A 111214-nucleotide genomic window follows, 5' to 3' on the forward strand; every position below is an offset into this window, starting at 1 on the left:
GCCTAAGCCTCCTGGTTCAGGCCCAGGTGTCCGGTCGAAAATGGGGCCAGTTCAGAAAAACGTGAAGCGGCCCAGCCGTGGTTGGTTCTGTCCAAAGGAAAATCTTCTATCTTTGATTGAGAACAACGGAGTTCACTTTGGCCCTGACGAGACAACCGTCCCTTGCCTAAAGACCTATCTGAAAAACACCGAGTTTAAGAGCCTAACTAGCCTCAGATTCAGAGACGGACGCGCCGCCTCAAAAAGACTGCGTTCACTTTTCGGAGAGGCCGTCTTCACGAACCCGAAAGATGAAGAGCTGCTAAAAGAACTATTCTTGGCGTTTGGGATAAGCGGAGATGATATTGTGTTAGATTTCTTTTCTGGATCATCTAGTACAATGCACGCTGTCGCATTTCTGAATATGGAGCAAGATAGTGCCTGCCGATCGATACTTGTTCAATTACCTGAGGATCTTCACTCTATGGAGAAATCAGCTTCAGGAACCGCCAAGAAAGCTTGCAAGAATGCGATAGCATACCTCACTCGAAAAGGCGTGCCAACGAACATCTGTGAGATCGGAAAGGAGCGGCTGAGATTGACCAAGAATGCGATCAATCTGAGCAAACCTGATTTCGATGGAGACCTCGGATTCAAAGTATTTAAACTCGACAGCAGCAATATTAGGGCCTGGAACCCGGATGCGAGCGATCTCGAAAAGACCTTGCTCGACCATGCTGAGCATTTGGTCCAGGGACGGAGCGAACAAGACGTTCTGTACGAGCTTTTGCTCAAGCGCGGTGTCGATCTGTCCGTTCCTATCGAAGAGAAGGCCATCGCTGGCAAAACGGTATTCAGCATCGGCTTCGGTGTTCTCTTCGCCTGTCTTGACGAGACCATTGCCAAGGATGACATCGAAACGCTCGGTCAGGGCATCACCGACTGGCACAAGGCGCTTGCGCCTGAAGCTGACACACAGGTTGTGTTCCGGGACAGCGCCTTTGCCGATGATATTGCCAAGACGAATATGACCGCCATTCTGGAACAGAACGGCATCGCTCATGTGCGCAGCCTGTAAGATCGGGGGCGCATATGAAACTGCATTTTGAAAACGATCTGGACTACCAACAGGCCGCGATCGAATCGGTTGTCGACCTATTCAAGGGGCAAGAGGTAAACCGGACCGAGTTCACCGTCACGTCAGATCGACAAATGACGCTCGGACTGACCGAGAGCGGACTTGGCATTGGCAACAAGCTTGAGCTGCTGGACGATGAAGTTCTGGAAAACATGCGGGATGTCCAGCTCCGCAACGGCCTTCGCCCTTCCGACGATCTGACCAGCGGCGACTTTACGGTCGAGATGGAGACCGGCACGGGCAAGACTTATGTCTACCTGCGTACGATCTTCGAGCTGAACAAACGCTACGGCTTCACCAAATTCGTGATTGTCGTGCCCTCCGTGGCGATTAAAGAGGGTACATACAAGACCCTTCAGATCACCCGTGAGCACTTCGAAAATCTTTACCCGATGGCAAAGGGTTATGAGTATTTTCAGTATGACTCGTCCAAGCCCGGCACCGTCCGCAACTTCGCGACTAGTCCTAACATCCAGATCATGGTGGTCACGGTCGGGGCGATCAACAAGAAGGACGTGAACAATCTCTACAAGGAGAGCGAGAAGACGGGGGGTGAGAAGCCCATCGACCTCGTACGCGCCACCCACCCCATAATCATTGTCGATGAGCCGCAAAGCGTCGACGGTGGCCTTAGCGGCAAGGGCAAGGAAGCCCTTGATGCGATGAACCCGCTTTGCACCCTGCGTTACTCCGCCACCCATGTGGACAAGCACCACATGGTCTATCGCCTGGACGCAGTCGATGCCTACGAACGTGAGCTGGTCAAGCAGATCGAGGTTGCCTCGCTGGAAGTCGAAGGCGGCAACAATAAGGCGTATGTGAAGCTGATTTCAACGCAGAACGTGCGCGGATCGATCAGCGCCAAGATCGAGGCCGATGTCCTGCGCGGCGGCAAGGTCAAGCGAGAAGTATTCACCGTCGAGGACGGTGACGATCTGGAGCAGGAAACCGGTCGCGCGCTCTATGAGAATTTCCGGATCGGAACGATCACCTGCGGCAAGGACAACGAGTCCGTCGAATTGAGCATGCCCGGTGGAGAAGCTCTGCTGCGCCCTAGTGACGAGGTCGGCGGGGTCAATCCTGATGATCTGAAACGCCTGATGATCCGCCGCACGATCAAGGAACATCTGGACAAGGAGATGCGCTTTGCGTCGCAAAACCGCGACGTGAAGGTGTTGAGCCTGTTCTTCATCGACAGCGTGGAATTCTACCGCCAGTACGATGAAAACGGGAATCCGGTGAAGGGCAAATATGCCCTGATGTTCGAAGAGGAATACCGCAAGCTGGCCCGCCTTCCGGCCTACCAGACGCTGTTCGAAAAGATCGACCTGGATGTGGAAGCCGATGAAGTCCACAACGGCTACTTTTCTATCGATAAAAACAAGAAGTTTTACGAACCGACGAGACGTGCCAGCGGCGAGGTGGCTGACAATGCGGCAAACCGCGACAATGCCGAGCGCGCGTACAACCTGATCATGAAAGAGAAGGAGAAGCTTCTTAGCTTCGAGTCGAAGCTGAAGTTCATATTCTCCCACTCGGCCCTGAAGGAAGGCTGGGACAACCCCAACGTCTTCCAGATTTGCGCGCTGCGTGACATCGGTACGGAACGCGAGCGTCGCCAGACCATCGGGCGCGGGCTGCGCCTTTGTGTGAAACAAGACGGGCAGCGGCTGCGCGGCTTCGACATCAATACACTGACGGTCATCGCCACCGAGAGCTACGAGCAGTTTGCCGAGAACCTGCAGAAGGAAATCGAGAAAGATACCGGCATTCGTTTCGGCATCGTTGAGAAGCACCAGTTCGCCAACCTTACGGTGACCGCGAAAGACGGTACGACCACCCCGCTCGGCGTGGACAAGTCCGAAGAGGTCTGGAAATTCCTCAAGGATAAGGAGTTTCTCGACGGCAAAGGCAAGGTCATGGATACCCTGCGTACGGCGCTGAAAGAGAACACTCTGGTGCTGCCGGACGAGTTCAAGGACCAGGCCGAGGGCATCAAGATGATCCTACGCAAGCTGGCGGGCAAACTTGATGTGAAGAACGCGGATGATCGCGTGCTTATCCGTACCCGCGAGGCAGTCCTGGAAAGCGCCGAATTCAAGGCCCTGTGGGACCGGATCAAGCACAAGACGACCTATCGGGTCGAATTCGACAATGCCAAGCTGATCGAAAATTGCGCGCGCGCAATCACCGACGGGCCTGCCATCACCAAGACCCGCGCACAATTTCGCGTCGCCGACATCGCCATCGGCAAAGGCGGCATTGCAGCAACGGAAACCTCCAAGTCCGGCTTCACGGCGATCAACGAGAGCGACATCCAACTGCCTGACCTGCTGACCGATCTGCAGGACAAGACGCAGCTCACCCGCCAGAGCATCGTGAAAATCCTGACGGAAAGCCGTCGTCTCAACGATTTCAAAAAAAACCCGCAGGAATTCATCGACCTGGCAGCAGAGGCAATCACCCGCACCAAGCGGCTCGCACTGGTGGACGGCATCAAGTACCAGCGCGTCGGCGAGGATCACTACTATGCGCAGGAGCTGTTCAAGCAGGAGGAGCTGACCGGCTACCTCAAGAACACGCTCGAAACGCAGAAGTCAGTGTACGAGCACGTCGTCTACGACTCCGCCGGTATCGAGAAGCGTTTTGCCGAAGAACTGGAAACCAACGAGGCCATCAAGGTCTACGCGAAGCTTCCCGGCTGGTTCAAAGTCCCCACCCCCCTCGGCACGTATAATCCCGACTGGGCAGTGCTGGTCGAGGATGAAGGGCAAGAGAAGCTGTATTTCGTGGTTGAGACCAAGGGCAGCGGCTGGTGGGACGATCTGCGCCATAAAGAAGGCGCGAAGATCGCCTGTGGAAAACGCCATTTCGCCGTTCTCGCTGATGTCGATAATCCGGCAAAATACATCCACGCGACCTCGGTCGATGAAATGCTGAAACACACTTAATAGGCACGCAGGCGGTAGAGACAAAATGACGGTTCATTTGACGGCACGAATTGCGTGGCATGACGGGGGATGGGATGGACGGATATGTGATCAACCGGAGCTAAACAGCTACTGCGTGGGTTGCCAGTCCTATCCTGGTGACGTGATCGCGCGCGAACGTCAGCTAGAGACTGAATTGGCCAATGCCGGTAAGCATCTCTCGACGCTCAAAAGCTCGGAGCTACCGCCCTGCGTATATAGCATCAACGCCTTCGGTTCGGAGGCGGTTCGAGGGTATTCGAACCCACCCGACTTCTTCTATGACGGTGCAAGTCGAACTGAGTGGGACATTCCAGCCTCGACGACGTGCGTCTGGCCATATGAGGCGATGTATAGTGAGGACGTTTACGAGAACGGGACGCTTGATAATGACCGGCGGTCCGCCAATGCTGAAGAATTCTTCAAGAGTATCGACGGTGGCAGTAGCCTGATCTTTTACTATGCTAACTATTCCAACCCGTTCACTGAAGAGGAAAGTCCGAGATACGTCCTAGTCGGTGTGTCCCGCGTCAAAACAGTTTCTGATCGACTTACCTATGACAACGTTTCGGAAACCATTGCCGAACGGTTTGCCGGTGGGATGATCTGGGCGCGCAATGTTTCATCTTTATATCCTGATGAAGGTCTGCGCCTTCCCTATCATAGATACAGGGATGACCCTGAAACACTAAATAGGTTCGTAGTTTACCCGGAGAACCCGCGCACCTGCAAATATGGTGCACGCCTGCTCTCCGATGATGACGCAATTGGTCTTCTGGAGCAGTTTCTCGGCGCGATCCGCGAGCTGCGGGAAATCGGAGATGAAAGTGAAAACTGGGTCGAGCGAGAGAAGTGGGTACTGGGCTGCATAGCGGAGCTCTGGACCAAGCGCGGCCTATACCCCGGCCTGCTTAACGTCATGCGTTTTCTTTCAGCCGATCAAGCCACAGACTACGCCCGAACCCTAATGGCTTCCGGGAAATCGAAGGAGGCTCACAGCCTGTTCTTCGGCGCAATTGATGATGACGCAGAAGTCGCACAATACGGTCTGATTGGTAAGCCGCTTCAGAAGCTGGGACGGCAGTGGAAGCTCAAGCCCGACGACGCAAGAATATTGCTCCGAGACGTATTGCCGCGCCTGGACTTGAGCATCGAACAGATCGAGCGGATTGTCAGCGAGGATGAAAGGCTTAGGGAGACGCATGATCTGCCGGAAGAATGCCGCGCGCCGTTCGACAACCCTTACCTGTTGAGTGAACGCTATGTCGGCGAAAGCCCAGATGACACGATCTCTTGGGGCACAATTGATCGCGGAGTTTTGCCATCACCGGAACTCGGTGGCGAACCGCTTGCCGATATGGAGTTTGACGACGCACGTCGTCTGCGTTCACTTTGCATAGAGCAACTGAAGCGCGAACCGAACCAGACGTTCCGCGCAGCAGAAACCATTCTTTCAGAAGTAAACGCGTGTCTACAAAAGCTTCCCGATTGGAAATCGGCCCATTTCACGCTTCGGTACTTCGAAGTAGACAAGACGACAATGGAAGAGGCGTTAATTCTTCGGAGCGAAGACAACCGCCTCTGGCTCTATCTGAACGATGTCTATGATGATGAGCGTGAAATCGAAGACGCTCTCACAAGACTGGCAGGCCGAGCCGACATTCAACTACAGCGCCCATTCTCGGAGCAGGACTGGAAAGACGAGATTCTTGACAAGAAGAGCCCCTTGCTGGCGAAAGCGCGAGAGCAATACCAGTATGCGGTCACAGCGCAGGCTGCAGCATGTGATGCAATCTTCCGTCGACCGCTGGCCGTTGTAACTGGTGCTGCTGGCACAGGAAAAACGACGGTGATCTGCGCCCTTATCCGTGCCGTTCGCCAAACAGAGGGTGACGGCGCTCCAATCACGGTAATGGCCCCGACAGGGAAAGCTTCTGATCGTGTTCGCGCCCAGTTGCACCAACGCGGAATTGAGCGCATCGAAACATCCACCGTTCACTCATTCCTGGCAAAGGGCGGATGGCTGAACGACAACCTGACCTTCAGACGATACGGCGGAAAGAAGGCCGGAGCGGGTACGCTCATTATCGATGAAGCGTCTATGCTCGACCTTAGCTTGATGGCAAGTCTGGTGAGATCGATCGACTGGCGGCAGGTCAAACGCCTAATCCTGGTCGGCGACCCCAATCAGCTTCCGCCGATTGGTCGCGGTCGGGTATTTGCCGACACAATAATCTGGATGGATGCGAAGGCTAACGGAAGTGTTGCACGTCTGGATCAAAACCTGCGACGGATGGGAAATACGGTCGAAGGGAACGGCACTGCAATCCTTGGGCTTGCAAACCTTTTTGTCGGCGGATCAGCCCGGGATGACGGCGAGGCAACCTCCGCGGAGGCGGAGAGTTTGCTTTCAGCCGTTCATAAGGGTGGCACGGTCGACGCTGATCTGCGGGTAATCTACTGGGACGAGCCGGAAAACCTGCCATCGCAGCTGATCAATGCGATTGAGGCCGAGATGTCCGAACATACAGCACAGACCCTCGATCAGGAAAAGCCCTATGAACTCTGGCGCAAGGCGTTCGACTGGCAACCGGAGAAGTACCAGGTACTGACACCGCATCGCGGTGAAGCTCATGGCGTAACTGCCCTGAACGACGCGATGCAAAATCGCATTGCGCGAGGCATCATGGCGCGCTTTGGAGCTATTGATGGCATTACGCTGTTTGACAAAGTTATTCAGTACAGAAATCGCCCAAAATCGAACCCTATATGGTCTTATAACTTCAACACCAGAAAGTCGGAGCGCGCCGAAATCTTCAACGGTGAAATCGGATTCGTGCAAAAGCATGGATACGACACGAAAAAGAACCGATATCGCATGAAACGCTTTCAGGTGAAGTTTGCCCGAAAGGACCATTTGGGGGTCGGCTATGGACGTGAACTCGGGAACGGCGGATCGGAAAGTGTCGAAAGCAATCTTGAGCTCGCCTATGCAATCTCCGTTCACAAGGCGCAAGGTAGTGAGTTTAGCCATACCTACGTACTGATCCCCAGGGCGAAAGGCCATTCTCTTTCATCGGAGCTTATTTACACGGCCCTAACCCGCGCAACGAAGCATTGCACCCTTCTCGTTCAAGGCGACGTATCAACACTGTTGTCCGCTAGAAGGCCTGAAAACACTCAGACCGGCCTTATTAATTCCTCGCTGTTTGACGGCTATTTCCATGCTATTCCGGACGCGCTTGTGCAGAGGAGAGACTGGTACGAAGAGGGGAAAATTCACCATTCCCTGAGCGGTGACATGGTTCGCTCAAAATCAGAGCTCGTTATTTCTAATCTTCTCCATGAGCGGGATGTTCCGTTTGACTACGAGATGCCGTTGGTTGCGCCCGATGGCACAATGTATCTCCCTGATTTCACGATCACATGGAACGGTGAGAAGTGGTTTTGGGAGCACTGGGGCATGATGTCTTCGCCGAAATATGCCAAGCATCGCGAAGATAAAGTCGCTTGGTACAACAAGCATTTCGCTGGTCGTCTACTTGAAACGTTCGAAGGGCCAACGTTGAGCGCCGCCGCTGCGTCCATTCTTCAAAGAAACTTTACTTAGGTGTGGTATCCTTGACTATCTCTAAGCCACTTTACTAGCTGAGTTCGTTTCCGTGCTCTACGTCCTTCCAATGCTTGTTAATGGGCAATCTTGACGCCCGTTTCGTGATATCCGCAGCGCTCACCGGACGAAACTCCCACTGATCTACGCCCACGTTCACGCTGTTCCTAGAGCCTGCCCACTGATCGTGGACGTGCCCGAACAGCTGTAGGGCGCCTCTGCGTGCGCCGTTCCAAGTGATCATCGGATAGTGGCAGAGAACGAATCTATGTTCGCCGTCCTGGATCTCGGCCATGTACTCTGTGCTGGCCCAGGGCAGCGAGATGACGGCTTCATTGTCGTGGTTGCCAATGATCAGATGCTTGCGGCCGGGGAGGCTGTGAAACCAGCTCTCGAACTGTGCAGTATGATCAGCGCGACCGAAGGCGAAATCACCCAAAATCCAGAGGTCATCATCATACGCGACGCAGGCCTGGAAGTTGGCGATCAGGGCCGCGTTCATCTCCGCGATTGAGGCGAAGGGGCGCTTGCAGAAGTCGATGATGCGGTGGTGGCCGAAGTGCAGGTCGGCCGAATACCAGTTGGCCATATCTGTGCCCTCCGTGTTCGTCAGACCTCAGTCTAGGGACGAGATCACACCGGGGCAAATGCCTGTTAGTTCGGAGGGATTCTGGACGGTGAGACGTTCGGAATGTCAGCAGATGCCAATCTTGCCCGGGCAAGATCCCAAGTAGAACCGGATAGGTTCCAATCTTCGGCGAACGTCACAAGAAGCTATGGCTGGGGTGGTAGGATTCGAACCTACGGTACACGGTACCAAAAACCGCTGCCTTACCACTTGGCTACACCCCAACGGTGACGCGCGTATTACTCCGGTCGGTGCGGCTGTTCAAGCCCGGATTGGCAGAAATTGTCGCCTTTTGCCGCGTGCGTGTGATCGGGGCGTGTCACTCGAGGATTTCGTCCGCCGCGACGCCCCAGATCGTGCCCTTCGGGGTCCAGCCCTCGTAGCCCGCCACCTCGAGGCGGCACCATGTGGCGGAGCAGGTTTCGATGCGCGCGATCACGCCGATTTCGAGCCGGGCAATGACGAGCGACGCCGGATCGGGCTGGGCGCGGAGTTCGAGCATGTCCGTCTCGGCAATTGCCGTGCGCACGCCGGAGAGGAGCGAGTAGTGCACCCAGCCGCCGGCGCCGTCGCGGTCGCGGACGCGGCGCCAGTGGCCGTGTTCCGCGGTGATCTCGAGCGGGATGTCCTCGTGCTTGAAGACCCAGTCGATGCGGTGCGTGAGGCTGGGGCCGCGGCGCACGTTCGCCTCGGCTGCCTTCATCGAGACATAGCGGGGAAGGGGAAGGTTGGTGACGGGGCCGCGTTCCTGCGCCCGGGCAGGCGCGGCGGTGGCCAATGCGGAGATGACACAGGCAAAAATGGCCGGGGCCACCCCCGGAAACGCCGATTTCAGCGACATGTTCGAATTCCTGCTCTTCAATGCCAATGGGGTTCTTGTGCCCCGCTGTTTCCTGCGCCAGTCTGGCATCATCGCGCGGTCATTGGAAGTCAAAGGAGGAGCTTCATGCCATCTGCCCGTCTGAGTGTTGTCGTTACGCGACGCCTGCCCGAGCCGGTCGAGCGCCGGATGCAGGAGCTCTTCGACGTGCGCCTGCGCGAAAGCGACACGCGGATGACGCGCGAGGAACTGGCCGAGGCGGTCGCGACGGCCGACGTGCTGGTGCCGACGATCACCGACCGGATCGATGCGGGGCTGATCGCGCAAGCCGGCGAGAAGCTGAAGCTGATCGCCAATTACGGCGCCGGTGTCGACCATATCGACGTGCACACGGCCCGCCAGCGCGGGATCCTGGTATCGAACACGCCCGGCGTGCTGACCGATGACACCGCCGACATGACCATGGCGCTGATCCTGGCCGTGCTCCGCCGTATTCCGGAGGGGCTGGCCACCATGCAGTCGGGCGAATGGCATGGCTGGTCGCCCACGGCGCTTCTGGGCGGGCGCGTGGCCGGTCGGCGGCTGGGGATCCTCGGGATGGGCAGGATCGGGCAGGCAGTGGCCCGCCGGGCCGCGGCCTTCGGGATGCAGATCCATTACCACAACCGTCACCGCCTTCGGGAGGAGACGGAGGAGGAGCTGGGCGCGCGCTACTGGGAAAGCCTCGACCAGATGGTGGCGCGGATGGACGTGATGTCGATCAACTGCCCGCACACGCCCTCGACCTTTCACCTGATGAACGCACGGCGCCTGAAGCTGATGAAGCCCGACGCGGTGATCGTGAACACCTCGCGGGGCGAGGTGATCGACGAGAACGCGCTGACAAGGATGCTGCGGGCGGGGGAGATTGCCGGCGCCGGGCTGGACGTGTTCGAGCATGGCACCGAGATCAACCCGCGCCTGCGGGAGCTGAAGAACGTGGTGCTGCTGCCGCATATGGGATCGGCCACGAACGAGGGGCGGATGGAGATGGGCGAGAAGGTGCTGTTGAACATCAAGACCTTCGATGACGGCCACCGCCCGCCCGACCAGGTGGTTCCATCGATGCTTTGACGGGGGAACGGCGCCGCAAGGGCGCCGTTCTTCCTTTGCTCAGAGGGTGATGACGGTGGAGCCGGTGGTTTCGCGGGCTTCGAGCGCGCGGTGGGCCTCGGCGATGTCCTCGAGCTTGTAGCGCTGGCCGATATTCGTCTTCACGTCGCCGCTTTCGACCTTCTCGAACAGGTGTTTCGCCATCGCTTGGCAGCGATCGTGATCGGCGAGGAAGGTGAAGAGCGTGGTGCGTGTCATCTTGAGCGAGCCCTTGGAGGCGAGGGTCAGCAGGCTGACCGGCTCGACCGGGCCGGAGGCGTTGCCGAAGGAGATCATCATGCCCAGCGGCTTGAGGCAGTCGAGCGAGGCGTCGAACGTGTCCTTGCCGACGCCGTCCATCACGATGTCGACGCCCTTGTCGCCGGTGATCTTCTTCACCTCGGGGGCGAAATCCGTCTCGCGGTAGTTGATGCAGTGGCTGGCGCCCATGTCCAGCGCGAGCTTGCATTTCGCATCCGTTCCGGCGGTGCCGATCAGCTCGATCCCTTCCGAGCGGGCCCATTGGCAGGCGAGCAGGCCGACGCCGCCGGCAGCGGCGTGGAAGAGCACGGTCTGACCTTTCTCCAGCGGCCATGTGCGGTGGAAGAGGTATTCCACGGTCATGCCCTGCAGCATGATCGAGGCGGCCTCCTCGAAGGAAATGCCGTCGGGCAGGGGACAGACCTGGGCGGCGGGCATAACGCGGGCGTCGGCATAGGCGCCGGGGGGCACGGCGGCATAGGCGGCGCGGTCGCCTTCCTTGAGGTGGGTGACGCCTTCGCCCACCGCCTCGACGATGCCGGCGGCTTCCATCCCCAGCGCGTGGGGCAGGGGCAGGGGGTAGAGCCCGGTGCGCTGGTAGATGTCGATGTAATTGAGGCCACAGGCCTTGTGGCGGATGCGGATTTCGCCCGGGCCGGGGTCGCCCACCTGCGCTTCGGTCAGTTTCAGTTGCTCGGGGCCGCCGGCCTGTTCGATGATGACGCTGCGTGACATGAGGCGCTTCCTTGGATGTTGCGTGGCTTTGCGCGGCATTAGTGCATGGATTGCGGGGCAGGCTCAACCGGTTGCCTATGGCCCCGTGTTGCGACAGAGTTCGGGCAACTCCCCTTGCCCCAGGAGGCCGTCATGCGCCGTTTCATCCTCTGCCTGTCCCTTTGTCTTTTGCCGGTGGCCCTTGCGGCCCAGCAGGCCGCCGATGCCGTCGAGCCGGAAGCCGCCGGGGCGGGCGAGGTCGCCGTATCGGAGCAGACCCGGCACGCGCTCGAGGCGAAGGCGGCCGGGCGGCCGGTCGAGGCGACAAACTGGATGGTCGCCGCCGCCAACCCGCTGGCGGTCGAGGCCGGGGCCAGGGTGCTGGAGCAGGGCGGCACGGCGGCCGACGCGATGGTGGCCGTGCAGGCGGTGCTGGGGCTGGTGGAGCCGCAAAGCTCGGGGCTTGGGGGCGGGGCGTTCCTTGTCTGGTACGATGGCGAGAGCGGCGAGGTGACCACGCTCGATGGCCGCGAGACCGCGCCGCTGGCGGCGACGCCGCGGCTGTTCCAAAACGAGGCGGGCGAACCGGTCGATTTCTACGATGCCGTGGTGGGCGGCCGGTCGGTGGGTGTGCCGGGAACGCCCGCGCTTTTGAAGGCTGCGCACGAGGCGTGGGGCCGGTCCGAGTGGCCGGAGCTCTTCGACGAGGCGATCCGGCTGGCGGACGAGGGATTCGCGGTGTCGCCGCGACTGTCGACCATGGTGGCGGGGGACGCGATCCGCCTGACGCGGTTCGCGCCGACGCGGGCGTATTTCTTTCCCGAGGGCAAGCTGCCGGAAGTGGGGCAGGTGCTGAAAAACCCGGACTATGCCGAAACGCTGCGCACGCTGGCCAGCGAGGGGCCGGCGCCGTTCTACACGGGGGATATTGCGAAGGACATCGTGAAGACGGTCCAGGGGGCGCCCGGGAACCCGGGCGTGATGGAGGAGATCGACCTTGCCATCTACAGCGTGAAAGAGCGCGCGCCGGTCTGTGCGCCCTATCGCGGTTACGAGGTCTGCGGGATGGGGCCGCCCTCGTCAGGGGCGCTGACGGTGGGGCAGATCCTGGGGCTGCTGGCGCCGTTCGACGTGGCCGGGATGGGGGCGGAGAGCGCGGAGGCGTGGCGGCTGATCGGCGATGCCAGCCGGCTCGCCTTTGCCGACCGGGGGCGGTACATGGCCGATACCGATTACGTGCCGGTGCCCGTCGAGGGGCTGGTCGAGCCGGGATATCTGGAGACGCGGGCGGAGTTGTTGAAGGGTGAGACGGCGCTGGAGGAGGTTGCGCCGGGCGCGCCGGAGTATGACCATGCGCTGAACTGGGCCGACGATGCGTCGATCGAGTTTCCTTCGACCTCGCATATCTCCATCGTCGACGGCTACGGCAACGCGCTTTCGATGACGACGACGATCGAGAACGGCTTTGGCTCTCGCCTGATGGTGCGGGGCTTTTTGCTGAACAACGAGCTGACGGATTTCTCGTTCACCAGCCACGAGGACGGGCGGCCCGTCGCCAACCGGGTGGAGCCCGGCAAGCGGCCGCGCTCGTCGATGGCGCCGACCATCGTGCTGAAGGATGGCAAGCCGGTGCTGATCGTGGGCTCGCCCGGGGGCAGTCGGATCATCGGCTATGTCGCCAAGACGATCATCGCCCATCTCGACTGGGGCATGGACGTACAGCAGGCAGTGGCGCTGCCGCACCTTGTGAACCGGTTCGGCACCTATGACGTGGAAGGCGGGCTGGTGAACGACGAACTGGTCGCGGCGCTGGCGGGGATGGGGTTCGAGGTGAACCGGCAATTGCTGACCTCTGGGCTGCACGCGATCTCGCTTCAGGAGGGCGGATTGCTGGGCGGGGCCGACCCGCGGCGGGAGGGGGTGGCCGTGGGGCGCTAGGCCCGCGCCACCCAATCGCCGCCCCCGATCCCGATTTCCGCCTGATTCCGGTGCGATCACATCGCTGACCGGACTTTTAGCGGAGCTTTTCAATGTTCAATCCCTACGCCATCGGGTTCGTCTGCGTGGCCGCCAGTTTCGCCGTGGGCGCGGATTACTTCGTGCAGGCCAAGGCCAATGGTTCGTATCCCGGCGAATACGCCTTTGCGACCTATGTCGGCTCCTACAACGCGCGTTTCGGCGAGACCGTCAGCGCCATCGACACCGCGCGCCGGCAGTCGAAGGAGGCGCATATCCATTTGCCGGAGGCCCCCGACGGATGGGAGCGGCGGGCGTGGAAGGACCCGAACCCCGACGCCGACGAGAAGCTGGCAAGCCTGCCGCTGACAACGCAGATGGCCATCCGGAAGGAGCTCAAGAAGGCGGCGCAGGTGGCGTTATTCGATACGTGGGATTACGTGCGCGGCGACGAGATGGTGCGCCTTTCGGCCCGCTACATCGGCAATGATTCCGAAGAACGGGGGATCGTCGCGCTGGGGCACCTCGTGTCGGAGTCGTTCTACGGCTCGACCGGCCCGGCCTACGTTCCCTATGCCGTCGTGCAGGGGGTGCCGTTCTTCGAAGTGACCGGAGAAGACGTGCGGGGCGGCGCGGCGCTGGCGCTCGAAGCCTTCATCGGCGAGGACATCCTGATCGGGGTGGCCGCCAATGCCGAGGCCGACACGGTGCGCGCTTTCCTGGAATTGATCGAATACGACAGCCTCAACCTGATGCTCGACGAGCCGGCTGCCGGTGTCGGCAGCGCGGCCCCGGTGCTGAGCAAGGCGCAGGAGATGGAGATTGCCTCGCAGGCGGCGGAGCGGCGCTATGGCGCTGAAAAGCTTGCCATGGATGCCGCCCCGGCCGAGGCGAATGTCGCGTCCGAGCCCCAACCCGAGCCCGAGGCGCCGGCGGCAACGGTGGTGAGGCTGAACGGCGGCGATGCGCTCGGTCAGGATGCGTCAGAGAGCGGTATCAGCCGCCTGCAACTGTCCGGCGGCCGGTCCTGCATTGGGGCGTCGAGCGGCACCTTCTGCGACTGATCCACGCCTTTTCGTGACATGCACAGGCCGCCCGGGGTTCGACCGCCCCGGGCGGCGTCGGTTTTAAGCCTGTTTATGTCGGCTGAAACCGCCGTGGACATGCAGGAATGGTACATATGCGCCAACGCATGCACGAAGGAGTCGCAGCCCATGAAAACGCAAGTGAAAGCCCTGGTCGTCGGCGGCGGCGCCGTCGGCACCTCGATCGCCTATCACCTGGCCAAGGCGGGCTGGGACGACGTGATGCTGGTCGAGCGCGACGAGCTGACCTCGGGTTCGACATGGCACGCGGCCGGGCTGCTGCCGCTCTTCAACATGTCTTATGCCACGACGCATATCCACAAGTACTCGGTCGATTTCTACAAGACGCTGGAAGAGGAAACCGGGCTGAATGCCGGGTTCGCCGTGGTGGGCAACTTGCGCATGGCGCAGACTCAGGAGCGGATGGACGAGTACATGCTATATGCCTCGACCGCCGAGACCTGTGGCGTGTCCTACGAGTTCCTGAGCCCCGACGAGATCAAGGCGCGCTGGCCGCTGATCAACACCGAGGACCTGGCGGGCGCGATCTATCACCAGACCGACGGCTACATTAACCCCGCCGACGTGACCATGGCCATGGCCAAGGGCGCTCGTCAGCGCGGCGTGATGATCGAGCGCAAGTGGCAGGCCGACAAGTTCGAGTGGATGGGCGACCACTGGGACGTGACGCTGACCAAGAAGGTCGAGAAGGGCGGCAACCTCGTGCCCGGCGAAGAGCAGACGGTGATCAGCGCCGAGCATGTAGTCACCGCGTCGGGCAACCACGCGCAGCGCACCGCGATGCTGCTGGGGATCAAGATGCCGGCCATCCCGGTCGAGCACCAGTTCATCGTGACCGATGCCGACCCGGCGCTGCAGAAATACCGGGCCGAGGGCAATGGCGAACATCCGGTGATCCGCGACGCCGACGCGCAATCTTACGTGCGGGAAGAGCGGGGCGGCTGGATCCTGGGCGTCTACGAGAAGAACGCGCCGGCCTGCTTCGAGTACGGCGTGCCTGACAGCTTCCGTGCGGACCTCTTCCCGCTCGACCTCGAGCGGATCGAAGAGCAGTACATGGCGATGATCCACCGCATGCCCTCGAGCGAGGAATGCGGGCTGAAGGACGATTTCAACGGGCCGATCTGCTATACGCCGGACGGCAACCCGCTGGTGGGCCCGGCTCCGGGGCTGCGCAACATGTGGCTGGCCGAGGGGTTCAGCTTCGGGATTACCGCTGCTGGCGGCACCGGGTATTACCTTGCGCAGATGATGGTCGATGGCGAGGCCGAGATCGACATGGCCTCGCTCGACCCCAAGCGGTATTCGTCGAATTGGATGACGACGGAGTTCGCGGCGCGCAAGAACGAGGAATGCTACGACCACGTCTACATCCTGCACCACCCCGACGAGGAACGCCCGGCCTGCCGCCCGCTGCGGACGGTGCCGGCCTATGACCGGCAGAAGGCGCGGGGCGCGCAGTTCGGCTTCGTCAACGGCTGGGAGCGGCCGAACTATTTCGGGCCGCTGGATGCGCCTGACAGTTTCGACCACGATGCCCGCAGCTTCCGCCGCGGCGAGTGGTGGCAATACGCGGTCGAGGAGGCCAAGGCGATCCGCGAGGGCGTGGGCCTGATCGACGCGTCTGCCTTCAGCAAGCATATCGTCAAGGGTGCGGGGGCGACCGCCTTCCTCGACTGGTTCACCTGCAACAAGCTGCCCAAGGTGGGGCGGATCAACCTGACCTATGCGCTGACCGCCAACGGGACCACGCGCACCGAATACACCATCGTGCGGCTGGAGGAGGACAAGTATTACCTCGTCTCCGCCGGGGCGTGGACGGAGTATGACGCCGATTACCTGAAGAAGGCGATCGAGGACAAGGAGGCCGAGTTCGGCCGGATCGATCTGCAGGACGTGACCAGCCAGTGGGGTGTGTTCGCCATTGCCGGGCCCAAGTCGCGCGACGTGCTGAACGAGGTGATCAAGGATGCCGACCCGGCAACGGCGCTGTCGAACAAGCGCTTCCCGTGGCTTTCGGCGCGGCCGATCGAGCTTGGCATGTGCCCGGTCAACGCGATCCGCGTGGCCTATACCGGCGAGCTGGGCTGGGAGCTGCACCACCCGATCGAGATGCAGAATTACCTGTTCGACCTGCTCGAGAAGGCGGGCGAGAAGCACGGCATGAAGCTGGTGGGCGCGCGGGCGCAGAACTGGCTGCGGCAGGAGAAGAGCTATCGTGCCTTCGGCAACGAGCTTGGCCGGGATGCGACGCCGCTGGAGGCCGATCTGCCGCGGTTCGTCGATCTCGACAAGGAGTTCCACGGCAAGGACAGGCTGGTGGAAACCGGCGTGCGGGTGAAGTGCTGCACCGTCCTGATCGACGGGCCGGACGATGCAGACCCGTGGGGCCGCGAGGTGCTTTACACCGAGGATGGCACCCGCGTGGGCCGCTTGACCTCGGGCGGGTATTCGGTTCATTTCGGGAAGTCGATCGGCATGGGCTACGTCAAGCCCGAGCAGGCGGTGGAAGGCACGAAGCTGAAGGTCAAGATGCAGGACAAGCTGTGGGATGCCGTTGTGACCTGCGACAGCCCCTACGATCCGAAGAACGAGGTGATCCGCAAGGATGGATAAACCCGGCGGCCATCGGTACTTTCTTGCCCCGGTGGCGGCGGTTTTCTGCTTTGCGCTGGCGTTCTTCTATCCGCTCAACCCGTTGTCCAACGGGGCGGAGAGCTATGCCAGCCGGGTCGCGGCGGCGAGCGCCGTGACCTATGTTTCGCTGCGCACGCTCAACGCTTTCCTGTCGACCGCGCAGGAGGCCGAGGTGGGCCTGTCGGTGGGGGCGTCGGCCTCGGTGCAGCCGCTCAAGACGCTGGAGCCGATCGACGACACGATCGAGAGAATCGCCTCTGTCGTCTTCGCGATGATGATGGTGTCGGGCGTGCTGTCGGTCGCCATGGGGCCGATCGGGGCCATCGGGTTCGCGATGAGCGGGTTTGGCCTGCTGGCCATGGTGCTGGTGACGCGCATGCGGGTCGGTCGGAAGCTATTACTTTACGGGGCGTTCTTCGCGGTCGCCTTGCCCTTGTCGTACTGGCTGTCCGGATCGCTGGCCGACCTGATGACGGAGCGGACATGGACCGAGAACCAGCGCATCGTCAGCGAGATCATCGATGGCGTCGACACCGCGCAACCGGAGACGGAGGACGAGGGCTGGCTCTCGGGCTGGTTCGAGCAGGGCGATGCGATTTCGCGCTACAGCTCGATGGCCTCGCGGATCGTGTCGGAAGCGGATGTGCTGATCCAGAGCTATATCAAGCTTCTGGCCGTGCTGCTGTTCAACCTGATCCTGCTGCCGATGATCCTGATCGGCGGGGTGTTCGTGTTGTTCCGCTGGGTGGCCAACGACGCGCTGGCGTGAGCGCGGGCTAGAACGCTTCCGGCTTCGCCTCGCGCGCCATGTGGTCGAGCACGGCGTTGACGAACTTGGGCTCGCGCCCTTCCGGGTAGAAGCTTTTGGCGATGTCGACGAATTCCATGATCACCACCTTGGGCGGGGTGTCGGAATTGACCATCTCGGCCCCGGCCGCGCGGAAGAGGGCGCGAAGCGTCGGGTCGATGCGGTCGATCTTCCACTTGGCGACAATGGCGCGGTCGGTCATCTGGTCGATCTTCGCCTGCCAGGTCACTGCGTCGTCGAGCAGCTTGCGGAAGAGGTCGATATCGCCGTCGGCCATGTCGACGCCTTCGTCGAGTTCCGCGCCGAACCGGTGCGAGAGGAATTCCTGCACCACGGAATTGACGCTCTGCTGGGAGTGTTCCATCTGGAACAGGGCCTGCACGGCATAAAGCCGCGCGGCCGAGCGCATGCGCCGCTTCTGGTTGCCGGAAACTGCTTTGACGTCGTCGGTCATGACTTGGGGGCGTCCTTGTCGTGATCGGAGGATGTGGTGTCTGGCTCGGGCAGGAATCCCACGCCCTTGCGCCGACCGCCCCACTTACGGCCCAACGCGACCAGATGCAAGGCTGCCGCCGCGGCGCCGGCGCCCTTGTTCATCTGGGTCGGGTCCGCGCGGGCGACGGCCTGGTCGCGGTTCTCGACCGTGAGGATGCCGTTGCCGACCAGCGTGCCCTGAAGGCCCAGCAGGGTGATCCCGCGCGAGCTGTCGTTGCAGACGGTGTCGTAATGTGTGGTCTCGCCCCGGATGACGCAGCCGAGCGCGACGTAGCCGTCGAATTTCGCCATCCGGTCGGCCATGCCGATCGCGGTGGGGATTTCCAGCGCGCCGGGCACCTCGACGATCTCGTGCGTGCCGCCGCTGGCCTCGATCTCGGCCACGGCGCCGGCGATCATCATGTCGGCGATGTCGCGGTAGAAGGGCGCCACCACGATCAGGAGTTTCACCGGGTCGGTGAAGGTGGCGCGGGGCAGGGTGTATTCGGTTCCGGCCATCAGGTTTTTCCTTGGCTGAGGGGCTGGGTGCCGACGATGGTGATGCCGTAGGCGTCGAGCCCGAGATAGCGGGTGTCGCGGTTGTCGGACAGCAGGATCAGCTCGTGCAGGCCCATGGTCGACATGATCTGGGCGCCGAGGCCGGTCTGCTTGATGGTGCGGGGGCCGTCGTCTTCCTCGATCTCGCCGGCGAGCTTCGGGCGGGGCTGGCGGAACAGGAAAACTGCGCCGCGACCTTCCTCGGCGATGATGTCCATCGCGCGGGGCAGCTTGCCGGTGGGCCGGCCCTCGGCGGCCGAGAGACCGATGCCGAGCACGTCTTCCAGCGCGTTGAGCGCATGTGCGCGGGCCAGCACCGGTTTGCCGTCGTCGATGTTGCCCTTGACGAGCACCACGTGCTCGGTCCCGGTGATCTGGTCGGCGAAGATGCGCATTTCCCATTCGCCGCCATGGGACGAGGTCACGGTGTCGCGGCGCACCTCGCGGATCAGGTTGTCATGCTTGTGGCGGTAGGCGATGAGGTCGGAGATGGTGCCGATCTTGAGGTTATGTGCTTCGGCGAATTCCACGAGGTCGGGGAGGCGCGCCATTGTCCCGTCTTCCTTCATGATCTCGCAGATCACGCCGGAAGGGTGCAGCCCGGCGAGCCGCGAGATATCGACCGCCGCCTCGGTATGCCCGGCGCGGACCAGCACGCCGCCGTTGCGGGCGCGGAGCGGGAAGACGTGGCCGGGCGTGGCGATATGGGTCGAGGTGTTCTGGTCGTTGATCGCAGTGGCGATGGTGTGGGCGCGATCGGCGGCGGAAATGCCGGTGGTGACGCCCTCGCGCGCCTCGATCGAGACGGTGAAGGCGGTTTCGTGCCGCGAGGAGTTGTTGACCGCCATCATCGGCAGGCCCAGTCTGTCAATCCGCTCGGCCGTCATCGGCAGGCAGATCAGCCCGCGGCCATGGGTGGCCATGAAGTTGATCACCTCGGGCGTGGCGAATTCCGCCGCGACGACGAGGTCACCCTCGTTCTCGCGGTCCTCGTGGTCGACGAGAATGAATATCTCTCCCTTGCGCGCGGCGGCGATGATCTCCTCGGTCGAGGAAATCGCGCGTTTCAGCCCGGCTTCGACGGGCCCGGGTTTTTCAAAGGCATGGGTTTCGGACATTTCGGCTCCCCGGGGGCGGTGCAGGACTGCCAGATAGCGCAGGGGCGATGCAATGGCCAGAGCGGAATGTGGTGGCAGAAATACGCATGCGACGTGAAATCGCGGGGGTGCGGCCGGGGAATTCCTTGAGTACGGGGCATGGTGTGCTACACTTAATGGCGCACCTCGAAAAGGAGTCGCACACCATGCCCAAGCTCATCCGCCTCTATATCAAGAATGTCGCCATCGGCTTCGGTCTTGCAGGGGTTTTCGTGGGTATGCTGCTCTGGTTCAACATCGCAAATCTCTGGCACCTGATCAGCACGTCCGACAAGGGCTGGATCGCGCTATTCGTGTTGTGGATTTCGAACGGGGTGATCTTTGCTGGCGTGCAGTTCGGGATTGCCGTGATGCGGATGAAGGATGATGACGACGATGACGGCCCCGGCGGCGGGCTGCGTCAACGGGTCGACATGCGCCGCGAATACGCAACAATCCCCGTTCGGGTCGACCAGGGGAACCGGGCGTTCTGGGAAAAGCGCTAGCGTTTTCGACATTGGTGACAGGTAATGCCGCGCGGGTCTGCCGACGCGGCATTTTCTTTGGCGGTATCGTCGATGTGCGGAATGTGTGACGGGCCCGCACGCAACCGTTTGGTTATCTCATTCCCGAGGACCTGCATGTACAGGTGGGCGCCGGGTAACCGGACCAGGGCCCGGACAGAGCCAGCTCCCTCGGAATTATTTAAGGCCACCGGAATGCAACCGTTCACGAGAAGGGCAGCACCCGCCACCAGTCATAGGTAAGCCGCGACCGGGCCCGGAGCAAGGGGTCTGTCAGTCTTCTTGCGTCACGAATCCGTATTCGCGAAGTTGCTCGGGCAGAAGCACGTAGATTTCGTCGGGCGGGGTGGCCAGCGCGTGGGTCATGACCATCGGGTCGATGCCCATGTCGTTCAGGTAGACCATGACCTCGCCCTGTCCGGCCTGGATGTCCTCGACCGCGAAGGAGGCGGGGAGGATCGTGCTTTGGCCGAAGTAATGCTGGTGCACGCCGACCTGGGCGCCATCGTCGATGTCGCGCTCGGCGCCGCCCACGAGGATGTAGGGGCAGGCGGAGAGGCAGAATTCGCCTGCCAGCATCCGTGTCGCGATGCCCCGGTCGCGCAGGTGGCGGCCAAGCTCGAGCGCGTCCTGCACCGAGCCGCCGGGGGATTGCAGGATAAGGGTTTCGGGCGTGGGCGTGGCCTCGGAGATGAGCTTCTTGACGCGGGCACCGTCGCCGTCGGCCACGGCGCCTTCGAGCCGGTAGGTGGCCCCGTCGACCTGGGTCAGCATCAGCCGCTCGGGCAATTGCCCGGGATCGCGGGCGGGCTGGGTCGGCGGGCGGTCACGCTCGGGGCGGTAGGTGCGGCGCTGGTCGCCGGGACGGACAGGTTCGGTCAGGCGCGGGGCGTTGGGGCCCATGCCGGGAAGGGTGAGCTGGCCAAGCTGCACGTCGCCGAGCACGAGCATGGCGCCGATTCCGATCTGGAAAATCAGGATGCCGGTCAGGATGCGGCCGACGCCGTTGGCCTTCTTCTCTTTCGGCTTTTGCGGCGGCTCTTTGCTCATGACGAACTGCCGGTGATGCGCTTGATCTTGTTGCCGTCGGCATCGCGGGTGGGAGGCTCTTCATGGTGGTCCATGGCGGCGTCGACTTCCCTGGCCGCGGCGAGGGCGGCGCGCAGTTCGGCCAGGGTCAGCGTGTCCTCGACCGTGGTGCCGTCGCGGCCGGTGCGGATGGCGGACTGGGTGATGGCGAGGATCAGGACCAGCACGGCGGGCAGCAGGTCGATGGCGATCGCCCCGGCCCAGGAGGGCACGAAATTGCCGGCATAGAGGATCACCGCGTCGGCGGCGGAGATGGGCGTGTAGGTCACTTCCGGGGCGGCGGGCAGGTTGGCCACCTCCTCTGCCGCGCCTTCAAGGGTGGCGGCGCGCTGGCCCAGCACCTCGAGCACGGAAGTGATGGTGGAGGACTGGCTGTCGCGGCTTTCGGCGGTGCTGCCGTCGAGTTCGGGCAGGACGACGGAATCGGCGAGGTCCTGCGCGGCGCGGGCCACGAGGGGGGCAACGGTGAGTTGCCGGAGCTGGGTGATCAGGCCCTGAAGCCTGACCGCAAGCTCGGAAAACTCGATGGAGCGGGCCTCGACCGGGCCCGGCTCGACCGTGAGCGCGCGCATGCGGCTGAGGATCTGGTTGCCCTCGGTAAAGGCGTTGTCGACCAGCGGCGTCTGCTGGGCGATCTGGGTTTCAAGCGCGGTGAGCTCCGCCGCCTTCTGCCGCAGCACGCGGAACACGGCGCCGCGCCCGGCGAGGCCGGAGAGGTTGCCGGTGGCTTCCTGTTCGCTGAGATCCTCGAAGGACTGGCGCACGCGAGCGACGTCGCGTTCAAGCGCCTGGCCGGTCAGGGCGACCTCGTGGGCGCGTTCGAGGCTGGTCTGGTAATCCTGCACGGTCTTGGCGAGGTGCTGCTCCACTGCCGCCGAGCCGGCAAGTGCTGCGGCGTTGAGCCAGCTCGACATGGCGACGATGGCCAGCGAGCCGAGCCCCATGGCCCCCAGCAGCCCCATCCGCGCCTGCCGGGAATCGACCGCCGGGAAGAGCCGCAGGAGGTAGGACCAGAAGACGAAGATGCCGACCGAGACCGCCACCGAGTAGGCAATGGCAGCGAAGGCCGACATGGCGCCGGTGTCGTCGAGCAGGGAGGAGACGCCCAGATAGGTGTAGATGCCCGAGGCCACCGCCAGCACGCCGAGCGCGGTGCCGGAGAAGGTGTTGAGCCAGTCCACGTGGCCTTCCAGTTCGCGGGCATAGCGCACACCGCGGCTGCGGGCGGTTTCGGATTTCGGTTCGGACATGGTCTGGCGCTTTCGGTTGGGCAGGATCAGGGCGGAACCCCTCGGGAAGTATGAGTTGGTTGCTGCAAACATCAAGCGGCCAAAGGCGTGCCTTACGTTCACGTGAAGGAAGGGGTTGCCAATGTTCACGTATTGTTCATAAATTGGAGCCATGACGCAGGTGCTGTACCCCTCCGACACGATGCTGCCGGGCCAGTTGCTGGCCCGCGGTGTGTGCCGTCACCTGGCCAGCCATGACTTCGTCTGTGTCGAGGAGTTCACGCCGGAGCGGGGCCGCCGGGTGGACGTGATGGCACTGGGGCCGAAGGGCGAGATCTGGGTGATCGAGTGCAAATCCTCGCGCGCCGATTTCATGTCGGACGGCAAATGGGAAGGCTACCTGGGCTGGTGCGACCGGTATTTCTGGGCGGTGGACGAGGCGTTCCCGTCGGACCTGCTGCCGCCGGAGACGGGGCTGATCATGGCCGATGCCTATGACGCAGAGATCATCCGCATGGCGCCGGAGGACAAGCTGCCGGCGGCGCGGCGCACGGCGCTCACGCGGCGCTTTGCCCGCCACGCGGCGCGACGGCTTCAGGCGCTGCGCGACCCGCTGTCATGAGCCGCGTTTCTCGGCGGCCTTGGCGGCGGCCATGATTTCCTCGGCAATCTCGCGGGCCTCGTCGGGCTCGAAATCCATGGGGATTTCAACGCCGTCCGCCTCGACGTAGATGCGCACCATGCCCTGGTCGGTCGGCCCGATCTGCAGGTTCGCCTCGATGTCGCGTTCGGTGTTGATGCCCATGGTGGCCTCCTGAAAAAGCGCTCTGCAGGTATATCTTTCCGGCTTGAAAGACAAGCCTGCAAACGGTTTGGTTGTTCCATGGATACCATAGCCATCCGCCCGATCACGCCCGGGGACGCCGACTGGATCGTCGCCCGGCACGGCGCGCTTTACGCGCAGGAGGCGGGGTTCGATGACACCTTCGGAAAACTGGTGGCCGAGATCGTGGCGAATTTCGTGGCCTCGCACGATCCGGCCGGTGAGCAGGGCTGGGTGGCCGAGAAGGACGGGCGACGCCTGGGCTGCATCTTCTGCGTGCGGCTCGAGGAGGAGACGGCCAAGCTGCGGCTGTTCCTGGTGGAGCCGGAGGCGCGCGGCACGGGGCTTGGCCGGCGGCTGCTGGAGACCTGCCTGGGGTTCGCCAAGGACTGCGGGTACAGGCGGCTGAAACTCTGGACGCATGAGAGCCACCGGGCGGCCTGTGCCCTTTACAGGGCGCGGGGGTTTGCCTGCGAAAGCTCGGTTCCCGTCCGGTCCTTCGGGCAGGACCTGGTCGAGCAGAGCTGGTCCATCGACCTTTCCGATCGCTGAGTGCGGGTTGCGCGGGGCGCCATAAAAACGTTGACCGGTTGCTTTACGTAGGGTCAAATATTTTCCCAATGACCCGACCCTGGGGCGTGCGGCGCGTTGCAGGCGCTGGTCAGCATGGGGAGACGGGGACATGGCAATCATGCAAGGGGCGCGCGCCAGGGCGCTGGCCAGCGTATCGGCGATGGCGTTGCTGGTGACGGGGAGCGCATCGGCGGCCGAATGGGAGATCCATGTCGGCGGGTACATGGAGCAGTACCTGTCCTTCAGCACCTTCGACGTGACCGGGGCTCCCGACGATGACGGATTCGATGCAGGGCTGGGCGCGGATATCCATTTCCGGCCGGCGCTGACCCTCGACAACGGGCTCAAGATCGGGGTCGATATCAACCTTGACGGCGCCGCCTCGACCACGGGCGACGCGGATGGCGAGATCGACGAGGCCTTTCTGTTCATACGGGGCAGTTTCGGCGAGATCCTGATCGGCGATCATGACCTTGCCGGCAACAGCCTGACGCCGCGTACGCCGGGCAGCGATTTTCCGGGACCGGATGTCAGTTTCGTCTCGATCAGTTCGGGTTCGACGGCGAATTATATTCCGTTCTCCGGTTCGGTCGGCGGTGTGCGGACGGGTGGCGACGTTCGCCGGGGCACGCTGGGCACGACGCGGACCACCTTCGGGGGCGAGGACCATTCCGCCGGGATCAGCTATTTCACGCCGCGTTTCGCCGGGTTCCAGCTTGGGGTGAGTTACATCCCGGAAAGCTCGGATAGCATTGCCGGCTCGCCGACCTATCGCGATATCGAGGATATCTTCGGGATCGGCTTCAATTACGTGCGGGTCTTCGGGGATACCCAGATCACCCTGGGGGGCCACTGGGCGACGGGCGACAACAGGTTCGACCCCCGGGCCGACCCGCAGATTTGGGGTGCCGGCATCAGTATCGAACAGGGCGGCTTCACCATCGGCGGCAGCTGGGGCGAAAGCCGCGGCACATCGCGTGGGCGCAATGACGGCGTGGCCTACGATATCGGCGTGCAGTACGAGCTGGGACCATGGACGTACTCGGCTTCGCATTTCCATGGCCAGAATACCGATAACGAGCATATCGGTTTCGGCCCCAAGGAACGGCTCGACACCTACCAGATCGGCGTGTCCTACGACCTGAAACACAAGGGCGCCAGCTTCCGGGCGCCGACCTATGTCAAATGGGCGGACGAGGCGCAGGTATTCGGATCGGTCACCGCCATCTGTTTTGACGAGGACGTGGGCGACCCCGGATTCGGAACGCCCGGCAACGACATCGACGGGTTCATCATCGGGACCGGGCTGCGGCTTTCCTTCTGAGCGGACGGGCTTGGACGGGCGCTGGCCGCGCTTTTCGGGGGAGGGGAGCCCGTATGGCGCGCTTTTCCCGGTTGCATCGGCCGGAGAGCTTTGGCATACGAGGCTCCAGTCTTGGCACCTGACGGTTTCGCCTGTGCCGGGATGGATTGGCAGTGCCGCCTTAGCTCAGTAGGTTAGAGCGCTAGATTGTGGATCTAGAGGTCCCCCGTTCGAGCCGGGGAGGCGGTACCATCTTCCCCCAGTTTCGCAGGTCCGGCAGTCATTCCAATTCGATGGTCTGGCGCAGCTCGCCGCTGTCGAGGTCGAAGATCAGGATCTGATCGTCGGAGGTGACGACGGCGTACCAGTCGGCGCCCTTGGTGAAGGCGGTGGGGGTGGTGCCGTCGGGCAGGGTGATGACATCGGGCAGTTCGGGGCCGAAGGCATCCGAGAACCGGATGACAAACAGCACGACGATCACTATGAACCCCAGAATCATCGTCGCGGTCAGCACCGTGACCAGAATACGCAGGTATTTCACGGTTCCGGCATCGACCGGCTGTTCGTGGGAGTTGTCCGCCATGGGGTCGTCACCCTTGTCTTTCCGGATCGCGGCCGCGCCGCCGCCCCGCCTTGATAAGGCGCTTTCCCGCGATGTGCCAGAGGGGGCGGCGCTGTCGCGCACGCGGCTGGCGCGGCTGATCGCGGAGGGGCAGGTGCGCGTGAACGGCGCGGTGGTGACCGACGGCAAGGCGCGGGTGGCCGAGGGCGACCTCGTGGAGATCGAGGTGCCGGAGGCGGGCGAGGTCGAGACGGTGGCACAGGATATCGCGCTCGACGTGGTCTACGAGGATGACGACCTGATCGTCGTGAACAAGCCCGCCGGGATGGTGGTGCATCCCGCGCCGGGGAGCCCCGAGGGCACGCTGGTCAACGCGCTGCTGCATCATTGCGGCGACACGCTGTCGGGCGTGGGGGGCGAGAAGCGGCCGGGGATCGTGCACCGGATCGACAAGGAGACGTCGGGTTTGCTGGTGGCGGCGAAATCGGACCGGGCGCATCACGGGCTGGCGAAACAGTTTGAAAAGCACAGTGCGGAGCGGGTTTACCTGGCGCTGGCCTATGGCTGCCCCGATGCCGCCGACCCGCGTTTGCGGGGGACAAGAGGGGTGTCGTTCGAGCCGGGCAACGTGCTGAAGATCACCACGCAGCTGGCCCGGCACAGGACCGACCGGCAGAGACAGGCGGTGCTGTTCGACGGCGGGCGGCACGCGGTGACACGGGCGCGGGTGATCGAATGTTTCGGGAATCCCGGCGCCGTGAGCCTGCTGGAATGCCGGCTGGAGACGGGGCGGACGCACCAGATCAGGGTGCACATGGCGCACGCCGGCCACGGGCTGATCGGCGATCCGGTATATGGCGGGCGGCGAAAACTGGCGGCCAATGCGTTGCCGGAAAACGCTTTTTCGGCGCTCTACGGGTTCCGACGGCAGGCGCTGCACGCGGCCGTTCTGGGGTTCGAGCACCCGGTTTCGGGCGAGTGGCTGCGGTTCGAGGCGCCGTTGCCGGCGGATTTCGCCGGTGTCCTGGAACTGCTGCGGGGCTGACATCGTTTGCACGGTTGCGTGAGAAGGTTGTCACAGCACTGGCCAAATCGGCGGAAGAGGTTCATGCTTATTTAAACTATTCGGTTCAGTTGGGTTGAAACGGCCCCTACGTCACCTTAAATCAATGTTAACAGGTTAAACATTGGTTAACCGGTCCACTTGGAGGAACGAGGCTTTGAGTAACTACGCAAATCTTCCCGCACCGACCCCGGAAGGCGGGCTTAACCGGTACCTGCAGGAAATTCGCAAGTTTCCCCTGCTGGAGCCGGAAGAGGAATACATGCTGGCCAAGCGCTGGGTCGAGGGGCAGGACACCGAGGCCGCGCACCAGCTTGTCACCAGCCACCTGCGCCTGGCGGCCAAGATCGCCATGGGCTATCGCGGCTACGGCCTGCCGCAGGCCGAGGTGATCTCGGAAGCGAACGTGGGCCTGATGCAGGCGGTGAAGCGGTTCGACCCCGAGAAGGGGTTCCGGCTGGCCACCTACGCGATGTGGTGGATCCGCGCCAGCATCCAGGAATACATCCTGCGGAGCTGGTCGATGGTGAAGCTTGGCACGACGAGTGCGCAGAAAAAGCTGTTCTTCAACCTGCGCAAGGCCAAGTCGCGCATCGGCGCGCTGGAGGATGGCGACCTGCACCCCGATAACGTCAAGCAGATCGCGCATGACCTGGGCGTGACCGAGGACGAGGTGATCTCGATGAACCGGCGGATGTCGGGCAGCGACGCGTCGCTGAACGCCACCGTCGGCTCGGACGAGGACAGTTCGATGCAATGGCAGGACTGGCTTGAGGACGAGGATGCCGACCAGGCCGCCGATTACGAGAAGCAGGACGAGCTGACCGCGCGACGGGAATTGCTGGCCGAGGCGATGGACGTTCTGAACGATCGCGAGAAGGACATCTTGACCCAGCGCCGGCTGAGCGACCAGGCGGTGACCCTGGAAGAGCTGAGCGGCCAGTACGACGTGAGCCGCGAGCGTATCCGGCAGATCGAGGTGCGCGCCTTCGAGAAGCTTCAGAAGCGTATGCGCAGCCTTGCGCAGGAAAAAGGCATGCTGCCGGCCGTCTGAGGTCTTTCAGCATGTGTTGAATCGCAGTAGCCTTCCCGCGTAGTCCGTGGGGAGGCTTTTTCATGACTGGCGTTCCGAATTCGTTAATGGCCAGTCCGGTCATGGGAACGGCACTGCGCCGGCTCGCCCTTGGCGTTCTGGCGGCGGCGCTGGTGGCGTGTTCGCCGCGGCAGGCCGCGCAGTTCGCCGCGCCCGACCCGTCGGCCAGTATCGAGCGGATCTTCGTGGCGACCGAGCTGGATCTCGACGACCTGGGCCGGCAATTCGGGAAGGAGCGGCCGACGGGGCTGAAATACCTGCATCTCGACGTGTCGATTCCGCCGACGCATTCACCGGGAAAGGTGGAATGGCCCGAGGGCCCGCCCGACGCGGCGACGGATTTCGTGATGACCGGCAGCCATGTCTATCGCGGCGCGGCGGAGATGCGGGGCGCGATGCGGCGTCGGACGCCGGGCACCGAAACGCTGGTGTTCGTGCATGGCTACAACAACACGTTTTCCGACGCGGTCTACCGGTTCGCGCAGATGCGCGCCGATTTCGGCAGTACGGGGCCGGGGCTGTTGTATTCGTGGCCCTCAGCGGGTGATCCGAGGGGCTATGCCTATGACCGCGACAGCGTGCTGTATTCGCGGGACGATTTCGGCGAGGTGCTGGGGCACCTGACGCGGACCGGCGATGACCGGGTGTTCTTGCTGGCGCATTCCATGGGATCGCAACTGGTGATGGAGACGCTGCGGCAGGCGGCGCTGAGGGGGGACCGGGCGCTTCTGAACCGGATCAACGGGGTGGTGCTGATGTCGCCGGATATCGACCCGGACGTGTTCCGCGCGCAGGCCGAGGTGATCGGGCCGCTGCCGCAACCCTTCCTGATCTTCGTCTCCCAGCAGGACCGGGCGTTGTCTCTGGCCGGGCTTCTGACCGGGCGCAAGCCGCGGCTGGGCACGATCGACAGTGCCGAACAGCTTGAGGGGATCGACGGGGTTCGGGTGGTCGATTTCACCGCGCTGGGGGATGGCGAGGGGCTGAACCACGCCACCGCCGTGACCTCTCCGGCGGCGATCGAGGTGCTTAAGGGGATGATCTCGCAGTTGACCGGCGGCTCGCAGGAGTTCGAGGATTACATGGTGCTCGACGCCGACATGTGAGCGGGCGGGGGTCTGCGGAAGTTCTTGTAATTTCCCGGTATTGGCGCATCTTGGGCGCTGTTCGCGTCAAGGGGAGGGCGGCGCATGCATGCCATAGCGGATACGAAAAGCCTTGTGGCCGACGGGGTGATCGACGCGGGCCAGGCGCGGGTGATCGAGGCGCGGGCACGGGAGACGATGGTCGCGCTGGCGATCAACTCGATCCTGTGTTTCGGCATCGTGGCGGCGACGGCGGGGTTGATCTTCTGGCTGGCCAACGCGGTATCGGTGGCCATTTTCGGGGCGCTGGCCCTGGCCGGGGGCTTGGCGGTGCTGGCCAGGGGCGGCGAGATGTACCGGATGTTTGGCAATGCCGCCGCGCTGATCGGGGCGGGGATGCTGGTCGGCGGCGGGGTGTTCGAGCTGATCGACAAGCACGAGGCGAGCGCCGGCTGGGTGATGCTGTTCGCCGGTGTCATCGTGGCCATGGCGGGGGCCGTGGCGCTGTGGCGCGGGGCATGGACCACGCATTTCGTGACCGGCGCCATCTTCCTGATGGGGGTGGCGCTGCACCTGGGCGGCTGCGCCCTGCTGATGCTCCAGTACAAGGTGAGCGGCGTTCCGGTGGCGGCGATGTATTTCTATGCCAGCCTGTTGATTGCCGGGGCCGGGATGCTGACCGATGTGCGGCTGGTCACGGCGCTGGCGATCGCGCCGTTCGCGCAGATGCTGGATACCGGGACGGCCTATTTCCATGCCGCGTACGTGTTCTATTCGCCCGAGCCCACGCTGACCATTTTGCAGATGGGGGTGATGGTTCTGCTGCTGATCTGGGCCAAGAACGTGTGGCCCGAGCGCTGGGCGAGACATGCGCGGGTGCTGTCGGTGCTGGGGTTCATCGTGGCGAGCCTGTGCGCGCTGGTGGGCTCGCTCTGGGGCGACGTGGTGGGCGAGACGATGTTGGGGCCGGGGCGGTTCAGCGATCCGGACCAGACATGGGAGGAGTTCGAGGCGCAGCGCGAGGCGTTCCGGGAGAGCACGCTGGTGATCTCGCACCACGTTTATTCGGTCGTGTGGGCGGTGGTGCTGGCGGCGGTGATCTATATCGCGGCGATGCGGGCGAACCGGGGGATTTTCAACGCGGCGATGACGTTCGCGGGCATCCACGCCTATACGCAGCTGTTCGAGAGCTTCGGGGACGAGCCGCTGGCCTATGTCATCGGCGGGCTGGCGGCGATCCCGCTGGCTTGGGGGATGTGGCGGCTGAACGGGTGGATCACGGCGCGGCAGGAATAGGCGTTTTCCGGGGGAAAACGGGCCGGAAAACTGGAGTTTTCCGGTGGCGGAATTTGGGAAATTCCGTGTGGGGCCGGGGGCTGGATCAGGAAGCGGGTAACGGAAAACTGGAGTTTTCCGATCCGGAAACTTGGAAGTTTCCGGCTTGACGGAGTTTCCGGCCGTGGGCCGGTGCCGGAGAATTGGAATTCTCCGGGGACGGAATTTTGGAAAATTCCGCCTGGGGCCTATGGGGTGATGCAGGCGGGTACCGCCAAAATGGAGGTTTCCGGATGACCCCGGTCAGTCCTCCATCGCTTCCAGCTCGTCGATGAAACGGGAGATCATGGAGAGGCCCTTGTCCCAGAAGGCCGGGTCCGACGCATCTAGACCGAAGGGGGCCAGAAGCTCCTTGTGGTGCTTGGAGCCGCCGGCGCGGAGCATGTCGAAATACTTGTCCTGGAAGCCCTCGGGGTTCTCCTCGTAGACCGCGTAGAGCGCGTTCACCAGACCGTCGCCGAAGGCATAGGCGTAGACGTAGAAGGGCGAGTGGACGAAGTGGGGGATATAGGCCCAGAAGCTGTCATACCCTTCCATGAATTCGAAGGCGGGCCCGAGGCTTTCGCCCTGCACAGACATCCACAGGGCACCGATATCCTCGGGCGTGAGCTCGCCGTCGCGGCGGGCGGCGTGGAGTTTGCATTCGAAGTCGTAGAAGGCGATCTGGCGGACCACCGTGTTGATCATGTCCTCGACCTTGCCGGCGAGCAGGACCTTGCGTTCCTGGTCGTCCTTGGCGGCGTCGAGCATCTTGCGGAAGGTCAGCATCTCGCCGAAGACGCTGGCGGTTTCGGCGAGCGTCAGGGGCGTCGAGGAAAGGAGTTCGCCCTGGTCGGCCGCGAGCACCTGGTGGACGCCGTGGCCGAGCTCATGCGCCAATGTCATCACGTCGCGCGGTTTGCCCAGGTAGTTGAGCAGCACGTAGGGGTGGACGTTGGTCACCGTGGGGTGGGCGAAGGCGCCGGGGGCCTTGCCGGGCTTGACCGCGGCGTCGATCCAGCCCTTGTCGAAGAAGGGTTCGGCGATCTCGCCCATGCGGGGGTCGAAGGCGGAATAGGCGTCCATCACCATGCCGCGGGCGGTGGGCCAGTCGACGGATTTCTTCTCTTCCATCGGCAGGGGCGCGTTGCGGTCCCAGACCTGCATGGTGTCGAGGCCGAGCCACTTGCGCTTCAACTCGTAGTAGCGGTGGCTGAGCTTGGGGTAGGCGGCGACGACGGCATCGCGCAGGGCCTCGACCACTTCCGGTTCGACGTGGTTGGCGAGGTGCCGGCCTGTCTGGGCCGTGGGCATCTGGCGCCAGCGGTCGATGACTTCCTTTTCCTTGGCGCAGGTGTTGTGGACGCGGGCGAAGGTGCGGATGTTCTCGCCGAAGACCCGGGCGAGTTCGCGGGCGGCGGCCTCGCGCTTGGCGCGCTCCGGTTCGGTGAGAAGGGTGAGCGTGCTTTCGATGCCCAGTTCCTCGCTGTCGACGGTGAAGGTGAGCCCGGCGATGGTTTCGTCGAAGAGCCGCTCCCACGCGTCGCCGACGACACCGAGGTCGTGCAGGAATCTCTCGAGTTCGTCGGAGAGCTGGTAGGGCTTCATCGCGCGGATGCGGTCGAGAACCGGTTTGTAGCGGGCGAGGTCAGCGTTCCCGGCATACATGGTGGCCAGAGAATCGTCTTCCAAGCGGTTGAGTTCCAACGTGAAAAACACCAGCGGGGTGGTGTAATTGGTGATCTTCTCCTGACAGTCGGAGAGGAATTTCGCGCGGCCCGGATCGGTGGTGACCTGGTGGTACCGCAGGCCGGCGAAGGACATGATGCGGCCGGCGATGTTGCTGATCTTCTCGTCGCGTTCGATGCAGGTCAGAAGGCCCGCGGCGTCAAGCGAGGCGAGCTTTCCCTCGTAATCGGCGGCGAAGGCGGCGCATTCCTTTTCGAGCCAGTCGAGATCGCGCTGGAGTTCGGGGGCGTCCTCGGAGCTGTAGAGATCGGTCAGGTCCCATTCCGGCAGGTCGCCAAGGTTGTCGGAGCCGGAGCTGGCGTTGGCGTCGAAGGCGGGCCGGGGCAGATGGATCATGAAGCACTCCTGTCAGGTTTGGGGTCAGACATAGAAGCAGGTGGCGGCGGGCTCAAGCGGGGAGATTGTCGCGGAGTCCGGGCCAAGTTGGGCGAATCGGGGTTAACGGCCTGAAACGGCAGGATTTCCGGTTTCGGTATCGCGTCGGTATTACGTCGGTATTACGTCGGTGTCCTGGGCGGTGCCGGCCCCGGCGGGGGCCGGGTTAACCGGGCGGGCGTTGCGTTTTCGCGCCGCTTGCCGCTCAGAAGCGCTGTTCGAGCGTGGCGTGGAAGGCGCTGCCGCCGCTGCTGTCGGTGGCCGAGAGGATCCAGGACGTGCTGTCGCGGAGGATGAAATCGGCCGCCACGCCGTAGGCGTCGTCGGTGTCGTCGAGGCTGATCTCGCCGAAGGCCAGCAGGTCGAGCCCCTTGATCGGGGAATAGGCGAGGTCGAACGCCAGGGTATCGGGCCGGGCGTTGGCGCCGGGGTGGAGATAGGCCAGCCCGGCGCGAAGGCTGCCGAAATCGTAGGTGCCGCCGAGCTTGGCATTGATGCCGTCGGTGGTGACGATATCGGCCCAGACGCCTTCGACGGCGCCGGACAGGGTGAGGCTCTCCCATTCGCGGGAGACGGCGAGGGCGACGGCGGTGAAATCGCCCTTGCTGGCATGGTGGGCGGAGGCCACGACGCTGGTCTCGCCGAAGCTGCCGGTATAGGAGACCCCCCACGGAACGGCGCCGCGGCGGATGGGTTCGACGGTGGCGAGCGCCCGGGTGTATTCCACCCGGTCGAGGCCGACGCGGGGCGCGGCGTGGTCGAAGGTGGATTTCAGCACGGTGTCGTAGGCCGAACGGGTGAAGCCCACGCGCCAGGTGTCGTTCCACGTGAGCGCCGCGTAGGTTTCGTGCGGCCGGCCGGACTTGCCGGCGAAGCCGTAGAAGCCGATCTCGGCGCCGAGGGGGACGGTGCGGAAGAAATCGAAGCCGACGATCAGGTCGGCGGCGCCGATCCCCTCGCCGCCATAGAGGCTGGTGGCGCCGACGCGAAGCTCGCCATCGAAGTCGAGCTGCTGGGCGTGGCTGGTGGATACGGAAAAACAGAGCGCCAGGGCGGCGCAGATTACTCGGAACATGGCCTCGGCCTTGTGATTGTTATCGCGGGAGAAGATGCACCAGGGGAGGGGAATAGGAAAGCGGGAAAGGGTGGGGGTGGGGAAATGGGGTGGCGGGCGTGATGTTATTGGCGAAAGGTTTGGCAGTCACTGTATCGCGCCGCGCTGGATTTTGGTTCGCCGGGCGAGCGCCGGCCCGTGGGGAGGCGCTGCAACGGTGTTGGCGCGCGCTTTATGGTTCAGCCAACATCCTAACTATCAATGTCACGCTCCACCTGCAAAAGCGCCTGCCCGTGGGGACGGGCCGGCGCTCGCCCGGCGCCGCGCCAAGGCGCGGCTTTGTTCCGGGCGCGTGCCCGCCATGACCGTGGGTGCCGCCCGGCGCTCGCCCGGCGTCAACCCTCCTTGGCCTACTGGTACCCCAGCGCCGAAATGGCCGTGTCTTCGTAATGCGTGCCGGGGTAGGTGGAGAGGATTTCGAGCTGGAGCCAGCGTTGCGCTGCCATGCCGGGCAGGTCGAAGCGCTGCCAGTCCATCGTGTCGCGCAGGGAAAGCGTGGCCTGCGCCCCGGTGGAACCGGTGACGCGCAGGCTGGCGACGCGGGCGTTGCGGGTGAAGGTACGCTCGGACTTGGCGTAGCCGTTGATCAGGTAGAGCGTGTTGATGTCGGTATCGGCGCCGAATTCCCATGCCAGCGTCTGGCCCTCGCCCGTGCCGCTGACGCCTTCGACCCAGGCGGTGGCGGGGCTGTCGTCGATCAGGTTTTCCGGCCCGTAGCTGTTGGACCCTTGCGAGGCCAGCACGCTGGAGGCGCAAAGGCTGGTGGGCACGCCCTCGATCTGGCCGGTGAGGCAGGTCTCGGTCATCAGGGCCGGGCGGGGGTTGTGGGTGACGGCGGGCCGGGCGAGGGCGGTGTTGGTGCCGGTCGCGGCGTCGGCGTTGCGGGGCAGGCCGGCGAGGTAGACCTCGTCGATGAGGGCGGAGTTTTCCCACGGGATCTGGCGGTTGTTGGAGGCTTCCATCACGTCGGCGCGGACGCGGCGCATGACGGCGTGGATGTTCTCGCCGGGCCGGTCGATGTGGCGCAGCAGCGCCTCGGTAAACGGGCTGTTGCGTCCGGCGCCGTCGGAGGCGACGTTGCCCGGCTCGGTCGAGTAGGCGATGAAGGAGCCGACGCCGGCATCCATGCGGAAGAGGCCGCGGGCCGCGTCATCGGCGGAGCGGGAGCCGTCGGCGCTGGCGACGAAGGGGTTGTTGCGGCAGGCGTCGAGGATGACGAGGCGGGTCTGGGCGCGAGATTCCAGCGTGGCGAGGATGGATTGCAGGCTGATCGAACTGAGCACCAGCTCGTTCTCGGATCCCGGCGAGGCGTCGACCGGCATGATGTAGTTCTGGCTGCCGAGCTGGGTGGCGTGACCGGCGAAGTAGAAGAGCACGGTATCGTCATATTGCAGGCGCTGGCCGACCTGCTGGACGAGGAGAAGCGCGTCGCGCTGGGGCAGGTCGATGCCCTCGAAGACGGTGAAGCCCATCTCGCGCAGGCGGGTGGCGACGTCGGTGGCGTCGTTGACCGCGTTCTTCAGGGGCTTGGCGTGGAGGTAATTGCCGTTGCCCATGACGAGGGCGACACGGTCGGCGAGGGCACCGGAGGCGGTGGCGAGCAGCAGGGCGAGGGCAATGAGCAGGCGCATGGAATGGGTCGCTATCTAAATCGAAAGCGATGTTAGCGCGGGATTTGATGCCGGGGAAGGCGGATTCAGCCGTATTGCGACAGGAGGGCGTGGAGGTCGTCGAGGGAGTTGGCCTCCTGCACCGGCTTGTCGTGGCGCCAGCGGGCCATGCGGGGGAAGCGCAGGGCGATGCCGGACTTGTGGCGGGGGCTTTCGAAGATGCCTTCGAAGGCGATTTCGAAGACATGCTCGGGGCGGACTTGCCGGACGGGGCCGAAGCGTTGCAGGGTGTTCTTGCGGACCCAGGCGGTGATCTTGCGGAACTCGGTATCGGTGAGGCCGGAATAGGCCTTGGTGAAGGGCACGAGATCGTTGCCGGACCAGACGGCGAAGGTGAAATCGGTGAAGAGGTTGGCGCGGCGGCCGTGGCCTTGCTGGGCGTAGATCATGACGGCGTCGATGGTCAGCGGGTCGAGCTTCCATTTCCACCAGTCGCCCTTCTTGCGGCCGACATGGTAGGGGCTGTCGCTGCGTTTGAGCATAAGGCCCTCGGCCCGGTGGTCGCGGGCGGTGGCGCGGGTTTGGGCGAGGTCGCCCCATGATTTGAAGGGGATGAGGCGGGAGGGGCGCAGGGGGGCGTCTTGGGGCAGGTCGTGCAGGAGGGCGTCGAGGCGCGCGCGGCGGGTGGCGAAGGGGAGGTCGCGGAGGTCGTGTCCGTTTTCTTCCAGCAGGTCGTAGGCGAGGAGGATGACGGGGGCCTCTTTCAGCAGTTTCTTCGGCACGGTCTTGCGACCGATGCGTTTCTGCAGGGCGTTGAAGGGGAGGGGATGGGGGTCTTCCCAGGCGACGATCTCGCCGTCGATCACCGTGCCGTCGGGGAGGAAGTCGCGGGCGCGGGCGAGTTCGGGGAAGCGGTCGGTCATCAGCTCCTCGCCGCGGGACCAGACGAAATGCTCGGCGCCGCGGAGGATGAGCTGGCCGCGGATGCCGTCCCACTTCCATTCGGCGTGCCAGTCGGCGGGGTCGCCGAGGCTGTCGGGGGTGTCCTCGTCGAGGCCATAGGCGAGGCAGAACGGGTAGGGGCGGGAGAGCTGGGCCGCCTTGTCCTCGGCCTCGATGAGGCTGTGGTAGGTGGTGTTTTCCGGCGTCCAGTCGCCCATGAGGCGGTGGGCGAGTTGGGCCTCGTCCTGGCCGGTGGCCTGGGCCAGGGCGCGGGTCATCAGCTTGCGGGAGATGCCGACGCGGAAGCCGCCGGTGAGGAGCTTGTTGAAGACGAGGCGTTCGAGGGGGTCCATCCGGTTCCAGGCGTCGAGGATGGCGGTTTTGCGGTCGTCTTCGGAGGCGGCGTCGAGGGCGCGGAGGCGGGTGATCCAGGTGGTGAGGGTGTCGTCATGCGTTTCGGTGGGTTCGGGCAGGACGAGGGCGATGGTTTCGGCGAGGTCGCCGACGATGGGGTAGCTTTCCTCGAAGAGCCAGAGGGGGATGCCGGCGCGTTCGGCCGCCCATTCGCGCAGGCGGGTGGTGGTGATGGTGCGGCGGGGGCGGCGGCCGGAGAAAAGCGCGATGGTCCAGAGGCGGTCATCCTCGGGGGCCTGGGAGAGGTAGGCGGCCAGCGCCTCGACCTTGCGGGTGGTCTTGGTGGTCTGGTCGATGGTGGCGTAGAGGGCGGCGAAGCGTTTCATGAGGCGGCGTCCGCCTCGGTGCTGGCGTCGTCGTCGAGGGATTCGCCGGTGAACTCGGTCGGGACGACATGGGCGTCGTAGCCTTGTTCGGTGAGCCAGCGGGCGAAGATGTCGGTGTAGCCGTGGGTGGCGTAGATGGTTTCGGCGCCGGTGGCCTTGATGGCGGCGTAGAGGCCGTCCCAGTCGGCGTGGTCGGACATGACGAAGCCGCGGTCGACGGCGCGGCGGCGGCGGACGCCGCGCAGGCGCATCCAGCCGGAGGCGAAGCCGGTGGAGGCCGGGCGGAAGCGGCGGGCCCATGGGGTGGAGAGGGCGCCGGGCGGGGCGAGGACGAGGGCGCCTTGGTGGTCGGCCGCCTTGGTGTCCGGCGTGACGTGGATGGTGTCGGGGAGGGGGAGGCCCTGCCCGCGCAGGACGGCGTTGGTGTTCTCAACGGCGCCGTGGGTGAGGATGGGGCCGATTTCCGGGTCGAGGAGGGAGAGAACGCGCTGGGCCTTTCCGAGCGAATAGGCGCCGAGGAGGGAGAAGCGGCCCTGTGCGGCGTTGTCGGCCCACCAGCGGTTTAACTGGGCCGCGACCTCGGCCTCGGGGGCCCATGTGAAGACGGGCAGGCCGAAGGTGCATTCGGTGATGAAGCTGTGGCAGCGGACGGGCTCGAAGGGTTCGGAAAGGCGGTCGGGGTCGGTCTTGTAGTCGCCGGAGACGACCCAGACTTCTCCATCCACTTCGACGCGGATCTGGGCGGAGCCGGGGACGTGGCCCGCCGGGTGGAAGGAGACGCTCGCCCCGCCGATCCGGCGGGTCTCGCCATAATCCACGGTATCGAGGGTGATCTCGCCCAGCCGGTGATGCATGACGGGGGCCGCGGCGGCGGTGGCGAGGTAGCGGTTGTGCCCGGGGCGGGCGTGGTCGGCGTGGCCATGGGTGATGAGCGCCCGGTCGACGGGGCGCCACGGGTCGATGAAGAAATCGCCCGCCGGGCAGTAGATGCCCTGTGGTTTGAACTCCAGAACCATGGGCGAAGGATAGCCCGGTTCCGGCGGGGGGAAAGGGGGCTCAGGCGGGGGCGGCGACGCTGCCGTGTGAGGCGAAGAAATCGCCCATCAGGCCGAAGACCGTGGCGCGGGTCTCGGGGTCATCCATCATCACCTCGTGGCGGCCGCCCTCGATCACCTCGAGCCTGCCGCCGGGCCAGTCCGCCATGCGCTGGCGGATGCGGGGGACGTCGACGATATCCTCGTCCGAGCCCATGATGGTGAGGCAGGGCAGGTCGGGCGAGGGCAGGCGGGCCAGCGCGCGGGTTTCCATCAGCGCCTCGTGCAGCCAGTGCAGGCTGGGGCCGCCGAGGCCGAGCTCGGGCTGGTCGGTGAGATGACGGGTCATGTAGTCGTACATCTCGCGGTCGCGTGTGAGCTTGTTGGTCTCGAAGGGTTCGGTGAGCACGTAATTGCCGCCCGCGGTGCCGGGGGCGTAGCGGTGGCCCATGCCGAGGCGCTTGGAGGTCCAGGAGAGCGACCACGCGACCGGGCGCAGGGCGTCGGCGATGCGAATGCCCCACATCGGCCCGGAGAAGACGCAGGAGGCCACGGGCATCCCTTCCATCGCCGCGCGCAGGCCGATGCAGCCGCCCATGGAATGCCCGAGCAGGTGCCACGGGCGGGGAAGGTCGAGCTCCTCGGCCGCGGCGAGCATGGCGCGGACATCGTGCTGGTAGTCGGTGAAATGCATCACGTGGCCGGCCATCGCGTCATCGACGAGCCGGTCGGCGAGGCCCTGGCCGCGCCAGTCGATGGTGAAGGTGGCCAGCCCCTGCGCCGCGAGGTCGCGGGCGGCGCGGCCGTATTTCTCGATATACTCGGTGCGGCCGGGGAAGAGGAACACCGTGCCGCGCGCCACCTCGGGCCGCCAGAGGCCCAGACGGATACGGGTGCCGTCTTCCGTCTCGGCCCACCAGGCCCGGCCGCCGCCGGGCCCGTCGGACATCTCGTCGAAGAAGGGGGCGGTTTCGGTCACGCGAGGACGGAACCGAGCTTCATGGCGAGGCCCATGTCGCCGTCGACGCTGAGCTTGCCGGACATGAAGGCGGAGGTGGGGTCGAGATCGCCCTCGAGGATGGCCTGGAAGGTCTCGGCCTCGGCTGTCAGGGTGACGTCGGCCTCCTCGTCGCCTTCGCGGACGCCCTTGTCGTCGATCATGATGGCGCCTTCGCCTTCGATGACGAACTTGGCGGTGCCGTCGTCGAAACCCTCGCCGACCTTGGGCTTGAGGGCCGCCACGGCGCTGTCGATCACATCACTCATGTTCAATTTCCTCCGGTATTGCCATCGGGGGGCTATGATTCCCCGCGACGGGCGCTAAATTCAGGGGTGTTATGGGCATGTCATTCCAATTTCTCAATCGTACCGTTGCGTCGTTACTGGCGATAGTCCTGTCATCGGGCGTTTCCTGGGCGGCGGACCAGGAGAAGCTCGACCGGCTGTATGGCCAGTTGCAGGATGCCGACCCCGCCGGGGCGCGCCGGGTGGCCAGGGATATCGAGATGGAATGGTCGAAATCGGGCTCGCCGGCGATGGACCTGCTTCTGAAGCGCGGGACGGATGCGCTGGAGGCGGGCGACATGGAGGCGGCCATCGGCCATTTCACCGCGCTGACCGATCATGCGCCGGATTTCGCCGAGGGCTGGCACCGGCGTGCCGTAGCCTTTGCGCGGGCCGAGATGTTCGGGCCGGCGGTGGCCGATCTTGAACGCACGCTGGCGCTGGAGCCGCGGCATTTCGAGGCGATTGCCGCGCTGGGCGCCATCCTGGGCGAGATCGACCGGTTCGACCTGGCCGTCGAGGCCTTCGAGCGGGTTCTGGCTATACATCCGCACCATGCGGAGGTAACGGAAACCCTTGAAAATCTGGGAAGCCGGGCCGGCGGCGCAGATCTCTGAGCAGTAACGGAGCGGTCGCATGGCCGAGCAGTCAAGAACCCTTGCGGTTCTGGGGCCGACGAACACGGGCAAGACCCATTTCGCGATAGAGCGGATGCTGGGCTACCGGACCGGGGTGATCGGTCTGCCGCTGCGCCTTTTGGCGCGGGAGGTGTATGACAAGATCGTCAAGGTGCGCGGGCCCTCGGTGGTGGCGCTGGTGACCGGCGAGGAACGGATCGTGCCGGAGCGGACGCAGTACTGGGTCTGCACGGTGGAGGCGATGCCGGAGGGGATGGGCGCGGATTTCGTGGCCGTCGACGAGATCCAGCTTTGTGCCGACCCGGAGCGGGGGCACGTGTTCACCGACCGGCTGCTGAGGATGCGGGGGCTGCACGAGACGCAGTTCCTGGGGTCGCACACGATGCGCGGGGCGATTGCCGCGCTGGTGCCGGGGGTGGAGTTCGTGGGGCGCGAGCGGATGTCGCAGCTCATGTACACGGGCTCGAAGAAGATCCCGAAGATGCCGCCGCGGAGCGCGATCGTGGGGTTCTCGGTGGAGAATGTCTATGCGATTGCCGAGCTGTTGCGCCGCCAGAAGGGCGGGGCGGCGGTGGTGATGGGGGCGCTTTCCCCCCGGACGCGGAACGCGCAGGTCGAGCTCTACCAGAACGGGGATGTCGACTACCTCGTGGCGACGGACGCGATCGGGATGGGGCTGAACCTCGATATCGATCACGTGGCGTTCTCTTCGCTTTCCAAGTTCGACGGGCGGCGGATGCGGGCGTTGCAGCCCAACGAGCTGGCGCAGATCGCGGGCCGGGCGGGCCGGGGGATGAGCAACGGCACGTTCGGGGTGACCGGAGAGGCGCCGGACCTCGACCCGGAGGTGGCGCAGGCGATCATGGATCACCGGTTCGCGCCCATCCGGAAGCTGGAATGGCGGAACCCGGCGCTGAGCTTTGGCCATCTCGATGCGCTGATCGCGTCGCTGGAAGCCCGGCCCGACAACGAGCGGCTGGTCAAGGCGCGGGAGGCCGACGACCTTGGCGCGCTGAAGACGCTGGCGGAGGTGGCCGAGGTGCGGGCCCGCGCCAGCGACGGGCCGTCGGTGCGGCTGTTGTGGGACGTGTGCCGGGTGCCGGATTTCCGGGGCATCAGCCATGCCGAGCATGCCGGGCTTCTGGAGACGATCTATTGCGATCTGCACGAGCGCGGCCGGGTCTCGGAAGACTGGTTTTCGCGGCAAGTTCGCAGAATCGACCGAACCGAAGGCGACATTGATACGTTAAGCAAACGTCTGGCCTATATCCGGACATGGACATACGTGGCCCAGCGGAATGGCTGGATCGAGAACGAAACCCATTGGCGCGAGGCGACTCGCGCGGTAGAAGACCGCCTGTCGGACGCGCTGCACGGCGCCCTGACACAGAGATTTGTCGACAGGCGCACCTCGGTGCTGCTCAGGCGGCTCAAGCAGAAGGAGGCCATCGTGGCCGAAGTGAACGATACCGGTGAAGTGACGGTCGAAGGCGAATTCGTCGGCCGGCTGGAAGGATTCCGATTCATCCAGGACAAGGCGGCCGCCGGGCAGGAGGCCAAGACGCTGCAGCAGGCGAGCCTTCAGGCGCTGAGCCCCCATTTTCACCTGCGAGCCGACCGGTTCTACAATGCGCCGGACACCGAGATCGATTTCACCGAGCAGGGTGGCCTGATGTGGGGCGAGCAGGCGGTGGGCAAGCTTGTCGCCGGGTCGGACCCGCTCAAGCCGGGGGTTTCGGCTTACGTTGACGATATTGCCGGGCCGGAGGTGACGCAGAAGGTGCAGCGGCGTCTGCAGCATTTCATCGACCGCAAGATCGCCACGCTGTTCGAGCCGCTGCTGAACATCCAGCGGGACGAGGCGCTGGCCGGTCTGGCGCGCGGCTTCGGCTTCCGCATGGTCGAGAATTTCGGGGTGATCCCGCGGGGCCAGGTGGCCGACGAGGTCAAGGCGCTGGACCAGGACTCGCGCGGGGCGCTGCGCAAGCATGGCGTGCGGTTCGGGCAGTTCACGATTTTCATGCCGCTGCTGCTGAAGCCCGCGCCGACGCGGCTTCGGCTGGTGCTGTGGTCGCTGTCGAAGGGGCTGGACGAGTTCCCCGAGTCGCCGCCGCCGGGGCTGGTGACGGTGCCGGCGACCGAGACGACGGAGGGTTATTACGCCATGGCCGGCTATCGCGCGGCGGGCGAGCGGGCGATCCGGATCGACATGCTGGAGCGGCTGGCCGACATGCTGCGGGCCGAGGACAGCCGGGGCGGGTTCGAGGCCAAGGCCGACATGCTGTCGATCACCGGCATGACGCTGGAGCAGTTCGCCGACCTGATGCAGGGCTTGGGCTACAAGGCCGAGCGGGGCGAGCGCGAGAAGGTGAAACCGGTCGACCAGGCGGTGGCCGACGCGTCTTCGGACGAGGCCGCGGCAGCCGAGGCCGGTGATGCGCCGGTGATGGATTCGGCCGAGGCCGGCGGTGAACCGGACGGCGCGGATGCGCCGGTGATGGATGCCGCCGAGGCCGCGGCGGGCCACGTGCCGGAGGGCGCGGATGCGCCGGCGGAGACGGCCGAGGACAAGGTCGAGGAGATCGCCGACGAAGGCGAGGCGCCGGTGGCGGCAGAGCCCGCCGAGGCGCCCGAGGACGCGGCGGAGATCCCCGCGACGCCCGAGGAGGAGATCCTGCCCGGCGAGACGCCGGCGGAGGTGGCCCAGCCCGAGCTGGAAGTTTACTATACCTTCACCTGGGCCGGGCGGCCCAAGGCCAACCGGCAGAATCACCAGCGCCGGCAGGGCAAGCCGCAGGGGCAGGAAAAGGGCCAGGAACGCGGGCAGGGCCGCAAGCCCAAGGGCAAGCCGCGGGGTGCCAAGCCCGAGCAGAAGGGCGCGCGCAACTATTCCTCGCGCCCCGAGAAGAAGGACCGGATCGACCCCGACAACCCCTTTGCCGCCGCGCTGATGGGGTTGAAGGACAAGAGCTGATGGTTCGGTGACACAAGGCCCCGGCAAGATCCGCCTCGACAAGTGGCTGTGGCAGGCGCGGTTCTTCAAGACGCGGGGCCTTTCGGCGAAGCTTGTCTCGGGCGGGCATGTGCGGGTCAACAGCCAGAAGGTGGCCAAGCCCGCCCACGCCGTGGGCGCGGGCGACGTGCTTACCTTTCCGCAGGCCAGGCGGGTGCGGGTGATCCGCATCGTGGCACTGGGCGAGCGGCGCGGGCCGGCGCCCGAGGCGCAGGCGCTTTACGAGGACCTGGCCCCGGTGGAGCGCGACGAGGCGAACAGCGTTCCGGCTGCGCCGCGCTACGAGGGAAAAGGGCGGCCCACGAAACGGGAACGCCGCAAACTCGATCTCAATCGTCCTGACACGCTTGAATGATCCGGGGCACTGGATTAGTTCAGGCGCGAGATATCAAGGATGAACCCGCCAGATGACTTACGTGGTGATCGATAACTGCATCGAATGCAAATACACCGACTGTGTCGAGGTATGCCCCGTGGACTGTTTCTACGAGGGCGAGAACATGCTGGTGATCCACCCCGACGAATGCATCGACTGTGGCGTCTGCGAGCCGGAATGCCCGGCCGACGCGATCCGGCCCGATACCGAGCCGGACATGGAAGAATGGGTGGAATTCAACCGGAAGTATTCCGAGATGTGGCCGGTGATCATTACCAAGAAGGACCAGCTTCCCAATGCCGACGAGCGCGACGGGGAAGAGGGCAAGCTGGCCAAGTATTTCTCGGAAACCCCCGGCGAGGGGGGCTGAACCGGGCGGTTCAGCTGATTCGATACCCGGCGGCCCGTGAAGGGGCTCAAAAGGGGATGAGGATCGTCGTGTAACGCCTTTGTTTCAAAGGCGAAATGCGGCGGATCAAGTGATTGTGCTTCCAGATGTCGCATTTTTATGCTATGATTTTGTGACATATGAAGAACACCGCCTGGTATCCATTCACCCGATCTGCTTTTGGGAATGGGTATTTCTGCGCCTGTTGCATCGGCTCACCGGATCCCCAAATCCCCTGGGACGTGCCCAATGCGCTGTCTGCGACGGTTTGCATGATGAGGAAAGACTGAATGAGCAAATCCAAGAAATCCGAGTTTCGGCCCGACGATTACGTTGTCTACCCCGCCCATGGGGTGGGGCAGATCGTGTCGATCGAGAAGCAGGAGATTGCCGGGATCGAGCTGGAACTGTTCGTGATTTCGTTCGAAAAGGACAAGATGACCCTGCGGGTGCCGACGAACAAGGCCGCCGAGATCGGCATGCGGAGCCTATCGAGCCCGGACGTGGTGTCGAAGGCCATGAGCACGCTGAAGGGCAAGGCCCGGGTGAAGCGCGCCATGTGGTCGCGCCGCGCGCAGGAATACGAACAGAAGATCAATTCCGGCGACCTGATCGCGATTGCCGAGGTGGTGCGCGACCTGCACCGCACCGACGACCAGCGCGAGCAGAGCTATTCCGAGCGCCAGCTTTACGAGGCCGCGCTGGAGCGTCTGACCCGTGAAGTGGCCGCAGTGAGCGGCGGCGACGAGGTGCAGGCGGCCAAGAAGGTCGACGAAGTGCTGGTGTCGCGCGCGGCGTAACTGCCCGGCGATATTGGAAAAATGCGCAAGGCCGTGCCCGTTGAGGGGCGCGGCCTTTGGCGTTTTCGGCCCTTGACCGAGGCGTCAGGCGACGAGGCTGAAGAGAATGGCGATCTCGGCTGTCTGTTGGGTGGCGCCGAGGATGTCGCCCGTTTGCCCGCCGATCATCGAGCGGGCGAGGAAGCCGATGGCGAAGGCGGCGGCGAGGGCCCAGAGGATGGCGGGCAGGCCGCTCCACCCGGCGAGGAGGAGGGCGGCGAGGGCGGCGATGGCCAGCGCGAGCCACGCCGTGCGCTCGGGCACGGGGCCCACGCTGTGCGACAGGCCGCCGGCACGGGCATGGGGCAGGCGGGCCATCAGGAGCGGCATGGCGGCGCGGGAGAGGGCGGCGGCGGTGACCAGGGCGGCCGCCGCGACGCCGCTGCCGATGTCGTAGAGCAGGGACAGCGCGGCCCAGCGGGCGGCCAGCGACAGGACAAGGGCCACCACGCCATAGGTGCCGATATGGCTGTCCTTCATGATCTCGAGCCGGCGGTCGCGGGTCCAGCCGCCCCAGAACCCGTCAGCGGTGTCGGCCAGCCCGTCCTCGTGCATGGCGCCGGTGGCGAGTATCAGAAAACCGAGCGCGATCAATGCCGTGAGTGGCGAAGGTAAGCCAAACGCGTGGGCGATGGCACCGGCAAGGGCGGCCAGCGCGCCGAGGATCAGCCCGGCCACCGGGTAGGCCCAGGCGGCGGCAGCCGTGCGCTCCATGTCACCGGGCGGGACGGGCAGGCGGGAGAGCAGGCCGAGCGCCGTGGGGATATCCGACAGGGCGACGAGGGCGGTTTCGTTTTTGGACATGCCGGTGCCTCTTTTGGGGCTGTCTCGGGGGGCGGGCTGCGGTAGAGGGGGCGGAAACGGACAGGACGGGGACAGGTATGCATCAGGATTTCGGGTCGGTCGAGGCGTTTTCGCAACTGTTGCAGGCGCTTCCGGAGGAGGACGCGGCGGCGCGGGCGGCGGCGCAGGAGCGGAACGGGCAGCTGACCAAGCCGCCGGGGGCGCTGGGCCGGCTCGAGGACCTTGCGGCGTGGTATTGCGCGTGGCGGGGCGATGCGCGGCCGGAGATTGCCCGGCCGCAGGTGATCGTCTTCGCGGGTAATCATGGGGTGACGGCGCAGGGAATCTCGGCCTTTCCGGCGGATGTGACGGTGCAGATGGTGGCGAATTTCGAGGCCGGGGGGGCGGCGATCAACCAGCTGGCCAAGGCGTTCGGAGCGAGGATGGACGTGCATGCGCTGGAGTTGGAGCGGCCGACGGCGGATTTCACGCAAGGGCCGGCGATGGCGGCGGAGGAGTTCGTCGCTGCCTTGAAGACCGGTTGGGAAGCCGTTGATCCGGAAGCGGATTTGCTGGTTGTCGGTGAGATGGGGATTGGCAACACGACGGCCGCGGCGGCGATGGCGCTGGCGCTTTTTGGCGGCGAGGCGGGCGACTGGACGGGCCGGGGCACGGGGGTCAGCGACGAGGCGCTCAGGCTCAAGGCCGAGGTTGTGGCGCGGGCCGTGGCGGCGAATGCCGGCTGTGGCAGCGACGGGCTGGAGGTGCTGCGCTGCCTTGGCGGGCGGGAGATCGCGGCGATGGCGGGCGCGATGGTGCGGGCGCGGATGCTGCGGATCCCGCTGATCCTGGACGGGTTCATCTGCACGGCGGCGGGGGCCTGCCTCGAGGCGGCGCGGAAGGGGGCGCTGGACCATGCCGTGGCGGGCCATGTGAGCGCCGAGGCGGCGCATCCGGCGCTGCTTGAACGGCTCGGGAAAGAGCCGCTGCTGGCCATGGGCATGCGGCTGGGCGAAGGCTCGGGCGCGGCGCTGGCTATGGGCGTCCTGAAGGGCGCGGTCGCCTGTCATTCGGGCATGGCGACCTTTGCCGAGGCGGGGGTGTCGGGGGGCTAGGCGCCCTCCTTGTCCTTGTCTGGCAGGTCGTTCGCGGCGGTTTCCTCGAGCTGCGAGAGCAACATGGTCTGGAGTTCCGACTCGAGTTCCTTGGCGCGGGAGATGTAGGCGGCGTTCTCGATGGTGGGCATTTCCGGATCCCACAGGGCCGCCAGCTCGCGGACTGAATGGCGGTCGTGCTTGTAGAAGGTCTTTTCCAGTTCGGAGGCCTCGAATTCCGATAGCCCCATGTTTTCAAGCACGTAGCGACCGGCGCGGAGCGAGCTGTCGAACAGTTCGCGGACGATGTCGTTGGCGCCGGCCTGGTAAAGGCGGAAGACGTGGGTGCGGTCGCGGGCACGGGCGATGATGTGCAGGTCTGGCCGTTCGCGGCGGGCGAAGCTGACGAGGCGGGTGGTGGCCTCGGGGTTGTCGAGGGCGACGACGAGCACCTTGGCCTCCTTCAGCCCGGCGGCGTGGAGAAGCTCGGGGCGCGACGGGTCGCCGAGGAAGCCCTTGATGCCGAAACGGCGCATCCGCTGGATGGCGCCGAGGTCATGGTCGAGCACGACCGTGTCGAAGCCGCTGGAGCGGACGAGGCGGTTGACCACTTGGCCGAAGCGGCCGATGCCGGCAATGATGACCGGGCCGCTTGCGTCGATCTCGTCGGGTTCATGGGCTTCAGCGCCGTCGTCGATGCGGTGCGAGAGGATGTCGTAGAGGATGAAGAGCAGCGGCGTGATCAGCATGGTGATCGCCACGACGAGGAGCAGCATTTCCGTCATGGCGCGGGGGATGACGTTCTGTTGGCCCGAGAAGGAGATCAGGACGAAGCCGAATTCCCCGGCCTGAGCCAGTGACAGGGTGAAGAGCCACAGCGTGCGGCCGCGGAGCGAGAAGATCCTGCCGAGAAAATAGAGGATGACGCCCTTAAGTACGATTATTGCAAGTGCAAGGCCGATAACCGTGAAGAAATTGGCAAACAAGATCGTGAAATTGATACCCGCACCCACGGTGATGAAGAACAGGCCGAGCAGCAGGCCCTTGAACGGCTCGATATCGCTTTCCAGTTCGTGACGGAATTCGCTGGAGGCGAGGACGACGCCGGCGAGGAAGGCGCCGAGGGCAGGTGACAGGCCCACGACGTTCATCAGGAAGGCGATACCGACGACGATGAGCAGGGCCAGCGCCGTCGACATCTCGCGCAGGCGGGCGGTGTGGATGTAGCGGAAGACGGGCCGGGTGAGGTAGACACCGGTGAGGATGATCGCCGCGACGGCGGCCAGCGTGACAAGGGTGACGCCCCAGCCCGGCAGGCTCTGGATGAAAGTGGCCGCGGCCTCGTGCGCGCCCTCGGGATGGGCGCCGGCCTCGCCCTCGCGGGCGCGCTTGATGGTCTCGCCCAGGATCATGTCGGGCGTCTTGGGCATGGCGAGGAGCGGGATCAGCGCCAGCATCGGGATGACCGCGATGTCCTGCGTGAGCAGCACCGAGAAGGCCGAGCGGCCGCCGCCGGTCTGCATGAGGCCCTTTTCCGACAGGGTTTGCAGGACGATGGCGGTCGAGGAGAGGGCGAAGACGAGGCCGATGGCGAGCGCGATGCTCCAGCCGATGCCAAGCGCCATGGCACCGGCCATGACCGCCAGGGTGGTCAGCGTGATCTGGAGCCCGCCCAGGCCGATCAGCCTGTGCCGCATGTCCCAGAGGGCGCGGGGTTCGAGCTCCAGCCCGATGAGGAAGAGCATCATGACCACGCCGAACTCGGCGAAATGCTGGAGTTCTTCCGTCTCGTGACCGGCGACGAAGCCGAGGACCGGGCCGATGAGGATGCCGGCGGCGAGGTAGCCCAGGACCGAGCCCAGCCCCAGCCGCGCCGCGAGCGGCACCGCGATCACCGCGGCGGCAAGGAAAATCGTGGCCTGGAACAGGAAGCCTTCCATGAAATGTTAAGTCCTTCGTAACGGTGTTTCGGTCATAATGGCAGGGGCGCGTCGGGTTTGCACTGGTCCATGACGATCTGGCTTTGCACCTTGGCGACGGCGGCGTGTGGCAGAAGGATCTCGTGGATCAGGCGGTTGAGCGCGGGGAGGTCCTCGCAATAGACGCGGAGAAGGTAATCGGCGTTGCCCGTTAGGGTCCAGGCGCTGACGACTTCGGGCCGGGTGTCGAGCAGGCGGGTGAAGGAGCGCGATTGCTCGGGCCCGTGGCTGGAGAGTTCGACCTGCACGAAGGCCTGGATGGCGAGGCCGAGCTGCACGGGGTCGAGCTTGGCCGAGTAGCCGCGGATCAGGCCGCTGGTTTCCAGCCGCTGGCGGCGGCGGCCCGCCTGGCTGGGCGAGAGGCCGAGCTCTGCACCGAGATCCTGCGCGGTGAGCTGCGCGTTCTTCTGGAGGGCCGAGAGCAGGCGGATATCGGTTTCATCAAGCATATGCGGATATTATGCGGCTTGCGCGACAGATTTGCAAATCTCACGCAGGGTGCGCGTGAAATCAGGCCATGAATGCGCACATTCCGTATGCGGGATGCGGTATATTTGATCCGAACAGGAACAAACGCGAAGGAGATGCGCCATGGGACCGTTCCCGCATGACCGCCCGCAATCAAAGATCACCGAGGAGAACCCCGCCGGCACGGACGGGTTCGAATTCGTCGAGTTTGCGCACCCCGAGCCGGAGGAGTTGCGGACGCTTTTCGCCTCGATGGGGTACGAGAAGGTGGCGCGCCACAAGGAGAAGGATATCGAGCTGTGGCAGCAGGGCGATATCACCTACGTGGTGAATGCCGAGAAAGGCAGCTTTGGCCAGAAATTCGTGGACGAGCACGGGCCTTGCGCGCCGTCGATGGGCTGGCGCGTGGTGGATGCGCAGCACGCGTTCGAGCATGCGGTGGCGAAGGGGGCCGAACCATATGAAGGGGATGGCCGCGTGCTGGACGTGCCGGCGATCTACGGGATCGGGGGGAGCCTGATCTATTTCATCGACCAGTACCATGACACCTCGCCCTATAACGAGGAATATCAATGGCTTGAAGTCTCGAAGCCCAAGGGCGTGGGGTTCTATTACCTCGATCACCTGACGCATAACGTGTTCAAGGGGAACATGGACAAGTGGTTCCGGTTCTACGGGGACCTGTTCAATTTCAGGGAAATCCGGTTCTTCGATATCGAGGGCAAGTTCACCGGGCTTTACAGCCGCGCGCTGACCTCGCCCTGTGGGCGGATCCGCATCCCGATCAACGAGGACCGGGGCGAGACCGGGCAGATCGTGTCGTACCTGAAGAAGTACAATGGCGAGGGAATCCAGCATATCGCGGTGGGGTCCGAGGATATCTATGGCTCGACCGATGCGATCGCCGATATGGGCGTCAAATTCATGCCGGGGCCGCCGGATACCTATTACGAGCTTTCGAAGGAGCGGGTGACCGGACATGAAGAGCCGATCGACCGGATGAAGAAACATGGCATCCTGATCGACGGGGAAGGCGTGGTCGATGGCGGGGAGACGAAGATCCTGTTGCAGATCTTCTCGAAAACCGTGATCGGGCCGATCTTCTTCGAGTTCATCCAGCGCAAGGGCGATGACGGGTTCGGCGAGGGCAATTTCAAGGCGCTCTTCGAATCGATCGAGCAGGAGCAGATCGACAGTGGCGAGTTGAAGGCGGGCTGAGGCCCACGTGCGGCGAGGGGCGGGCTGCCGCCCTTCGCGCCAGCGCCCCGGGTCAGCCCTGGGGCATTTTCAGGACGACGGAGCGGCCGCCCTTGACGTAGCGCAGCTCGCTCTCGCCGATGGCGGCGACCTGGCCGCCATCGAGGCGATCTCCAACCTGGACCTTCTGATAACTGCCATTGGCCATGCGCACCAGCGCGCGGCGGCTGTTGGCTTTGCCGTAGACGCCGATAAGATTCAGTTTTCTCAGGGAAATCTGCTTTCTCTCTGTCGCCGCGCGGGCAACGGAGGTGGCGGTTGGAATGTTGACGGCGACGCGCTGTTCGCGGCTGACCGGCTCCGAGGCGGCGGCCTCCCGCGCGGCGGCGGCGGCCTTGCGGGCGTCGGCGATGATGGTTTCAAAGCCGGTGGGGCGGTTCTGTGGCTTCAGCGACGCGGCGACGGCCTGTTCGGTGGCGGTGGCCATCGGGTCGGCGCTGTCGGGGTCGATGCCGGTTTCCTGCGCAAGCGCCTCGACCGCCTCCTGCTGGGCGCTCTTGGGGCGCGGGCGGGGGCGGAAGCCGGCCAGTTCGGTCCGGGTCATGCCGCCGAGGATCGAGCGTTCACGGGTTTCCTGCAGGTCGCCGGGCCGGGCGCGGGGGCGGATCGTGGGATTGTCGGGCGCGGCCGCGGCGGGGCCATCGACCACCTCGGCCGAGGCGCGCGGGGGCGTGTCGGGCGGGATGATCGGCGGCGGGCCACTGAAGACGATGGCGCCCTCGGGCGTTTCGGCGCCCTCGGAGGTGGCGGCGATGAAGCCGCGCGCGTCAAGCTGGTAGCGCACGCCGGGCGGCGGCGGATCGGACGGCGTAACGGGGCGGGCGCCCGTGGCAAGGTCTTCGGCCTCGGGCAGGGCGACCGCGTCGGAGAAGTTCACCTCGGGGTCGAGGTTGGTCTGGTAGACATCTTCCAGAGTCGTGACGCCCGGCGCCTGTGAAGGCTCGGGCGCCATTTGCCAGATACCGGTTGCCGCGTAGCGGGCGCGTGCCTCGTCCGGGGTCAGCTCTTCGGGGACGAGCTCGGGGCGGGGGGTTGGCGGCGGTTCTTCCAGGACTTCGAGCTCTGCGTCGGGATTGCCGGGCAGGTCGGGGTCACCGTCGGAGAGCGCGGCGGTCTCGGTGTCGGGATCGGCCGTGCCGTCTTCGGCGGCGGGCTGTTCGGTCAGGGCGGCGGAGACGGCCTCGTCGATGGTGTCGGTATCGGGCTCGGCCTGTTCGACCGTTTCGACCGGGTCGCCGCTGCGGAACAGGCCGGCGACGCCGTTATCGAGGAAGAGCGCGGCCCATGCGGCGACGCCCACGAGGATGAGCAGCAGGATGGCCGTGAGGATCAGCGCCATGTAGCGCGGTTTCTCGGGCTGCACGCTTTCGGAGCGGCGGGCGCCGAAAATGGTCATCCGGTCCTTCTCGTCGAGGGAACGGGCGGCGGCGGTGGGCTGCGGATCGGTCGCGGAGGCGATGCTGGTCTCGGAATGGAGCGGCCCGGGGGCGGGTTGGCGGCCCTTTGCGCGGGGCTTGTCCGCGGGGAGACCTTCGGGCGCCTGGCGCCGGGACAGGAAGCCGCCGATACCGGATTTGCGTTTCTTTCCGGATACTTCCGGGGTGATGCTTGCCGGCGGCGGGCCGGTGTAGTCGTCGTCTTTCGTTCGCGGCGCGAATTCGTTCTCGGGCTCGGGCGCAGGGACGGCGGCGAGGGAGGCGGCAAGCTCGGCGGCCTGCATCTCGGGGGCCTTCTCCGCCGGTTTTTGCCTGGCCTGCGGCTGGTCCGCCGGGGGGGGCGGGTTGCGGATGCCGGAGACGGGCGGCGGCGTGAAACGCGCGCTGGGCAGGGGAGAGATACGGCCGGGTTGCGGTGTTTCGCCGGACCCGTCGCGGGGGGCGGTGCGGATCGAGGTGAAGGCGAAGGTGGGGGCGGTCTTTGGTCCGGCGTCTGCCGGAGCGGAACCCTTGTCGGCGGGCTTGTCGCGCGCAGGCTTTTCAGCGGCGGGCTTGTCGTTGGCACGGTTCGCCCTGCCAGGTTTTTCATTGGCAGGTTTACTATTGGCCGGTTTGGCGTTGGCTGGGGTTTCGGGGGCATTCGCCTCGGGCTGCGAGTCTTTCTGACGGGCTTTGTTGCCCTTGGCCTTTTTGCGGGCCTGTCTTTCGCGCCTGGCTTCCGCCTCGGCCTCGGCGTCGGTATCAGGGGAAGCCCCCGGCCGCTGTTTCGCTTTGGGCTTCGGCTTGGACTCCGGCCCTGGCTGCGGGGCGGGCTCGGCTTGTGGTTTCGCGCCGGCCTCGGGCTTGGCGTCGGCCTTCGGCCCGGCCTCGGGGTCGGCGGGCGGTTGCGCATCGGTGTCATCGGCCGGGGCCGGGCTGGCAGGAACGGGGGCGGGTTCGGGCAGGCGGGCCGCGCCGACGATGCGGATGACCTCGTTCTCGCGGTCGACCGATTCGTCGGGGCCGAGCACCTTGCCGGCATAGGCGGTTTCGCCGAAGAACGGCTCGCCCGCGAAGGCGTCGTCTGCCGGCATGGCGACGAAGCAGAGCGGGTTGAGGCTGTGTTCCTGGGCGAAGGCCTCGGCCTCGGCCAGGGTTTCGCGGGCGACGGCGGCGACGTGAACCCGTCCGTCGCGCACAGACCAGTCGTAGGAAAGCTCCTTCAGCGGGTAGGGCGTGGCGCCGTCGAGCGCCGCGCGCACCTCGGCCTCGATCGTGTTGACGTCGCGGGCGGAGCTTTCGAGGGCCAGATACTTGATCTGGTCGTCGGGCAGGACGAGCTTGGTGCGCAGGCCGGTCGGGTCGAGCATGCGCGCCTTGGCGGTGAGCTCGGCCAGGTCGGCCGCCAGATTCTCGGCATTGAGCGCGACCTCGCCGACGAGGTGCCAGCCTGCGTGCGTGCGGTGCAGCAGGCTGATCCCGTCGAAAGAAAGTGTCAGCGCAAAATTCGGTTTCATCGGCAACGCTTTAGCACAAGGAGTTCACACGCGTACATACAGTTTGAGAACACCGATTTTACCGCAGCTTCGATCCGAGGGAAAGTAAAAGCCCAGCGCCCCATTCCGGTGGATATAAGGCGCGGGGCGGTTGGCTCCAAGTGGGTCAGCTTGACGCTTTCTTGAGGGCCTGGTCGAGGTCGGCGATGATGTCGTCGGCATCCTCGATCCCTATGGAGATGCGCACGACGTTTGGCGCGGCGCCCGCGGCGGTCTGCTGTTCCGGGGTGAGCTGGCGGTGGGTGGTGGAGGCCGAGTGGATCACCAGCGAGCGGGTGTCGCCCAGGTTGGCGACGTGGCTGAAGAGTTCGAGGTTGTCGACCAGCTTGACGCAGGCCTCGTAGCCGCCCTTGAGCGCGATGGTGAAGAGGCCGCCGGCGCCCTTGGGGCAGATTTTCGCCACCCGGTCGTAGGAGGGCGAGGATTTGAGGCCGGCATAGGTGACTGCCTCGATGGCGTCGTGCTTTTCGAGCCAGGCGGCGACGGTTTCGGCGTTTTCCACGTGTTTCTGCATGCGCAGCGAGAGGGTTTCGATGCCCATCAGCGTGTAATGCGCGGCCTGCGGGTTCAGCGTCATGCCGAGGTCGCGCAGGCCGATGGCGATGCCGTGGAAGGTGAAGGCCAGTGGCCCGAACGTCTCGTGGAACTTGAGGCCGTGATAGGCGGGCTCGGGCGCGGAGAGGGAGGGGAACTTGTCGGAGGCGGACCAGTCGAACGTGCCCGAATCGACGACGCAGCCGCCGGTGACGGTGCCGTTGCCGGTGAGGAACTTGGTCATCGAGTGGACGACGAGGGTCGCGCCATGCTCGATAGGGCGGCAGAGGTAGGGGGTGGCGGAGGTGTTGTCGACGATGAGGGGCAGGCCCGCGTCGTCGGCGATCTTGGACAGCGTGTCGAGATCGGCGATGTGGCCGCCGGGGTTGGCGATGGATTCGCAGAAAATCGCGCGCGTGTCATCGTCGATCGCCGCTTTCACCGCGTCGGTGTCGTCGATGTCGACGAACTTGGCCGACCAGCCGAAGCGCTTGATGGTCTGCGAGAACTGCGTGACCGAGCCGCCGTAGAGGCGGGTGGAGACGACCACGTTCCGGCCCGGCGCCATGAGCGGGAAGAGCGCCATGATCTGGGCCGCGTGGCCCGAGGAGCAGCAGACGGCGCCGGAGCCGCCCTCGAGCGTGGCGATGCGCTCCTGCAGGACGGCGACGGTGGGGTTGGTGAGGCGGGAATAGATGTAGCCCACTTCCTGGAGGTTGAAGAGGGCGGCCGCATGCTCGGCATCGCGGAAGACGTAGGCCGTGCTTTGGTAGATCGGGGTCTGGCGGGCGCCGGTGGCCGGGTCGGGGCGCGAACCTGCGTGGATTTGCAGCGTGTCGAAGCCGAATTCGTGGATCTTGTCGGACATGTGAAACCTCCCTGAATGCGTTGCACACAGGGGTAAGACAAGTTCAGGACCGGAACAACAACGATGTTGGCGGGATCACTCGGTCGTCAGGTCGGCGCCGGGGGGCGGCAGGCGGAACTCGTCCATCCCGTCGGTATGGGCGGCCTGCCGGATGGCGCCGGTGCAGGGCATGTCCGGGCAGGGCACGTCTGTGCCGTTCACGCGCACGGTGCGGTGGGCGGCGGGCGTGCCGAAAAGGGCGAAGCCGGGCTTGCGGTCGGTCACGGTGTAATAGGAGTCATCGACGCGCATTTCGAATCGACGGACTTCGGCGGGCTCGCTGCAGGCGCCGAGGGTGGCGGCGCAGAGGGCGGTGAAAAGAAAGGGCTTTGTGAAAGGCACGGCGCAATATCCATTCGCTGTCATGATCAAGCCGGAGAAGTTTAGCACACAATTTCCGGATTTTGTCGCGGAATGGGGCAAAGCCCGTTTCCGACGGGGCTCAGCCGGTGCCGGAGCCCTTGTCGCCGACGCCGGCGGGGAGTTTTTCGGCCATCGCGGCCCCGGGGGCGGCGGTGACGGAAAAGGAGCCGTCGCTTTCCAGCACCACCGTCTGGGCCTGGTCAGGCGAGGCGAGGCCGGAGGAGCGGAGGATGGTGTCGAGCTCGGAGCGGGTAATGCGCTCGCGCTGCATCGCGTCGTCGCAGGTCTCGCCCCGGTAGACGAGAAGCTGCGGCTCGGACCGGACCAGCCGGGCGACGCGGGCGGAACGGACCGAGGTGGCGGTGACGACCCATTGCAGGCCGATCAGCAGCAGCAGCGCCGTGAGCCCTTCGAAGAGCGTGACGGTCTTGGAGAGCAGGATGGTGGCCAGCGTGGAGCCGATGGCGACGGTGACGACGAGGTCGAAGGCGTTGAGCTTGGCCAGCGTGCGCTTGCCGGAGATGCGCAGCATGGCCACGAGCGCGACATAGGCCAGCGTGCCGACGAGGACCACGCGGAAGAGGTCGGACCAGCTTTGAAACAGCATGTCTTCGATCTGCACCATCGGAAGGTCAACCGGTGGCGTAGCCGCAGGTTCCCCCGGTCAGCGCATCCAGTAGCCATTGCGGCGGATGGTGTTGCGGATCGCCTGTTCCTTGCGGGGGAGGTTGTCGCGGTCGAAGAGGGCGCGGGCCTTCCGGCCGCGGCCGTGGTAGACCATGAACTTGATCGGGTCGTATTTCTTGAGGACCTTCTTGACCGGGTTGGGGGCGGCGATCTCTTCCAGCACCTCGACCACGCGGTCGGATTCGCGGGCATAGAGCAGGGGCAGCATGCGGTAGTGGCAGGTGATCTCGCCGTCGAGCAGGCCTTCCGGCAGGGTGTCGCGGCCGCCGCCCAGGGAATGGATGACGAGGGGCAGCGCCACCTGGTCGAGCCAGGGGTCGAGGGACTGGCAGACAAGTTCCGGCGGCGGGTCGTCCCGGATGGAAAGCGCGTAGTCGAGGAAGCGCTGGCCGAAGACGTGGGGGCATTTGTAGAAGAAGAAGCCCGCGTTGAAATAGAGGTAGCGGCGCCAGTATTCATCCGGTTGCGAGAGGTCGAGCGAGCTTTCGAAGTCGAGGCCGAAGCGGTCGTAGAGGGATTTCCATATCTGGGTGTAACCGGGGCCGTAGAGTTCGATCTCGGGCCAGGTGCCCTCGCGACGGAGCGAGGCGGTGGGGCGGTCGAAGTCGAAGGGGACGGTGGCGAGGTCGCCGGTGACGAGCGTGTCGGTGTCGAAGAAGACGAAGGGCTCGCCCTCTGGCAGGGCGAAGAGGGCCTCGATCTTGTTGCCGTAGGGGTAGGCCTCGCCGAAATGGTGCGACTCGAAAGGGAGGATCTCGGCGCCGAGGCGGTCGAGGAGTTCGAGCGTGTCGTCGCCGCGGATCGTGGGATCCTTCTCCCACAGGGGCCCGGGCCGGGGTTCGGCGACGATGAGGCGGCCGGGGAAGTCGGGGGAATTCATCTGCATCGAGGCGGCGAAGAGGATCGCCTCGTATTGCAGGCGCCCGCCCTGGCCGACGATCACGACGTTGAACGGTTGGGTTTCGCGCGCCTTTGCGGCCATGTCCGGGGTTGTCCTGCCTGTCTGCCCTTTGGGCCAGTATAGGCGGCGAGGGGCCGGGGCAGAAGGGGGAGTTTGGGGCGATTCTCGGCGGTGCTCGGGGCGGGCGGTGGCGCGATGCTCGTGAGGCAGCGGAGGCCGGGGCGGGGGCGCGGGAAGAGATTAATGCCTCCGGCGGGGATATTTTCGGCCAGAAGACGCCGCGGGCTTGCCTCGGGCCATGCGTTTCCGCTTAAGTTTCGCGGCGATCCGCATATATTGGGCGCGAGGATGTTTCAGACAGGGAGTTTTCGATGGCCGATTTGGACGCGCAGGTGCGCGAAAGCCAGGAGCAGGTGGAGCAGGCGCAGGCCCGGATCGCCGAGCTGACCAGCCGGATCGAGACGGCGCGCAGCAAGATCAAGGGCGGCGAGGATGCCACGCTCGACATCGAGAACGCCACGCTGGAGGAGGTGCATGCGCATACCGACACGATGAACGCGAATATCGCCGAGCTGATCATGGGGCTCGACGATGTGACCGCCGCGTTCTCGCGCGATTTCGACGAGATGCGCAACAAGACCGGGTGGGAGAGTTTCGTCGGGGTCTTTTCCAAGGCCAAGGCCGACAGCATGCGGCAGGACCGGATTCGCACGGCCAATATCGACGACAAGCTGCAGGACCTGATTTCGAAGTCGGACGTGATCGTGAACCTTCTGGAGGGCCAGCTGACCATGCTGGAGGAGCAGAAGGTGAAGGTGGAGCAGAACCTGTCCGAGACGCTGGACGAGCGGGAGGCGACGGTGGGCGAGCTGGAGACGCTGCGCGCCGATATCCAGGGGCTCGACCCGGAGATCATCCAGCTGGAAAACAAGATCGCCAACGAGACGGATGCGGCGGCAAGGACCAAGCTGGAGACGCAGCTGGCGGAGATGAACGCGAAGTACAACGAGAAGGTGCAGCAAGAGCAGGTGAAGCTGGCCAAGAGCCAGACGCTGGAGCGCTATATCGAGAAGGGCAAGACCTGGGTCGACAGCCTTCAGAACCAGGCGGCGACGCAGATGGTGCTGATCAACAAGCTGCAGACGGATACCAAGCAGCGGGTGGTGCTGTACGATGCGCTGACCAAATCGCTGAAGACCGCGCAGCAGCAGGACGTGGCGCACCGGATCAACGAGATCGGGGTGCAGACCGACCAGGAGGCGCAGAGCGCCATGGCCGGGATCGGGGCCGCCACCAACCAGCGGATGGCCGACATGATGGAGCAGCACGAGGGGCACATGGTGTTCGCCCGCGAGGTGCTGGAGGCGAAGGCCAAGGCGGACGAGCGGTTCGCGCGGCGCTTCGCGAAGATCATCGAGAAGCACGACAAGAACCTTTATGGGGCGTAAGTGAGCGAAGGGAAGGCCATCAAGCTCGTGCTGCGGGTCGTGGTGCGTTACGGTTTGGTGGCCGGCTTCCTGGCCATCGCGATGCTGGCGGCCCGTCACCAGGTCTATTGGCTATCCATCGCCGGCGTGATCGGGGCGGGTGCCATGATCGCCTTTATCATGGCCACCACGAAGGGCGGGGCGGTGACGCTCGATGCCTACAAGGACCAACAGATAATGGTAGATCGGAACAAGATTGATTGATGAACTGCCACAGAACGCGCGGAGCGCTGCGGCCAACGACCATGTCGGGCTGAGCGACCTTTACGCCTCGCGCCGGTATTTCGCCAAGTTCGAGCGGATCACGCAGCATCTCAACCGGGTGGCGGCGGTGATGCAGGCGGACGGCAAGTTCGACAAGGAAGAGGTGGAGGTGCTGACCGGCTACGTGCAGGGCATCGCCTATACGTTCCGGGCGCTGGGCATGAAGTACCTGCTGGTGGGCCGCGACACGGGGCGGTTTTTCGGCTCGCTGGCGATGGATGTGCGGGAGAGCGGGTTTCCCGTCTTCAACGAGTTGATGGTGATGGCCAACGACGCCCAGCAGGCCGGGCGCCATTTGCAGAACATGCCCGGCGCGGACACGCTCAAGCGGGAGATGGTGGAGCAGATCATCGGCGAGCGGGTCATTCCCACGAAGCTGCAATTCGCCTTGTCGCAAAGGCTTTATTACGAGGAGCTCATCCGCGGGCACCTGTTCTGGGCGCAGAATGATCCGCAGCTTGTCTGGCTGAGCGGGATGGGCGAGCGGCGGCGCTACCTGATGCACTGGGCGGTCTATGACAGCCAGGTCAACCTGCCGACCGTCTACCTGATGGAGATCGAGGATACGGGGCGCACACCCTTGCCGAAGGACGGTCGGCGCTGGCCGGAGGTGCAGGCGCACCTGATGGGGCAGGCGCTGGGCGGGCTGAAGCTTCTGACCATCGCGCGGGGCTTCGACGAGACGTTCGACGACATCCACCCCAAGCGCCTGCGGCGGCTGCACATGGGGCCGATGTATTCGCATGCCTATACCGAGCAGTCGGGGCCGATCCGGGACGTTCTGGCCGAGGCGCATGCGCCGGAGGGGCAGGACTGGGCGCTGGCCTGGACGGACGAGGTGCTGGAAAGCGAGCGGGTGCGCGAGGAGCGGTCGGGCTGGTTCGGGACGGTGGAGCGCGAGGTCTTCGCGCTCGACCCGTTTTCCGGGCGCGGCGTGGATACCGGGGCCACCCGGACGGAGCGGAGCATCATCCTGCCGGAACGGCCCTACCAGGTGCTGGCCGAGAAGGCGCCGGCGGGGTTCGCGGCGGTGACGAAATACGTGGTGAGCCCGGGCGGCCGCGTTCTGCGGTATTGAGGGGTGGGATCTTGAGTATTTTCGGAAAGATAAAAGAACGGGAGGCAGCGCGTTGAATCGGTTTGGTTTTCTGATGATGGCGTCGGCCGTTCTCATGGCAGGTTGCGCCAAGATAAAGGAGCCGGCGGCGCCGCCGGCCGAACGGGTCGCCGAGCGGCTGGCGGTGCGCAACGAGAGCCCGGCACAGGTCAAGCGCTGGCTGGTGTCGTGGGGCTTCCAGCCCATCGAGCGAACGGGCTATGGCGGGGTCTGGCCGCGGACGGGGCCGTGCTACCAGACGGTGAAGGGGCTGCTTTCGCGGGACAAGACGGTGACGCGGGTGTGTTTCGCGGGCGACCGGTACCCGGTGGTGCTGTTGCGGGAGACCAAGGGCTATTACTGGACGGAGGTCTATCCCAACGACCTGTCCTACAACCTTTATGGGCCGAGCGGCCTTGGGGCGATTTCGGATGAAACGGTGGAGATTTTGAAGCGATGAGCCTGACGGCCGATACGATGGAGCTTCGCGAGGAGGAGATCGCGAAACATTACGAGGCGGCCGAGGCCATGCTGGACGGGTTCGACCACACGCCGCGCGTGGGCAAGCCGCGGGAGACCGAGCAGGTGGAACGATCGGCCGGGCTTGGCACGCGGCGGCGGTTCCGGACGACGACGCCGGGGCTGGTGACACGCTCGACGGCGCGGGCCGAGGGGGTGCATTTGCTCGCCACGATCGCGGCGGCGGACGGGGATGACCCGCTGACGAGCCCGTTGCAGGCGACGGTGATGCACGGGCTGCGCCGGGCGCTGGCGATCGCGCTGGCGGTGGGCGAGGCGTTTGCCGAGGCGACGGGGCTGGCGGAGCTGCGGCGGGCGAACCTGGCGGGGTCGCTGGGGGCGGACCGGAAGACGGAGTTCACCGAGTTGCTGGGCGCCGAGGCGCTGGCGGTGGCGCATGTGTTTGCCAATGCGACCGCGTTCCTGATGGGGCCGCATGGCTCGGAAGTGTCGGTAGAGGTGGGCGAGGTCGAGGAATTGCTCACCGACAACGCGCAACTGGCGCTGCACGGGCTGCTCTGGGAGCTGGACCAGGATATCGCCGGGCTGGCGGGCGACGATGCGCGGCTGGTGGCGGTGGTGGCGGCGTTTGCCGAGCAGGTGATGGAGAAGGTCGCGCTCCGGGCCCAGAATGCCGGGCGGCTGGGCGCCTTTACCGGGGCAAGCTGGCGGGTTGAGGCGGATGATTTCACCATTCGCGGCTTCGAGGCGGCGGCGAAGGGCAAGTCGACCACGCTGACCATGGAGTTCAAGCAGCCGCACGAGGTGGTGGGCAACCATATCGCCAAGTACCAGGCGCTGAAGCTGGCCAAGATGATCATGGCCTATGATTTCGACCGGCGGCTGAACCCGTTCGTGGAGCTGGGCGGGTTCATCTTCACCTTCATGGGCGACGGCAAGCCGGGCACGGGGAAGACCACGCTGATCCGGATGATGGCGGGGTTGATGAACGGCTATTGCGAGGTGGCGGGCTATCCGTTCCGCTACATGAACCTTTCCACGGAAAGCATTGATTCCTATCAGGGAAAATCCGCGCAGAACGCCAAGACATTCATCAACACGGTGCTGGACCCGGGGGTGATCGGGTTCGGGACGGTGGATGATATCGACCAGCTGGCCGGCAAGCGCGGCGACCGGCAGTCGAGCGCGGGGCAGCTGGAGATCACCGCCGTTCTGATGGAGAGCTTTTCGGGGGCGAACACGGTGGTGCGGGGGAACTGCACCTTCGGGATGTTCTCGAACTACCCGGAGAACGTGGACGACGCGCTGCGACAGCGGGCGGGGGCGCGGTTCCTTGTGGACGGGCCGCAGACGCGGGAGGATTACATCGACATCCTGCACCTGTTGATGGGGAAGAACCACGATATCCCGCTCGGGAGCCACGAGCTTTACGCCGCGCAGGAGATCAAGAAGGCGGTGGCCAAGAGCTTCGAGAGTCATGGCCGACCGCATGAGGATGGGCTTCTAAAGGTTTATGATCGCGTGGAAAAAGACCTTGGTAAGCTGGATACGATCGCCAAGCTGGGCACCTATCTGAAGGGCATCCAGGAGGCCGACGAGCGGTTCACCGGGCGGGCGATCAAGAACATCACCGACGCGGTGAAGGTGCGGGCGATGGATTTCGAACTGCCGGACGAATGGATGGAGGAGCCGGACCGCTTCCTGTTCAAGCCCTACGAGGAGAAGCTGGGCATGATCGAGGAACTGCGCCAGCCGATCACGGTGGAGATGGTGATCCAGGAGATCAACCGCTACGCGGATTCCGAATTCCGCTATGCCGACAAGTCGGACGAGGTGGCGATCGAGACCATGGTGCGGGAGTTCGGGCGGACGGAAGAGGCCAAGCGGCGGTACCTGGAGGGGAAGGACGGGTGAGGCCGGCTTCGCGACGGGGCCGGCGCGCGGGAGGCGCGATTGAACGAGACGACGATAGACTTCTGGAATACCGGGCTTCCGCTGGCGTTGATTGCCGGGGCGACGGTGGTTCTGCCGCTGGTTTTGATCCCGGGGCGCACGCGCTCGCATCGGCGGGTGGTGGGCGGCATGGCACTGTGTGTCCTGTTGATGATCGGGGTTTCGGCGGGCGTTTCCGCGCTTTTCGACAAGCGCGGTATTGCTGCGGGGATCGAGATCATGGGGCTTTGGCCGTATGCCTGGTTCATGATCGTGTCGTCGCTGAAAGCGGCCTTGCTGTGGGTGCCGCTTCTGGGGCTTTTCTGGTTCAACGCGGCGCAGCGGGTGGAACGGTTGCGCGGCGAGGACATGGCGCGGAAGGGGAGCGTGTGATGCGGTCGTTGGTTTCGGACATTTGGGGAGGCACCGGCTCGGGGGCCGGGGCGGGGGTAGCGTCATGAAACGCCTGATCACATCCGGCCTGATGTTCGGCAACCTGATCCACGTGGACAGCCCCGCGCTGGTGGAGCGGTATAACCGGGCGCTCAAGCACCTGACGGGGAAGGAGACGGGGCTTACCGATTTCTACATCGACATTTCGGGGTATTCGCCCGAGGTGGGGGACGAGCTGGATGATCCGCTCTACCTCAACCATGCGGGGGTGAACCGGCAGTTCATCTTGCTCACCACGGCGCAGAAGACGGCGCCGCTTCTGGATGCGAAATTCTCCACATCGCGGGGCATCCTGCGGCAGTTCATCGAGGAGAACGAGCCGGCGCTTTTCGCCCTGACGGCACGGGATGCTGTGGCGGGGGAGTTGGTGAACTCCGTCTTCGATATGTCTGAACCGAAACGGCTTTTCGATATCCGGCGGATCGTGATCGAGGCGGATACGACGAACGGGCGTATCCGGCGGGCGGCGGAGCTGGACCAGAAGGTGAACCGGTTCCTCAACGAGGAGGACGCGTGGTTCGACGACGTGCTGATCGCCGAGATGATCGGGCTGGCGGGTGAGACCGGGGACATCGTGCGCAACCCGGTGACGCTCAAGCAGATGGAGTTCGAGCAGCGCAATTTCTGGACGGCGCATTTCGGCGGGCTCTACCTGTTCCAGGACCTGGAACTGCCCGGCGTGCTGGCCTCTGCCGGTAAGGAGGGGCTGGGCGAGTTGCCGATCGAGTATGTTTTCGGGCTTGAGGAGCGGAACCGGATCGCCAATTTCCTCGACCTGAACGGAATGGTGGAACCCATTGTAAAGGCGCGGGGAATCGACGCGGGCGCGCTGCTTCGGCAGAAGATGGATTTCCTGATGGTCGATGCGCTGGCCGATGCGGGCGTGGACCTTGCCGGGCGGACGCGCACCGACATGCGGCGGCTGGCGCGCACCCATGCGGGGCAGTTGCCGGAGGAGTTCCACGCGCTGGCCGCGCTGCTGAACTGGGCCGAGAGCGGCGGGCCGTGGCCCACCATCGGCAGCGACAGCCCGGCCTATTTCTACACGCTGCGGGCGTCGGCACACAAGGACGCGGACCTTGTCAACATGCTGTTGGCGGAGCTGGCGCCCAAGGATTTCCGGCAGCTCTTCATCTGTCACAAGGAGCTGTTCTATCGCCGCTATTCCGGCTGGACGGAGACCAAGAAGGCCTTCGTGGTCGAATACCTTCTGCGGGAATATCAGGTGGACAAGGTGGGCGCGCGCAAGGCACTCTTCGGCAGGGAAGCGCCGATGGAAGAACCGGAACCGGAGCGGGACATGGACCAGCTGATCGAGCTGGTGGGCCCGTGGGGGCCGGTAAGGAGGTAAGGCAATGGCGGCACTGGCCAAGCTCGTGGTGATCGGGTTCATCGTGTTGACGGTGATCTACCTGTGCCTGTCGCTTTATTCGCGCTCGGTGCGCAAGGGGAAGCTTGCCGAATGGTGGGAGGAAGAGGGCCGGCCGGGCGACCGGGAGGCCTATATCGACGCCGGGTTGAAGGAATACGAGGGCTCGCTGCGCCGCAAGCTGATCTGGGGCGTCTATATCGTGCCGGTCGTGGTTATCAGCGCGGTCATTTACTTTACGAATTTTCACTGAGGCGGGGCGATGGTTTATCTGAAATGGGCATTCTGGATCGTGGTCTGGGTGCTGATCGCGGCGTTTTTCCATTACACCCTGCCGCAGCACGATATCGCGCGGATCACCGATACCTATGAAAAGCGGATCGATTTCGGGGAGAACTCGATCTTCTGGGCAAGCCCGGACGTGGGCAACGATACCGGCGCGGTGAACCGCGACGTGTTCTTCATCCAGGCGGTACGGACGAACGGCCGGGTGATGGTCTATCGAAACGAGGATACCGGCTGGGGCTGGCCGCCCTATTTCAAGTTCGACACCTCGAACCTTCAGGCCGAGGCGGCGGACCAGAGGTCGACCGGGGAAAACCCGAAATGGGTGTCGATCAAGCACTATGGATGGCGCAACGAATTCATGTCGATCTATCCCAACGCGGTCAGCGTGCGGGCCGTGGCGGGGCCGGATGTGGGGACTGGAATTCCGTGGTTCAACATCCTGATCATCGGGTGTTTTCTTGCCGTGGCGCTTGGCCTCTGGATGCTGTGGCGGCGGTTTCGGGCGCGGCGGATCGACCCGGTGTTCGACGATATCGGCGAGAGCTGGGATGCCGCGGGCGACCGGGTGGATCACCATCGCGGGCGGTTCAAGCGCTGGCGGGACAGTTGGAAGCCCAAGCACAAGCGGTGAGGTTTCGAGAAGGGGAAAGTGGTGGGCGACCTAGGAATCGAACCTAGCGTGCGTCTCCGCGAGGGAGTTACAGTCCCCTGCCACACCTTGCGGCCTGTCGCCCACTGAGCCCCGGGTTGCCCCGTGGCGTGACGGCGTATTTAGAAGCGCCGCCTTGGCCCGTCAACCGGAAAATGCCTTGCGGGCGGGACGATGGCCGCGCATTGTCGCGGCCCGGACAAGGAGGGCTGAGATGGCCACGAAGAAACCCCGCTGGGTCGTCGAGAAGGAGCAGGCGAAGAAGGCCGCATCGGCCGAGACCGTCTGGCTTTTCGGGCTGCACGCGGTGCATGATGCGCTGCAGAACCCGGCGCGCGAGAAGCTGCGGCTGGTGGTGACGAAGAACGCGCTGGACCGGCTGGGCGAGGCCGTTGTGGCGGAGGCCGGGGTCGAGCCCGAGATGGCGGATGCGCGGAAGTTCCCGGCGCCGCTCGACCCGCAATCGGTGCACCAGGGCGCGGCGCTGGAGGTGAAGCCGCTGGACTGGGGCAGCCTGGCGGACCGGTGTCTTGGCGATGGCGAGCGGGTGCCACGGGTGGTGATGCTCGACCGGGTGACGGACCCGCATAACGTGGGGGCGATATTGCGCTCGGCCGAGGTGTTCGGCGCCTGTGCCGTGGTGGCGCCACGGCATTACTCGGCGCCCGAGACGGGCGCGCTGGCCAAGACGGCGAGCGGGGCGCTGGAGCGGCAGCCCTACCTACGGGTGCGGAACCTGTCGGATGCGATCACCGAGTTGCAGGGGATGGGTTACGTGGTTCTGGGCCTCGATGGCGAGGCGGAAGCGACGATCGAGCAGGCGCTGGAGGGGCGGCGGGACCGGCCCGTGGCGCTGGTCTTGGGGGCCGAGGGGCCGGGGCTGCGAGAGAAGACCCGGGAGACGGTGGACCAGCTTGTGCGGATCCCGTTTGCCGGCGCGTTCGGGTCTCTCAACGTGTCGAACGCGGCTGCGGTGTCGCTTTATGCCGCGCGGGCGGAGGGCTAGGCCAGCGGCGGCTCATCGCGCAGGAGGCCGAAGAGGCGGCCCTTGAGGCACCATGACAGGCCGAAGGCCACGAGCCCCAACGCCTCGAACCAGAAGGTCAGGTTGGCGCGGTTCCAGGCCGAGAAGCCCTGAAGCGGGTCTTCGAGGCCGAAGGAGCGGATGAACTTGTAGACCAGCGCGCCGATGGCCACGAGGATCAGGACGCCGCAGGTGCGGTAGGCGAGGTTGCGCAGGCGCTTGTTGCCGTGGCAGTGGCCCGTGGCGGTGACCGAGGCGGGCGACTGGGGCCGGGGGAAAACCACCAGCGAGTAATAGGCGAGCACGAGGAACATGCCGGCGGCCGAGCCGTAATGCATGTAGGTGAGCAGGCCGTCATTGATGCCGAGGGTCGCCCAGAAATCGAAGCTGGCGGTGCCGGTGACGGGCGTGTCGGGGGCTTGCGTGGCGTGGCCGCCCTGGGTGTTGGTGAGGAACACGCGGGAGGCGAGGCCGCCGTAATCCTCGCAGCCCTTGCCGGTGGTTGGGACGAGTGCCACGCCGAAGGCGCAGAGCCCGGCGAGGCGGGCGGCGCGAATGTCCCACGTGTTGTGACCGAGATAGCCGTCGACCGCCTGCTGTTGCCCGCCGGGGGCGGCGGGGAGGTGGTAGAAGAAGGTCATCTGCAGCCCGATGAAGCAGAGCGTGCCGACGAGGATGTCGCCGCCGAGGCGGGCGTAATAATAGTGGCTGATGGAATCGATACCGGGGCAGGTGTTGCCGAGGGCGCTGATGAACAGCAGCACGAAGGGCAGGAGGAGGGCGGCAAGTCCGATGCCCTTGTTGACCGATTCAAGCTTGATCCGGAAGGGAAGGCCATCGTCGGCATGGGCCCTGAGCGAAACGATATCCATTGTATTGATCCACGGCAGCTAAACCTATGGGCGAATCATACGTCGGGGGCGGCACGCCCGTCCAGCCGTTGCGGTTGCAACCGGGCGGCGGAGTGCCTTTATCGGAGGGGTGGATTTTGACGGGGGACGGATGCCCGAGGGACGAAAGATTGCTACCTGCTGCTATTGCGGCACGCGCGCGGTTCTGGTGTTTGACCGGGCGCGGCACGAGCTGACCTGCCAGGGGTGCGGCGCACCGCTGCATAACATGAAGTCGATGCCGCAAGAACCTGGGCGGGAAAGGAAATCTTCCAATGGCCGCGGCGCGGCGCGGAGCGGCTTGCCCGAGTATCCACGCGAGGCGCCGAGGGAGCGCGACCACGGGTATCACCGGTCATGGCACCCGGTGAAACACAAGCAGAAGCGCAAGAAACGCAAGCCGATGCTGCGGCGGCTGGTCGAGGAGATCTGGGACGAGGTCGAGGATATCTTCGACTGAGCTCACGGGCGCGTTAACTCGCCGTTCACAGCTATATTACATTCTCTTTTTATTCTTGAAATCGGACCTATCTAATGTCCCAGAGGCGCTGGTACGGAACACCGGCGTTTCTCTTCACTGTCCCTCGTTCCGCGACTGGCGCCCGGGAATTGCCCGGGCGCTTTTTTTATGCCCGGACGGAGCGAACGCTTTCACGGACACCCGGCCCGGACTATTCCTGATGACATGACCGAGCATTATTCCGATTCCCACCTGCGCCGCATCCTGAACCGCACCCGCCGTATCGCGGTGGTGGGCGTATCGCTCAACGAGGTGCGGCCGAGCTACTACGTGGCGCGCTACCTGTCGCTGAAGAAGTTCGAGGTGTTTCCGGTGAACCCCGCCTATGCCGGGCAGAGCGTGTTCGGGCGCGAGGTGCATGCCAGCCTCTCCGATATCGGCGAGGCGGTCGACATGGTCGATATCTTCCGCCGGCCGGAGCATGTGCCGGAGGTGGTGGACGAGGCGCTGGAGGCGTTTCCGGAACTGCAGACGATCTGGATGCAGATCGGCGTGGTCCACGAGGCGGCGGCGGAAAAGGCGCGGGCGCGGGGCGTCGACGTGATCATGAACCGGTGTCCGAAGATCGAGTATCAGCGGCTGTTCGGGGAACTGCGCATGGGCGGGTTCAATACCGGGGTGATTTCCTCGAAACTGTGAGCGTGGTTCGGGGCGCTGCTCCGTCGCGCCGGGGGCGCGACTCCCCGGGATATTTTCGGCCAGAAGAAGCGCGGGCGTGGCGTTATGCCGGGGCGGCTTCGATGTCGGCGGCGATGCGGGTTTCGCGGAGCGGTTTCACGATGTCGATGGAGCGCTGGTAGAGCGGGTGCGCCTTGTAGGCCTGCAGGGCGGCGGCGTCGGTGAACTCGGCGTAGACGACGAGGTCGACCGGGGCCTCGGTGAGTTTGTCGGCGTTGAGGTTGGGGCTGACTTCCCAGTGGTTGGAATGGGGGATGTCGGCCAGAAGGGTGAGGCCCTCGCGCACGCGGTCGAGATCGGCCCTGTCGCGGACGGTGAAGAAGACGATGTGGCGGATCATGACTTGCGGGCGGCTTTCTCGGCGAGGCCGGAGCGGGACTGGCGGCTTTCGAGTTCGGCCATGACGTCGGCCACGGAAACGCCGCGGGCGTGCAGCATGACGAGCAGGTGAAAGAGCACGTCGGCGGCCTCGGATGTGAGGCGGGCGGGGTCGTTCCTGACCGCTTCGATGATGGCCTCGATCGCTTCCTCGCCGAATTTCTCGGCCGCCTTTTCGGGGCCCTTGGCGAGCAGCTTGGCGGTCCAGCTTTCCTCGGGTGAGGCGGCGGCGCGGGTGGCGACGATCTGTTCGAGCTCTTCGAGGGTCATGCGCCGGTTCTCATCGGGATGCCGGCCTCGGCCATGTGGGCCTTGGCCTGGGCGATGGTGTAATCGCCGAAATGGAAGATCGAGGCGGCGAGCACGGCGGAGGCGCCGCCTTCGGTCACTCCGTCGACGAGATGGTCGAGATTGCCGACGCCGCCCGAGGCGATGACGGGGATCGAGACGGCATCGGAGATGGCGCGGGTGAGGGGCAAGTTGAAGCCCGCGCGCGTGCCGTCACGATCCATCGAGGTGAGGAGGATTTCGCCGGCGCCCTTTGCCTCGACCAGTTTGGCGAATTCGACCGCGTCGATGCCGGTGGGCTTGCGGCCGCCATGGGTGAAGATCTCCCACTTGCCGGGGGAGACCGTCTTGGCGTCGATGGCAACGACGATGCACTGGCTGCCGAAGCGGTCTGCGGCCTCACGCACGACGTCGGGGTTGGCGACGGCGGCGGAGTTGAAACTGACCTTGTCGGCGCCGGCGAGCAGCAGGGCGCGGACGTCTTCCGCCGTGCGCACGCCGCCGCCCACGGTGAGCGGGATGTAGCAGTTCTCGGCGGTGCGGCGGACCACGTCGAACATGGTGCCGCGGTTTTCGTGGGTGGCGTGGATGTCGAGGAAGCAGAGCTCGTCGGCGCCGGCGGCGTCGTAGGCTTTCGCGGCATCGACCGGGTCGCCCGCGTCGCGCAGGTTGACGAAGTTTACGCCTTTCACCACGCGGCCGTCGGCCACGTCGAGGCAGGGGATGATGCGGGTCTTGAGCATGGATTGCCGCCTGTCGGGTGTGTCACCGGCTGTTTAGGGGCAAACCGGGGGACATGCCAGAGGGGGCGGTCAGGCCGGGCGGGGTTTGCGCCCGAGCAGGAGGTTGGCGGCGTGGGCGAAAATGGCCAGCGGGATGCCGGCGAGGATGTAGATCTTGCCGGCGAGGACCTGCAGGGGAAGGGTGCCGGTGACGGTTTCGCCCAGCGCGGCGCTGCCGAGGCAGGTGTCGTAGCCGGTCATGAGCGAGCCGTCGCAGGCCAGCATCGGCAGGATCACCATGGCGGCGAGGACCACGGCGATGCAGCCGCCCCAGAACATGAGCGCGCGGGCCGGCGGGAAGGAGAGGTTGCGGGCGGTGGCGACCGCGACGATGGCGGGCATGCCGAAGAAGAAGGACAGCAGGACGGCGTTCAGCATGGCGGGCCTCTCTCACGGCGGTGAAGCTGCGCGGTATTATGGGGGTGTCTGGCTTTCTGTCAACGCGGCTGACGGGCAGGCGATTGCCGTTCGGCGCGCCTCACGAGGACGTTTGTGGGCAAGATCGGCTGTGTAAGAGAGGATGGGGACATTCTGAAAACGCGATTGGGAGAGTGAAGAGATGCGGAACATGTTGCAGGCGCTGGTGCTGGGCGGGGCGGTGTGGGCCGCGCCGGGATGGGCCGATGACGACGATATCGTGCGCGTGAAGGCCGCCGGCGATGCGGCGGCGACGATGGCCGCGCTGGAGCAGGCCGTGGAGGGTGCCGGTGCGACCGTGTTCGCCAAGGTCGATCATGGCGCGGGGGCCGCTGGGGCCGGGCTGGAGCTTGGCGCGTCGCAGCTTCTGATCTTCGGCAACCCGCAGCTTGGCACGCCGGCGATGCAGGCCAACCCGCTGGCGGGGCTTTACCTGCCGCTGAAGGTGCTGGTTTACGAGGATACGGGCGGGCAGGCGTGGCTGGCCTATGAAGCGCCGGAAGAGACGCTGGACGACCTGGAGGGGATCGACGACGATGCGGCATATATCGGGAAGATGACCGGGGCGCTTTCGAAGCTGACGGAGCAGGCGGCGGGCGGTTGATCAGCCGCGTTTCAAACGGAGGCGGAGGTGGCGGATGAGGGCGAACAGGCCCCAAGCCGCCCCCGAGGCCAGTACGAAAGGCCCGAAGATCAGCGGGCCCCATGCCGCCAGTATGCCCATCATCGCGGCGGTTTCGCCCACGTCGCGGCCGTGAAAATCGCAAGGATAGGCGCCGGCCTCGTCGATGCGGCAGCCGTAAAGCGTGCCGAGAACGAGGATGCCGGCAAAGCACCCGAGCCAGAGCAGCACGGGCAGCAGGGTCATGAACGCGAAGAAGCGGTTGATCCAGCGGGACATTTTCAAGTCTTAGCCCGGCAGGGCGATGCTGTCACGAGGTTCAGATCTCGAAGGCGGGCAGGCGGTCGAGCGCATCGGTGAGCGCGATGCCCCAGTCGCGGGAGACGGTCTGGAAATAGGGGTCGTCCAGCTCGATCCGGCCGGTCCTGCCCTTTTTCAGGCTGTCGGTTTCGTAGACGTGGTAATCGATCGGGGCGCCGACGGTGAGATTGGCCTTGAGGGTGGAATCGAAGCTGACCAGCAGCAGGCGGAGCGCCTTTTCGAAGCTCATGTCGGACCGGTAGGCGCGGACGAGGATCGGGCGGCCGTACTTGATTTCGCCGATCTGGAAATAGGGCGTGTCTTCGCCGGTCTCGATGAAATTGCCCTCGGGGTAGATCAGGAACATGCGCGGGGGGCCGCCCAGGATCTGGCCGCCGAGAAGGATGGTGGCATTGAAGGCGCTGTCGGCCTTCTGGCCGGTGTCGGCATGGGCCTCGATCACCTCGCGCAGGACATCGGCGACCAGGCGGGCGGCCTGGAACATCGAGGGAGCCGCCATGATCGAAGGATCGCGTTCGTCGGGGGCCTTGGTGCGTTCCTCGAGAATGCTGATCACCGATTGGGTGGTGGCGAGGTTGCCGGCGCTCAGGAGGGTGAGCATGCGCTCGCCCGGGTTCTCGAAGATCGTCATCTTGCGGAACGTCGAAATGTTGTCGAGCCCGGCATTGGTGCGGGTGTCGGACATGAAGACGAGGCCGTGATCCAGCATCATACCCACGCAATATGTCATCTGTCGGCCCTTACTGCTGCGCCACCTCGATCTCGACCGACAGGCGTTCGCCCGATCCGCCGATCCGGGTTCCAGTTACAGGCGCTGCGTCGGCATAGTCCAGCCCGGTTGCGACACGGACGTAACGTGTATCCGGCGAAATGCCGTTGGAGATGTCGAAACCGACCCAGCCGAGCCCGTCGACATGCACCTCGGCCCAGGCATGCATGGCCTCCTGCCGGATCGAATCGTTCAGCATGAGGTAGCCCGAGACGTAGCGCGCCGGGTAGCCCAGGCGCCGCGCACCGGCGAGGAAGATATGGGTGTGATCCTGGCAGACGCCCTTGCCGGCGGTGATCGCGTCCTCGGCCGACCAGTTGGGCTCGGAGGCCTCGAGCTCGTAGGTGACTTGGTCGCGGATCACGGCTGAGAGGGCATGAAGCTGGTCGAGATCGCCCTCGGCGTCGACCTGACGGACGAGGCCCGCCACGCCTTGACCCGGCTTGGTCTGGTTGGTGGCGCGCAGGTAGAGCCAGAGCGGCGCCGGGCCGGGGTGGGGGCCGAGGATGCCGTGGCTTTCGGTGATGTCGAGCGTGCCGGAGGAGGTGATGGTCAATTCCTGCGTGCCCGGCTCGATGCTGAGCAGCTCGACCACGTTGTTGTGGTGGTCCTGGAAGGAGAGTTCCTTGCGTCCGCCGGTGACATCGGTCGTCCAGTCCACCACGTTCTGCTGGTGGCTGGTCTTGGGGGTCTTGCGGAGCTGTTGCAGGCCGAAGCTGACGGGTTCGGGGAACTGGTAGCGGGTGGTGTGGCTGATGGAGAGGCGCATGGGCTTACTTGTAGAACCTGTAGTCGATCTCGATCTGGCCGCCGAGGTCGGAGAGCAGGCCGAGGATTTGTTGCAGGTATTCGTGGAGACCGTAGTCGAAGATGGCGTCGATGTCGTGGCTGAGGAACTTGCGCTCGATATGGTCGGCCTTGGCGAAGGCCTGAGGGCGTGAGCCGTAGTTGGAGCAGAGATAGCCGAGATTGTCGCGCAGCTTGGAGACGCAGAAGGCGAGGGAACGGGGCATCCGCTTGTCGAGGATGAGGAAATGGGCGATGTCGCGCGGCTCGAACTGGCTGCCGTATTCCATCCGGAAGCCGCCGCGGGCCGAGACCGAGCGCAGGATCGTTTCCCACTGCACGTTGTCGATGGAGGAGCCCACGGACATGACCGAGGGCAGGAGAACGTAGTATTTCACGTCGAGGATGCGCGCGGTGTTGTCGGCGCGTTCGAGGAAGGTGCCGATGCGGGCGAAATCGTAGATGTCGTTGCGGAGCATGGTGCCGTGGGTGGCGCCGCGCACCAGTGCGCTGCGCTGGCGCAGATCGCCCAGCACGCCGGGCAGGTCGCGTTCCGAGACCTTGCGCGCGAGCAGGTCGCGGGCCGCCATGTAGGCGCTGTTCGTGGCTTCCCAGACCTCGTGCGTGAGGGCGGTGCGCACCATGCGGGCGTTGAGGCGGGCGGCCTCGATAGAGGAGCGGACGGAAGAGCCGTTGTCCTTGGAGCGCAGCATCCAGTCGATGGCGGCGTCCTTGGTGAGCGTCTCGTGATGCGCGTTGAATGCGGCATCGACGCCCGCTGTCTGCATGACCGAGCGCCATTCGTCGTCGGTGCTGCCCGAGCGGGTCAGCGCGATGCGCTGGCCGGTTTCGATCAGGCGGGCGGTGTTCTCGGCCCGCTCGAGGTAGCGGTACATCCAGAAGAGGCCGTTGGCGGTTTTTCCCAGCATCGTCAGTCCTCCAGCACCCAGGTGTCCTTGGTGCCGCCGCCCTGCGAGGAGTTGACGACCAGCGAGCCCTTCTCGAGCGCCACGCGGGTCAGCCCGCCGGGCGTGATGTGCACGCGTTCGGGGCTGCAGAGCACGAAGGGCCGCAGGTCGACATGGCGGGGCGTTAGGCCCGAGCGGCCGAGGATCGGCACGGTCGAAAGCGAGAGGGTGGGCTGAGCGATATAGTTGCCGGGCCGTGCCTTGAGCTTCTTGCGGAACTCCGACAGTTCCTTCTTCGAGGAGGTCGGCCCGATCAGCATGCCGTAGCCGCCGGAGCCGTGCACCTCCTTCACCACCAGGTCGGCGAGGTTGTCGAGCACGTAGGCGAGCGAGTCTTCCTCGGAGCAACGCCAGGTGGGCACGTTTTCCAGCAGGGGCCGTTCGCCGGTATAGAATTCCACGATGTCGGGCATGTAGCTGTAGATCGCCTTGTCATCGGCGATGCCGGTGCCCGGCGCGTTGGCGATGGTGATGCCGCCCGCGCGGTAGACATCCATGATGCCGGGCACGCCGAGCGCGCTGTCGGGGTTGAAGTTGAGCGGGTCGAGGAAATCGTCGTCGACCCGGCGGTAAAGTACGTCGATGGGTTTGTAGCCTTCGGTGGTGCGCATGGCGACGCGGCCGTCGGCCACGCGCAGGTCGTTGCCTTCGACGAGTTCCACACCCATCTGATCGGCCAGGAAGGCGTGTTCGAAATAGGCGGAGTTGAAGATGCCCGGTGTCAGGATCGCGACGGTCGGTTTTGGCCCCGTGAGGGGCGGCGCGCAGGCCGCGAGCGAACGGCGCAGGTCGGACGGGTAGTTCTGCACCGGCTGGACACGGTTGCGCGAGAAAAGCTCGGGGAACATCCGCAGCATGGTTTCGCGGTTTTCCAGCATGTAGCTGACGCCGGAGGGGGTGCGGGCGTTGTCTTCGAGCACGTAGAACTGGTCGTCGCCGGTGCGCACGAGGTCGATGCCGACGATGTGGGTGTAGATGCCGCCCGGGGGCGTCACACCGATCATGTGCGGCAGGAAGGCGGCGTTGCGGCTGATCATCTCTTCGGGGATGCGGCCGGCGCGGACGATTTCCTGCTTGTGGTAGATGTCGTGCAGGAAGGCGTTGATCGCGCGGACCCGTTGTTCGATGCCGCGCCCGAGCTTCTGCCATTCGCGGGCCGAGATGATGCGGGGCACGATGTCGAACGGGATGAGCCGTTCCTCGGCCTCGGCCCGGCCGTAGACGTTGAAGGTGATTCCCGTGAGGCGGAAGAGTTCCTCGGCTTCGCGCTGCTTGGCGCGCAGGCGCTTGGGTTCTTCCCTGTCATACCAGGTCTTGAAGTCGGAATAGGGCTGGCGGAGCGAGTCCGACGTGCCCCACATCTCGTCGAAAATGTCCTGCGTGTTCATGGGCTGATTAAGACATGAATTTCCGTTTCCGCAAAGGGCCTTGGTAAGGCGATTGCTTTTGGTGCGCGCGAAATGGTTAAAATTCAGGCGCTTGTGCGAGGTCGCGTCGGAGGCTTGATCGACGCCGGGGCGGGCGGGGTCACGGGTGGCGCAACGTGACGCTCGAAAAACCGTTCATTGCTGTTATCGTCAGGGGCGGCGGACGGGTCCGAGTGCGTGTTGCGGGGGACCATGCCAATCACCAAAGGGAGCGGTGAGGAGCCATGAAACTGACGGTCAACGGGGTGGAGCACGAGGCGGATGTCGAGCCGGAGATGCCGCTCCTGTGGGTGCTCAGGGACGAGTTGCAGATTCGCGGGCCGAAATACGGCTGCGGGATCGCCCAGTGCGGCGCCTGCACGGTGCAGATGGACGGGATTGCCGTTCGGTCCTGCCAGATTGCCGCCGGGGATGCCGAGGGAGCCGAGGTTGTGACCATCGAGGGGCTGGGGACGCCCGAAAGCCTTCATGCCGTGCAGGCCGCGTGGATCGAGCACCAGGTGGCGCAGTGCGGGTATTGCCAGTCGGGGCAGATCATGCAGGCGGCGTACCTGCTGGACATGATGCCGGAGCCCACGGACGAGGACATCGACAAGGTGATGGGCGGGAACCTGTGCCGGTGCGGGACCTATCCGCGTATCCGGGCCGCGATCAAGGCGGCCTCTGCGGCGATGAAAGGGGCCTGAGATGAGCCGGTTGGGAACGATCACGCGCCGCGCCTTCCTGGTGGGATCCGCCGCGGTGGCAGGCGGGGTGGCGTTCGGTGTCTATACCGTGCGCAAACCGCATGCGAACCCGTTGGCCGAAGGGCTGGGCGAGGGGCAGGCGGCGTTGACGCCCTATGTGCGGATCGATGGGGACGGGGTGACGCTGATCACGCCGCGGGCCGACCTGGGGCAGGGCGCCTATCACGTGCAGGCCGCGCTTCTGGCCGAGGAGCTGGACGTGGAGCTGGAGGCGATCCGCGTCGATCCCGGACCGCCGAGCGGCGCCTACTGGAACACCGCCATGGCCGAGGAGGCGGCGGAATTCATGGTGCCGGCGCAGGGGAGAATGCAGGCCGGGGCGGCGAATGTCGTGGGCGCGGCGATGAAGGTGATGGGGCTGCAGATCACCGGTGGATCGACCACGGTGCCGGACGGGTTCGACAAGCTGCGCGCCGCCGGCGCCTCGGCGCGGGAGACGCTGAAGGCGGCGGCCGCGGCGAAGGCAGGCGTTCCGGTGGGCGAAGTGACGACCGAGGCGGGGCAGGTGGTGCTGCCGGACGGGGCGAAGGTTGCCTATTCGGACCTGGCGGCGGATGTGGCTGGCATGGAGGTAGTGCAGGACGTGCCGCTGCGCGATCCGTCCGAGTGGCGCTATATCGGCAAGCCGATGCGGCGGATCGATATCGTGGCGAAATCCACCGGCACGCAGGCTTACGGGATCGACGCGGAGATCGAGGGGATGGTGCACGCCGCCATCCGGCTGAACCCGGCGCAGGGCGGGCCGGTCAACCGGTTCGACGCCAGCGAGGCGGAGGCCATGCGCGGGGTGAAGGCGGTGGTGCCGGTGACCGGTGGCGTGGCCGTGGTGGCCGACAATACATGGCGCGCCTTCCGGGCGGCGGAGGCGGTGAAGATTGAGTGGGGCGAGGCGCCTTTCCCGGGTTCGATGGACGAGCATTGGGCGGCGCTGGGCGCGGCTTTCGCGGAGGAGGCGCAGGACAGCCGGAACCGCGATGATGGCGATGTCGAAGGGGCCTTGGGCGGTGGCGACGTGATCGAGGCGGAGTACCGCGCGCCCTACCTGGCCCATGCGCCGCTTGAACCCATCAATGCCATCGTCCGGGTGGATGACGATGGTGCCGAGGTCTGGACCGGCACGCAGATCCCGCGATTCGTGCAGCAGAACGTGGCCAGGGTGGCCGGGCTGGAGCCGGACCGGGTGGTGGTGCACGTGCTGATGATGGGCGGGAGTTTCGGGCACCGGCTGGAGGACGAGGTGGTCAAGCAGGCGACCGAGATCGCGTTGACGGTGAAGGGTACGCCCGTGAAGCTGACCTATTCGCGGGAGGAGGACATGATGCACGACTTCCCCCGCCAGATCGCCATGGGCCGGTTGCGGGGCAGGGTGGCGGAAGGCCGGGTCGAGACGCTGGACCTGTCGATCGCCATGCCGTCGGTCATGGGCTCGCAGATGGGCCGGCAGGGGCAGCCGGTGCCGGGGCCGGACAGCCAGATCGTGGCCGGCGCCTGGAACGCGCCGTTTGCCATCCCGAACCACCGGGTGACGGGCTATCGCGCGCCGGAGCTGGCGCCGGTGTCGTCTTGGCGGTCGGTGGGAGCGTCGACGAACGGGTTCTTCTACAATGCCGCGCTCGATGAGCTGATCCATGCGGCGGGGGCGGACCCGATGGAGGAGCGGTTGCGGCTGTGCGACGACCCGCTGTCGCGGCAGGTGCTGGAGGCGGTGGCGGAGATGTCCTCGTGGGATGGGCCGTTGGGCGACGGTCGCGGCCGTGGCGTGGCCTTCGTGCAGAGCTTCGGGGTGCGCTGTGCCGAGGTGGTCGAGGTGAGCCGGGGCGAGCGGGGGCTGCGCATCGACAAGGTCTGGGTGGCGGCCGAGGTGGGCCGGGTGGTCGACCCGGTGAATTTCGAGAACCACGTGCAGGGCGCGGTGATCTGGGGGCTCGGGCACGCGATGAATTGCGAGACGACCTATGCCGATGGCCGGGCCGAGCAGGACAATTACCACGCCTTCGAGGGGATGCGGATTTGGCAGGCGCCCGAGATCATGGTGCGGGGGCTGGAGAATGGCGCGCGGGTCACCGGGGTTGGCGAGCCGCCCGTGCCGCCCGCCGCGCCCGCGCTGGCGGGGGCGATCTTTGCCGCGACGGGGCAACGCTTGCGAGAGATGCCGTTCAGCAAGTTCGTGGAGTTCGTATGAAGGGCGGGGTGAGAGGTGCCGTGTTGGTGCTTGCGCTGGCGCTGCCGATGCAGGCGGCGGGCGAGGAGGTGGTGATTGAACCGCCCGTGAACGGATCGGTTAGCCGGGAGGATGGGCTGGCGGCGTGGGAACGGATCTACGACGTCACCTCGCACCCGCGCTGTGCCAATTGCCACGTGGGGCCCGACAACCTGCCGATGTGGTCGGGGCCGAGCTATGGGAAGGCGCGGCCGCATGGCATGAACATCGACGCGGGCGAAAGCCGGGTGGGCGCGGAATACGTGCCGTGCCAAACGTGTCATGCGTTCAGCGAAACCGGCGGCAACATGGGCGCGCACGCAGCGCCGCAGGTGGCGGATGCCTGGCACCTGGCGCCGGTCGAGATGCAATGGTACGGCAAGAGCTCGGTCGAGATCTGTCAGCAGTTGCGCGACCCCGAGGGAAATGGCGGGCAGGATTACATCGAACTGGCCGAACACCTGGGGCACGGGCCGCTGGTCAGCTGGGGCTGGGATCCGGGCGGCGGGCGGGAGCCGGCACCCTACAGCCTGCAGGCGCATATCGATGACATGCTGGCCTGGGGCGCGGCGGGGTTTCCCTGCGAGGATGACCAGGGAGGGGGAGATGAGTAGCGCGCTCTTGCGGATGGCCGCGGTGCTGATGCTGCTGATCGGCGGGCTTCACGCGGTCGCGGCGGTGATTGCCGGAGTCATGGCGGCCGGCATGGCCGGGGTTCTGCCAACGGTGGCGGCGATGATCGTGGCGGCAGGGCTTGTGCGCGGCTGGCGCTGGCTGGCGTGGCTGGCGATGCTGGGCGCGATCGTGGCGATCGGGGCCGTGCTGGGCCGCGTCGGGGCCGGTCCTGTTCCGGATATCCTGCACTACCTGCTTCTGGCGGCCTACGCGGTTTTCGTCGTGCTGACCTTTGCCGCGCTGTGGCAGGGGAGAGACGCGCGGGTGGCCGACCGGTCAGAACCCGTCGAAATCGGAAAGTGACGGCAGGGAAGGCCCGCCCGTACCGGTCGCCACGGCGGGCGGAGGTGCGGGGCGCGGGGCCGGTTGTTGGGCCGGCTTGGGGGCGGGCCGGGCGGCAGACGTAGTCTTCGGGGCGGGCGATTGGCCCTTCGGTGCTGGCTGAGAGCCCGTGCGCAGGGATTGGGCGGGCGCATTGCGATGCGGCTTTCCGGGGGATGCTCCCGACAGCCTCCCGGCCAGGTCGCGCGCCTCTTCCGCCAGTTTCGCGGCGGTGGTTGTAACCTGATCGGCGATGTCGGCCGTGGTGCGCGTGGTGGCATCAAGCTGGCCGATATGGTCGTTGATCTCGCGGATGCCCGACGCCTGGTCGCGCGCGGCGCGGGCGGTTTCGGAAATCACGGCTTCCAGGCTGATGGTGTTCTCGAGGATCGCCTCGAGCCGTTCGCCCGAGGTGGTGACGAGCCGGCTGCCGGTGCTGACATGGGTGGCGCTCTCGGTGATGAGGGCCTTGATTTCCTTGGCGGAATCGGAAGCGCGCTGGGCCAGTGAGCGCACCTCGGAGGCGACGACGGCGAAGCCCTTGCCGGCCTCGCCCGCGCGGGCGGCCTCGACCCCGGCATTGAGGGCGAGCAGGTTGGTCTGGAAGGCGATGCCGTCGATCACGCCGATGATGTGGCGGACATTGTCGCTGCTTTCCTCGATCCGGTGCATCGCCTCCATCGCCTCGCGCACGGTGGCGGCGCCACTCTCGGCCTGAGCGCGGCTGTCATGGGTGACGGTCTCGGCGTGGTCGAGCCGCTCGCTGGCGCCACGGATGTTTTCGGTCAGTTGCGTGAGGGCGGAAGTCGATTCGCCCAGGCTGGAGGTTTGCGAGCCGGCCTGGCTTTCGAGATCCGCGACTGCGCGGCGGATGTCCGTCGCGCCGTCACGCAGGCTGCCCAGCGTATCCTGCATCGATCCGAACCTGACCTCCAGCGCCGTGGCGGTGGCGTTGACGGCCTTGCGAAGGGCCACGAGACCGGGCGCCGCCGCGGGCTGCAGGCTGTCGTCGATCCGGCAGGCGAATTCGCCCGCGGCGATGCGCCGGAGGATGTCAGCCATTTCGACCAGGTCCCTTTCGCTCGCCCCGCAGGGGGCGCCTGACGATGCCGGCGACGGCGTAGCGGGCGAGGATGGTGCTGGATGCTCGGCGATCCGCGCGGACCGTGCCCTGACCAGGGCGTCCTTCAAGGCAAGGAGACCGCGCGCCAGATCACCTGTCGGGCCGGAATGATCGGTATGGGGAATGTCGGCGCCGGTCTCGCCCTGTGCAAGCATTTCCGCGGCCCGGGCAACCCGTGACAGAGAGGCGCGCCAGCGGGCCCTCAGCACGGTGAACGCCGCCAGGGCCAGAACGGCAACCGCGATGGCCGGTGCGAGGATTGCCGGAAGCGGGGCAGATCGCAGGTCCGGATCGGCCAGGACCAGGAAGAGGAGGACGAGAGCGACGAGCCCGCACGCCAGAGTGGCGAGTGGCAGGGCAGGGGCACTGGGGGCGGAGCGGGGCATGGGATGCATCCTTCACGTTGGACGATTGGATTGGTTTGCACCGGTCAGGCCAAGACTTCCTTTCGGAGCACGCAGGGCAGGAGGACGCCCGGTCTCAGAAGAGCTCGACACTGCAGGCGGGCGGCGCCGGGCGTCGCGCCGGCAGTTCGGTTGGCGGGATATCGGCGCGTGCGGGATCGACGCGCTCGACCCGCGCGACCCCGGTGGCCGGTCGGAAACGCAGGCGCCGACCGAAGGTGCCCCCGGTATCGGCCCCGCGCAGGGTGAAACCTTCCTGCCGGACGAAATCGCGGGCAAAGGCCGCGTTGCTGTCGCCGATCCGGCTCAGGCCCTGAACCACGTTGGCGCCGCCGAAAAGCTGAACCTCGAGCCGGTGGCGCAACGCGCCCGCCCGCAGCATCGCGTTGATGAGCTGTTCCATGGAATGCGCGCCGTACCTGATGTTGTTGCCGGCGGACGGATCGTTTCCCGGAAGGAGGAAGTGGTTCATCCCGCCGATCTTGCGAAACGGATCGAAGAGGCAGGCCGCCACGCAGGAGCCGAGGACGGTGGTCATTTCGGTGTCGGGGCTGTCCGAGGTGCGGAACTGCCCCTGGATGATGTGGATGACGTTGCCGGGTCGGTCAGCCATGTCGGCTCCTTTCGGTGGATTGGGCGGCGGCGGACAGGAGGGCGGAGCCGATGCGGGAGATCGGCAATTGCTGGGCGACGGCGCCCATCTCGAAGGCGGCGCGGGGCATGCCGTAGACGGTGCTGCTGGCCTCGTCCTGCCCGATCGTCCAGCTTCCGGCGCGGCGCATGGCGGCGAGCCCCCCGGCGCCGTCGCGGCCCATGCCTGTCAGCAGCACGCCAACGGCTGCGGGCCCGAGACCCGCCGCCGAGTGGAACAGCACGTCGACCGAGGGGCGGTGGCCGGAGACCGGCGCACCGGGCGAAAGGCGGCAGCGCCGGCCGGGGGCGATGATCGAGAGATGCCGCTCGTTGCCGGGGGCCAGCAGCACCAGCCCCGGGGCCAGCACGTCCGAGAGGCCCGCTGGGCGGACCGTGGACGCGCAATGCCGGTCGAGCCGCTGGGCCAGGCCGGGAAGGAATTTGCCGCTGATATGCTGGACGATCAGCGTGGGCGGGCCGGTTTCCGGGTAGTCGGAGAGCACGCGGATCAGGGCCTCGACCCCGCCGGTGGAAGCGCCGATGACGACGGTCTTCCACCCGTCGGCCGAACCGGCATCGGGCCTGGGGTGGCCTGGCGCACGCCCCAGGCCGCGGCGGGCGGCAAGGAACGGGCCCATGCCGCCGGCCCGGTCGATCTCGGTATCGGAGGTGGCGTTGTATGGCCCGACCGCAGACCGGGGCGTGGCCGCGATGGCGACACAATCGACTTCCAGCGCCGCGAGCATGGCGGCGTACATGGGAAAGTTGCGCAGCCCCGTCACCTCTTCCGCCAGGAGGACGAGGTCGGGCTGCTCGTGCTCCGTGATGTTGTAAGCCTCCGTCAGGTCGCGGGCACAGCCGACAAGCGTGATTTCGGGCGTTTCCGCGATCGACAGCAGGTACCGGTTCGACCGGTGCCGCCGCGGATCGAGCAGGAGCACCGAGAGGCGGGACGATCTTTCAGATGGCACGAAACACCTCTCTGGCGCGGGGCCCGGCCTGTCCGGGCATGGGAGGTGTCTACAGGCAGAGGGTTAAGAGCCGGAAAACGGATGCCGGGCATTTTAGAGGTTTGCCCCTGGGTTGGCCGGGCGGATGTTAACCGATTGTTCTTTCTTGGTGCCTAACGTCCGGAGCAGACCGGGGCCCGAAGCCGGCCTTCCGGTATGGCCGCCGCAGGCCGTGCGATCTGCAAAGAGGTAAGACATGGAAGCTCGGAACATCGTTGAGGACATTTCGGAGGAACGCTTCGCCGGATTCGGGCTGGATTCGGCCAATACGGCCACGCTGAAACGGCTGCGGCCGACGATCGAGGGCGCCCTGGGGCCTGCCCTTGACGGGCTTTACACCAGCATTCGCGCGAATCCGAACCTGAACGGCTTCTTCAATGACGAGACCCACATGGCGGGCGCGAAGGAGGCGCAGCGGCGCCACTGGCTGGCGATGTGCAACGGCCGCTTCGACGACGACTACCAGGAGCGGGCGCGCCGAATCGGCATGGCGCATGCCCGGATCGGCCTGCGTCCGCTCGACTATATCGGGGGGTATTCGCATGTCATGGACCACCTGATCGCGGCCGTCGTCACCGGACACATGGCGCGGACCCGGCGGCTGTTCCGGGCCGGCGTGCCCGATGCGGACGAGCTGACGCTGGATATCTGCACGCTGGTCAAGGCGACGCTGATCGATGTCGGCGCCGCGATCTCGGTCTACACGGACAGTGTCGAGGGCATGAAGGACGAGGCGCAGACCTGTCTGGAGTTCTCTCTCGACAAGCTGGCCGATGCGCTGGGCGCGCTGGCGGATGGCGACCTTACCGTGTCGGTCGACACCGGGGAATTCAACGGCAACGAACGGTTGGCGAATGCACTGAACCTGGCGGTGACCAACCTCAGCGACCTGATTTCGGAGACGCGCCGAAGTGCCGAGACCATCAAGTCGAGCTCACGCGAAGTGGCGCAGGCGGCAGACGACCTGGCCAAGCGGACGGAGCAGCAGGCCGCCAATCTCGAACAGACCACCGCCGCGGTGAACACGCTCAACGATTCGGTGCGAGAAACGGCCGCCTCGGCCAAGACGACGAACCAGACGGTCGATCATGCCCTGCGCGATGCAAGGTCCGGCGGCCAGGTGGTCGAGGATACACAGAAGGCGATGACCCAGATCGAATCCTCGGCGCACGAGATGAGCCAGATTATCGGCGTGATCGACGAGATTGCCTTTCAGACCAACCTCCTGGCGCTGAATGCCGGGGTCGAGGCCGCACGGGCGGGCGAGGCCGGGAAGGGATTTGCCGTGGTGGCTTCGGAGGTCCGCACGCTTGCGCAGCGCTCGGCGGAAGCCGCGAAATCGATCAAGACGCTCATCGGGGCCAGTTCCGACCATGTCACGGCGGGGGTCGAACTGGTGCAGAATACCTCGGATGTGCTGAAGCGCACCATTGCGGCTTTCGGCGAGGTCAGCGACCAGGTGACCGCGATCACCGAAGCCACTCAGACCCAGGCCTCGAACATCGAAGAGATCAACGCGGCCGTTTCCTACCTCGACCAGATGACGCAGCAGAACGCGGCCATGGTCGAGCAGACATCGGCCGCAGGTGCCTCGCTTGCGAACGAGGCCGACACGATGGCCGGGCAGGTCGCGGCGTTCAGGCTGAACGGCTGACGGACCTCACAGGCGCGTAGCCGACGGAAAGACCAAGCGAGACACGGATGTTCATGTTCCGATCGAGAAGGACCACGAGAATGAACGAAAAGCTATTGCTGCCCGCGCGGCTGGACAGTGCCGCCGTTCGCGCCCTCGCGCAGGCGATCCAGGCCAGGCGCGGCCACCCCCTGACGATCGACGCGCAGCAGGTCGAGCTTGCCGGCGCGCTGGGGCTGCAGCTTCTGGTTGCCGCGCATCGCCAGTGGCAGGAGGCCGGGATCGCGTTCCGGCTGACGGGGGCGGAGCATGGATTGCTCGACATGTGCCAGACGCTTGGCGTGCCCCCCCGCGAGATCGGGGCGGCGCCGGGTGAGGAGGCCGCGGCATGACGGTTCAGGTTCTCGCGATCGACGATTCCCGCACCATGCGCAACCTTCTCAACGCAACGCTCAGCTCGGCCGGGTTCCAGGTCGATCTTGCAGAGGATGGCGAGGACGGACTGCGCCGCTTCGACCAGACCGATCCGGATGTCGTCATCACCGATATAAACATGCCGCGCCTTGACGGCTTCGGCTTTATCGAAGCGGCGCGCGGCCGGACACGCAACCGGGTGGTGCCAATCCTCGTCCTGACCACGGAAAGCGCCGCCGAGCTCAAGAACCGCGCCCGGGCCGCCGGCGCGTCGGGCTGGATCGTGAAACCGTTCGACGAGGAGAAGCTGCTCTGGGCGATCGCGCGGGTCGCCGGGCCGGAGGTGCAGAGATGAGTTCCGGGGGCACCGAGGATTTCCGCAGTTCCTTCTTCGAAGAGTGCGAGGAACTGCTCGAATCGATGCATGACGGGTTCGACCTGCTTGCCGATGGCGCGCAGGACAACGAGACGATGAATGCCATCTTTCGTGCGGTGCATTCCATCAAGGGCGGGGCCGGAGCGTTCGGGTTCACCGATCTCGTGACATTTGCCCACCAGTTCGAGACGGCGCTCGACCACGTGCGGTCGGGAAAGTGCGAGGCGGACGAGGATCTGCTCGACCTCTTCAGGCATTGCGGGGATCACCTCTCCGACCTGGTCGCGGCGGCCCGGAGCGATGACGAGGCGCCACCCAGGGGTGACGAATTGCTCGACCGGCTTGGGGAGGCGACGGGGACCGGCGGTGCCGCCGATGACGAGGTTCCCCCGGATTTCGAACCGGTGACGCTCGATATCGGTCTCGATGCAGCGGAAGAGGCTGTCTACACGATCCGGTTCGCTGCCGATCCGGGCCTTTTCGCCTCGGGCAACGAGCCGCTGGTCCTGTTCCGCGCGCTAGCCGGCCTGGGCAGGCTCGAGCTCGAGGCGGACCTGTCCGCCGTGCCACCGCTTGCCGGGCTCGACCCGACGGATTGCAGGATGGAATGGACGGCGACGCTGTTCACCGTGGCCTCGGAAGGCGAGATCCGCGAGGTGTTCGAATTCGTGGAGGGGCTGTGCCGGCTGGAGATCGACACGCCCGTCACGGCGGAAGCGCTGCCGGAGATCGCCCCGTCTGAGGGGTTGCCGTCGCTATCCGATCTGCTTGGCAGTGCCGGCGACGGGGAGACTGCGACGGCTGAACCCGCGTCGACAGATCCCGCGGCGGCCCGGGCGGAACCGGCCGCGGCCCGGCCCGAAGCCAACGCACCCCGCCCCGGCGGCACCATCCGGGTGGATCTCGAAAAGATCGACAAGCTGATCAACCTCGTGGGCGAGCTGGTGATCAAGGAGGCCATGCTCTCGCAATCGATCGCGGAGCTGCCCGGGCATACGGAATCCGACTTGTCGGCGGCGCTGGAAAGCCTCAAGCAACTGGCGGGAGAGATCCAGGAAGGCGTGATGGCCGTCCGGGCCCAGCCGGTCAAACCGATGTTCCAGCGCATGGCAAGGATCGTGCGGGAGGCCGGAACCGCCACCGGCAAGCGAGTGAAACTGGTGACCAACGGCGAGTTCACCGAGGTCGACAAGACCGTGATCGAACGGCTCGTCGATCCGCTCACTCACATGATCCGGAATGCCATCGACCACGGGCTCGAACCGGGTGACCGGCGCGAGGCAGCGGGCAAACCGCGCGAGGGCACGGTGACGATTTCGGCGGCGCACCGGTCGGGCCGGGTGATGATCGACGTCGCCGATGACGGCGGCGGCATCAACCGCGAAAAGGTCCGGGCGCTCGCCATCGAGCGCGGGCTGATTTCCGCAGCCGATGCGTTGTCGGCAACCGAGATCGACAACCTGCTGTTCCTGCCCGGATTTTCCTCGAAGGACGAGGTGTCGGAACTGTCGGGCCGGGGGGTCGGGCTCGACGTTGTGCGTAGCGAGATCCAGACGCTCGGCGGCCGCGTGTCGATTCATTCCGAACCGGGCGAGGGCACGGTGTTCTCGATCAGCCTGCCGCTGACGCTGGCCGTGCTCGAGGGGATGGTCATCCGGGTCGCGAACCAGACCATGGTGGTCCCGATCTCGGCCATTCACGAAACCCTGCAACCCCGGTCCGCGGCAATCCACGCGATCGGGGCCGGTGGGTGGGTGCTCAAGAACCGGAGCGGCCTCGTTCCGGTCATCGATCTCGGCCATTTCTTCGGCTTCCGCAGCCCGGTAACCGAGATCGATTCCCACGTGCTCCTGCTGATCGAGTCGGACGCAAGCCAGTATTACGCCCTGATCGTCGACGACATACAGGAGCAGCGGCAGGTCGTGATCAAGAGCCTTGAAACGAACTACCAGCAGGTGCAGGGCGTCGCCGCGGCCACGATCCTCGGCGACGGCCGCATTGCGCTCATCATCGACCCGGACAACATCACGCGTGGCAGCGTCGGATTGGGCGGGGCGCATTCCTCTATCCAGATGGCGGTATGACCATGAAACAAACGGCACCAGAACAGTCGAAAACCTACCAGGAAGTGGTGGCCTTCCGCGTGGCGGACCAGGATTTCTGTTTCGATCTCACTTCCGTGCGTGAGATCCGGGGCTGGACGGAAACGACGATCCTCCCGCGGGCCCAGAGCTACGTCAAGGGTGTGATCAACCTGCGGGGGTCGGTCGTGCCGGTTGTCGATCTCTCCGAAAGGCTGGGCCTTGGCGCGACCGAGCCGCATCCGCGGAACGTGATCATCATAACCGTGCTCGAGAACCAGACCGTCGGGCTGCTGGCGGACGTGGTCTCGGACATCCTGACCGTGTCTCCGAGCGATCTGCAACCCATTCCGGATATCGTGGATGACGTCGTGCGCCGGTTCATATCCGGTGTTCTGGTGATCGAGGACCGGATGATCCGCAAGATGGACCTCGCCGAGGTCCTGCCCTCCGGTCAGATCGAGGCCGCATGACGTGACAGGCACCCTGATCCCGGCATGCGGGACCACACTCAACGAGGTCGATGACCGATCGTTCAGGCGTCTGGCCGACCGGGTCTACGCCGATTGCGGGATCGTGCTGAGCGATGGCAAGCGCAACCTCGTGACCTCGCGCCTGGCGCGGCGGCTTCGCGATCTCGGGCTCGAGGATTTCGATGCCTATTGCCGGTTCATCGAATCCGCGGGGGGCGCCGAGGAGCGGCGGCGGATGATTTCGCTGTTGACCACGAACGTGACAAAGTTCTTCCGCGAGGCCCACCATTTCACCAGTCTGGAACGGCAGGTTCTGCCGCCCCTTGTGGAACGTGCGCGCGGGGGCGGGCGGGTGCGTCTCTGGTCGGCCGGGTGTTCGTCCGGACAGGAGCCCTACAGCATCGCGGCCACGCTCAGGAAGCTCATGCCGGATGCGGCGAAGCACGACATGCGCATCCTGGGAACGGATATCGACCCCGAGATGATCCGTATCGGGCGCGCGGCGATCTACCAGGATGCCGGGGATGCACAGATACCGGCCGAGATGCGCCGGCTGATGTTCGGCCCCGGACAGGCTACGGAGAAGGGCTGCCGGATAGTCCCCGAGCTTCAGGCGCTGGTGACCCTGACCGAGCTCAACCTGATGCAGGACTGGCCCATGCGCGGGCGGTTCGACGTCATCTTCTGCCGCAACGTGGTGATCTATTTCGACGCGCCCACGCAGGCCCGTCTCTGGGCCCGCTTCGCCGAGGTCCTGGCGCCCGGGGGGTATTTGTTCGTCGGGCATTCTGAACGGGTTTCCGGCCCGGCATGCGGCCAGTTCGGCCCCGCGGGCGTGACGCAGTACCGCCGCTTGTGACTTCGGTCCGCGGCATTTGGAAAATAGGAGGCGATCGTGAGTCTGAAGGAAAGATTGAGCGTAATGGTGGTGGATGACATGTCGGTCAGCCGCGGCCTGATCATACAGGCGTTGGAGGATATCGGGATCAAGACGATCGATTTCTGCAATGACGGCGAAGCGGCGTTCCGCAAGCTGGCGGTCAAGCCGGTGCACCTCGTCATCTCGGATTACAACATGCCGGGCGCAAACGGGCTGCAACTTCTGGCAGGGTTGAGGCAGTACCAGGCGACGCAGAAGATCGGGTTCATCCTGATCACCGGCACGGCCTCGCAGGAGATCGTCGACAAGGGGAACCAGCTGGGGATGAACAACTACCTCAAGAAGCCATTCTCCTCGGCTGATCTCAAGGCTTGCATCGAGCGTGTCGTGGGGCCGCTATGACGGCGGGGGAGGAAGAGCGCATCCCGCTTGCATCGGTGCTGTCGAATACGGCGCAGCTGCTGGAAGTGCTGTCCGACAAGGCGACCGAGATCGATGAGGCCGTGGGCGACTGGCTGGTCAGCGGAGACGGGACCCGGCCGCCGCTGGCGCTGTTGCAGGATGTCGACCTGTTGCGGCAGTCGGTGGATTGCCTGCGGATCCTGACGGCGAACCTTGCGCGTCAGGGTTTCGCGGATTGCACCATTTCCGTGCCAGAGGCGGTGGACGGAATTTACCTCGAGTCCATCCGCAGCGGGTGCCGCCGCATCTGATCGCATTGGCCGAGATGGTCCGGGCCATGTTCGCGCCGCCGCCCCGGGGAGGGCGGCGGCGTTTTCTTGTGGCTGTCGTCGGGTCCGTGGTGGCCTGGCTTGCGGTGATCGGGGGCCAGGTGGAGACGGAGGGTCAGGCGACGCGGGCAGATGCCGCGGGCTGGCCGGTGCGGAAGCTCTGCACCGCGGCATTGAGATCGCGGGCGTCCTGGTCGAGCTGGTGGGTGGCGGCGGTCGACTGTTCGACCATGGCGGCGTTCTGCTGGGTGACGCCGTCGAGCTGACCGACGCCTGTGTTGATCTCGGTCAGGCCGACCGACTGTTCCTGGGTGCGCTCGGCGATCCGGCCGATATGTTCGGAGATATCCGAAACCTGGCGCACGATGGCCTGCAGCGCGTCGCCGGCATTGCGGACGAGAGAGACGCCTTCCTCGACATGGGTGGCGGAGCCGTCGATCAGGGACTTGATCTCAAGCACGGCCTCGGAGGAGCGGTGCGCGAGCGCGCGCACTTCGGTGGCCACCACGGCGAAGCCCTTGCCGGCCTCACCGGCGCGGGCGGCCTCGACCCCGGCATTGAGGGCGAGCAGGTTGGTCTGGAAGGCGATATCCTCGATCACGCCGATGATCTGGTGGATCTGGGCCGAGCTTTCCTCGATCGTGCTGACCGCATCGACCGCCCGGTTCACCACGTCGCCGGTGTCGTTGGCATCGCGGCGCGCTGTCTCGGCGATATCGGCCACCTCGCGGCTTTCGCTGGCGGTGGTGGCAATGCTGCGGGTGAGTTCGTCGAGCGCGGCGGCCGTCTCTTCCAGCGTGGCGGCCTGGCCCTCGGTGCGCTGCGAGAGGTCGTCGGACGAGCGGGCGATCTCGGTCGAGCGCTGGCTGATGAAGCCGGCATTGTCGCGCACCTTCTCGACCGCGGTCGACAGAAGCGTGGTGGCGCGGTTGAAATTCTTGCGCAGCGCGTCGTAGTCGGGGGCGAAGGGAATCTCGATCCGGCGGGTCAGGTCGCCTTCGGCCAGCCCGTCGAGGCCGACGGTCAGCGCATCGACGACCATGCGTTGTTCCTTTTCCTTCTGCGCGATGACGACGGCCGTATCGCGCGCCTTGGCGTCGGCTTCGCGCGCGGCGCGTTCCGTTTCCCGGGCGCGGATCAGTTTCTCGCGCTGGCCGTCGAGCGCCCGGGCGATGCGCCCGATCTCGTCCCCCTTGCCGAGATGCGGCACGGGGGTTTCCAGCTCGCCCTCGGCGACGCGGGTCATCGCCGAGGTCACGTCTTCGAGCGGGCGGGACAGCCAGTGGCGCAGGAGATAGGCCGAGACGAGGAGAAGTGTGACGAGAACCCCGAAAGCCCAGAGCCAGGATTCGCGGCTGGCCTCGTGCACGATCTGCATCTGGCCCTCGGACGACCAGTGGCTGCTGACCGCGCCAACGATCGTCGCCTCCTCGCCCATCACGACCGGCACGGCCACCGACAGGCCGTCCTCGCTGACCTGGGTCTCGCCTGTTTGCATGGCGGCCAGGGCCAGGGGCCGCAAGGTACGGGCGGGGTCGAACCCGACGACCCCGGCGCGGGCGGCCTCCTCGGCGCCCGGCCGGTAGGCCGCGAGCCCGATGATGTCGCCACGCTCCTTTTCCAGAAGCGTGGCCATCTCGGCGTTGATCCGGTCGAACTTGCCAAACCGGATGGCGCCCGCCGACCGGTCGGCGAGGGCCGAGGTGGTGGAGTTGGCGCGCATCGTGAGCTGGTCGCCGACCAGGCCTTTCAGCATGGATGAATAGTGAAACGCCGGTATCGTCGCGACGCAGACCGCCGTGAGGAAGACCATGGTTATGGCTTTGAAAAACACGTTGATTTGCATCCGGACCTCCAGTTCCTCGGCGCTGCCCGGGGGCTTACATCAGGGCTTCGGCATCGACGCCGACGGTGAGCGCGCCGATAGGCGTGCCGGTGGCCGGGTCGGTCACGGTCACGGAAATCTGGCCCTGGTAGGTCTGGGTGGACTCGTCGAACTCGACTTCGCTCAGGTGGGTGGCGCCGGCGCCCCTCGCATAGGTCTCGGTAAATTTCGCCTCGTCGCCCTGCCACATGTCGGAGGTCACGGCGGTGGCCGACACGTTGAGCCCGTGGGCATCCATCGTGAACGCCTCGGTGATGACGCCACCGGATTCGTCGACCCGGGCGCGGAGGAAATCGGCGGCGGCGTTGTTCAGGACAGGTTCGATCGCCGGAGCATCGGCCGCACCGACCTGTGCGCGCCATTTCCCGTCCAACGCGTCGATATCGGCCTGGGACAGGCCCGAGCGGCCGGCGTTCTGCTTGTTGATCGCCGCGACCAGGGCCGGATCGTTTGCCCAGGTCGCGATCTGGCTGTCGTAATAGGTTGCCAGGGCCCGGGAGAATTCATCTGCCGCGGCGGGCAGGCCGGCAAGCGACAGGCCCGCCGTGGCGGCGAGGGCGAGGACGTGTTTGTGCATGGAATGCCTCCGTTCATGAGTGGACGTTGAACAGGGCTAGAGAAAATTAGCTTACATGCGGTTAAGGGCGCCCAGCCTGACGGGTCGGGTCAAGAGCAGGGTGCATGGCATTTGACTCGATTTGCGTGCAGATCCCACTCAGGTGACGCGGTTCGCGCGCCGGTAGTCCGGCCTGTCCCACGCCCGCGTTTCGAGGATGTCGGCAAGGATCGCGACGGCGGCGGAGACGTCATTGCTGTCGATATAGAGCGGCGTGAAGCCGAAGCGCATGACATCCGGCGCGCGGAAATCGCCGATGACGCCGCGGGCGATGAGGGCCTGCATGGCGGCATAACCGTGTTCGAAGGCGAAGGAGACCTGGCTGCCCCGGGCCTGGGGGTCGCGCGGGCTGACGAGGCGGAGGGCGGGGCAGGCCGCTTCCACTTGCGTGATGAACTGTTCGCAGAGGGCGACGGAGGCGGCGCGGATGTCGGCCATGTCGACGCCCTCCCACACTTCCAGCGCGGCTTCGAGGGCGGTCATCTGGAGGACCGGGGGCGTGCCGACGCGCATCCGTTCGATGCCGGGCGCGGGTCGGTAGCCCGGTTCGAAGGCGAAGGGCGCGTCGTGGCCCAGCCAGCCGGAGAGGGCAGGTTGCGCCGAGGCGGCGAGGTCGGGGCGGATGTAGATGAAAGCCGGGGCGCCGGGGCCGCCGTTGAGATACTTGTAGGTGCAGCCGACGGCGAAGTCGCAGTTGGAGCCTGCCAGGTCCACCTCGAGCGCGCCGGCGCTGTGGGCGAGATCCCAGATCATGACGGCGCCGGCGGCGTGGGCCTTCGCGGTGATGGCGTGCATGTCGTGGCGGCGGCCGGTGCGGTAGTCGACCTCGGTCAGCATGACGGCTGCGAGGCTGGCGTCGATGGCGTCGGGCACCTCTTCCGGAGCGACGGTGCGCAGCTCGTAGCCTGCGTCCTTGAGCGCGATCAGCCCCTCGGCCATGTAGAGGTCGGTGGGGAAATTGCCGGTATCCGACAGGATCACCCGGCGGTCGGGGCGCATGGCCAGCGCGGCGGAGAGGGCCTGGAAGACCTTGATGGAGAGCGTGTCGCCCATCACGACGGAGCCTTCGGGCGCGCCGATCAGCCGGGCCACGGCGTTGCCCACGCGCACGGGCTGGTCCATCCAGCCGCAGGAATTCCACGCGCGGATAAGCTCCTGCCCCCATTCGCGGGTGACGGCCTCGGCCACGCGGGCGGGGACGTGTCTGGGCAGTGGCCCGAGCGAGTTGCCGTCGAGGTAGATGACGCCGTCGGGCAGGTCGAACAGGTCTTTCCGGGGCAGGGTGGGCATCACAATCCTCCGCGCATGTGCCAGAGTTCGGGGAAGAGCTCGACCTCGAGCATGCGGCGCAGGTAGGCGACGCCGCTGGTGCCGCCGGTGCCGCGTTTGAGGCCGATGACGCGCTCGACCGTGGTCACGTGGTTGAAGCGCCAGCGGCGAAAGTAGTCTTCGAGGTCGACGAGCTTCTCGGCGAGTTGGTAGAGGGTCCAGTGCTTGTCCGGGGCGCGGTAGATGGTGGTCCAGGCGGCGATAACGGCGTCGTCGGCCTCGTGTGGTTCTCGCTGGCGGAAGATCGCGGGGTCGAACCGCTGGCCAAGGTGGTCTTCCAGCAGGTGCAGCGCGACGTGGTAGAGGGTGGGCTTTGCCAGTTCCTCTTCCAGCAGGGCATGCAGGTCGGGGCGGTGCTCGTGGACCTTCATCATCGCGGTGTTGCGGTTGCCGAGCAGGAATTCGATCAGACGGTACTGGAGCGACTGGAAGCCCGAGGACTGCCCAAGGCTTTCGCGGAAGGTGGTGTAATCGCTGGGCGTCATGGTGCGCAGCACGTCCCAGGCGCCGTTCAGTTGCTCGATGATGCGGGCGACGCGGGTGAGCAGCTTGAAAGCCTGTTCGGGCTGACCCTGTTGCAGCAGGTCGCGGGCGGTGCCCAACTCGTGGAGCGCCAGCTTCATCCAGAGTTCCGAGGTCTGGTGCTGGATGATGAAGAGCATCTCGTCATGGGCGTCCGACAGCGGGCGCTGGGCGGCGAGGAGCGTGTCGATGGCAAGGTAGTCACCATAGCTCATGTCGTCCGCGAAGGCCATCCTGGCGCCGTCGTCGGCGGGGTCGTATCCGCTCATCGCAGGATTTCTTTCGTGAGCGGGCTGTCGGGCTTTTCCAGTGCGCCGATGACGGTGAAATGGTTGTGGCCGGGGTCGTAGACGGCGGTGACGTCGGCGCCCTTGAGGGCCCAGACTTCCTCGATCAGGCGGGTCTGGCGGAGGAATTCGGGGCGCTCCTGTGCGCCGACCCAGGCGGTGAGGGGGACGTTCGGCAGCGGGTCGTAGGCGGCGGGGCTTTCGGCGTCGGCCTCCTCGGGGGTGAGGCGGAGGGTGTCGTTCAGCTTGATGCCGACGAGCGGGCCAAGCTGGTGCAGGCCTGAGATGGAGGTGACGCGGGCGAGGCGGGGGACCACCTCGTCGGGCAGCACGCCCCGGCACATCATGCGGGTCACGAGGTGGCCGCCGGCGGAGTGGCCGGCAAGGCGGATCGGGCCGGGGACATGGCCCGAGGCAAAAGTCACGGCGCGGGTGATGCAGGCGGTGATCTCGCTGATCCGGGCCTCGGGAGCGAGGGGGTAGGAGGGCAGGGCGACGGTCCAGCCGTTCGAGAGGCAGCCTTGGGCGAGGTGCGACCAGAAGGACTTGTCGAAGGCGCGCCAGTAGCCGCCATGAACGAAGATCAAGAGGCCGCGGCTCTCGCCCTCGGGGGTGAAGACGTCCAACACCTCGCGCGCGTTTTGCCCGTAGGCCACGTTTTCCTGCAGGCGGCCGGTCCTGGCCATCTCGGCGCGGTAGGCTGCTGCCGCCTCGGCCCATTGGCCGGGCAGGTCGGCGCCGCCGGGGATGTAGGCCATGTTCTCGAACGCGTCGTCCCAGTCGATCATATCGTTCCTCCGCATCATGTCCGTCCTGGTGGACGGGTGCAAATTACCTGCGCGGAGAAATATTTCAAGCTTGAAGGTTTAAGCTTGAAATAAATTCCGGCTGTGCCTATCCTGACCGGGAAACGTCATGCGGGAAAGGGAGGATGTGCCATGCGTGTTGCCTGTCTGGGCGGGGGTCCTGCCGGTCTCTACTTCGCCATTTCCCTGAAGCTGCGCCAGCCGGAGGCCGAGGTGGTGGTCATCGAGCGCAACAAGCCCGATGATACGTTCGGCTGGGGCGTGGTGCTGTCGGACGAGACGCTGGACAACCTGCACCAGAACGATGCCAAGAGCGCCGAGGCGATCCGGGCGCATTTCGCCTATTGGGACGATATCGCCGTGCATTACCGGGGCGAGAAGGTGGTTTCGACCGGGCATGGGTTCTGTGGCATCGGGCGCAAGCAGTTGCTGCTGCTGTTGCAGGAGCGGGCGCGGGAGCTGGGCGTCGAGCTGCGGTTCGAGACGGAAGTGGAGAGTGCCTCGGCCTATGCCCGAGATTTTGACCTCGTGGTCGCCTGCGACGGGCTGAACTCCAAAACCCGGACCGAGTTTGCCGATACGTTCAAACCGGATATCGAGCCGCGCGCCTGCAAGTTCGTCTGGCTGGGGACAGAGCAGAAGTTCGACGACGCCTTCACCTTCATCTTCGAGGAGACCGAGAAGGGCTGGGTCTGGGCCCATGCCTACCAGTTCGACGAGGACACGGCGACTTTCATCGTCGAGACCGACGAGGCGACGTGGGAGGCCTATGGTTTCGGAAACATGAATCAGGAGGAGAGTATCGCGGTCTGCGAGGAGATCTTCCGCGATTACCTCGACGGGCACAGTCTGATGACGAATGCCAAGCATATCCGCGGCTCGGCCTGGCTGAACTTTCCCCGGGTGCTCTGCGAGAAATGGTATCACGAGAATATCGTGCTGATGGGTGATGCCTCGGCCACGGCGCATTTCTCGATCGGGTCGGGCACGAAGCTGGCGGTGGAAAGTGCCATCGCGCTGGCCGAGTACCTGACGACGAAGCCGACGATGGAGGCCGCCTTCGAGGCCTACCAGGACGAGCGGCGGCTGGAAGTGCTGCGGCTGCAATCGGCGGCGCGGAATTCGCTGGAGTGGTTCGAGGAGGTGCATCGGTACCTGCACCTTGACCCGGTACAGTTTAACTATTCCCTGCTGACCCGGTCGCAGCGGATCAGCCACGAGAACCTGCGCCTGCGGGATGCCAAGTGGCTGGAAGGGGCCGAGAAGTGGTTCCAGACCCGCGCGGGAGGGCCGGAGAGCCCGGTGCGGTCGCCGATGTTCGCGCCTTACAAGCTGCGGGAGATGGCGCTCAAGAACCGGATCGTGGTGTCGCCGATGGCGCAGTACAAGGCGGTGGATGGCTGCCCGACCGACTGGCACCTCGTGCACCTGGGCGAGCGGGCCAAGGGCGGGGCCGGGCTGGTTTATACAGAGATGACCTGTGTCAGCCCCGAGGGGCGGATCACGCCGGGCTGTCCGGGGCTTTATGCGCCGGAGCATGAGGCGGCGTGGCGCCGGGTTGTCGATTTCGTGCATGGCGAGACGGACGCGAAGATCTGCTGCCAGATCGGCCATTCCGGGCGCAAGGGGTCGACGCAGGTTGGCTGGGAGGAGATGGACGCGCCTTTGGCCGAGGGGAATTGGGAGACGATGTCGGCCTCGGCGATTGCGTGGTCGGACCGGAACGCCGTGCCGCGGGAGATGACGCGGGAGGATATGGACCGGGTCAGGGACGAGTTCGTGGCGGCGGCGGAGATGGCCGAACGGGCGGGGTTCGACATGATCGAGCTTCACGCGGCGCATGGGTACCTGATTTCGTCCTTCATCTCGCCGGTGTCTAATGTGCGGCAGGATGAGTATGGCGGAAGCCTCGAGAACCGGCTGCGCTATCCCTTGGAAGTCTTCGAGGCGATGCGGGCGGTTTGGCCCGAGGAGAGGCCCATGGCCGTCAGGATTTCCGCCAATGACTGGGTCGGCGACGATGGCGTGACGCCGGAAGAGGCGGTGGAGATCGCCAGGGCGTTCCATGGGGCCGGGGCCGATATCATCGACGTGTCGGCCGGTCAGACCAGCACGCAGGCGAAGCCCGTCTATGGCCGGATGTTCCAGACGCCCTTCTCGGACCGGATCCGCAACGAGACCGGGATCGCGACCATGGCGGTGGGCAATATCTACGAGGCGGACCATGCCAATTCGATCCTGATGGCGGGGCGGGCGGATCTGGTGTGCTTGGCGCGGCCGCACCTGGCGGATCCCTACTGGACGCTGCATGCGGGCGCCGCGATTGGCGACCGGCACGCGGAATGGCCGCTGCCCTACGAGGCGGGGCGGGACCAGCTGTGGCGTCTGTCCGACCGCGAGGCCGAGGCGGTGCGGGTATGAGCGTGGCCGGTCAACACGTGGTGATCACCGGAGGCGGCTCGGGCGTGGGGGCCGAGATGGCCCGCGTCTTTGCCGGCGAGGGGGCGAAGGTGACGATCCTCGGGCGGAGTTACGCGCCGTTGAAGGAGGTGGCGGAGGAGACCGGGGCGCTGCCGCTGGCGGCGGATGTGACGAGCCGGGAGAGTCTTGATGCGGCATTGGGACAGGCGCGGGAGGTGAACGGGCCGGTGGCCATTGCCATCGCCAATGCGGGCGCCGCGCCGTCGGCGCCGTTCCGGAAGGTGAGCGCGGAGGATTTTCGCGCCTCGCTGGCGGTGAACCTCGAAGGGGTGTTCCACCTCTGGCAGGCCTGTCACGAGGAGATGGCGGCGGCGGGCTGGGGGCGGCTGATTGCCATTGCCTCGACCGCCGGGCTGAAGGGCTATCCTTACGTCTCGCCCTATTGTGCGTCGAAGCACGGGGTGGTGGGCCTGACCCGGGCGCTGGCGCAGGAGCTGGGGCGGACGGGGATCACCGTCAACGCCATCTGCCCCGGGTTCATCGACACGCCGCTTCTGGCGAAATCCATCGACGCCATCACCGCCAAGACCGGCAAGACGGAGAACGAGGCGCGCGCCCAGCTTTGCGCGGGCAACCCGCAGAAACGGTTCGTGGAAACGGGCGAAGTGGCGGGCACGGCGTTGTGGCTGTGCTCGGACGCCGCCGCCGCGGTCAGCGGGCATGCGCTGGCCCTTTCGGGAGGAGAGATATGAACAAGATCAAGGAAAGCCCGGCACCGTCGCCCGCGTCGAAGGAAAGCCTGCGGCTGTGGCTGCGTATCCTGAAGGTCCAGCGCATGGTCGAGGCGGAGTTGCGTGAGCGGTTGCGTGTCGAGTTCGACACCACGCTGCCGCGGTTCGACGTGATGTCGGCGCTCTACCGTTACCGCGACGGCATGAAGATGAGCGAGCTGTCGCGGGCGCTGAAAGTGTCGAACGGCAACGTGACCGGCATCGTCGACCGGCTGGCCGAGGACGGGCTGGCGCTGCGGGTGCCGGTGCCGGGCGACCGGCGCGCCGCGATGGTGCGGCTGACCAAGCGCGGCATCGAGACGTTCGAGGCGCAGGCGGCCGCGCACGAGGTCTGGGTGCACGAGGCGCTTGGCGGGCTGGAAGGCGAGGAGAGCGCGATGGTGGCCCGGATGCTCGACCATGCTTTGACGGAAGGAGACGACGATGCGGAGTGACGTGCAGCATTTCCAGTGCAGTATCGAGAACGGCATCGCGCGCGTGGCGCTGGACCGGCCGGAGCGGAAGAACCCGCTGACCTTCGACAGCTATGCCGAGCTGCGCGACTGGTTCCGCGACCTGCATTACGCCGATGATGTGAATGCGGTGGTGTTCGCGGGGAGCGGCGGGAATTTCTCCTCGGGCGGCGATGTGCACGAGATCATCGGGCCGCTGACCAGGATGAACATGAAGGAGCTGATGCGGTTCACCCGGATGACCGGGGACCTTGTGAAGGCGATGGTGAATTGCGGCAAGCCGGTGATCTCGGCGGTGGATGGTATCTGTGCCGGGGCGGGGGCGATCATCGCCATGGCCTCGGACCTGCGGATTGCCACGCCGGAGGCGAAGACGGCGTTCCTGTTCACCCGCGTGGGGCTTGCGGGGTGCGACATGGGGGCCTGTGCGATCCTGCCCCGGATCATCGGGCAGGGCCGGGCGGCGGAGCTGCTCTATACCGGCCGGGCGATGAGCGCCGAGGAGGGGGAGCGTTGGGGGTTCTATAACCGGCTGGTGCCTCGGGAGGAGCTCGAGGCCGAGGCGATGGAGATGGCCTGCCGCATCGCGGCCGGGCCGAACTTCGCCCATATGATGACCAAGACGATGCTGGCGCAGGAATGGTCGATGTCGATCGAGCAGGCCATCGAGGCGGAAGCGCAGGCGCAGGCGATCTGCATGCAGACCGGGGATTTCACGCGGGCGTTCAACGCGTTCGTGGCCAAGGAAAAACCGGTCTTCGAGGGGGATTGATGGCTGACAGGAGCTATCTCGACTGGCCGTTCTTCGAGCCGCATCACAAGGCCCATGCCGATGCGCTGGCCGGGTGGTGCGGATCGCTGGAGGTCGACCATTCCGACACCGATGCCGCCTGCCGCAAGCTGGTGGCCGATCTCGGGGCCGATGGCTGGCTGAAACCCACTGCCAGCGTCGATGGCAGCCCGCTCGACGTGCGCACGCTGGCGCTGTCGCGGGAGACGCTGGCGCGGCATGACGGGTTGGCGGATTTCGCCTTCGCCATGCAAGGCCTCGGCACCGGGGCCATTTCACTTTTCGGCTCGGACGCGCAGAAACAGGCCTGGCTACCACTCACGACCGCCGGACAGGCGATTTCGGCCTTTGCGTTGACCGAGCCTCAGTCGGGCTCTGACGTGGCGGCATCGACGATGACCGCCACGAAGGACGGCGGGGATTTCATCCTCAACGGAGAGAAGACGTGGATCTCGAATGGCGGGATCGCGGATCTCTACACCGTCTTTGCCCGGACGGGGGAAGCGCCGGGGGCCCGCGGGCTCTCGGCCTTTCTTGTCACGCCGGACATGCCCGGGTTCGAGGTGGCGGAGCGGTTGCAGGTGATCGCGCCGCACCCGCTGGCGCGGTTGCGGTTCAACGATGTGCGCGTGCCCGCGGCGAACATGATCGGCGCGCCGGGGCAGGGGTTCAAGGTGGCGATGGCGGTGCTGGACGTGTTCCGCACAACCGTGGCCGCCGCCGCGCTGGGCTTTGCCCGGCGGGCGCTGGACGAGGCGGTGGCGCGGGTGACCGACCGGCATATTCAAGGCGCGCCGCTTAGCGACTTGCAGATGGTGCAGGGGCATATCGCCGACATGGCGCTCGACGTGGATGCCAGCGCTCTGCTGGTCTATCGCGCGGCCTGGACGAAGGACAGCGGCGCGCCGCGGGTGAGCCGCGAGGCGGCGATGGCGAAGCTGTTTTCCACCGAGCAGGCGCAGAGCGTCATCGACCGGGCCGTGCAGCTTCATGGCGGCGACGGCGTGCGCAGTGGCCAGGCGGTGGAGGCGCTTTACCGCGATATCCGGGCGCTGCGGATCTACGAGGGCGCCTCGGACGTGCAGCGCGTGATCATCGCGCGCGCCACATTGGATCAACTGAAAGGGAAATGACGATGCTTGGCCCATCTGCTCATGTCGACACTTTCACCCGTGACAACCTTCCGCCCGAGGAAATGCAGCCCGATTTCCTGCTGGACGGGTTCGAGTACCCCGAGCGGCTGAATGTCGGGGTGGAACTGACCGACCGCATGGTCGAGCGTGGCATGGGCGACCGCACCGCGCTGATCGGCAACGGGCGGCGGCGGACCTACAAGGAGCTCAGCGACTGGACCAACCGGCTGGCGCATGTGTTGGTCGAGGACCTGAAGGTGAAGCCCGGCAACCGCGTCCTGATCCGGTCGGCCAACAACCCGGCGATGGTGGCGGCGTGGCTGGCGGCGACCAAGGCGGGGGCGGTGGTGGTCAACACCATGCCGATGCTGCGGGCGGGGGAGCTGGCGAAGATCGTCGACAAGGCCGAGATCACCCATGCGCTGTGCGACACGCGGCTGATGGACGAGATGGTGACCTGTGCGAAGGGGTCGAAATTCCTGAAGTCGGTGGTGGGGTTCGACGGGACGTCGAACCACGATGCGGAGCTGGACCGGCTGGCGCTGGAGAAGCCGGTGACGTTCGAGGCCGTGGACACGGGCCGTGATGACGTGGCGCTTCTGGGCTTCACCTCCGGCACGACGGGTAATCCGAAGGCCACGATGCATTTCCATCGCGACCTGCTGATCATCGCGGATGGCTATGCGAAAGAGGTGCTGAACGTGGTGCCCGACGACATCTTCATCGGCTCGCCGCCGCTGGCCTTTACCTTTGGGCTTGGGGGGCTGGCGGTGTTCCCGCTGCGCTTCGGGGCGACGGCGACGTTGCTGGAAACGGCTTCGCCGCCCAACATGATCGAGATCATCGAGAAGTACCGGGCCACGGTCTGTTTCACCGCGCCCACCGCCTATCGCGCCATGCTGCGGGCGATGGAGGAGGGGGCGGACCTGTCGAGCCTGCGCGCCGCCGTCTCGGCGGGCGAGACCCTGCCGGGGCCGGTCTATGACGAGTGGATGAAGAAGACCGGCAAGCCCATGCTCGACGGGATCGGGGCGACCGAGATGCTGCATATCTTCATCACCAACCGCTTCGACGATCACCGGCCCGCCTGTACCGGGCGGCCGGTGACGGGCTACGAGGTGAGGATCGTGGACAATGACGGGCGCGACGTACCGGTGGGCGAGCCCGGGCGGCTGGCGGTAAGGGGGCCGACGGGCTGCCGCTACCTCGCCGATGACCGGCAGGCGGAATACGTGCAGGACGGCTGGAACATCACCGGCGATACCTTCGTGGTGGACGAGGGCGGCTATTTGCATTTTGCCGCGCGGAACGACGACATGATCGTCTCGTCCGGCTACAACATCGCCGGGCCCGAGGTTGAGGCGGCGCTTCTGTCGCACGAGGCGGTGGTGGAATGCGCCGTGGTGGGTGCGCCCGATGACGAGCGCGGCGCCATCGTCGAGGCGCATGTGGTGCTGGCCGAGGGCTATGAGGGTGACGCGCTGATGATCAAGACGCTGCAGGATCACGTGAAGAGTACGATCGCGCCTTACAAGTATCCGCGCTCGGTCAAGTTCCGCGCGGAGCTGCCCAAGACCCAGACCGGCAAGATCCAGCGGTTCCGGCTGCGGGAGGGCGCGGCATGAGCGCGCCGGCCTGCGCATTTCGCCGGGACGCGAAGGTGATGTTCAAGCATTGCGACCCGGCGGAGCTGGTGTTCTTCCCGCGGTTCTTCGAATTGATGAACGACCTGGTGGAGGAGTTCTTCGACGCCATCGGCTACCCGTTCGAGGCGTTCCACCGGGAGGGCGCGATCCCCACGGTGCAGGTCGAGGCCGGGTTCCCGAAGCCCAGCCGGTATGGCGACCGGCTGCAGTTCTCGCTGTGGATCGAGACGATCGGACGGACGAGCAGCACCATCCGCATCCTGACGGAGAGCGATGGCGAGACGCGGATGAGCTATCGCGCGACGATGGTGCTGGTGGGCGATGACGGGCGGCCCAAGGGGTTTCCCGACGCCCTGAGACAGGCAATGATGCCCTACATGGAAAGCGAGGACGCATGACACACCAGGTGATCTCTCCCGAGGGTTGGGCGCCGGCCAAGGGCTATGCCAACGGCATCCTGACCAAGGACGGCACGCTTTATGTCGGCGGCCAGATCGGCTGGACCGCCGAGCAGGTGTTCGAGAGCCACGATTTCATCGGCCAGATGGAGCAGGCCTTGCGGAATATCCTTGCGATTCTCGAGGCGGCGGGGGGCGCGGCGGAAGACCTGACGCGGCTGACGTGGTATGTCACCGACAAGCAGGAATACCTGGCCCGCCAGCGCGAGGTGGGCGAGGTCTATCGTCGGGTGCTGGGCCGGCATTTCCCGGCGATGACCATGGTGGTGGTCGCCGGCCTTGTCGAGGACGAGGCGCTGGTGGAGATCGAGGCGACGGCGGTGATCGGCTGACAGGGGGACGGGTTCATGAAGGTTCTGATCGCGGGCGGAGGAATTGGCGGGCTGACGCTGGCGCTGATGTTGCATGAGCGGGGGATTGCGGCGCAGGTGTTCGAGCAGTCAGCGCAGGTGCGCGAGCTCGGCGTGGGGATCAACACGCTGCCGCATGCGATTGCCGAGCTGGAGCGGCTAGGGCTGTTGCCGGCGCTCGATGCGGCGGCGATCCGGACGCGGCGGCTGATCTACAAGACGGGGCAGGGGCTCGATATCGTGGCACAGCCGCGGGGGCTTTGGGCCGGGCTCGACGCGCCGCAGTTTTCCATTCACCGGGGGCGGTTGCAGAAGCTCATCCATGACGCGGTGCTGGAGCGGCTGGGCGAGGGCGGTGTGCAATGCGACCGGCGGCTGGTGTCGTTCGAGGATACCGGGGAGGGTGTGAGCGCGGTGTTCGAGGCGCGTGACGGCACGCGGTACGAGGAGAGCGGCGATGTGCTGATCGGGGCCGATGGCATCCATTCCACCGTGCGGGCGCAGTATTACCCCGACCAGGGGCCGCCCTCGTGGAACGGCGTGCTGATGTGGCGGGGGGCGGCGTGGTGGCCGCAGTTCCTCGATGGTGCCTCGATGATCGTGGCGGGCGGGTTCCGGCACAAGCTGGTGCTCTATCCCATCGCGCATGACCCCGACCGGCCCGGCGAGGCGCTGACCAACTGGGTGGTGTGCTCGAAGCTGGGCGATGCGGACACGCCCATTCCGGGGCGGGACGACTGGTCGCGCAAGGCCTCCGCCGAGGAGGCGCTGGAGATGGCCGAGGGGCACCTGAGCGTGCCGGAGATGGATATCCGCGAGCTGATCCGCGCGACGGAGGAGATCTTCGTCTACCCGATGTGCGACCGTGACCCGCTGCCGCGCTGGACGCATGGAAGGGTGACGCTTTTGGGGGATGCGGCGCATCCGATGTACCCGGTGGGGTCGAACGGGGCGAGCCAAGCGATCCTGGATGCCCGCGACTTGTCCGACCGGCTGGCGGAGGGGGGCGACCCGGCGGCGGCGCTGGAGGCCTATGACGCGGTGCGCCGCCCGGCGACGGCGGCGATCGTGGCGGCGAACCGCAAGGGCGGGCCGGAAGGGGTGATCGACTTCGTCGAGGACCGCGCGCCGGAGGGGTACGAGGACGTGCACGACGTGGCGACCGAGGCGGAACTTCGGGCCATCGTGGGGGATTACGAGGTTTTGCAGGTGGCGGGTCGGTAGAAGCCAGGTGCCCCGGAATTTGCGCAAAATCCGGGTAAGAAAATGCGCATTTTCTTACCCGTTTTCCGCGCGGAAAACGGCCCCGTCCTTCAGCCGGTCTCCAACCTGTACTTCAGAAATTCACAGCCGTCGTGGTCAACCCGCCCGACATACCGCGCCCCCAGCCGTTCCAGCGGTCGCAGGTTCCGGCGGGACGGCGGCAGCAGGAAGGTCACGTAGGGAATGCGGGTATCCGAACGGGCAAACTCCAGAGCCTGGCGGGTGATGGCCATGCCGAGGCCGAACCGCTCCGGCGTCAGGACCAGCCCGAAATCCCACTCCTCGCCTTCCTTTTGGAACCCGCCCCAGCCGGCATAGGCGCCGTCGGCGAGGATGGCCCAGTGGCCCAGCCCGTCACGCTGCCAGCAGGCTTCCTTGGCGGCGATGAAATCCGTCACGGTGTCGCGTGTCCAGCCGCCCTTGAGCAGCGGCATGTGCCGGGCGGTCACCGGGTGGGACATGTGCGCGAGGATCGCCTCGGGGGCGATGTCGGGCAGGCGGGTGAAGGTGAGGGCGGGGCGCGGGCGGGTCATGACCGGCATACGCCCTGGTTGTCGTGGCACTTGCAAGCGTTCGCCGCTTCACCATCGCGTGTGGCAATGGGGCCGGGCCCCGGCCCCGGGGCGACCGGGGCCGGGCGGTTCGGGATACCTGTGCCGCCTATTCAGGCGGGGGCAGGAAATCGACCTCGTGCTCGGCCGAGATGCGCACCAGCTCCTCGGGGTCGGTCACGCCGTCGAGCTTGCCGAAGAGCTCGAACAATTTCCGAGAGGGCGCCACGCCGAAGAGGCAGGTGGCCGTCTTGCCGGACCGGTTGAAGATCCCGTGCGCCAGCCCCATCGGCATGCGGATCGTGTCGCCCGCGCGGCCGACATGTTTCTCGTCGCCGAACTCGACCTCCAGCTCGCCTTCGAGCATGCAGATCCATTCGTCCTGCGTGGGGTGGATGTGCGGCGGCACGAAGGTGCCGTCGGGAATGTCGGCATGCCAGATGAAGGCGTTCTCGGAATGCAGTTTCGGCGTGTAGGTATGGCCGACAACGTTCCATGCAAGGCCGTCGAGCCCGTCTTTCTCAGGCGTTATTCCGGGGGTCAGTGTCATCTTTCGGGTCTCCCTCATTGGCTCCGGATCAAAGATGCAGGTGGCGTTCGAGCGTGGCGGTGATGGTGCTGCCCGCTTCGGCGGCGGTGACGGTGGTGACGATCTCGCCCTTCTCGATCACGTAGTGGCGGTCGGCGAGGCCGGCGAGCGCGCCGACGTTCTTGTCGATGAGCAGGATGGCCTCGCCTTCGGCCTTCAGCGTGGCAAGGCGGGTCCAGATTTCCTCGCGGATCAGGGGGGCGAGGCCCTCGGTGGCCTCGTCGAGGATCAGCAGGCGCGGGTTGGTCATCAGCGCGCGGGCGATGGCGACCATCTGTTGCTCGCCGCCGGAAAGCTGGGCGCCAAGGTGGGTGCGGCGTTCCTTGAGGCGGGGGAAGAAGTCGTAGACCGAGGTCAGATCCCACCGGGTGCGGCCGTCGGGCATCTTGGCGGCGGCGAGGAGGTTTTCCTCGACCGTGAGGGTGGGGAAGACCTGCCGGCCTTCCGGCACGAGGCCCACGCCCGCGCGGCCGATGGCATAGGGCGGCTGGCCGGCGTAGTTCTTGCCGTCGACCTGCACCTCGCCCGACCATGGCTTGATCAGGCCCATGATGGCGCGCACCGTGGTGGTCTTGCCCATGCCGTTACGGCCCAGCAGGGTGACGACCTCGCCCTCGCCGATCTCGAGATCGATGCCGAAGAGCACCTGGGCCGAGCCGTAGCCGGCGGTGATGTTCGTCAGCGACAGCAGGCTCATGCCGCGCCCTCCGCATGGTCTTCGCCGAGATAGGCGGCGCGGGCCTTGGGGTCGGCGCGCACCTCGTCGGGGGTGCCGGTCGCGACGATGGCACCGGCGACCAGCACCGAGACCCGGTCGGCAAGGCGGAAGACGGCCTCCATGTCATGCTCGATCAGCAGCATGGGATAGGTCGCCTTCAGCTCCAGCAGCGTGTCTGTCAGGCTTTCGCTTTCCGCGCGGCCCATGCCCGCCATCGGCTCGTCGAGCAGGAGCGCGCGGGGCTTCCCGGCGATGGCGATGGCCAGTTCCAGCATCCGTTTCTCGCCGTAGGAGAGGGCGCCCGCCATGGCGGCGGCGCGAGGGGCGAGGCCGATGCGGTCGAGCGCCGTCATGGCGGCGGCGTTCAGCGCCTCTTCGCGGTCGGCGCGCCGGAAGAACCGCATGCTGGAGCCCGCGCGCATCTGGGCGGCGAGGGCCACGTTTTCCAGCACGGTGAAGTCCGGCAGGATCGAGGTGATCTGGAAGGACCGGCCGAGGCCGGCCACGGCGCGCTCGTGCTGCTTCTGTCCGGTGACGTCGCGGCCTTCGAAGGCGATCCGGCCCGCGTCGGGTTGCAGGAGGCCGGAGACCTGGTGGATCAGCGTCGACTTGCCCGCGCCGTTGGGGCCGATCAGAGCGTGGCATTCGCCGGGGTGCAGGTCGAGGTCGACCTTGTCGGTCACGACCAGCGCGCCGAAGGCCTTTTGCAGGCCCTTGAGTTGGAGGACGGCTTCGGTCATCGGGGCCCCCTGACGCGGTCGAGCAGGCCGACGAGACCGCCGCGGGCATAGAGCGCGATCAGCACCAGAAGGGGCCCGAAGATGAGCCGCCAGTCATGGGTGATCGACGACAGCGTTTCCTCGATCAGGATGAAGAAGAGCGCGCCGAGAAGCGCCCCGTTGCGGGTGGCCATGCCGCCGAGCACCACCATGACGATCAGGTCGCCCGAACGCTGCCATGCCCCCAGCGAGGGCGAGATGAAGGCGGCGTGGGTGGCCCAGAGCACGCCCGCGATGGCGGCGATCACGCCGGCGATGACATAGGCCGTCAGGCGGTAGCGGAACACAGAGTAGCCCATCGAGGCGACGCGGGTGGGATTCTGGCGGGCGGCGCGCAGGACGCGGCCGAAGCGGGCCCCGGTGATGCGGTGGACCAGCGCCCAGGTGGCCAGCAGCACGGCGAAGACGGTGACATAGACGCCCATGTCGGAGCCGAGCCAGCTTGTGCCGAGGAAGTCGGGCCCGGACCACAGCGTCAGCCCGTCATCGGCGCCGTACTGCGCCAGCGAGCCCAGGGCGAAGTAGATCATCTGCCCGAAGGCGAGCGTGATCATGATGAAGGAGACGCCCGAGGTGCGCAGGCAGATGGCCCCGCTTATCAGGGCAAAGAGCCCCGCCGCGGCGATGGCCACGGGCAGGATCAGGGCCATCTCGTAGACCCCTTCGGTGATCATGATCCCGCAGGCATAGGCGCCGATGGCGACGAAGGCGGAATGGCCGAAGCTGACCATGCCGCCCTGGCCCATCAGCAGGTCGAGCGAGATGGCGACGATGGCGAGGATCATGGCGCGCACCGCCAGCGAGGTGAGCCACGCGCCGCCCCAGGCCTCGGCCAGCACAGGGATGAGTGCCAGCGCGGCGAAGATCACGCTGGCGACGATCAGCGGCGCGCGGGGGGTGGCGGCGACGGGGGCTTGCATGTGGGCCTGGTCGGTCATCGTGCCACCTTGGGGGCAAAGAGGCCCTCAGGCCGCCAGAAGAGCACCAGCGCCATCAGCACGTAGATCAGCATCGAGGCGATGGCCGGGCCGATCTGGTTGGCCGAAGACGGGTCCATGACGAGGCGCAGCCCGTCGGTGACGAGCGTGCGGCCCAGCGTGTCGACCAGCCCCACCAGCAGGGCCGCGACGAACGCCCCGCGGATGGAGCCCGCGCCGCCGATGATGATGACCACGAAGGCCACAATCAGGAGGTTGTCGCCCATCCCCGGCTCGACCGAGTAGAGGGGGGCGGCCATGACGCCCGCGAACCCGGCAAGCATGGCGCCGAAGCCGAAGACGATCAGGAACAGCCGGCGCACGTTGACACCCAGGGCCGAGACCATGTCTGGGTTTGTGGCGCCCGCGCGGATCAGCATGCCGACGCGCGTGCGGGTGATCACCAGCCAGAGGCCGAGCGCCACCAGCAGGCCGGCCACAATGAGCGCGACGCGGTAGGCCGGGTAGAGCAGACCGTCGACCAGCGTGAAGGAGAAGTCGAGAAAGGCGGGCGGCGGCACCGAAAGGGAGGCCGGGCCGAACAGCACCTTCATCAGCTGGTTGAGGAACAGGATGACCCCGAAGGTGGCCAGTACCTGGGAAAGGTGGTCGCGGTCATACAAGTGTCGGAAGACGAGGAATTCCAGCACCAGCCCCAGCAGGAGCGCCAGCGGCAGGGCCAGCACCAGCGCGGCCATGAAGCTGCCCGTCAGACCGTAGAGGTAGACGGCGAGGTAGGCGCCCAGCATGTACTGCACCCCGTGGGCGAGGTTGATGAAGCCCATCACCCCGAAGACAAGCGTCAGGCCGGCCGCGATCAGGAACAGGATCACGCCAAGCTGCAGCCCGTTCAGGAGCTGGATCAGGATCAGGATCGAGGACATGGGAGGCCTTTACCGCCGGAGCCGCGAATGGCAGGGCCGGTGACCGGCCCCGCCGCATCGGCTTACATGCTGCATTCTTCGGCGAAGCTGTCGCCGTAGTTCTCGAACACCAGTTCGCCCGTCGCGGTGGCCCACTGGCCGTCTTCCCGCTCTTCCACCGAGAGCTGGTAGAAGTTCTGGGTCGGGTAGTGGTTGGTGTTGAAGGCGAATTCGCCGCGCAGCGAGGTGAAATCGGCCGCCTCCATCGCGGCGCGCACGGCGTCCTTGTCGGAGAGGTCGCCACCCACGGCCGCGACCGCGCTGTCGATCAGCAGGGCCGCATCATAGGCCTGCATGGCATAGCCGCCGGGCACGTAGCCGTATTTCTCTTCGAAGGCGGCGACGAATTTCTGGCTGGCCTCGTTGTCGGCATCGGGTGCCCAGTTGCCGGCGGCGATGAAGCCCTCGGCGGCTTCTTTCTGGGCGGGCAGGGTGGTCTCATCCGTGGTGAAGACCGACATGAACTGGACCTTGTCGGCAAGGCCCGCGTCGCGGAACTGGCGGACGAAGCGCACGCCCATGCCGCCCGGGGTGAAGGCGAAGACGGCGTCGGCCTCCGACGTGGCGATGCGGGCGATCTCGGCCGAGTAGTCCTGGTGGCCGAGGGGCACGTAGACCTCGTCGACGATCTCGCCTTCATAGTGCATCTGGAAGCCTTCCATGTTGTCGCGGCCGGCCTGGTAGTTCGGTGCGATCATGAAGACCTTCTCGTACCCCGCCTTCTGGGCGTGGGCGCCCATCACCTCGGCGTTCTGGTTGTTCTGGTAGGAGGTGACGAAGAAGTAGGGGTTGCAGTTGCGCCCGGCAAAGGTCGAGGGGCCGGCGTTGGGGCTGATCAGGAAGGTTTCCGACTCGATCACCGGCTTGAAGATCGCCTGCAGCATGTTCGAGAAGATCGTGCCGACGACGAAATCGACCTCTTCCTGGACCATGCCGTTGGCCTTCGACAGCGCGACCTCGGGCTTCAGTTCGTCATCCTCGACGATGAGCGTCGCCTCCTCGCCGCCGAGCTTGCCGCCGAGGTCGTCGAGCGCGAGCTGGAAGCCGTCGACGGCCTGCTGGCCGAGCGCCGCGGGCGGGCCGGAAAGGGTGACGATCATGCCGACCTCGATCTCGGCCGAGGCGGTGGTGCCAAGGCCCAGAAGACCGGCGGCGAGGGTTGTGCCAAGTTTTTTCATCCGTACTTCTCCCTGTTCGCGCGTTTTTGCGCGTATTTTTCCAGTCCGCATAGGCGTGCCGGGCGAAGCGGGCGTCACGGGCGGCGGTCCTGCGGCTGGCTGGTTCCCAACTCTGAGCAGGACGCCCCGCTGCCGTTAACGCCTCATTGGCCGGGCCGGGGACCTGGGGGAAGGATAGGCCGGAGAGGGATGATATTTCAAGCTTGAAATTTCAAGCCTGAAGTAAGTGGTTGCAGGACATGCGGAAAGGGCGGGCAACCGATGGCCGGGGCGCGGAGGTTAACGAAGCGTGAAAGGGAGGGGTGGCAGCCCGTAGGGGAATCGAACCCCTCTTTCCAGGTTGAAAACCTGGCGTCCTAACCGATAGACGAACGGGCCATGCCTTGGCGTGAGGCGTTTCCTATGAAAAAGCCGGTCCCTGCGCAAGAGGCAAAATGCAAATTTTTCGCCTGTCGTGCGGTTGTTGATGTCCCTTGGTGGCGAACGCCGCGTCAGGTTTGGCGGAGGCGGGTTAAGGCCGGGTGAATTGCCCGTGTCGTGGCGATGGGGAAGGGGGTGGTGCCGGGTTGGCTCGGCACGATTCGGGCGGCTCAGCCGGCGCGGGCCGCGTCCTCGAGGCGAAGCTGTACGGTCTGGCGCCCGCCCCAGGTGTTGAGGTCGAGCCGGCCGGCGAGGTGGAAGCGTGCGCCGCCGTGCTCTTCCAGCGTGGCGCCGATCTCGGTGTCGTAGGCGCCGAAGGCGATGGCGTCGAGCTTGGGGCCCGTGCCGTCGCCGAAGCGCAGCTTGAGGTGGTTTGCGCCCACCCGCTTGGCAAAGCCGATCTGCATGTCGGGGAAGGCATAGCGCGGCCCCGGCGCGCCCGCGCCGAAGGGGCCGGCGGTTTCGATCTGGGTGACCAGTTCGGGCGTGGCGGCGCCTGGCATCAGGAGGCCGTCGAGGGCGAGGTCGCGGGGGCCGGCGGTGCCGGCGCCCTGCCGTTCCAGCAGCTCGGAGAGGCGCTCCATCGCCGCCTCGAGCTTGTCGCGGGCCACGGTGAGGCCCGCGGCCATGCGGTGGCCGCCGCCCTTGATGAGGAGGCCTTCCGCCGCCAGCCGGTGGATCGCTGCGCCAAGATCGACGCCCGAGATGGAGCGGCCCGAGCCCTTGCCCTCGTCGCCTTCGAAGCCGATGACGATGGCGGGGCGGTTGGTGGCCTCCTTGAGGCGGGAGGCGACGATGCCGACGACGCCGGGGTGCCAGCCGTCCTTGGCGGCCCAGACCAGCGGCGCGTCGAGCCCGCGCGCCTCGGCCTGTTCGAGGGCGGCGTCGCGCACCGCGGTCTCGATCTCGCGCCGCTCGGTGTTGAGCTGGTCGAGGCGGTCGGCCATGGCTTTCGCCTCGTGCGGGTTGTCGCAGGCCAGCAGGCGGGCGCCGAGGTCGGCCTTGCCGATCCGGCCGCCGGCGTTGACGCGGGGGCCGAGGACGAAGCCGAGATGGTAGGAGGTGGGCGCGCTGTCGAGGCGGGAAACGTCCGAGAGCGCGACGAGGCCGGGGCGGTGGCGGCCGGCCATGACCTTGAGGCCCTGCTGCACGAAGGCGCGGTTCACGCCCTTGAGCGGGGCCACGTCGGCCACGGTGGCGAGTGCCACGAGGTCGAGCATGGCCATCAGGTCGGGGCCCTTTCGGCCGGCTTCGCGCAATTGGCGCCCGGCCTCGACCAGCATGAGGAACACCACGGCGGCGGCGCAGAGATGGCCGAGATCGCCCGGCTCGTCCTGCCGGTTGGGGTTCACCACGGCCAGCGCGTCGGGCAGGGTTTCGCCGCCCAGGTGGTGGTCGAGGATGATGACGTCGGCGCCCTTGGCCGCGGCGACGGCATCGTGGCTGAGCGTGCCGCAGTCGACGCAGACGATGAGGTCATGCGCGGCGGCAAGCTCGGCCATGGCGGGCTCGTTGGGGCCGTACCCTTCGTCGATGCGGTCGGGGATGTAGAGCGTGGCGGCTAGGCTCATCTGGCGCAGCCAGTCGATCAGCAGCGCGGCGGAGGCGCCGCCGTCGACATCGTAATCGGCGAAGATGGCGATGCGGCCCTTCCGGTTGACCTCTTCGAGGAAGCGGGCCGCGGCCTTCTCCATGTCCTTGAGGCGGCGGGGGTCGGGGAGGAGGTCGCGCAGCTTCGGCTCGAGGTAGCCGGCGCAGGCCTCGGGCGCGACGCCGAGGCGGGCGAGCGTCTGGCAGAGGGCGCGGGGCAGGGCGGCGGATTGCACCAGCGCCTCGGCCAGCCGGTCGGTTTCCGGCGTGGGGCCAACCCAGCGGCGGCCGGTGAGGGAGCTTTCGACGCCGAGGAAGCTCATGACCGGCCTTGCAGGATGTCGGCGGCGGTGCGGGCGGTGGCGAACTCGCCGTGGAGGTGGGAGATGGCGGATTGATGGATGGCCTCGGCGGTCATCGGCGCAAGGCCCGCCTGCCAGCCCGTGTCGGCATTGGCAGTGAAGCTGGCGCAGGCGTCGTGGGCGAGGGTGACGGTGAAGCCCAGGTTGGTGGCCATGCGCAC

At 65.7% G+C, this 111214-nt stretch carries 109 protein-coding genes, 4 tRNA genes and 1 pseudogene (1 of these 114 cut by a window edge); 59 read left to right on the plus strand and 55 right to left on the minus strand.

What is annotated here, in order from left to right; translation table 11 throughout:
* The 3 genes and pseudogenes from QUV18_RS03470 to QUV18_RS03480 all read left to right on the plus strand — a co-directional run.
* Window positions 1-1057, plus strand: a pseudogene (locus QUV18_RS03470) (site-specific DNA-methyltransferase); the annotation flags it as partial.
* Window positions 1058-1071: 14 nt separating this feature from the next.
* A complete protein-coding gene (locus QUV18_RS03475; RefSeq protein WP_300892043.1) occupies window positions 1072-4068 on the plus strand; it encodes a DEAD/DEAH box helicase family protein in 2997 nt (998 codons plus the stop codon).
* A 142-nt stretch (window positions 4069-4210) separates the two neighbouring features.
* Complete coding sequence (locus QUV18_RS03480) at window positions 4211-7696, plus strand: AAA family ATPase (RefSeq protein ID WP_300892044.1); 3486 nt, start codon at window positions 4211-4213, stop codon at window positions 7694-7696.
* Window positions 7697-7730: 34 nt separating this feature from the next.
* On the opposite strand, the gene QUV18_RS03485 is transcribed toward QUV18_RS03480, so the two are convergent.
* The 3 genes from QUV18_RS03485 to QUV18_RS03495 form a co-directional block, all read right to left on the minus strand.
* Window positions 7731-8285 carry a metallophosphoesterase gene (locus tag QUV18_RS03485; protein WP_300892045.1) on the minus strand — a complete coding sequence of 185 codons (555 nt, stop codon included), beginning with the start codon at window positions 8283-8285 and terminating at the stop codon, window positions 7731-7733.
* A gap of 188 nt (window positions 8286-8473) precedes the next feature.
* A tRNA-Gln gene (locus QUV18_RS03490) sits at window positions 8474-8548 on the minus strand.
* A 95-nt stretch (window positions 8549-8643) separates the two neighbouring features.
* Window positions 8644-9165, minus strand: coding sequence for an SH3 domain-containing protein (locus tag QUV18_RS03495; protein WP_300892046.1), 522 nt, complete (start codon window positions 9163-9165; stop codon window positions 8644-8646).
* Window positions 9166-9270: 105 nt separating this feature from the next.
* Between QUV18_RS03495 and QUV18_RS03500 the strand changes: the two genes are divergently transcribed.
* Complete coding sequence (locus QUV18_RS03500; protein ID WP_300892047.1) at window positions 9271-10257, plus strand: D-glycerate dehydrogenase; 987 nt, start codon at window positions 9271-9273, stop codon at window positions 10255-10257.
* Window positions 10258-10296: 39 nt separating this feature from the next.
* Here the strand turns inward: QUV18_RS03500 and QUV18_RS03505 are convergent, their stop codons facing one another.
* Window positions 10297-11271, minus strand: a complete 975-nt coding sequence (locus QUV18_RS03505) for a quinone oxidoreductase (protein ID WP_300892048.1) — start codon at window positions 11269-11271, stop codon at window positions 10297-10299.
* Between the two features lie 132 nt (window positions 11272-11403).
* On the opposite strand from QUV18_RS03505, the gene ggt reads away from it, so the two are divergent.
* From ggt to QUV18_RS03525, 4 genes are all read left to right on the plus strand, one after another.
* Entirely contained in the window at window positions 11404-13188 is a 1785-nt protein-coding gene (gene ggt / locus QUV18_RS03510; protein WP_300892049.1) for a gamma-glutamyltransferase, read from the plus strand.
* 92 nt (window positions 13189-13280) lie between these two features.
* Entirely contained in the window at window positions 13281-14270 is a 990-nt protein-coding gene (locus QUV18_RS03515) for a hypothetical protein (RefSeq protein WP_300892050.1), read from the plus strand.
* Between the two features lie 150 nt (window positions 14271-14420).
* A complete protein-coding gene (locus QUV18_RS03520; RefSeq protein WP_300892051.1) occupies window positions 14421-16928 on the plus strand; it encodes an FAD-dependent oxidoreductase in 2508 nt (835 codons plus the stop codon).
* Window positions 16921-17718, plus strand: coding sequence for a hypothetical protein (locus QUV18_RS03525; protein WP_300892052.1), 798 nt, complete (start codon window positions 16921-16923; stop codon window positions 17716-17718). Before QUV18_RS03520 ends, QUV18_RS03525 begins: the two co-directional genes overlap by 8 nt.
* Window positions 17719-17725: 7 nt before the next feature.
* Here QUV18_RS03525 and nusB read toward each other — a convergent pair whose 3' ends face one another.
* Genes nusB through ribB form a run of 3 tightly spaced genes read right to left on the minus strand, consistent with a single transcriptional unit; the run spans window position 17726 to window position 19907 of the window.
* Entirely contained in the window at window positions 17726-18211 is a 486-nt protein-coding gene (nusB, locus tag QUV18_RS03530) for a transcription antitermination factor NusB (protein WP_300892053.1), read from the minus strand.
* Window positions 18208-18750 carry a 6,7-dimethyl-8-ribityllumazine synthase gene (locus QUV18_RS03535; RefSeq protein WP_300892054.1) on the minus strand — a complete coding sequence of 181 codons (543 nt, stop codon included), beginning with the start codon at window positions 18748-18750 and terminating at the stop codon, window positions 18208-18210. Before QUV18_RS03535 ends, nusB begins: the two co-directional genes overlap by 4 nt.
* The gene (gene ribB, locus QUV18_RS03540) at window positions 18750-19907 is read right to left on the minus strand and encodes a 3,4-dihydroxy-2-butanone-4-phosphate synthase (RefSeq protein WP_300892055.1); all 1158 of its coding nucleotides are present in this window, start codon (window positions 19905-19907) and stop codon (window positions 18750-18752) included. The genes QUV18_RS03535 and ribB overlap by 1 nt, the downstream gene beginning before the upstream one ends.
* Window positions 19908-20092: 185 nt before the next feature.
* Between ribB and QUV18_RS03545 the strand changes: the two genes are divergently transcribed.
* Window positions 20093-20431, plus strand: a complete 339-nt coding sequence (locus tag QUV18_RS03545; RefSeq protein WP_300892056.1) for a hypothetical protein — start codon at window positions 20093-20095, stop codon at window positions 20429-20431.
* A gap of 291 nt (window positions 20432-20722) precedes the next feature.
* On the opposite strand, the gene QUV18_RS03550 is transcribed toward QUV18_RS03545, so the two are convergent.
* Window positions 20723-21499, minus strand: coding sequence for a hypothetical protein (locus QUV18_RS03550; protein ID WP_300892057.1), 777 nt, complete (start codon window positions 21497-21499; stop codon window positions 20723-20725).
* Window positions 21496-22788 carry a hypothetical protein gene (locus QUV18_RS03555; protein WP_300892058.1) on the minus strand — a complete coding sequence of 431 codons (1293 nt, stop codon included), beginning with the start codon at window positions 22786-22788 and terminating at the stop codon, window positions 21496-21498. Before QUV18_RS03555 ends, QUV18_RS03550 begins: the two co-directional genes overlap by 4 nt.
* 151 nt (window positions 22789-22939) lie before the next feature.
* On the opposite strand from QUV18_RS03555, the gene QUV18_RS03560 reads away from it, so the two are divergent.
* Window positions 22940-23389, plus strand: a complete 450-nt coding sequence (locus QUV18_RS03560) for an MmcB family DNA repair protein (protein ID WP_300892059.1) — start codon at window positions 22940-22942, stop codon at window positions 23387-23389.
* On the opposite strand, the gene QUV18_RS03565 is transcribed toward QUV18_RS03560, so the two are convergent.
* Window positions 23384-23572 (minus strand): DUF6324 family protein, encoded by a 189-nt coding sequence (locus tag QUV18_RS03565; RefSeq protein ID WP_300892060.1) that lies wholly within the window; start codon window positions 23570-23572, stop codon window positions 23384-23386. The two genes, QUV18_RS03560 and QUV18_RS03565, sit on opposite strands and share 6 nt — an antisense overlap.
* A 78-nt stretch (window positions 23573-23650) precedes the next feature.
* On the opposite strand from QUV18_RS03565, the gene QUV18_RS03570 reads away from it, so the two are divergent.
* The 3 genes from QUV18_RS03570 (at window position 23651) to QUV18_RS03580 (ending at window position 25718) form a co-directional block, all read left to right on the plus strand.
* Window positions 23651-24142 carry a GNAT family N-acetyltransferase gene (locus tag QUV18_RS03570; RefSeq protein WP_300892061.1) on the plus strand — a complete coding sequence of 164 codons (492 nt, stop codon included), beginning with the start codon at window positions 23651-23653 and terminating at the stop codon, window positions 24140-24142.
* 130 nt (window positions 24143-24272) lie between these two features.
* Window positions 24273-25487, plus strand: coding sequence for a porin (locus tag QUV18_RS03575; protein WP_300892062.1), 1215 nt, complete (start codon window positions 24273-24275; stop codon window positions 25485-25487).
* A 154-nt stretch (window positions 25488-25641) separates the two neighbouring features.
* Window positions 25642-25718 (plus strand) — tRNA-His (locus QUV18_RS03580).
* Between the two features lie 28 nt (window positions 25719-25746).
* Here the strand turns inward: QUV18_RS03580 and QUV18_RS03585 are convergent.
* Window positions 25747-26049: a DUF6476 family protein gene (locus tag QUV18_RS03585; RefSeq protein WP_300892063.1), complete on the minus strand. Its 303-nt coding sequence runs from the start codon at window positions 26047-26049 to the stop codon at window positions 25747-25749.
* Between QUV18_RS03585 and QUV18_RS03590 the strand changes: the two genes are divergently transcribed.
* From QUV18_RS03590 to QUV18_RS03605, 4 genes are all read left to right on the plus strand, one after another.
* Entirely contained in the window at window positions 26048-27073 is a 1026-nt protein-coding gene (locus QUV18_RS03590; protein ID WP_300892064.1) for an RluA family pseudouridine synthase, read from the plus strand. The genes QUV18_RS03585 and QUV18_RS03590 overlap by 2 nt on opposite strands.
* 175 nt (window positions 27074-27248) lie before the next feature.
* The gene (gene rpoH, locus QUV18_RS03595; protein WP_300892065.1) at window positions 27249-28145 is read left to right on the plus strand and encodes an RNA polymerase sigma factor RpoH; all 897 of its coding nucleotides are present in this window, start codon (window positions 27249-27251) and stop codon (window positions 28143-28145) included.
* A 101-nt stretch (window positions 28146-28246) separates the two neighbouring features.
* Complete coding sequence (locus tag QUV18_RS03600) at window positions 28247-29290, plus strand: alpha/beta fold hydrolase (protein ID WP_300892066.1); 1044 nt, start codon at window positions 28247-28249, stop codon at window positions 29288-29290.
* An 84-nt stretch (window positions 29291-29374) separates the two neighbouring features.
* The gene (locus tag QUV18_RS03605) at window positions 29375-30565 is read left to right on the plus strand and encodes a hypothetical protein (protein ID WP_300892067.1); all 1191 of its coding nucleotides are present in this window, start codon (window positions 29375-29377) and stop codon (window positions 30563-30565) included.
* Window positions 30566-30847: 282 nt separating this feature from the next.
* Here the strand turns inward: QUV18_RS03605 and QUV18_RS03610 are convergent, their stop codons facing one another.
* The 7 genes from QUV18_RS03610 to QUV18_RS03640 all read right to left on the minus strand — a co-directional run bounded on the left by QUV18_RS03610 (window position 30848) and on the right by QUV18_RS03640 (window position 39413).
* Window positions 30848-32668, minus strand: coding sequence for a M3 family oligoendopeptidase (locus QUV18_RS03610; RefSeq protein ID WP_300892068.1), 1821 nt, complete (start codon window positions 32666-32668; stop codon window positions 30848-30850).
* A 244-nt stretch (window positions 32669-32912) separates the two neighbouring features.
* Entirely contained in the window at window positions 32913-33782 is an 870-nt protein-coding gene (locus tag QUV18_RS03615) for a hypothetical protein (RefSeq protein WP_300892069.1), read from the minus strand.
* A gap of 389 nt (window positions 33783-34171) precedes the next feature.
* Window positions 34172-35452 carry a caspase family protein gene (locus QUV18_RS03620; protein WP_300892070.1) on the minus strand — a complete coding sequence of 427 codons (1281 nt, stop codon included), beginning with the start codon at window positions 35450-35452 and terminating at the stop codon, window positions 34172-34174.
* A gap of 65 nt (window positions 35453-35517) precedes the next feature.
* Entirely contained in the window at window positions 35518-37113 is a 1596-nt protein-coding gene (locus tag QUV18_RS03625; protein ID WP_300892071.1) for an ATP-dependent DNA ligase, read from the minus strand.
* Entirely contained in the window at window positions 37110-38129 is a 1020-nt protein-coding gene (locus QUV18_RS03630; protein WP_300892072.1) for a ligase-associated DNA damage response exonuclease, read from the minus strand. The genes QUV18_RS03625 and QUV18_RS03630 overlap by 4 nt, the downstream gene beginning before the upstream one ends.
* A gap of 40 nt (window positions 38130-38169) precedes the next feature.
* A complete protein-coding gene (locus QUV18_RS03635) occupies window positions 38170-39096 on the minus strand; it encodes an alpha/beta hydrolase (RefSeq protein ID WP_300892643.1) in 927 nt (308 codons plus the stop codon).
* A gap of 26 nt (window positions 39097-39122) precedes the next feature.
* On the minus strand, window positions 39123-39413 hold the full coding sequence (locus tag QUV18_RS03640) for an SCP2 sterol-binding domain-containing protein (RefSeq protein ID WP_300892073.1): 291 nt from the start codon (window positions 39411-39413) through the stop codon (window positions 39123-39125).
* Between the two features lie 77 nt (window positions 39414-39490).
* Between QUV18_RS03640 and QUV18_RS03645 the strand changes: the two genes are divergently transcribed.
* The 5 genes from QUV18_RS03645 to QUV18_RS03665 all read left to right on the plus strand — a co-directional run bounded on the left by QUV18_RS03645 (window position 39491) and on the right by QUV18_RS03665 (window position 44646).
* Window positions 39491-40048, plus strand: a complete 558-nt coding sequence (locus QUV18_RS03645; RefSeq protein WP_366914616.1) for a hypothetical protein — start codon at window positions 39491-39493, stop codon at window positions 40046-40048.
* Between the two features lie 19 nt (window positions 40049-40067).
* A complete protein-coding gene (locus tag QUV18_RS03650) occupies window positions 40068-43043 on the plus strand; it encodes a helicase-related protein (RefSeq protein WP_300892075.1) in 2976 nt (991 codons plus the stop codon).
* Window positions 43044-43050: 7 nt separating this feature from the next.
* A complete protein-coding gene (locus tag QUV18_RS03655; RefSeq protein WP_300892076.1) occupies window positions 43051-43437 on the plus strand; it encodes an RNA-binding S4 domain-containing protein in 387 nt (128 codons plus the stop codon).
* A 52-nt stretch (window positions 43438-43489) separates the two neighbouring features.
* A complete protein-coding gene (fdxA, locus tag QUV18_RS03660; protein ID WP_300892077.1) occupies window positions 43490-43828 on the plus strand; it encodes a ferredoxin FdxA in 339 nt (112 codons plus the stop codon).
* A 308-nt stretch (window positions 43829-44136) separates the two neighbouring features.
* Window positions 44137-44646, plus strand: a complete 510-nt coding sequence (locus tag QUV18_RS03665; protein WP_300892078.1) for a CarD family transcriptional regulator — start codon at window positions 44137-44139, stop codon at window positions 44644-44646.
* A gap of 84 nt (window positions 44647-44730) precedes the next feature.
* Here the strand turns inward: QUV18_RS03665 and cobS are convergent, their stop codons facing one another.
* Window positions 44731-45489: an adenosylcobinamide-GDP ribazoletransferase gene (cobS, locus tag QUV18_RS03670; protein WP_300892079.1), complete on the minus strand. Its 759-nt coding sequence runs from the start codon at window positions 45487-45489 to the stop codon at window positions 44731-44733.
* Between the two features lie 77 nt (window positions 45490-45566).
* Here cobS and cobT point away from each other — a divergent pair, with 77 nt between their 5' ends.
* The gene (cobT, locus tag QUV18_RS03675) at window positions 45567-46583 is read left to right on the plus strand and encodes a nicotinate-nucleotide--dimethylbenzimidazole phosphoribosyltransferase (protein ID WP_300892080.1); all 1017 of its coding nucleotides are present in this window, start codon (window positions 45567-45569) and stop codon (window positions 46581-46583) included.
* On the opposite strand, the gene QUV18_RS03680 is transcribed toward cobT, so the two are convergent.
* A complete protein-coding gene (locus QUV18_RS03680) occupies window positions 46580-48502 on the minus strand; it encodes a monovalent cation:proton antiporter-2 (CPA2) family protein (RefSeq protein WP_300892081.1) in 1923 nt (640 codons plus the stop codon). The genes cobT and QUV18_RS03680 overlap by 4 nt on opposite strands.
* Window positions 48503-48534: 32 nt before the next feature.
* On the minus strand, window positions 48535-48990 hold the full coding sequence (locus QUV18_RS03685; protein WP_300892082.1) for an Lrp/AsnC family transcriptional regulator: 456 nt from the start codon (window positions 48988-48990) through the stop codon (window positions 48535-48537).
* A gap of 142 nt (window positions 48991-49132) precedes the next feature.
* Between QUV18_RS03685 and hppD the strand changes: the two genes are divergently transcribed.
* The gene (gene hppD, locus QUV18_RS03690) at window positions 49133-50227 is read left to right on the plus strand and encodes a 4-hydroxyphenylpyruvate dioxygenase (RefSeq protein ID WP_300892083.1); all 1095 of its coding nucleotides are present in this window, start codon (window positions 49133-49135) and stop codon (window positions 50225-50227) included.
* 52 nt (window positions 50228-50279) lie between these two features.
* On the opposite strand, the gene QUV18_RS03695 is transcribed toward hppD, so the two are convergent.
* From QUV18_RS03695 to QUV18_RS03715, 5 genes are all read right to left on the minus strand, one after another.
* Window positions 50280-53198 carry a hypothetical protein gene (locus tag QUV18_RS03695; protein WP_300892084.1) on the minus strand — a complete coding sequence of 973 codons (2919 nt, stop codon included), beginning with the start codon at window positions 53196-53198 and terminating at the stop codon, window positions 50280-50282.
* Between the two features lie 145 nt (window positions 53199-53343).
* Window positions 53344-54639: an O-acetylhomoserine aminocarboxypropyltransferase/cysteine synthase family protein gene (locus QUV18_RS03700; protein ID WP_300892085.1), complete on the minus strand. Its 1296-nt coding sequence runs from the start codon at window positions 54637-54639 to the stop codon at window positions 53344-53346.
* Window positions 54640-54714: 75 nt separating this feature from the next.
* The gene (locus QUV18_RS03705) at window positions 54715-54930 is read right to left on the minus strand and encodes a hypothetical protein (protein WP_300892086.1); all 216 of its coding nucleotides are present in this window, start codon (window positions 54928-54930) and stop codon (window positions 54715-54717) included.
* A gap of 190 nt (window positions 54931-55120) precedes the next feature.
* Complete coding sequence (locus tag QUV18_RS03710) at window positions 55121-55666, minus strand: YetF domain-containing protein (RefSeq protein ID WP_300892087.1); 546 nt, start codon at window positions 55664-55666, stop codon at window positions 55121-55123.
* A 39-nt stretch (window positions 55667-55705) separates the two neighbouring features.
* A complete protein-coding gene (locus tag QUV18_RS03715; RefSeq protein ID WP_300892088.1) occupies window positions 55706-56710 on the minus strand; it encodes a hypothetical protein in 1005 nt (334 codons plus the stop codon).
* A gap of 290 nt (window positions 56711-57000) precedes the next feature.
* Here QUV18_RS03715 and QUV18_RS03720 point away from each other — a divergent pair, with 290 nt between their 5' ends.
* The 9 genes from QUV18_RS03720 (at window position 57001) to QUV18_RS03760 (ending at window position 64629) form a co-directional block, all read left to right on the plus strand.
* A complete protein-coding gene (locus tag QUV18_RS03720) occupies window positions 57001-58077 on the plus strand; it encodes a hypothetical protein (RefSeq protein WP_300892089.1) in 1077 nt (358 codons plus the stop codon).
* Window positions 58078-58320 (plus strand): hypothetical protein, encoded by a 243-nt coding sequence (locus tag QUV18_RS03725; protein WP_300892090.1) that lies wholly within the window; start codon window positions 58078-58080, stop codon window positions 58318-58320.
* Window positions 58313-59458, plus strand: a complete 1146-nt coding sequence (locus tag QUV18_RS03730; protein ID WP_300892091.1) for a hypothetical protein — start codon at window positions 58313-58315, stop codon at window positions 59456-59458. The genes QUV18_RS03725 and QUV18_RS03730 overlap by 8 nt, the downstream gene beginning before the upstream one ends.
* A 94-nt stretch (window positions 59459-59552) precedes the next feature.
* Complete coding sequence (locus QUV18_RS03735; RefSeq protein WP_300892092.1) at window positions 59553-59936, plus strand: hypothetical protein; 384 nt, start codon at window positions 59553-59555, stop codon at window positions 59934-59936.
* Window positions 59933-61870: an ATP-binding protein gene (locus QUV18_RS03740; protein ID WP_300892093.1), complete on the plus strand. Its 1938-nt coding sequence runs from the start codon at window positions 59933-59935 to the stop codon at window positions 61868-61870. Before QUV18_RS03735 ends, QUV18_RS03740 begins: the two co-directional genes overlap by 4 nt.
* 39 nt (window positions 61871-61909) lie before the next feature.
* Complete coding sequence (locus tag QUV18_RS03745; RefSeq protein ID WP_300892094.1) at window positions 61910-62281, plus strand: hypothetical protein; 372 nt, start codon at window positions 61910-61912, stop codon at window positions 62279-62281.
* Between the two features lie 64 nt (window positions 62282-62345).
* Window positions 62346-63692 (plus strand): DUF6638 family protein, encoded by a 1347-nt coding sequence (locus QUV18_RS03750; protein ID WP_300892095.1) that lies wholly within the window; start codon window positions 62346-62348, stop codon window positions 63690-63692.
* A 4-nt stretch (window positions 63693-63696) separates the two neighbouring features.
* Window positions 63697-63963, plus strand: a complete 267-nt coding sequence (locus QUV18_RS03755; protein ID WP_300892096.1) for a hypothetical protein — start codon at window positions 63697-63699, stop codon at window positions 63961-63963.
* Window positions 63964-63972: 9 nt separating this feature from the next.
* A complete protein-coding gene (locus tag QUV18_RS03760; protein ID WP_300892097.1) occupies window positions 63973-64629 on the plus strand; it encodes a DUF1523 family protein in 657 nt (218 codons plus the stop codon).
* A 19-nt stretch (window positions 64630-64648) separates the two neighbouring features.
* On the opposite strand, the gene QUV18_RS03765 is transcribed toward QUV18_RS03760, so the two are convergent.
* Window positions 64649-64732: transfer RNA gene (locus QUV18_RS03765), tRNA-Tyr, on the minus strand.
* 129 nt (window positions 64733-64861) lie between these two features.
* Here QUV18_RS03765 and rlmB point away from each other — a divergent pair.
* On the plus strand, window positions 64862-65653 hold the full coding sequence (rlmB, locus tag QUV18_RS03770) for a 23S rRNA (guanosine(2251)-2'-O)-methyltransferase RlmB (RefSeq protein ID WP_300892098.1): 792 nt from the start codon (window positions 64862-64864) through the stop codon (window positions 65651-65653).
* Here rlmB and QUV18_RS03775 read toward each other — a convergent pair.
* Window positions 65650-66543 (minus strand): hypothetical protein, encoded by an 894-nt coding sequence (locus QUV18_RS03775; RefSeq protein ID WP_300892099.1) that lies wholly within the window; start codon window positions 66541-66543, stop codon window positions 65650-65652. The genes rlmB and QUV18_RS03775 overlap by 4 nt on opposite strands.
* 130 nt (window positions 66544-66673) lie before the next feature.
* Between QUV18_RS03775 and QUV18_RS03780 the strand changes: the two genes are divergently transcribed.
* Window positions 66674-67021 (plus strand): hypothetical protein, encoded by a 348-nt coding sequence (locus QUV18_RS03780; RefSeq protein WP_300892100.1) that lies wholly within the window; start codon window positions 66674-66676, stop codon window positions 67019-67021.
* A gap of 225 nt (window positions 67022-67246) precedes the next feature.
* Entirely contained in the window at window positions 67247-67720 is a 474-nt protein-coding gene (locus QUV18_RS03785; protein ID WP_300892101.1) for a CoA-binding protein, read from the plus strand.
* Between the two features lie 82 nt (window positions 67721-67802).
* Here QUV18_RS03785 and QUV18_RS03790 read toward each other — a convergent pair whose 3' ends face one another.
* From QUV18_RS03790 to QUV18_RS03805, 4 genes are all read right to left on the minus strand, one after another.
* A complete protein-coding gene (locus QUV18_RS03790; protein WP_300892102.1) occupies window positions 67803-68099 on the minus strand; it encodes a Dabb family protein in 297 nt (98 codons plus the stop codon).
* Complete coding sequence (locus QUV18_RS03795; protein ID WP_300892103.1) at window positions 68096-68407, minus strand: phosphoribosyl-ATP diphosphatase; 312 nt, start codon at window positions 68405-68407, stop codon at window positions 68096-68098. Before QUV18_RS03795 ends, QUV18_RS03790 begins: the two co-directional genes overlap by 4 nt.
* On the minus strand, window positions 68404-69168 hold the full coding sequence (gene hisF, locus QUV18_RS03800) for an imidazole glycerol phosphate synthase subunit HisF (RefSeq protein WP_300892104.1): 765 nt from the start codon (window positions 69166-69168) through the stop codon (window positions 68404-68406). The genes QUV18_RS03795 and hisF overlap by 4 nt, the downstream gene beginning before the upstream one ends.
* A gap of 69 nt (window positions 69169-69237) precedes the next feature.
* On the minus strand, window positions 69238-69585 hold the full coding sequence (locus QUV18_RS03805) for a hypothetical protein (protein WP_300892105.1): 348 nt from the start codon (window positions 69583-69585) through the stop codon (window positions 69238-69240).
* A 190-nt stretch (window positions 69586-69775) separates the two neighbouring features.
* On the opposite strand from QUV18_RS03805, the gene QUV18_RS03810 reads away from it, so the two are divergent.
* Complete coding sequence (locus QUV18_RS03810; protein ID WP_300892645.1) at window positions 69776-70228, plus strand: DUF302 domain-containing protein; 453 nt, start codon at window positions 69776-69778, stop codon at window positions 70226-70228.
* Here the strand turns inward: QUV18_RS03810 and QUV18_RS03815 are convergent, their stop codons facing one another.
* Genes QUV18_RS03815 through QUV18_RS03835 form a run of 5 tightly spaced genes read right to left on the minus strand, consistent with a single transcriptional unit; the run spans window position 70229 to window position 74478 of the window.
* The gene (locus QUV18_RS03815; protein WP_300892106.1) at window positions 70229-70525 is read right to left on the minus strand and encodes a hypothetical protein; all 297 of its coding nucleotides are present in this window, start codon (window positions 70523-70525) and stop codon (window positions 70229-70231) included.
* Window positions 70526-70565: 40 nt separating this feature from the next.
* On the minus strand, window positions 70566-71279 hold the full coding sequence (locus QUV18_RS03820; RefSeq protein WP_300892107.1) for a peptidase: 714 nt from the start codon (window positions 71277-71279) through the stop codon (window positions 70566-70568).
* A gap of 28 nt (window positions 71280-71307) precedes the next feature.
* Complete coding sequence (locus QUV18_RS03825) at window positions 71308-72105, minus strand: transglutaminase family protein (RefSeq protein WP_300892108.1); 798 nt, start codon at window positions 72103-72105, stop codon at window positions 71308-71310.
* Between the two features lie 4 nt (window positions 72106-72109).
* Window positions 72110-73051 (minus strand): alpha-E domain-containing protein, encoded by a 942-nt coding sequence (locus QUV18_RS03830; protein ID WP_300892109.1) that lies wholly within the window; start codon window positions 73049-73051, stop codon window positions 72110-72112.
* 2 nt (window positions 73052-73053) lie between these two features.
* A complete protein-coding gene (locus QUV18_RS03835) occupies window positions 73054-74478 on the minus strand; it encodes a circularly permuted type 2 ATP-grasp protein (RefSeq protein WP_300892110.1) in 1425 nt (474 codons plus the stop codon).
* A gap of 263 nt (window positions 74479-74741) precedes the next feature.
* Here QUV18_RS03835 and QUV18_RS03840 point away from each other — a divergent pair, with 263 nt between their 5' ends.
* Genes QUV18_RS03840 through QUV18_RS03855 form a run of 4 tightly spaced genes read left to right on the plus strand, consistent with a single transcriptional unit; the run spans window position 74742 to window position 78441 of the window.
* The gene (locus QUV18_RS03840) at window positions 74742-75203 is read left to right on the plus strand and encodes a (2Fe-2S)-binding protein (RefSeq protein WP_300892111.1); all 462 of its coding nucleotides are present in this window, start codon (window positions 74742-74744) and stop codon (window positions 75201-75203) included.
* Window position 75204: 1 nt separating this feature from the next.
* Window positions 75205-77445 carry a molybdopterin cofactor-binding domain-containing protein gene (locus QUV18_RS03845; protein WP_300892112.1) on the plus strand — a complete coding sequence of 747 codons (2241 nt, stop codon included), beginning with the start codon at window positions 75205-75207 and terminating at the stop codon, window positions 77443-77445.
* A gap of 20 nt (window positions 77446-77465) precedes the next feature.
* The gene (locus QUV18_RS03850) at window positions 77466-78077 is read left to right on the plus strand and encodes a hypothetical protein (protein WP_300892113.1); all 612 of its coding nucleotides are present in this window, start codon (window positions 77466-77468) and stop codon (window positions 78075-78077) included.
* On the plus strand, window positions 78070-78441 hold the full coding sequence (locus QUV18_RS03855; protein WP_300892114.1) for a hypothetical protein: 372 nt from the start codon (window positions 78070-78072) through the stop codon (window positions 78439-78441). Before QUV18_RS03850 ends, QUV18_RS03855 begins: the two co-directional genes overlap by 8 nt.
* On the opposite strand, the gene QUV18_RS03860 is transcribed toward QUV18_RS03855, so the two are convergent.
* Window positions 78415-79521 carry a methyl-accepting chemotaxis protein gene (locus QUV18_RS03860; protein WP_300892115.1) on the minus strand — a complete coding sequence of 369 codons (1107 nt, stop codon included), beginning with the start codon at window positions 79519-79521 and terminating at the stop codon, window positions 78415-78417. The genes QUV18_RS03855 and QUV18_RS03860 overlap by 27 nt on opposite strands.
* A gap of 81 nt (window positions 79522-79602) precedes the next feature.
* Here QUV18_RS03860 and QUV18_RS03865 point away from each other — a divergent pair, with 81 nt between their 5' ends.
* Window positions 79603-79761, plus strand: a complete 159-nt coding sequence (locus QUV18_RS03865) for a hypothetical protein (RefSeq protein WP_300892116.1) — start codon at window positions 79603-79605, stop codon at window positions 79759-79761.
* Between the two features lie 301 nt (window positions 79762-80062).
* On the opposite strand, the gene QUV18_RS03870 is transcribed toward QUV18_RS03865, so the two are convergent.
* Entirely contained in the window at window positions 80063-80599 is a 537-nt protein-coding gene (locus QUV18_RS03870; protein WP_300892117.1) for a chemotaxis protein CheD, read from the minus strand.
* Entirely contained in the window at window positions 80592-81590 is a 999-nt protein-coding gene (locus tag QUV18_RS03875) for a CheB methylesterase domain-containing protein (RefSeq protein WP_300892118.1), read from the minus strand. The genes QUV18_RS03870 and QUV18_RS03875 overlap by 8 nt, the downstream gene beginning before the upstream one ends.
* Window positions 81591-81825: 235 nt before the next feature.
* Here QUV18_RS03875 and QUV18_RS03880 point away from each other — a divergent pair, with 235 nt between their 5' ends.
* From QUV18_RS03880 to QUV18_RS03915, 8 genes are all read left to right on the plus strand, one after another.
* On the plus strand, window positions 81826-83283 hold the full coding sequence (locus tag QUV18_RS03880; protein ID WP_300892119.1) for a globin-coupled sensor protein: 1458 nt from the start codon (window positions 81826-81828) through the stop codon (window positions 83281-83283).
* An 80-nt stretch (window positions 83284-83363) separates the two neighbouring features.
* On the plus strand, window positions 83364-83654 hold the full coding sequence (locus QUV18_RS03885; protein ID WP_300892120.1) for an STAS domain-containing protein: 291 nt from the start codon (window positions 83364-83366) through the stop codon (window positions 83652-83654).
* On the plus strand, window positions 83651-84031 hold the full coding sequence (locus QUV18_RS03890; protein WP_300892121.1) for a response regulator: 381 nt from the start codon (window positions 83651-83653) through the stop codon (window positions 84029-84031). The genes QUV18_RS03885 and QUV18_RS03890 overlap by 4 nt, the downstream gene beginning before the upstream one ends.
* The gene (locus QUV18_RS03895) at window positions 84028-86136 is read left to right on the plus strand and encodes a chemotaxis protein CheA (RefSeq protein ID WP_300892122.1); all 2109 of its coding nucleotides are present in this window, start codon (window positions 84028-84030) and stop codon (window positions 86134-86136) included. Before QUV18_RS03890 ends, QUV18_RS03895 begins: the two co-directional genes overlap by 4 nt.
* Window positions 86137-86138: 2 nt before the next feature.
* Window positions 86139-86606 (plus strand): chemotaxis protein CheW, encoded by a 468-nt coding sequence (locus QUV18_RS03900; RefSeq protein WP_300892123.1) that lies wholly within the window; start codon window positions 86139-86141, stop codon window positions 86604-86606.
* A gap of 1 nt (window position 86607) precedes the next feature.
* Window positions 86608-87465, plus strand: coding sequence for a protein-glutamate O-methyltransferase (locus QUV18_RS03905; protein WP_300892124.1), 858 nt, complete (start codon window positions 86608-86610; stop codon window positions 87463-87465).
* A gap of 36 nt (window positions 87466-87501) precedes the next feature.
* Window positions 87502-87888 (plus strand): response regulator, encoded by a 387-nt coding sequence (locus QUV18_RS03910; RefSeq protein WP_300892125.1) that lies wholly within the window; start codon window positions 87502-87504, stop codon window positions 87886-87888.
* Window positions 87885-88199 (plus strand): hypothetical protein, encoded by a 315-nt coding sequence (locus QUV18_RS03915; protein WP_300892126.1) that lies wholly within the window; start codon window positions 87885-87887, stop codon window positions 88197-88199. The genes QUV18_RS03910 and QUV18_RS03915 overlap by 4 nt, the downstream gene beginning before the upstream one ends.
* Before the next feature lie 133 nt (window positions 88200-88332).
* Here QUV18_RS03915 and QUV18_RS03920 read toward each other — a convergent pair whose 3' ends face one another.
* The 5 genes from QUV18_RS03920 to QUV18_RS03940 form a co-directional block, all read right to left on the minus strand.
* Window positions 88333-90030 (minus strand): methyl-accepting chemotaxis protein, encoded by a 1698-nt coding sequence (locus QUV18_RS03920; protein ID WP_300892127.1) that lies wholly within the window; start codon window positions 90028-90030, stop codon window positions 88333-88335.
* A 67-nt stretch (window positions 90031-90097) separates the two neighbouring features.
* Window positions 90098-90679 (minus strand): hypothetical protein, encoded by a 582-nt coding sequence (locus QUV18_RS03925; protein WP_300892128.1) that lies wholly within the window; start codon window positions 90677-90679, stop codon window positions 90098-90100.
* A 138-nt stretch (window positions 90680-90817) separates the two neighbouring features.
* Window positions 90818-92008 carry a kynureninase gene (gene kynU / locus QUV18_RS03930; RefSeq protein WP_300892129.1) on the minus strand — a complete coding sequence of 397 codons (1191 nt, stop codon included), beginning with the start codon at window positions 92006-92008 and terminating at the stop codon, window positions 90818-90820.
* The gene (locus tag QUV18_RS03935; RefSeq protein ID WP_300892130.1) at window positions 92008-92838 is read right to left on the minus strand and encodes a tryptophan 2,3-dioxygenase family protein; all 831 of its coding nucleotides are present in this window, start codon (window positions 92836-92838) and stop codon (window positions 92008-92010) included. Before QUV18_RS03935 ends, kynU begins: the two co-directional genes overlap by 1 nt.
* Complete coding sequence (locus tag QUV18_RS03940) at window positions 92835-93659, minus strand: alpha/beta hydrolase (protein WP_300892131.1); 825 nt, start codon at window positions 93657-93659, stop codon at window positions 92835-92837. Before QUV18_RS03940 ends, QUV18_RS03935 begins: the two co-directional genes overlap by 4 nt.
* A 135-nt stretch (window positions 93660-93794) precedes the next feature.
* Between QUV18_RS03940 and QUV18_RS03945 the strand changes: the two genes are divergently transcribed.
* From QUV18_RS03945 to QUV18_RS03985, 9 genes are read left to right on the plus strand one after another with little or no spacing between them, the layout of a single operon-like run.
* A complete protein-coding gene (locus QUV18_RS03945; RefSeq protein ID WP_300892132.1) occupies window positions 93795-96083 on the plus strand; it encodes a bifunctional salicylyl-CoA 5-hydroxylase/oxidoreductase in 2289 nt (762 codons plus the stop codon).
* Complete coding sequence (locus QUV18_RS03950) at window positions 96080-96835, plus strand: SDR family NAD(P)-dependent oxidoreductase (RefSeq protein ID WP_300892133.1); 756 nt, start codon at window positions 96080-96082, stop codon at window positions 96833-96835. Before QUV18_RS03945 ends, QUV18_RS03950 begins: the two co-directional genes overlap by 4 nt.
* Window positions 96832-97308 carry a MarR family transcriptional regulator gene (locus QUV18_RS03955; RefSeq protein WP_300892134.1) on the plus strand — a complete coding sequence of 159 codons (477 nt, stop codon included), beginning with the start codon at window positions 96832-96834 and terminating at the stop codon, window positions 97306-97308. The genes QUV18_RS03950 and QUV18_RS03955 overlap by 4 nt, the downstream gene beginning before the upstream one ends.
* Window positions 97298-98098, plus strand: coding sequence for an enoyl-CoA hydratase family protein (locus QUV18_RS03960; protein WP_300892135.1), 801 nt, complete (start codon window positions 97298-97300; stop codon window positions 98096-98098). Before QUV18_RS03955 ends, QUV18_RS03960 begins: the two co-directional genes overlap by 11 nt.
* Window positions 98098-99249 carry an acyl-CoA dehydrogenase family protein gene (locus tag QUV18_RS03965; RefSeq protein ID WP_300892136.1) on the plus strand — a complete coding sequence of 384 codons (1152 nt, stop codon included), beginning with the start codon at window positions 98098-98100 and terminating at the stop codon, window positions 99247-99249. Before QUV18_RS03960 ends, QUV18_RS03965 begins: the two co-directional genes overlap by 1 nt.
* Window positions 99250-99251: 2 nt before the next feature.
* A complete protein-coding gene (locus QUV18_RS03970) occupies window positions 99252-100874 on the plus strand; it encodes an AMP-binding protein (RefSeq protein WP_300892647.1) in 1623 nt (540 codons plus the stop codon).
* The gene (locus QUV18_RS03975) at window positions 100871-101293 is read left to right on the plus strand and encodes a thioesterase family protein (protein ID WP_300892137.1); all 423 of its coding nucleotides are present in this window, start codon (window positions 100871-100873) and stop codon (window positions 101291-101293) included. The genes QUV18_RS03970 and QUV18_RS03975 overlap by 4 nt, the downstream gene beginning before the upstream one ends.
* The gene (locus QUV18_RS03980; RefSeq protein WP_300892138.1) at window positions 101290-101685 is read left to right on the plus strand and encodes a RidA family protein; all 396 of its coding nucleotides are present in this window, start codon (window positions 101290-101292) and stop codon (window positions 101683-101685) included. The genes QUV18_RS03975 and QUV18_RS03980 overlap by 4 nt, the downstream gene beginning before the upstream one ends.
* A gap of 15 nt (window positions 101686-101700) precedes the next feature.
* Window positions 101701-102927, plus strand: coding sequence for a flavin-dependent oxidoreductase (locus QUV18_RS03985; RefSeq protein WP_300892139.1), 1227 nt, complete (start codon window positions 101701-101703; stop codon window positions 102925-102927).
* 89 nt (window positions 102928-103016) lie between these two features.
* Here QUV18_RS03985 and QUV18_RS03990 read toward each other — a convergent pair whose 3' ends face one another.
* The 10 genes from QUV18_RS03990 to QUV18_RS04035 form a co-directional block, all read right to left on the minus strand.
* Window positions 103017-103499: a GNAT family N-acetyltransferase gene (locus QUV18_RS03990; RefSeq protein WP_300892140.1), complete on the minus strand. Its 483-nt coding sequence runs from the start codon at window positions 103497-103499 to the stop codon at window positions 103017-103019.
* A gap of 127 nt (window positions 103500-103626) precedes the next feature.
* Window positions 103627-104067, minus strand: a complete 441-nt coding sequence (locus tag QUV18_RS03995) for a cupin domain-containing protein (RefSeq protein ID WP_300892141.1) — start codon at window positions 104065-104067, stop codon at window positions 103627-103629.
* A gap of 28 nt (window positions 104068-104095) precedes the next feature.
* Window positions 104096-104803, minus strand: a complete 708-nt coding sequence (locus QUV18_RS04000) for an ABC transporter ATP-binding protein (protein ID WP_300892142.1) — start codon at window positions 104801-104803, stop codon at window positions 104096-104098.
* Window positions 104800-105564 (minus strand): ABC transporter ATP-binding protein, encoded by a 765-nt coding sequence (locus tag QUV18_RS04005; RefSeq protein WP_300892143.1) that lies wholly within the window; start codon window positions 105562-105564, stop codon window positions 104800-104802. Before QUV18_RS04005 ends, QUV18_RS04000 begins: the two co-directional genes overlap by 4 nt.
* Window positions 105561-106541 (minus strand): branched-chain amino acid ABC transporter permease, encoded by a 981-nt coding sequence (locus QUV18_RS04010; protein WP_300892144.1) that lies wholly within the window; start codon window positions 106539-106541, stop codon window positions 105561-105563. The genes QUV18_RS04005 and QUV18_RS04010 overlap by 4 nt, the downstream gene beginning before the upstream one ends.
* Window positions 106538-107464, minus strand: coding sequence for a branched-chain amino acid ABC transporter permease (locus QUV18_RS04015; protein WP_300892145.1), 927 nt, complete (start codon window positions 107462-107464; stop codon window positions 106538-106540). Before QUV18_RS04015 ends, QUV18_RS04010 begins: the two co-directional genes overlap by 4 nt.
* Before the next feature lie 62 nt (window positions 107465-107526).
* On the minus strand, window positions 107527-108681 hold the full coding sequence (locus tag QUV18_RS04020; RefSeq protein WP_300892146.1) for an ABC transporter substrate-binding protein: 1155 nt from the start codon (window positions 108679-108681) through the stop codon (window positions 107527-107529).
* 303 nt (window positions 108682-108984) lie between these two features.
* Window positions 108985-109059: transfer RNA gene (locus QUV18_RS04025), tRNA-Glu, on the minus strand.
* 212 nt (window positions 109060-109271) lie between these two features.
* Window positions 109272-111014, minus strand: coding sequence for a single-stranded-DNA-specific exonuclease RecJ (gene recJ, locus QUV18_RS04030; protein WP_300892147.1), 1743 nt, complete (start codon window positions 111012-111014; stop codon window positions 109272-109274).
* Window positions 111011-111214: the 3' portion of a cysteine hydrolase family protein gene (locus QUV18_RS04035; RefSeq protein WP_300892148.1), read on the minus strand. 360 nt of this gene lie beyond the right edge of the window; only the last 204 of its 564 coding nucleotides appear in the window; its start codon lies beyond the right edge, outside the window; its stop codon occupies window positions 111011-111013. Before QUV18_RS04035 ends, recJ begins: the two co-directional genes overlap by 4 nt.

Source organism: Roseovarius sp. (assembly GCF_030373445.1).
In the GTDB taxonomy this organism is placed as follows: domain Bacteria; phylum Pseudomonadota; class Alphaproteobacteria; order Rhodobacterales; family Rhodobacteraceae; genus Roseovarius.

Excerpts from the sequence above, each read along its gene's own strand:
- QUV18_RS04010 (WP_300892144.1), bottom strand. The coding sequence starts at position 106,541 with ATGACCGACCAGGCCCACATGCAAGCCCCCGTCGCCGCCACCCCCCGC.
- QUV18_RS03890 (WP_300892121.1), top strand. The coding sequence starts at position 83,651 with ATGACGGTTCAGGTTCTCGCGATCGACGATTCCCGCACCATGCGCAAC.
- QUV18_RS03650 (WP_300892075.1), top strand. The coding sequence starts at position 40,068 with ATGGCCGAGCAGTCAAGAACCCTTGCGGTTCTGGGGCCGACGAACACG.
- QUV18_RS03995 (WP_300892141.1), bottom strand. The coding sequence starts at position 104,067 with ATGACACTGACCCCCGGAATAACGCCTGAGAAAGACGGGCTCGACGGC.
- QUV18_RS03845 (WP_300892112.1), top strand. The coding sequence starts at position 75,205 with ATGAGCCGGTTGGGAACGATCACGCGCCGCGCCTTCCTGGTGGGATCC.
- QUV18_RS03705 (WP_300892086.1), bottom strand. The coding sequence starts at position 54,930 with ATGCGCGTCGATGACTCCTATTACACCGTGACCGACCGCAAGCCCGGC.
- QUV18_RS03820 (WP_300892107.1), bottom strand. The coding sequence starts at position 71,279 with ATGATGCTGGATCACGGCCTCGTCTTCATGTCCGACACCCGCACCAAT.
- QUV18_RS03985 (WP_300892139.1), top strand. The coding sequence starts at position 101,701 with ATGAAGGTTCTGATCGCGGGCGGAGGAATTGGCGGGCTGACGCTGGCG.
- QUV18_RS03965 (WP_300892136.1), top strand. The coding sequence starts at position 98,098 with ATGGCTGACAGGAGCTATCTCGACTGGCCGTTCTTCGAGCCGCATCAC.
- QUV18_RS03925 (WP_300892128.1), bottom strand. The coding sequence starts at position 90,679 with ATGCACAAACACGTCCTCGCCCTCGCCGCCACGGCGGGCCTGTCGCTT.
- QUV18_RS03695 (WP_300892084.1), bottom strand. The coding sequence starts at position 53,198 with ATGAAACCGAATTTTGCGCTGACACTTTCTTTCGACGGGATCAGCCTG.
- QUV18_RS03975 (WP_300892137.1), top strand. The coding sequence starts at position 100,871 with ATGAGCGCGCCGGCCTGCGCATTTCGCCGGGACGCGAAGGTGATGTTC.
- QUV18_RS03945 (WP_300892132.1), top strand. The coding sequence starts at position 93,795 with ATGCGTGTTGCCTGTCTGGGCGGGGGTCCTGCCGGTCTCTACTTCGCC.
- QUV18_RS03600 (WP_300892066.1), top strand. The coding sequence starts at position 28,247 with ATGGGAACGGCACTGCGCCGGCTCGCCCTTGGCGTTCTGGCGGCGGCG.
- cobS (WP_300892079.1), bottom strand. The coding sequence starts at position 45,489 with ATGTCCAAAAACGAAACCGCCCTCGTCGCCCTGTCGGATATCCCCACG.
- QUV18_RS03835 (WP_300892110.1), bottom strand. The coding sequence starts at position 74,478 with ATGAACACGCAGGACATTTTCGACGAGATGTGGGGCACGTCGGACTCG.
- QUV18_RS03880 (WP_300892119.1), top strand. The coding sequence starts at position 81,826 with ATGGAAGCTCGGAACATCGTTGAGGACATTTCGGAGGAACGCTTCGCC.
- QUV18_RS03960 (WP_300892135.1), top strand. The coding sequence starts at position 97,298 with ATGCGGAGTGACGTGCAGCATTTCCAGTGCAGTATCGAGAACGGCATC.
- QUV18_RS03810 (WP_300892645.1), top strand. The coding sequence starts at position 69,776 with ATGTTGCAGGCGCTGGTGCTGGGCGGGGCGGTGTGGGCCGCGCCGGGA.
- QUV18_RS03645 (WP_366914616.1), top strand. The coding sequence starts at position 39,491 with ATGTCATTCCAATTTCTCAATCGTACCGTTGCGTCGTTACTGGCGATA.
- QUV18_RS03775 (WP_300892099.1), bottom strand. The coding sequence starts at position 66,543 with ATGGATATCGTTTCGCTCAGGGCCCATGCCGACGATGGCCTTCCCTTC.
- QUV18_RS03630 (WP_300892072.1), bottom strand. The coding sequence starts at position 38,129 with ATGGTTCTGGAGTTCAAACCACAGGGCATCTACTGCCCGGCGGGCGAT.
- QUV18_RS03795 (WP_300892103.1), bottom strand. The coding sequence starts at position 68,407 with ATGACCCTCGAAGAGCTCGAACAGATCGTCGCCACCCGCGCCGCCGCC.
- QUV18_RS03915 (WP_300892126.1), top strand. The coding sequence starts at position 87,885 with ATGACGGCGGGGGAGGAAGAGCGCATCCCGCTTGCATCGGTGCTGTCG.
- QUV18_RS03935 (WP_300892130.1), bottom strand. The coding sequence starts at position 92,838 with ATGAGCGGATACGACCCCGCCGACGACGGCGCCAGGATGGCCTTCGCG.
- QUV18_RS03860 (WP_300892115.1), bottom strand. The coding sequence starts at position 79,521 with ATGGCTGACATCCTCCGGCGCATCGCCGCGGGCGAATTCGCCTGCCGG.
- kynU (WP_300892129.1), bottom strand. The coding sequence starts at position 92,008 with ATGCCCACCCTGCCCCGGAAAGACCTGTTCGACCTGCCCGACGGCGTC.
- QUV18_RS03570 (WP_300892061.1), top strand. The coding sequence starts at position 23,651 with ATGGATACCATAGCCATCCGCCCGATCACGCCCGGGGACGCCGACTGG.
- QUV18_RS03495 (WP_300892046.1), bottom strand. The coding sequence starts at position 9,165 with ATGTCGCTGAAATCGGCGTTTCCGGGGGTGGCCCCGGCCATTTTTGCC.
- QUV18_RS03615 (WP_300892069.1), bottom strand. The coding sequence starts at position 33,782 with ATGTTCCGAGTAATCTGCGCCGCCCTGGCGCTCTGTTTTTCCGTATCC.
- QUV18_RS03605 (WP_300892067.1), top strand. The coding sequence starts at position 29,375 with ATGCATGCCATAGCGGATACGAAAAGCCTTGTGGCCGACGGGGTGATC.
- QUV18_RS03685 (WP_300892082.1), bottom strand. The coding sequence starts at position 48,990 with ATGCTTGATGAAACCGATATCCGCCTGCTCTCGGCCCTCCAGAAGAAC.
- QUV18_RS03720 (WP_300892089.1), top strand. The coding sequence starts at position 57,001 with ATGGCCGATTTGGACGCGCAGGTGCGCGAAAGCCAGGAGCAGGTGGAG.
- QUV18_RS03970 (WP_300892647.1), top strand. The coding sequence starts at position 99,252 with ATGCTTGGCCCATCTGCTCATGTCGACACTTTCACCCGTGACAACCTT.
- rlmB (WP_300892098.1), top strand. The coding sequence starts at position 64,862 with ATGGCCACGAAGAAACCCCGCTGGGTCGTCGAGAAGGAGCAGGCGAAG.
- QUV18_RS03620 (WP_300892070.1), bottom strand. The coding sequence starts at position 35,452 with ATGCGCCTGCTCATTGCCCTCGCCCTGCTGCTCGCCACCGCCTCCGGT.
- QUV18_RS03780 (WP_300892100.1), top strand. The coding sequence starts at position 66,674 with ATGCCCGAGGGACGAAAGATTGCTACCTGCTGCTATTGCGGCACGCGC.
- nusB (WP_300892053.1), bottom strand. The coding sequence starts at position 18,211 with ATGACCGACGACGTCAAAGCAGTTTCCGGCAACCAGAAGCGGCGCATG.
- QUV18_RS03565 (WP_300892060.1), bottom strand. The coding sequence starts at position 23,572 with ATGGGCATCAACACCGAACGCGACATCGAGGCGAACCTGCAGATCGGG.
- QUV18_RS03755 (WP_300892096.1), top strand. The coding sequence starts at position 63,697 with ATGGCGGCACTGGCCAAGCTCGTGGTGATCGGGTTCATCGTGTTGACG.
- ribB (WP_300892055.1), bottom strand. The coding sequence starts at position 19,907 with ATGTCCGAAACCCATGCCTTTGAAAAACCCGGGCCCGTCGAAGCCGGG.
- QUV18_RS03895 (WP_300892122.1), top strand. The coding sequence starts at position 84,028 with ATGAGTTCCGGGGGCACCGAGGATTTCCGCAGTTCCTTCTTCGAAGAG.
- QUV18_RS03980 (WP_300892138.1), top strand. The coding sequence starts at position 101,290 with ATGACACACCAGGTGATCTCTCCCGAGGGTTGGGCGCCGGCCAAGGGC.
- QUV18_RS03590 (WP_300892064.1), top strand. The coding sequence starts at position 26,048 with ATGGGGTCGTCACCCTTGTCTTTCCGGATCGCGGCCGCGCCGCCGCCC.
- QUV18_RS03885 (WP_300892120.1), top strand. The coding sequence starts at position 83,364 with ATGAACGAAAAGCTATTGCTGCCCGCGCGGCTGGACAGTGCCGCCGTT.
- QUV18_RS03485 (WP_300892045.1), bottom strand. The coding sequence starts at position 8,285 with ATGGCCAACTGGTATTCGGCCGACCTGCACTTCGGCCACCACCGCATC.
- QUV18_RS03610 (WP_300892068.1), bottom strand. The coding sequence starts at position 32,668 with ATGATCCATCTGCCCCGGCCCGCCTTCGACGCCAACGCCAGCTCCGGC.
- QUV18_RS03555 (WP_300892058.1), bottom strand. The coding sequence starts at position 22,788 with ATGTCCGAACCGAAATCCGAAACCGCCCGCAGCCGCGGTGTGCGCTAT.
- QUV18_RS03855 (WP_300892114.1), top strand. The coding sequence starts at position 78,070 with ATGAGTAGCGCGCTCTTGCGGATGGCCGCGGTGCTGATGCTGCTGATC.
- QUV18_RS04000 (WP_300892142.1), bottom strand. The coding sequence starts at position 104,803 with ATGAGCCTGCTGTCGCTGACGAACATCACCGCCGGCTACGGCTCGGCC.
- QUV18_RS03575 (WP_300892062.1), top strand. The coding sequence starts at position 24,273 with ATGGCAATCATGCAAGGGGCGCGCGCCAGGGCGCTGGCCAGCGTATCG.
- QUV18_RS03515 (WP_300892050.1), top strand. The coding sequence starts at position 13,281 with ATGTTCAATCCCTACGCCATCGGGTTCGTCTGCGTGGCCGCCAGTTTC.
- QUV18_RS03640 (WP_300892073.1), bottom strand. The coding sequence starts at position 39,413 with ATGAGTGATGTGATCGACAGCGCCGTGGCGGCCCTCAAGCCCAAGGTC.
- QUV18_RS03790 (WP_300892102.1), bottom strand. The coding sequence starts at position 68,099 with ATGATCCGCCACATCGTCTTCTTCACCGTCCGCGACAGGGCCGATCTC.
- QUV18_RS03545 (WP_300892056.1), top strand. The coding sequence starts at position 20,093 with ATGCCCAAGCTCATCCGCCTCTATATCAAGAATGTCGCCATCGGCTTC.
- QUV18_RS03710 (WP_300892087.1), bottom strand. The coding sequence starts at position 55,666 with ATGGTGCAGATCGAAGACATGCTGTTTCAAAGCTGGTCCGACCTCTTC.
- QUV18_RS03715 (WP_300892088.1), bottom strand. The coding sequence starts at position 56,710 with ATGGCCGCAAAGGCGCGCGAAACCCAACCGTTCAACGTCGTGATCGTC.
- cobT (WP_300892080.1), top strand. The coding sequence starts at position 45,567 with ATGCATCAGGATTTCGGGTCGGTCGAGGCGTTTTCGCAACTGTTGCAG.
- QUV18_RS03990 (WP_300892140.1), bottom strand. The coding sequence starts at position 103,499 with ATGACCCGCCCGCGCCCCGCCCTCACCTTCACCCGCCTGCCCGACATC.
- QUV18_RS04015 (WP_300892145.1), bottom strand. The coding sequence starts at position 107,464 with ATGTCCTCGATCCTGATCCTGATCCAGCTCCTGAACGGGCTGCAGCTT.
- QUV18_RS03840 (WP_300892111.1), top strand. The coding sequence starts at position 74,742 with ATGAAACTGACGGTCAACGGGGTGGAGCACGAGGCGGATGTCGAGCCG.
- QUV18_RS03625 (WP_300892071.1), bottom strand. The coding sequence starts at position 37,113 with ATGAAACGCTTCGCCGCCCTCTACGCCACCATCGACCAGACCACCAAG.
- QUV18_RS03940 (WP_300892131.1), bottom strand. The coding sequence starts at position 93,659 with ATGCGGAGGAACGATATGATCGACTGGGACGACGCGTTCGAGAACATG.
- QUV18_RS03955 (WP_300892134.1), top strand. The coding sequence starts at position 96,832 with ATGAACAAGATCAAGGAAAGCCCGGCACCGTCGCCCGCGTCGAAGGAA.
- QUV18_RS03550 (WP_300892057.1), bottom strand. The coding sequence starts at position 21,499 with ATGAGCAAAGAGCCGCCGCAAAAGCCGAAAGAGAAGAAGGCCAACGGC.
- QUV18_RS03815 (WP_300892106.1), bottom strand. The coding sequence starts at position 70,525 with ATGTCCCGCTGGATCAACCGCTTCTTCGCGTTCATGACCCTGCTGCCC.
- recJ (WP_300892147.1), bottom strand. The coding sequence starts at position 111,014 with ATGAGCTTCCTCGGCGTCGAAAGCTCCCTCACCGGCCGCCGCTGGGTT.
- QUV18_RS03665 (WP_300892078.1), top strand. The coding sequence starts at position 44,137 with ATGAGCAAATCCAAGAAATCCGAGTTTCGGCCCGACGATTACGTTGTC.
- QUV18_RS03920 (WP_300892127.1), bottom strand. The coding sequence starts at position 90,030 with ATGGTCTTCCTCACGGCGGTCTGCGTCGCGACGATACCGGCGTTTCAC.
- QUV18_RS03560 (WP_300892059.1), top strand. The coding sequence starts at position 22,940 with ATGACGCAGGTGCTGTACCCCTCCGACACGATGCTGCCGGGCCAGTTG.
- QUV18_RS03825 (WP_300892108.1), bottom strand. The coding sequence starts at position 72,105 with ATGCGCCTCTCCATCAGCCACACCACCCGCTACCAGTTCCCCGAACCC.
- QUV18_RS03750 (WP_300892095.1), top strand. The coding sequence starts at position 62,346 with ATGAAACGCCTGATCACATCCGGCCTGATGTTCGGCAACCTGATCCAC.
- QUV18_RS03805 (WP_300892105.1), bottom strand. The coding sequence starts at position 69,585 with ATGCTGAACGCCGTCCTGCTGTCCTTCTTCTTCGGCATGCCCGCCATC.
- QUV18_RS03585 (WP_300892063.1), bottom strand. The coding sequence starts at position 26,049 with ATGGCGGACAACTCCCACGAACAGCCGGTCGATGCCGGAACCGTGAAA.
- QUV18_RS03700 (WP_300892085.1), bottom strand. The coding sequence starts at position 54,639 with ATGTCCGACAAGATCCACGAATTCGGCTTCGACACGCTGCAAATCCAC.
- QUV18_RS03735 (WP_300892092.1), top strand. The coding sequence starts at position 59,553 with ATGGCAGGTTGCGCCAAGATAAAGGAGCCGGCGGCGCCGCCGGCCGAA.
- QUV18_RS03500 (WP_300892047.1), top strand. The coding sequence starts at position 9,271 with ATGCCATCTGCCCGTCTGAGTGTTGTCGTTACGCGACGCCTGCCCGAG.
- QUV18_RS03870 (WP_300892117.1), bottom strand. The coding sequence starts at position 80,599 with ATGGCTGACCGACCCGGCAACGTCATCCACATCATCCAGGGGCAGTTC.
- QUV18_RS03520 (WP_300892051.1), top strand. The coding sequence starts at position 14,421 with ATGAAAACGCAAGTGAAAGCCCTGGTCGTCGGCGGCGGCGCCGTCGGC.
- QUV18_RS03865 (WP_300892116.1), top strand. The coding sequence starts at position 79,603 with ATGCTCGGCGATCCGCGCGGACCGTGCCCTGACCAGGGCGTCCTTCAA.
- ggt (WP_300892049.1), top strand. The coding sequence starts at position 11,404 with ATGCGCCGTTTCATCCTCTGCCTGTCCCTTTGTCTTTTGCCGGTGGCC.
- QUV18_RS03475 (WP_300892043.1), top strand. The coding sequence starts at position 1,072 with ATGAAACTGCATTTTGAAAACGATCTGGACTACCAACAGGCCGCGATC.
- QUV18_RS04020 (WP_300892146.1), bottom strand. The coding sequence starts at position 108,681 with ATGAAAAAACTTGGCACAACCCTCGCCGCCGGTCTTCTGGGCCTTGGC.
- QUV18_RS03635 (WP_300892643.1), bottom strand. The coding sequence starts at position 39,096 with ATGTCCGACGGGCCCGGCGGCGGCCGGGCCTGGTGGGCCGAGACGGAA.
- QUV18_RS03740 (WP_300892093.1), top strand. The coding sequence starts at position 59,933 with ATGAGCCTGACGGCCGATACGATGGAGCTTCGCGAGGAGGAGATCGCG.
- QUV18_RS03785 (WP_300892101.1), top strand. The coding sequence starts at position 67,247 with ATGACCGAGCATTATTCCGATTCCCACCTGCGCCGCATCCTGAACCGC.
- QUV18_RS03760 (WP_300892097.1), top strand. The coding sequence starts at position 63,973 with ATGGTTTATCTGAAATGGGCATTCTGGATCGTGGTCTGGGTGCTGATC.
- QUV18_RS03535 (WP_300892054.1), bottom strand. The coding sequence starts at position 18,750 with ATGGCCGGAACCGAATACACCCTGCCCCGCGCCACCTTCACCGACCCG.
- QUV18_RS03830 (WP_300892109.1), bottom strand. The coding sequence starts at position 73,051 with ATGCTGGGAAAAACCGCCAACGGCCTCTTCTGGATGTACCGCTACCTC.
- QUV18_RS03680 (WP_300892081.1), bottom strand. The coding sequence starts at position 48,502 with ATGGAAGGCTTCCTGTTCCAGGCCACGATTTTCCTTGCCGCCGCGGTG.
- QUV18_RS03525 (WP_300892052.1), top strand. The coding sequence starts at position 16,921 with ATGGATAAACCCGGCGGCCATCGGTACTTTCTTGCCCCGGTGGCGGCG.
- hppD (WP_300892083.1), top strand. The coding sequence starts at position 49,133 with ATGGGACCGTTCCCGCATGACCGCCCGCAATCAAAGATCACCGAGGAG.
- QUV18_RS03900 (WP_300892123.1), top strand. The coding sequence starts at position 86,139 with ATGAAACAAACGGCACCAGAACAGTCGAAAACCTACCAGGAAGTGGTG.
- QUV18_RS03950 (WP_300892133.1), top strand. The coding sequence starts at position 96,080 with ATGAGCGTGGCCGGTCAACACGTGGTGATCACCGGAGGCGGCTCGGGC.
- QUV18_RS03505 (WP_300892048.1), bottom strand. The coding sequence starts at position 11,271 with ATGTCACGCAGCGTCATCATCGAACAGGCCGGCGGCCCCGAGCAACTG.
- QUV18_RS04005 (WP_300892143.1), bottom strand. The coding sequence starts at position 105,564 with ATGACCGAAGCCGTCCTCCAACTCAAGGGCCTGCAAAAGGCCTTCGGC.
- hisF (WP_300892104.1), bottom strand. The coding sequence starts at position 69,168 with ATGCTCAAGACCCGCATCATCCCCTGCCTCGACGTGGCCGACGGCCGC.
- fdxA (WP_300892077.1), top strand. The coding sequence starts at position 43,490 with ATGACTTACGTGGTGATCGATAACTGCATCGAATGCAAATACACCGAC.